The sequence below is a fragment of the Ornithinimicrobium murale genome (genome assembly GCF_003352835.1).
GTDB lineage: Bacteria > Actinomycetota > Actinomycetes > Actinomycetales > Dermatophilaceae > Ornithinicoccus > Ornithinicoccus muralis.
Genome location: NZ_QLVD01000010.1, coordinates 1 through 111,995 on the forward strand (window position 1 = coordinate 1; position 111,995 = coordinate 111,995).

General features: G+C 69.8%; 108 protein-coding genes, 3 tRNA genes and 1 other RNA gene (1 of these 112 running past the window's edge). 42 read left to right on the forward strand and 70 right to left on the reverse strand.

What is annotated here, in order from left to right; translation table 11 throughout:
- Positions 1 to 382: 382 nt before the first annotated feature.
- From tyrS to DPQ65_RS03325, 18 genes are all read right to left on the reverse strand, one after another.
- Complete coding sequence (tyrS, locus tag DPQ65_RS03240; protein ID WP_114905955.1) at positions 383 to 1,648, reverse strand: tyrosine--tRNA ligase; 1,266 nt, start codon at positions 1,646 to 1,648, stop codon at positions 383 to 385.
- Between the two features lie 265 nt (positions 1,649 to 1,913).
- Positions 1,914 to 2,564 carry a DNA-3-methyladenine glycosylase gene (locus DPQ65_RS03245; RefSeq protein ID WP_114905956.1) on the reverse strand — a complete coding sequence of 217 codons (651 nt, stop codon included), beginning with the start codon at positions 2,562 to 2,564 and terminating at the stop codon, positions 1,914 to 1,916.
- The gene (argH, locus tag DPQ65_RS03250; RefSeq protein WP_114905957.1) at positions 2,561 to 3,982 is read right to left on the reverse strand and encodes an argininosuccinate lyase; all 1,422 of its coding nucleotides are present in this window, start codon (positions 3,980 to 3,982) and stop codon (positions 2,561 to 2,563) included. Before argH ends, DPQ65_RS03245 begins: the two co-directional genes overlap by 4 nt.
- 157 nt (positions 3,983 to 4,139) lie before the next feature.
- A complete protein-coding gene (locus DPQ65_RS03255; RefSeq protein ID WP_114906178.1) occupies positions 4,140 to 4,670 on the reverse strand; it encodes an arginine repressor in 531 nt (176 codons plus the stop codon).
- Positions 4,671 to 4,718: 48 nt separating this feature from the next.
- Positions 4,719 to 5,675, reverse strand: coding sequence for a phosphotransferase family protein (locus tag DPQ65_RS03260; RefSeq protein ID WP_114905958.1), 957 nt, complete (start codon positions 5,673 to 5,675; stop codon positions 4,719 to 4,721).
- Between the two features lie 78 nt (positions 5,676 to 5,753).
- Positions 5,754 to 6,527 (reverse strand): SDR family NAD(P)-dependent oxidoreductase, encoded by a 774-nt coding sequence (locus DPQ65_RS03265; RefSeq protein WP_114905959.1) that lies wholly within the window; start codon positions 6,525 to 6,527, stop codon positions 5,754 to 5,756.
- A complete protein-coding gene (gene pheT, locus DPQ65_RS03270; protein ID WP_114905960.1) occupies positions 6,524 to 9,073 on the reverse strand; it encodes a phenylalanine--tRNA ligase subunit beta in 2,550 nt (849 codons plus the stop codon). Before pheT ends, DPQ65_RS03265 begins: the two co-directional genes overlap by 4 nt.
- Positions 9,073 to 10,173: a phenylalanine--tRNA ligase subunit alpha gene (gene pheS / locus DPQ65_RS03275; protein WP_114905961.1), complete on the reverse strand. Its 1,101-nt coding sequence runs from the start codon at positions 10,171 to 10,173 to the stop codon at positions 9,073 to 9,075. Before pheS ends, pheT begins: the two co-directional genes overlap by 1 nt.
- Positions 10,174 to 10,419: 246 nt before the next feature.
- Positions 10,420 to 11,226 (reverse strand): TrmH family RNA methyltransferase, encoded by an 807-nt coding sequence (locus tag DPQ65_RS03280; protein WP_238146656.1) that lies wholly within the window; start codon positions 11,224 to 11,226, stop codon positions 10,420 to 10,422.
- A gap of 32 nt (positions 11,227 to 11,258) precedes the next feature.
- The gene (gene rplT / locus DPQ65_RS03285) at positions 11,259 to 11,657 is read right to left on the reverse strand and encodes a 50S ribosomal protein L20 (protein WP_114905962.1); all 399 of its coding nucleotides are present in this window, start codon (positions 11,655 to 11,657) and stop codon (positions 11,259 to 11,261) included.
- Positions 11,658 to 11,689: 32 nt separating this feature from the next.
- The gene (rpmI, locus tag DPQ65_RS03290; RefSeq protein WP_114905963.1) at positions 11,690 to 11,884 is read right to left on the reverse strand and encodes a 50S ribosomal protein L35; all 195 of its coding nucleotides are present in this window, start codon (positions 11,882 to 11,884) and stop codon (positions 11,690 to 11,692) included.
- A 73-nt stretch (positions 11,885 to 11,957) separates the two neighbouring features.
- The gene (infC, locus tag DPQ65_RS03295; RefSeq protein WP_238146657.1) at positions 11,958 to 12,545 is read right to left on the reverse strand and encodes a translation initiation factor IF-3; all 588 of its coding nucleotides are present in this window, start codon (positions 12,543 to 12,545) and stop codon (positions 11,958 to 11,960) included.
- A gap of 409 nt (positions 12,546 to 12,954) precedes the next feature.
- Entirely contained in the window at positions 12,955 to 13,890 is a 936-nt protein-coding gene (locus tag DPQ65_RS03300) for an SseB family protein (protein WP_114905965.1), read from the reverse strand.
- A complete protein-coding gene (locus DPQ65_RS03305) occupies positions 13,883 to 14,617 on the reverse strand; it encodes a HisA/HisF-related TIM barrel protein (RefSeq protein ID WP_114905966.1) in 735 nt (244 codons plus the stop codon). Before DPQ65_RS03305 ends, DPQ65_RS03300 begins: the two co-directional genes overlap by 8 nt.
- Positions 14,614 to 15,243 carry a hypothetical protein gene (locus DPQ65_RS03310; protein WP_114905967.1) on the reverse strand — a complete coding sequence of 210 codons (630 nt, stop codon included), beginning with the start codon at positions 15,241 to 15,243 and terminating at the stop codon, positions 14,614 to 14,616. The genes DPQ65_RS03305 and DPQ65_RS03310 overlap by 4 nt, the downstream gene beginning before the upstream one ends.
- 76 nt (positions 15,244 to 15,319) lie before the next feature.
- Positions 15,320 to 18,445, reverse strand: coding sequence for a bifunctional [glutamine synthetase] adenylyltransferase/[glutamine synthetase]-adenylyl-L-tyrosine phosphorylase (locus tag DPQ65_RS03315; RefSeq protein WP_114905968.1), 3,126 nt, complete (start codon positions 18,443 to 18,445; stop codon positions 15,320 to 15,322).
- Positions 18,442 to 19,779: a glutamine synthetase family protein gene (locus tag DPQ65_RS03320; protein WP_114905969.1), complete on the reverse strand. Its 1,338-nt coding sequence runs from the start codon at positions 19,777 to 19,779 to the stop codon at positions 18,442 to 18,444. Before DPQ65_RS03320 ends, DPQ65_RS03315 begins: the two co-directional genes overlap by 4 nt.
- A gap of 42 nt (positions 19,780 to 19,821) precedes the next feature.
- On the reverse strand, positions 19,822 to 20,055 hold the full coding sequence (locus DPQ65_RS03325; protein ID WP_114905970.1) for a methionine aminopeptidase: 234 nt from the start codon (positions 20,053 to 20,055) through the stop codon (positions 19,822 to 19,824).
- Between the two features lie 44 nt (positions 20,056 to 20,099).
- On the opposite strand from DPQ65_RS03325, the gene map reads away from it, so the two are divergent.
- Both map and ppgK read left to right on the forward strand, forming a co-directional pair.
- Complete coding sequence (gene map, locus DPQ65_RS03330; RefSeq protein WP_114905971.1) at positions 20,100 to 20,963, forward strand: type I methionyl aminopeptidase; 864 nt, start codon at positions 20,100 to 20,102, stop codon at positions 20,961 to 20,963.
- Between the two features lie 17 nt (positions 20,964 to 20,980).
- The gene (ppgK, locus tag DPQ65_RS03335) at positions 20,981 to 21,745 is read left to right on the forward strand and encodes a polyphosphate--glucose phosphotransferase (RefSeq protein WP_114905972.1); all 765 of its coding nucleotides are present in this window, start codon (positions 20,981 to 20,983) and stop codon (positions 21,743 to 21,745) included.
- Between the two features lie 75 nt (positions 21,746 to 21,820).
- Here ppgK and DPQ65_RS03340 read toward each other — a convergent pair whose 3' ends face one another.
- The gene (locus DPQ65_RS03340; RefSeq protein ID WP_114905973.1) at positions 21,821 to 23,278 is read right to left on the reverse strand and encodes a GuaB1 family IMP dehydrogenase-related protein; all 1,458 of its coding nucleotides are present in this window, start codon (positions 23,276 to 23,278) and stop codon (positions 21,821 to 21,823) included.
- 94 nt (positions 23,279 to 23,372) lie between these two features.
- On the opposite strand from DPQ65_RS03340, the gene DPQ65_RS03345 reads away from it, so the two are divergent.
- The gene (locus DPQ65_RS03345; RefSeq protein ID WP_114905974.1) at positions 23,373 to 24,035 is read left to right on the forward strand and encodes an MBL fold metallo-hydrolase; all 663 of its coding nucleotides are present in this window, start codon (positions 23,373 to 23,375) and stop codon (positions 24,033 to 24,035) included.
- A gap of 37 nt (positions 24,036 to 24,072) precedes the next feature.
- On the opposite strand, the gene DPQ65_RS03350 is transcribed toward DPQ65_RS03345, so the two are convergent.
- From DPQ65_RS03350 to DPQ65_RS03375, 6 genes are all read right to left on the reverse strand, one after another.
- Entirely contained in the window at positions 24,073 to 25,185 is a 1,113-nt protein-coding gene (locus DPQ65_RS03350; RefSeq protein ID WP_114905975.1) for a VIT1/CCC1 transporter family protein, read from the reverse strand.
- Between the two features lie 116 nt (positions 25,186 to 25,301).
- A complete protein-coding gene (gene thpD, locus DPQ65_RS03355) occupies positions 25,302 to 26,192 on the reverse strand; it encodes an ectoine hydroxylase (protein WP_114905976.1) in 891 nt (296 codons plus the stop codon).
- A 75-nt stretch (positions 26,193 to 26,267) separates the two neighbouring features.
- Positions 26,268 to 26,669 carry an ectoine synthase gene (locus DPQ65_RS03360; protein ID WP_114905977.1) on the reverse strand — a complete coding sequence of 134 codons (402 nt, stop codon included), beginning with the start codon at positions 26,667 to 26,669 and terminating at the stop codon, positions 26,268 to 26,270.
- A gap of 29 nt (positions 26,670 to 26,698) precedes the next feature.
- Positions 26,699 to 27,961: a diaminobutyrate--2-oxoglutarate transaminase gene (gene ectB / locus DPQ65_RS03365; RefSeq protein WP_114905978.1), complete on the reverse strand. Its 1,263-nt coding sequence runs from the start codon at positions 27,959 to 27,961 to the stop codon at positions 26,699 to 26,701.
- Positions 27,958 to 28,506 (reverse strand): diaminobutyrate acetyltransferase, encoded by a 549-nt coding sequence (gene ectA / locus DPQ65_RS03370; protein ID WP_114905979.1) that lies wholly within the window; start codon positions 28,504 to 28,506, stop codon positions 27,958 to 27,960. Before ectA ends, ectB begins: the two co-directional genes overlap by 4 nt.
- Positions 28,503 to 29,834 carry an aspartate kinase gene (locus DPQ65_RS03375; RefSeq protein WP_114905980.1) on the reverse strand — a complete coding sequence of 444 codons (1,332 nt, stop codon included), beginning with the start codon at positions 29,832 to 29,834 and terminating at the stop codon, positions 28,503 to 28,505. Before DPQ65_RS03375 ends, ectA begins: the two co-directional genes overlap by 4 nt.
- Positions 29,835 to 30,005: 171 nt before the next feature.
- Between DPQ65_RS03375 and DPQ65_RS03380 the strand changes: the two genes are divergently transcribed.
- Positions 30,006 to 30,779, forward strand: a complete 774-nt coding sequence (locus DPQ65_RS03380) for a tyrosine-protein phosphatase (RefSeq protein ID WP_114905981.1) — start codon at positions 30,006 to 30,008, stop codon at positions 30,777 to 30,779.
- A 13-nt stretch (positions 30,780 to 30,792) separates the two neighbouring features.
- Here DPQ65_RS03380 and DPQ65_RS03385 read toward each other — a convergent pair whose 3' ends face one another.
- From DPQ65_RS03385 to DPQ65_RS03405, 5 genes are all read right to left on the reverse strand, one after another.
- Positions 30,793 to 31,272 (reverse strand): DUF421 domain-containing protein, encoded by a 480-nt coding sequence (locus DPQ65_RS03385; RefSeq protein ID WP_114905982.1) that lies wholly within the window; start codon positions 31,270 to 31,272, stop codon positions 30,793 to 30,795.
- A gap of 36 nt (positions 31,273 to 31,308) precedes the next feature.
- Complete coding sequence (locus tag DPQ65_RS03390) at positions 31,309 to 31,827, reverse strand: hypothetical protein (RefSeq protein WP_114905983.1); 519 nt, start codon at positions 31,825 to 31,827, stop codon at positions 31,309 to 31,311.
- An 88-nt stretch (positions 31,828 to 31,915) separates the two neighbouring features.
- Positions 31,916 to 32,298: RNase P RNA component class A (gene rnpB / locus DPQ65_RS03395), an RNA gene on the reverse strand.
- 29 nt (positions 32,299 to 32,327) lie between these two features.
- Positions 32,328 to 33,737: an MFS transporter gene (locus DPQ65_RS03400; RefSeq protein WP_238146658.1), complete on the reverse strand. Its 1,410-nt coding sequence runs from the start codon at positions 33,735 to 33,737 to the stop codon at positions 32,328 to 32,330.
- 83 nt (positions 33,738 to 33,820) lie between these two features.
- Positions 33,821 to 34,519, reverse strand: a complete 699-nt coding sequence (locus DPQ65_RS03405; protein ID WP_114905984.1) for an alpha/beta fold hydrolase — start codon at positions 34,517 to 34,519, stop codon at positions 33,821 to 33,823.
- A 168-nt stretch (positions 34,520 to 34,687) separates the two neighbouring features.
- Between DPQ65_RS03405 and DPQ65_RS03410 the strand changes: the two genes are divergently transcribed.
- Positions 34,688 to 35,242, forward strand: a complete 555-nt coding sequence (locus DPQ65_RS03410; protein ID WP_114905985.1) for an NADPH-dependent FMN reductase — start codon at positions 34,688 to 34,690, stop codon at positions 35,240 to 35,242.
- Positions 35,243 to 35,300: 58 nt separating this feature from the next.
- Here DPQ65_RS03410 and DPQ65_RS03415 read toward each other — a convergent pair whose 3' ends face one another.
- Complete coding sequence (locus DPQ65_RS03415) at positions 35,301 to 36,737, reverse strand: RNB domain-containing ribonuclease (RefSeq protein ID WP_114905986.1); 1,437 nt, start codon at positions 36,735 to 36,737, stop codon at positions 35,301 to 35,303.
- Positions 36,738 to 36,880: 143 nt separating this feature from the next.
- Between DPQ65_RS03415 and DPQ65_RS03420 the strand changes: the two genes are divergently transcribed.
- Positions 36,881 to 37,636 carry a YaaA family protein gene (locus DPQ65_RS03420; protein ID WP_114905987.1) on the forward strand — a complete coding sequence of 252 codons (756 nt, stop codon included), beginning with the start codon at positions 36,881 to 36,883 and terminating at the stop codon, positions 37,634 to 37,636.
- 42 nt (positions 37,637 to 37,678) lie between these two features.
- Here the strand turns inward: DPQ65_RS03420 and DPQ65_RS03425 are convergent, their stop codons facing one another.
- Positions 37,679 to 38,113 carry a hypothetical protein gene (locus DPQ65_RS03425; RefSeq protein WP_162801995.1) on the reverse strand — a complete coding sequence of 145 codons (435 nt, stop codon included), beginning with the start codon at positions 38,111 to 38,113 and terminating at the stop codon, positions 37,679 to 37,681.
- 338 nt (positions 38,114 to 38,451) lie between these two features.
- Between DPQ65_RS03425 and DPQ65_RS15490 the strand changes: the two genes are divergently transcribed.
- The gene (locus tag DPQ65_RS15490; protein ID WP_162801996.1) at positions 38,452 to 38,772 is read left to right on the forward strand and encodes a hypothetical protein; all 321 of its coding nucleotides are present in this window, start codon (positions 38,452 to 38,454) and stop codon (positions 38,770 to 38,772) included.
- Positions 38,773 to 39,277: 505 nt separating this feature from the next.
- Here DPQ65_RS15490 and DPQ65_RS03430 read toward each other — a convergent pair.
- The 5 genes from DPQ65_RS03430 to DPQ65_RS03455 all read right to left on the reverse strand — a co-directional run bounded on the left by DPQ65_RS03430 (position 39,278) and on the right by DPQ65_RS03455 (position 45,466).
- A complete protein-coding gene (locus DPQ65_RS03430) occupies positions 39,278 to 40,423 on the reverse strand; it encodes a cystathionine gamma-synthase (protein WP_114905989.1) in 1,146 nt (381 codons plus the stop codon).
- Positions 40,424 to 40,507: 84 nt separating this feature from the next.
- A complete protein-coding gene (locus DPQ65_RS03435) occupies positions 40,508 to 41,869 on the reverse strand; it encodes a cystathionine beta-synthase (protein ID WP_114905990.1) in 1,362 nt (453 codons plus the stop codon).
- A 710-nt stretch (positions 41,870 to 42,579) separates the two neighbouring features.
- Positions 42,580 to 43,800 (reverse strand): bifunctional RNase H/acid phosphatase, encoded by a 1,221-nt coding sequence (locus tag DPQ65_RS03445; RefSeq protein ID WP_114905992.1) that lies wholly within the window; start codon positions 43,798 to 43,800, stop codon positions 42,580 to 42,582.
- Positions 43,801 to 43,802: 2 nt separating this feature from the next.
- Positions 43,803 to 44,540, reverse strand: coding sequence for a zinc ribbon domain-containing protein (locus DPQ65_RS03450; RefSeq protein ID WP_114905993.1), 738 nt, complete (start codon positions 44,538 to 44,540; stop codon positions 43,803 to 43,805).
- Entirely contained in the window at positions 44,537 to 45,466 is a 930-nt protein-coding gene (locus DPQ65_RS03455) for a Nif3-like dinuclear metal center hexameric protein (RefSeq protein WP_114905994.1), read from the reverse strand. The genes DPQ65_RS03450 and DPQ65_RS03455 overlap by 4 nt, the downstream gene beginning before the upstream one ends.
- 60 nt (positions 45,467 to 45,526) lie before the next feature.
- Here DPQ65_RS03455 and DPQ65_RS03460 point away from each other — a divergent pair.
- Positions 45,527 to 45,599 (forward strand) — tRNA-Val (locus tag DPQ65_RS03460).
- Between the two features lie 339 nt (positions 45,600 to 45,938).
- Here the strand turns inward: DPQ65_RS03460 and ctlX are convergent.
- From ctlX to DPQ65_RS03475, 3 genes are all read right to left on the reverse strand, one after another.
- Positions 45,939 to 46,916, reverse strand: a complete 978-nt coding sequence (gene ctlX, locus DPQ65_RS03465; protein ID WP_114905995.1) for a citrulline utilization hydrolase CtlX — start codon at positions 46,914 to 46,916, stop codon at positions 45,939 to 45,941.
- Between the two features lie 91 nt (positions 46,917 to 47,007).
- The gene (locus DPQ65_RS03470; protein WP_114905996.1) at positions 47,008 to 47,490 is read right to left on the reverse strand and encodes a peroxiredoxin; all 483 of its coding nucleotides are present in this window, start codon (positions 47,488 to 47,490) and stop codon (positions 47,008 to 47,010) included.
- Positions 47,487 to 47,870, reverse strand: a complete 384-nt coding sequence (locus DPQ65_RS03475; protein WP_238146659.1) for a DUF3052 domain-containing protein — start codon at positions 47,868 to 47,870, stop codon at positions 47,487 to 47,489. Before DPQ65_RS03475 ends, DPQ65_RS03470 begins: the two co-directional genes overlap by 4 nt.
- 203 nt (positions 47,871 to 48,073) lie before the next feature.
- Here DPQ65_RS03475 and aceE point away from each other — a divergent pair, with 203 nt between their 5' ends.
- Positions 48,074 to 50,866 carry a pyruvate dehydrogenase (acetyl-transferring), homodimeric type gene (gene aceE, locus DPQ65_RS03480; protein WP_114905998.1) on the forward strand — a complete coding sequence of 931 codons (2,793 nt, stop codon included), beginning with the start codon at positions 48,074 to 48,076 and terminating at the stop codon, positions 50,864 to 50,866.
- 28 nt (positions 50,867 to 50,894) lie between these two features.
- Here the strand turns inward: aceE and DPQ65_RS03485 are convergent, their stop codons facing one another.
- Together DPQ65_RS03485 and DPQ65_RS03490 are read right to left on the reverse strand one after the other, a co-directional pair.
- Positions 50,895 to 51,974 (reverse strand): glycerophosphodiester phosphodiesterase, encoded by a 1,080-nt coding sequence (locus tag DPQ65_RS03485; RefSeq protein ID WP_238146660.1) that lies wholly within the window; start codon positions 51,972 to 51,974, stop codon positions 50,895 to 50,897.
- Entirely contained in the window at positions 51,967 to 52,596 is a 630-nt protein-coding gene (locus DPQ65_RS03490) for a DinB family protein (protein ID WP_114906000.1), read from the reverse strand. The genes DPQ65_RS03485 and DPQ65_RS03490 overlap by 8 nt, the downstream gene beginning before the upstream one ends.
- Before the next feature lie 127 nt (positions 52,597 to 52,723).
- On the opposite strand from DPQ65_RS03490, the gene DPQ65_RS03495 reads away from it, so the two are divergent.
- The 6 genes from DPQ65_RS03495 (at position 52,724) to DPQ65_RS03520 (ending at position 59,094) form a co-directional block, all read left to right on the forward strand.
- Positions 52,724 to 53,914, forward strand: coding sequence for a PucR family transcriptional regulator (locus tag DPQ65_RS03495; protein ID WP_238146661.1), 1,191 nt, complete (start codon positions 52,724 to 52,726; stop codon positions 53,912 to 53,914).
- A gap of 79 nt (positions 53,915 to 53,993) precedes the next feature.
- Complete coding sequence (locus DPQ65_RS03500) at positions 53,994 to 54,950, forward strand: ACP S-malonyltransferase (protein ID WP_114906001.1); 957 nt, start codon at positions 53,994 to 53,996, stop codon at positions 54,948 to 54,950.
- Positions 54,947 to 55,996: a beta-ketoacyl-ACP synthase III gene (locus DPQ65_RS03505; protein WP_202862990.1), complete on the forward strand. Its 1,050-nt coding sequence runs from the start codon at positions 54,947 to 54,949 to the stop codon at positions 55,994 to 55,996. Before DPQ65_RS03500 ends, DPQ65_RS03505 begins: the two co-directional genes overlap by 4 nt.
- 70 nt (positions 55,997 to 56,066) lie before the next feature.
- Entirely contained in the window at positions 56,067 to 56,315 is a 249-nt protein-coding gene (locus DPQ65_RS03510; RefSeq protein WP_114906002.1) for an acyl carrier protein, read from the forward strand.
- Positions 56,316 to 56,452: 137 nt separating this feature from the next.
- Positions 56,453 to 57,703, forward strand: a complete 1,251-nt coding sequence (gene fabF / locus DPQ65_RS03515) for a beta-ketoacyl-ACP synthase II (protein WP_114906003.1) — start codon at positions 56,453 to 56,455, stop codon at positions 57,701 to 57,703.
- A gap of 254 nt (positions 57,704 to 57,957) precedes the next feature.
- The gene (locus DPQ65_RS03520; RefSeq protein WP_114906004.1) at positions 57,958 to 59,094 is read left to right on the forward strand and encodes a glycosyltransferase; all 1,137 of its coding nucleotides are present in this window, start codon (positions 57,958 to 57,960) and stop codon (positions 59,092 to 59,094) included.
- Positions 59,095 to 59,310: 216 nt separating this feature from the next.
- Here DPQ65_RS03520 and DPQ65_RS03525 read toward each other — a convergent pair whose 3' ends face one another.
- On the reverse strand, positions 59,311 to 59,826 hold the full coding sequence (locus DPQ65_RS03525) for a DUF3145 domain-containing protein (protein ID WP_114906005.1): 516 nt from the start codon (positions 59,824 to 59,826) through the stop codon (positions 59,311 to 59,313).
- 277 nt (positions 59,827 to 60,103) lie between these two features.
- Here DPQ65_RS03525 and DPQ65_RS03530 point away from each other — a divergent pair.
- The 9 genes from DPQ65_RS03530 (at position 60,104) to DPQ65_RS16000 (ending at position 67,157) form a co-directional block, all read left to right on the forward strand.
- A tRNA-Ile gene (locus DPQ65_RS03530) sits at positions 60,104 to 60,177 on the forward strand.
- An 89-nt stretch (positions 60,178 to 60,266) separates the two neighbouring features.
- On the forward strand, positions 60,267 to 61,040 hold the full coding sequence (locus DPQ65_RS03535; RefSeq protein ID WP_114906006.1) for an amino acid ABC transporter ATP-binding protein: 774 nt from the start codon (positions 60,267 to 60,269) through the stop codon (positions 61,038 to 61,040).
- Between the two features lie 37 nt (positions 61,041 to 61,077).
- Positions 61,078 to 61,971, forward strand: coding sequence for a glutamate ABC transporter substrate-binding protein (locus DPQ65_RS03540; protein ID WP_114906007.1), 894 nt, complete (start codon positions 61,078 to 61,080; stop codon positions 61,969 to 61,971).
- Between the two features lie 123 nt (positions 61,972 to 62,094).
- Positions 62,095 to 62,775, forward strand: a complete 681-nt coding sequence (locus DPQ65_RS03545) for an amino acid ABC transporter permease (protein ID WP_114906008.1) — start codon at positions 62,095 to 62,097, stop codon at positions 62,773 to 62,775.
- On the forward strand, positions 62,772 to 63,692 hold the full coding sequence (locus tag DPQ65_RS03550; RefSeq protein WP_114906009.1) for an amino acid ABC transporter permease: 921 nt from the start codon (positions 62,772 to 62,774) through the stop codon (positions 63,690 to 63,692). Before DPQ65_RS03545 ends, DPQ65_RS03550 begins: the two co-directional genes overlap by 4 nt.
- A gap of 244 nt (positions 63,693 to 63,936) precedes the next feature.
- Positions 63,937 to 65,172: a tyrosine-type recombinase/integrase gene (locus tag DPQ65_RS03555; RefSeq protein WP_114906010.1), complete on the forward strand. Its 1,236-nt coding sequence runs from the start codon at positions 63,937 to 63,939 to the stop codon at positions 65,170 to 65,172.
- A 502-nt stretch (positions 65,173 to 65,674) separates the two neighbouring features.
- Positions 65,675 to 66,688 carry a hypothetical protein gene (locus tag DPQ65_RS03560; protein ID WP_114906011.1) on the forward strand — a complete coding sequence of 338 codons (1,014 nt, stop codon included), beginning with the start codon at positions 65,675 to 65,677 and terminating at the stop codon, positions 66,686 to 66,688.
- Positions 66,637 to 66,834: a hypothetical protein gene (locus tag DPQ65_RS03565; protein ID WP_114906012.1), complete on the forward strand. Its 198-nt coding sequence runs from the start codon at positions 66,637 to 66,639 to the stop codon at positions 66,832 to 66,834. Before DPQ65_RS03560 ends, DPQ65_RS03565 begins: the two co-directional genes overlap by 52 nt.
- Positions 66,835 to 66,989: 155 nt before the next feature.
- Complete coding sequence (locus tag DPQ65_RS16000; protein WP_238146662.1) at positions 66,990 to 67,157, forward strand: hypothetical protein; 168 nt, start codon at positions 66,990 to 66,992, stop codon at positions 67,155 to 67,157.
- Positions 67,158 to 67,214: 57 nt separating this feature from the next.
- Here the strand turns inward: DPQ65_RS16000 and mobF are convergent, their stop codons facing one another.
- Positions 67,215 to 71,027: a MobF family relaxase gene (gene mobF / locus DPQ65_RS03575; protein WP_162801997.1), complete on the reverse strand. Its 3,813-nt coding sequence runs from the start codon at positions 71,025 to 71,027 to the stop codon at positions 67,215 to 67,217.
- 722 nt (positions 71,028 to 71,749) lie between these two features.
- Here mobF and DPQ65_RS03580 point away from each other — a divergent pair.
- Both DPQ65_RS03580 and DPQ65_RS03585 read left to right on the forward strand, forming a co-directional pair.
- Positions 71,750 to 72,823: a TerC/Alx family metal homeostasis membrane protein gene (locus DPQ65_RS03580; protein ID WP_114906183.1), complete on the forward strand. Its 1,074-nt coding sequence runs from the start codon at positions 71,750 to 71,752 to the stop codon at positions 72,821 to 72,823.
- A 204-nt stretch (positions 72,824 to 73,027) separates the two neighbouring features.
- Positions 73,028 to 73,606, forward strand: coding sequence for a DUF305 domain-containing protein (locus DPQ65_RS03585; protein ID WP_202862991.1), 579 nt, complete (start codon positions 73,028 to 73,030; stop codon positions 73,604 to 73,606).
- 1,085 nt (positions 73,607 to 74,691) lie between these two features.
- Here the strand turns inward: DPQ65_RS03585 and DPQ65_RS03595 are convergent.
- Together DPQ65_RS03595 and DPQ65_RS03600 are read right to left on the reverse strand one after the other, a co-directional pair.
- Positions 74,692 to 75,297, reverse strand: a complete 606-nt coding sequence (locus tag DPQ65_RS03595) for a DUF305 domain-containing protein (protein ID WP_114906014.1) — start codon at positions 75,295 to 75,297, stop codon at positions 74,692 to 74,694.
- A 97-nt stretch (positions 75,298 to 75,394) separates the two neighbouring features.
- Complete coding sequence (locus DPQ65_RS03600) at positions 75,395 to 75,805, reverse strand: four-helix bundle copper-binding protein (protein WP_114906185.1); 411 nt, start codon at positions 75,803 to 75,805, stop codon at positions 75,395 to 75,397.
- 390 nt (positions 75,806 to 76,195) lie between these two features.
- Here DPQ65_RS03600 and DPQ65_RS03605 point away from each other — a divergent pair, with 390 nt between their 5' ends.
- The 8 genes from DPQ65_RS03605 to DPQ65_RS03635 all read left to right on the forward strand — a co-directional run bounded on the left by DPQ65_RS03605 (position 76,196) and on the right by DPQ65_RS03635 (position 83,455).
- The gene (locus tag DPQ65_RS03605; RefSeq protein WP_114906015.1) at positions 76,196 to 76,387 is read left to right on the forward strand and encodes a hypothetical protein; all 192 of its coding nucleotides are present in this window, start codon (positions 76,196 to 76,198) and stop codon (positions 76,385 to 76,387) included.
- Positions 76,388 to 77,196: 809 nt separating this feature from the next.
- Positions 77,197 to 78,411, forward strand: a complete 1,215-nt coding sequence (locus tag DPQ65_RS03610; protein ID WP_202862992.1) for a cysteine desulfurase family protein — start codon at positions 77,197 to 77,199, stop codon at positions 78,409 to 78,411.
- Positions 78,412 to 78,468: 57 nt separating this feature from the next.
- Complete coding sequence (locus DPQ65_RS03615) at positions 78,469 to 79,830, forward strand: MBL fold metallo-hydrolase (RefSeq protein WP_114906016.1); 1,362 nt, start codon at positions 78,469 to 78,471, stop codon at positions 79,828 to 79,830.
- The gene (locus DPQ65_RS03620) at positions 79,827 to 81,137 is read left to right on the forward strand and encodes an MFS transporter (protein WP_114906017.1); all 1,311 of its coding nucleotides are present in this window, start codon (positions 79,827 to 79,829) and stop codon (positions 81,135 to 81,137) included. Before DPQ65_RS03615 ends, DPQ65_RS03620 begins: the two co-directional genes overlap by 4 nt.
- The gene (locus tag DPQ65_RS03625) at positions 81,130 to 81,795 is read left to right on the forward strand and encodes an ArsR/SmtB family transcription factor (protein WP_114906018.1); all 666 of its coding nucleotides are present in this window, start codon (positions 81,130 to 81,132) and stop codon (positions 81,793 to 81,795) included. Before DPQ65_RS03620 ends, DPQ65_RS03625 begins: the two co-directional genes overlap by 8 nt.
- Positions 81,796 to 81,826: 31 nt before the next feature.
- The gene (locus DPQ65_RS03630; protein ID WP_114906019.1) at positions 81,827 to 82,180 is read left to right on the forward strand and encodes a DsrE/DsrF/TusD sulfur relay family protein; all 354 of its coding nucleotides are present in this window, start codon (positions 81,827 to 81,829) and stop codon (positions 82,178 to 82,180) included.
- 256 nt (positions 82,181 to 82,436) lie between these two features.
- Entirely contained in the window at positions 82,437 to 82,565 is a 129-nt protein-coding gene (locus DPQ65_RS16265; protein ID WP_272947632.1) for a hypothetical protein, read from the forward strand.
- 494 nt (positions 82,566 to 83,059) lie between these two features.
- Entirely contained in the window at positions 83,060 to 83,455 is a 396-nt protein-coding gene (locus tag DPQ65_RS03635; RefSeq protein WP_202862993.1) for a VOC family protein, read from the forward strand.
- A 292-nt stretch (positions 83,456 to 83,747) separates the two neighbouring features.
- On the opposite strand, the gene DPQ65_RS15495 is transcribed toward DPQ65_RS03635, so the two are convergent.
- From DPQ65_RS15495 to DPQ65_RS03645, 3 genes are read right to left on the reverse strand one after another with little or no spacing between them, the layout of a single operon-like run.
- Positions 83,748 to 83,921 carry a hypothetical protein gene (locus DPQ65_RS15495; RefSeq protein WP_162801998.1) on the reverse strand — a complete coding sequence of 58 codons (174 nt, stop codon included), beginning with the start codon at positions 83,919 to 83,921 and terminating at the stop codon, positions 83,748 to 83,750.
- A gap of 35 nt (positions 83,922 to 83,956) precedes the next feature.
- Positions 83,957 to 84,229 (reverse strand): antitoxin, encoded by a 273-nt coding sequence (locus tag DPQ65_RS03640; RefSeq protein WP_162801999.1) that lies wholly within the window; start codon positions 84,227 to 84,229, stop codon positions 83,957 to 83,959.
- 32 nt (positions 84,230 to 84,261) lie between these two features.
- Positions 84,262 to 85,293 (reverse strand): TerC family protein, encoded by a 1,032-nt coding sequence (locus tag DPQ65_RS03645; protein WP_114906021.1) that lies wholly within the window; start codon positions 85,291 to 85,293, stop codon positions 84,262 to 84,264.
- Positions 85,294 to 85,771: 478 nt separating this feature from the next.
- On the opposite strand from DPQ65_RS03645, the gene DPQ65_RS03650 reads away from it, so the two are divergent.
- A complete protein-coding gene (locus tag DPQ65_RS03650; RefSeq protein ID WP_114906022.1) occupies positions 85,772 to 87,010 on the forward strand; it encodes an IS110 family RNA-guided transposase in 1,239 nt (412 codons plus the stop codon).
- A gap of 76 nt (positions 87,011 to 87,086) precedes the next feature.
- Here the strand turns inward: DPQ65_RS03650 and DPQ65_RS03655 are convergent, their stop codons facing one another.
- Both DPQ65_RS03655 and DPQ65_RS03660 read right to left on the reverse strand, forming a co-directional pair.
- Positions 87,087 to 87,446 carry a type II toxin-antitoxin system death-on-curing family toxin gene (locus tag DPQ65_RS03655; RefSeq protein WP_114906023.1) on the reverse strand — a complete coding sequence of 120 codons (360 nt, stop codon included), beginning with the start codon at positions 87,444 to 87,446 and terminating at the stop codon, positions 87,087 to 87,089.
- A 3-nt stretch (positions 87,447 to 87,449) separates the two neighbouring features.
- On the reverse strand, positions 87,450 to 87,653 hold the full coding sequence (locus DPQ65_RS03660; protein WP_114906024.1) for a toxin-antitoxin system HicB family antitoxin: 204 nt from the start codon (positions 87,651 to 87,653) through the stop codon (positions 87,450 to 87,452).
- Between the two features lie 166 nt (positions 87,654 to 87,819).
- Between DPQ65_RS03660 and DPQ65_RS03665 the strand changes: the two genes are divergently transcribed.
- A complete protein-coding gene (locus tag DPQ65_RS03665) occupies positions 87,820 to 88,026 on the forward strand; it encodes a helix-turn-helix domain-containing protein (protein WP_114906025.1) in 207 nt (68 codons plus the stop codon).
- A 155-nt stretch (positions 88,027 to 88,181) separates the two neighbouring features.
- Here DPQ65_RS03665 and DPQ65_RS03670 read toward each other — a convergent pair.
- The 3 genes from DPQ65_RS03670 to dnaG form a co-directional block, all read right to left on the reverse strand.
- Positions 88,182 to 88,254, reverse strand: a tRNA-Asn gene (locus DPQ65_RS03670).
- Positions 88,255 to 88,293: 39 nt separating this feature from the next.
- Entirely contained in the window at positions 88,294 to 88,833 is a 540-nt protein-coding gene (locus DPQ65_RS03675; RefSeq protein WP_114906026.1) for a hypothetical protein, read from the reverse strand.
- Positions 88,833 to 90,842: a DNA primase gene (gene dnaG / locus DPQ65_RS03680; RefSeq protein WP_114906027.1), complete on the reverse strand. Its 2,010-nt coding sequence runs from the start codon at positions 90,840 to 90,842 to the stop codon at positions 88,833 to 88,835. Before dnaG ends, DPQ65_RS03675 begins: the two co-directional genes overlap by 1 nt.
- Positions 90,843 to 90,969: 127 nt before the next feature.
- Between dnaG and ligD the strand changes: the two genes are divergently transcribed.
- The gene (ligD, locus tag DPQ65_RS03685; RefSeq protein ID WP_114906028.1) at positions 90,970 to 91,935 is read left to right on the forward strand and encodes a non-homologous end-joining DNA ligase; all 966 of its coding nucleotides are present in this window, start codon (positions 90,970 to 90,972) and stop codon (positions 91,933 to 91,935) included.
- A gap of 121 nt (positions 91,936 to 92,056) precedes the next feature.
- Here ligD and DPQ65_RS03690 read toward each other — a convergent pair whose 3' ends face one another.
- From DPQ65_RS03690 to DPQ65_RS03710, 5 genes are all read right to left on the reverse strand, one after another.
- Complete coding sequence (locus DPQ65_RS03690; RefSeq protein ID WP_114906029.1) at positions 92,057 to 92,374, reverse strand: hypothetical protein; 318 nt, start codon at positions 92,372 to 92,374, stop codon at positions 92,057 to 92,059.
- A 106-nt stretch (positions 92,375 to 92,480) separates the two neighbouring features.
- Complete coding sequence (locus DPQ65_RS03695) at positions 92,481 to 93,728, reverse strand: deoxyguanosinetriphosphate triphosphohydrolase (protein WP_114906030.1); 1,248 nt, start codon at positions 93,726 to 93,728, stop codon at positions 92,481 to 92,483.
- Between the two features lie 6 nt (positions 93,729 to 93,734).
- On the reverse strand, positions 93,735 to 94,394 hold the full coding sequence (locus tag DPQ65_RS03700; protein ID WP_114906031.1) for a response regulator: 660 nt from the start codon (positions 94,392 to 94,394) through the stop codon (positions 93,735 to 93,737).
- 76 nt (positions 94,395 to 94,470) lie between these two features.
- Positions 94,471 to 94,953, reverse strand: coding sequence for a DoxX family protein (locus DPQ65_RS03705; protein ID WP_114906032.1), 483 nt, complete (start codon positions 94,951 to 94,953; stop codon positions 94,471 to 94,473).
- A 128-nt stretch (positions 94,954 to 95,081) separates the two neighbouring features.
- Positions 95,082 to 96,446, reverse strand: a complete 1,365-nt coding sequence (locus DPQ65_RS03710; protein ID WP_202862994.1) for a sensor histidine kinase — start codon at positions 96,444 to 96,446, stop codon at positions 95,082 to 95,084.
- Positions 96,447 to 96,609: 163 nt separating this feature from the next.
- On the opposite strand from DPQ65_RS03710, the gene DPQ65_RS03715 reads away from it, so the two are divergent.
- Positions 96,610 to 97,851: an alpha/beta-hydrolase family protein gene (locus DPQ65_RS03715; RefSeq protein ID WP_114906033.1), complete on the forward strand. Its 1,242-nt coding sequence runs from the start codon at positions 96,610 to 96,612 to the stop codon at positions 97,849 to 97,851.
- 3 nt (positions 97,852 to 97,854) lie between these two features.
- On the opposite strand, the gene DPQ65_RS03720 is transcribed toward DPQ65_RS03715, so the two are convergent.
- The gene (locus DPQ65_RS03720) at positions 97,855 to 98,433 is read right to left on the reverse strand and encodes a hypothetical protein (RefSeq protein WP_238146663.1); all 579 of its coding nucleotides are present in this window, start codon (positions 98,431 to 98,433) and stop codon (positions 97,855 to 97,857) included.
- A gap of 111 nt (positions 98,434 to 98,544) precedes the next feature.
- Between DPQ65_RS03720 and DPQ65_RS03725 the strand changes: the two genes are divergently transcribed.
- From DPQ65_RS03725 to DPQ65_RS03735, 3 genes are all read left to right on the forward strand, one after another.
- Positions 98,545 to 98,814 (forward strand): DUF2277 domain-containing protein, encoded by a 270-nt coding sequence (locus DPQ65_RS03725; protein WP_114906190.1) that lies wholly within the window; start codon positions 98,545 to 98,547, stop codon positions 98,812 to 98,814.
- Between the two features lie 33 nt (positions 98,815 to 98,847).
- On the forward strand, positions 98,848 to 99,711 hold the full coding sequence (locus DPQ65_RS03730) for a sulfurtransferase (protein ID WP_114906034.1): 864 nt from the start codon (positions 98,848 to 98,850) through the stop codon (positions 99,709 to 99,711).
- Positions 99,712 to 99,808: 97 nt separating this feature from the next.
- Entirely contained in the window at positions 99,809 to 101,320 is a 1,512-nt protein-coding gene (locus DPQ65_RS03735; protein ID WP_114906035.1) for an HNH endonuclease signature motif containing protein, read from the forward strand.
- An 81-nt stretch (positions 101,321 to 101,401) separates the two neighbouring features.
- Here DPQ65_RS03735 and DPQ65_RS03740 read toward each other — a convergent pair whose 3' ends face one another.
- The 10 genes from DPQ65_RS03740 to DPQ65_RS03790 all read right to left on the reverse strand — a co-directional run bounded on the left by DPQ65_RS03740 (position 101,402) and on the right by DPQ65_RS03790 (position 111,314).
- A complete protein-coding gene (locus DPQ65_RS03740; protein ID WP_114906036.1) occupies positions 101,402 to 104,038 on the reverse strand; it encodes a DUF4153 domain-containing protein in 2,637 nt (878 codons plus the stop codon).
- Positions 104,039 to 104,041: 3 nt separating this feature from the next.
- A complete protein-coding gene (locus tag DPQ65_RS03745) occupies positions 104,042 to 104,749 on the reverse strand; it encodes a response regulator transcription factor (protein WP_114906037.1) in 708 nt (235 codons plus the stop codon).
- 94 nt (positions 104,750 to 104,843) lie between these two features.
- Positions 104,844 to 105,167 carry a WhiB family transcriptional regulator gene (locus DPQ65_RS03750; protein WP_337589670.1) on the reverse strand — a complete coding sequence of 108 codons (324 nt, stop codon included), beginning with the start codon at positions 105,165 to 105,167 and terminating at the stop codon, positions 104,844 to 104,846.
- Between the two features lie 50 nt (positions 105,168 to 105,217).
- The gene (locus DPQ65_RS03755; RefSeq protein ID WP_162802000.1) at positions 105,218 to 105,676 is read right to left on the reverse strand and encodes a DUF6463 family protein; all 459 of its coding nucleotides are present in this window, start codon (positions 105,674 to 105,676) and stop codon (positions 105,218 to 105,220) included.
- Positions 105,677 to 105,783: 107 nt separating this feature from the next.
- On the reverse strand, positions 105,784 to 107,016 hold the full coding sequence (dusB, locus tag DPQ65_RS03760) for a tRNA dihydrouridine synthase DusB (RefSeq protein ID WP_114906040.1): 1,233 nt from the start codon (positions 107,014 to 107,016) through the stop codon (positions 105,784 to 105,786).
- 144 nt (positions 107,017 to 107,160) lie between these two features.
- Positions 107,161 to 107,709: a type 1 glutamine amidotransferase domain-containing protein gene (locus DPQ65_RS03765; RefSeq protein ID WP_114906041.1), complete on the reverse strand. Its 549-nt coding sequence runs from the start codon at positions 107,707 to 107,709 to the stop codon at positions 107,161 to 107,163.
- Between the two features lie 155 nt (positions 107,710 to 107,864).
- Complete coding sequence (locus tag DPQ65_RS16005) at positions 107,865 to 108,881, reverse strand: NUDIX domain-containing protein (RefSeq protein ID WP_238146664.1); 1,017 nt, start codon at positions 108,879 to 108,881, stop codon at positions 107,865 to 107,867.
- Positions 108,882 to 109,093: 212 nt separating this feature from the next.
- On the reverse strand, positions 109,094 to 109,759 hold the full coding sequence (locus DPQ65_RS03780) for an FMN reductase (protein ID WP_114906042.1): 666 nt from the start codon (positions 109,757 to 109,759) through the stop codon (positions 109,094 to 109,096).
- Positions 109,759 to 110,889 carry an LLM class flavin-dependent oxidoreductase gene (locus tag DPQ65_RS03785; RefSeq protein WP_114906043.1) on the reverse strand — a complete coding sequence of 377 codons (1,131 nt, stop codon included), beginning with the start codon at positions 110,887 to 110,889 and terminating at the stop codon, positions 109,759 to 109,761. Before DPQ65_RS03785 ends, DPQ65_RS03780 begins: the two co-directional genes overlap by 1 nt.
- A gap of 104 nt (positions 110,890 to 110,993) precedes the next feature.
- Positions 110,994 to 111,314 carry a putative quinol monooxygenase gene (locus DPQ65_RS03790; protein WP_114906044.1) on the reverse strand — a complete coding sequence of 107 codons (321 nt, stop codon included), beginning with the start codon at positions 111,312 to 111,314 and terminating at the stop codon, positions 110,994 to 110,996.
- Between the two features lie 127 nt (positions 111,315 to 111,441).
- Here DPQ65_RS03790 and DPQ65_RS03795 point away from each other — a divergent pair, with 127 nt between their 5' ends.
- Positions 111,442 to 111,995 carry the 5' portion of an IclR family transcriptional regulator gene (locus DPQ65_RS03795; protein ID WP_114906045.1) on the forward strand. Its footprint extends 280 nt past the window's final position, so only the first 554 of its 834 coding nucleotides appear in the window; the start codon lies at positions 111,442 to 111,444; its stop codon lies off the right edge, out of view.

Below are 111,995 nucleotides of genomic sequence, written 5' to 3' on the forward strand. Positions count from 1 at the left end.
ACCAGAACACACCACACACCCACAAAGAATGCGCACCATGCCCCAGGACAGGGTAAAAATTGGCATCGATTACTGACACGCTGTTGAGTTCTCAAAGATCGGACACACACCACCCACCGACAAACCATTCCAGTCTGCACAGCGTTTGGGGCAACCTGACTACTGTACCACCTTCCGACGCACTCAGTGCAACCGGCTTGTGCAGCGAACTGCGGCCGGCTTCGGCGTGATGGTGTGCCATGCTCCTGCGGGACCGGCCACTCCGGTGAACCGGGTGTCCGTGCCTCCCTGCTGGGCTGGCGAAGGACAACATTAGGTCAGCTCTCCCGGCAAACGCAAATCCGCTGGTCAGCGGCCCGTAGCAGCTCCCTTTGGGCGACTGTCAGGCCATCGCGCGTCGTGCGGCAGCCAGGTTCTTCCGTCCGCGCCGCAGGAGCGCGATGCTTCCATGGAGGAAGGTGTCCTCCCCCAGCACGTGCTCGACATCGCTGACCTTGATGTTGTTGATGCTCACCCCGCCCTCGCCCACCAGGCGCCGGGCGGCTCCCTTGCTCTCCGCCAGTCCCGTGGCCACGAGGGCATCGACGACGTTGGCGCCCACGGGAACCTCGCCTCCGGGCAGCTCGGCGGTGGCATCCGCCAGCGTCTGGGCATCGATCTCGGCCGGCTCGCCCTTGCCGAAGAGCACCTGGCTCGCGGCCTGCACCTGGGCCGTCGCCTCCGCGCCGTGCACCAGTGTCGTGACATCGGCCGCGAGCACCTTGTGTGCCTCCCTCAGGTGTGGACGCTCCTGGGTGGAGTGCTCCAGCTCCTCGATCTCCTCCCGGGTCCGTGCGGTGAAGACCTTGAGCAGTTTGGCGACCTCGGAGTCCGCGACGTTGATCCAGTACTGGTAGAACGCGTAGGGACTGGTCATGTCCGCGGACAGCCAGACGGCGTTGCCCTCGGACTTGCCGTACTTCTGGCCGTTCTCGTCAGTCAGCAGGGGCGTCGTCATGACGTGGACGCTCTCCCCCTCGACCCGGTGGACCAGGTCGACTCCGGCGGTGAGATTGCCCCACTGGTCCTGGCCGCCGGTCTGCAGGGCGCAACCGTGCTCCCGGAACAGGTGCAGGTAGTCCAGCGCCTGCAGGATCTGGTAGCTGAACTCGGTGTAGCTGATGCCCGCGTCGCTCTGCAGGCGGGCCGCCACGGCATCCTTGCGGATCATCTGGTTCACCCGGAAGTGCTGCCCGATGTCCCGCAGGAAGTCCAGCGCGGACAACGGTGCGGTCCAGTCGAGGTTGTCCACCAGGAGCGCGGGGTTGTCCCCCTCGAACTCCACGAAGGGCTTCACCAGCGCCTTGATCCGCGCGACGTTGGCGGCGGTCTGCTCCTTGGTCTTCAGACCACGTTCGCTCGTGGGCTTCGGGTCGCCGATCTGCCCCGTGGAGCCCCCGACCAGGACGATGACCCGGTGCCCGGCCTGTTGCAGGTGCCGCAGCATCACCAGTTGGACGAGGTTGCCGAAGTGCAGCGACGGAGCCGTTGGGTCGAAGCCGCAGTAGACCGTGATCGGACCGTCGGCCAGCGCCTCGCGCAGGGCGGTCTCGTCGGTGGTCTGGGCCACCAGGCCCCGCCACTGCAGTTCCTCGAAGATGTCGCTCACGTCTACCTCAGGTCTCTCGCTCGGATGTGCTGGTTCAGCCTGCACCATTGTCCACCGACTGCACCAGAGGGTGAGCACCCACTGCCCACGTGGCTCCGCGACGCGGCTGGAGGAGCGGTATGCCGAGGGGCGGGCTCGGCGGGCCAGGTGCGTGGCCGAGGTGCGGGTTCGGCGGGCCAGGTGCGTGGCCGAAGTGCGGGTTCGGCTGGTCAGGGTCCTGTTGCCGGGTGACCGACCGCCCTGGATGACCGTCGCCGCTCTCCCCTCAGGTGCGAGACCGCAGGGGCGCGGCAGGGCGATAGACCGACACGGTCGGGTCCCCGTCCAACCAGAACCGCCAGGGATACGCAGCGCCGTCCCCACCGGGACCGCGCAGCCCGACCCTTGGGCCGGTGCGGATCACGGGGCGTGCCCGCTCGGAGCCATCACCCGGCCCGGTCTCCGGGCCGCGCAGCGCGATCGCCGCACCGCCCAGCAGGTCCGCGCCGTAGTCGGCCAGGCTCAGCCCGAGGGCCCGGGCCAACCGGGCCGGCCCCCGTGCGAGGTCCCGGTCGGTCGGGACCCGTCCCGTCCGTGCCGACGTGCGACGTTCCCGGGCCAGGTCCCGTCCCCGGATCACCTCACCGGCCCGCAACAGGACCGCCTGGGCCTCGCCGTCCGGACCGCACACCACGTTGGCGCACGTGTGCATGCCATAGGTGAAGTAGACGTAGAGGTGCCCCGCGTCACCGAACATGACCCTGTTGCGGTCGGTCGCCCCGCGAAAGGCGTGGGACCCGGGGTCCTGAGCGCCGGCATACGCCTCCACCTCGGTCAGCCGCACCGCGACGTCCCCGTGCTCAAGCACCGTCCCCAGCAGGTCCGGGGCAACCTCCAGCGCAGGGCGGGTGAGCGAGTCGCGGGTGAGCACGCTCAGTCGATGATCCGCGGGAGGTCGGTGACCCAGTGTCGCGCCAGCGCGATCTGCTTCAGCAGGTGGGTGCGCTGCGTGCTCACGCGGGCGGGGGCGGTCCCGCCGCGGGCATCGCGGGAGCCGATCGACCCGGCGACCGTCAGGACCGACCGCACCCCGGGCGTGAGGTGCTCGCTGATCGCGGACAGGTCGGTGTCGGACAGCTCGTGCAGCCCGATGCCACGCCCCTCACAGACCCGCACGCACTCTCCGGCGACCTCGTGCGCGATCCGGAAGGGCACCCCTTCGCGCACCAGCCACTCGGCGACGTCCGTGGCCAGCGAGAACCCCTGCGGTGCCAGCTCCTCGAGCCGCTCGGGGTGGAAGGTCAGGGTCTCGACCATGCCGCTGACGGCCGGGAGCAGCACGTCGAGGGTGTCGATCTGGTCGAAGACCGGCTCCTTGTCCTCCTGCAGGTCACGGTTGTAGGCCAGCGGCAGCCCCTTGAGCGTCGCCAGCAGCCCCGTCAGGTCACCGATCAACCGACCGGCCTTGCCACGAGCCAGCTCGGCCACGTCGGGGTTCTTCTTCTGCGGCATGATGCTGGAGCCGGTGGAGTAGGCGTCATCCAGCGTGACGAACCCGAACTCCGCGGTCGCCCAGAGGATCACTTCCTCGGCGAGACGCGAGATGTCGACCGCGATCATCGCCATCACGAAGGCGAACTCGGCCGCGAAGTCGCGGCTCGCGGTGCCGTCGATGGAGTTCTCCACCGAGGTGGCCATGCCCAGGTCCTGAGCCACGGCCTCGGGGTCCAGTCCCAGCGAGGACCCGGCCAGCGCCCCGGATCCGTAGGGTGAGAAGCCCGCCCGCTTGTCCCAGTCCTGCAACCGCTCGATGTCGCGCAGCAGGGGCCAGGCGTGCGCCTGCAGGTGGTGGGCCAGGAGCACCGGCTGTGCGTGCTGCAGGTGGGTCCGGCCGGGCATGGCGACCTCGGGGTGCCGTGCCGCCTGGCCGACCAGTGCCTCCGCGACCGCCAGCACCTTGTCACCGATGAGGCGGGCGTGCTCGCGCAGATACATCCGGAAGAGGGTGGCGACCTGGTCGTTCCGGGAGCGCCCGGCCCGCAACCGACCGCCCACGTCGGGGCCGACCCGCTCGATCAAGCCTCGCTCCAACGCCGTGTGCACGTCCTCGTCGTCCGGGGCCGGCAGGAAGTCACCGGACTCGACGTCGGCCAGCAGCCGAGCAAGCCCCTCGAGCATGATCTCGGCATCGTCCTCGCTCAGGAGTCCGGCCCCCAGCAGGACCCGGGTGTGCGCACGGGAACCGGCGATGTCATAGGGCGCCAGGCGCCAGTCGAAGTGGGTCGAGCGAGACAGCTCGGTCAGGGCGTCGGCTGGGCCGCCGGCAAAGCGGCCGCCCCAGAGGCTCACGGTCATGGCTCCATTGTGTCTGGTGGGCGGGTCGGTGGTCTGCAGTGGTCTGTCCGGGGTGCGCCAGCGCGCCCTTTCGCGGGTCGTGTGTCCGGACCGTAGGTCCGGTCAGCACGTGCGTCGGGCTAGCGCGGGAGCCGCGCCCGCGCCTGCCGCCGACTGGTCAGTGCTCGCCGTCGGCTGCCTGGCCGGCCAGGGCCAGGAAGCGCGTCGCGACCCGCTCCCCACCCTGCGGATCGAGGGTGATGACCAGGATCGTGTCGTCTCCGGCGATGCTGCCCAGCACGTCGGGGTTGTCGCTGCGGTCGATCGCCGAGGCGAGATACTGCGCAGCCCCCGGAGGCGTCCGCAGCACCGCCTGGTTGCCGGTCGCGCGGGCCGAGACCAGCAGCTCCTCACACAGGCGGGCCAGGCGGGTGCCGTCCTCCGCCGAGGCCGGCCGCAGCGTCTGGTCCCCGCCCTGGGCCGGCACGGCGTAGACCTGTCCGCGTCCCTTGCGCACCTTGACCGCGCCCAGTTCGAGCAGGTCCCGGGACAGCGTCGCCTGGGTGATGCTGATGCCGTCCCGCGCGAGGTGTTCCAGCAGGTCGGACTGTGAAGCGATGGAGTGACGTTCCAGGACGTGGACGATCCGTTGGTGGCGCGCGGCGCGGGTGGTCGGGATCCCCCCGGCAGGCAACTCTGCAGTGCTCACCCGCACAACTATACAGTTTCATGCATAGTCATGCGGGCGACCTCCGACCTAGGTGGCCCACCGCTCACGCAGCCAGGCCGCCACCGCGACCCCCTGGGCGCGTTGGAACGCACGCAGGGTGGGCAGACCCGTCGGTGCCGGGAGGCGCGCCATGTGCAGGAAGTAGCCCAGCAGCCCGGTCAGGACGGCGTCGATGTCCTCCTCGCTCGCGCCCAGGTCCATCAACTGCCCCTCGTATGCCGTGGGGTCGGGTCCTCCGAGCAGGCGCCCGTTGAGCAGCAGGACCAGGGTGTCGAACCAGGCCGCGCCACGAGTGGCCCACGGCCAGTCCACCACGCGCACCTGGCCGGTCGCTGTGACCAGGAGGTTGTCCGCCCGGATGTCGGTGTGCGCCAGGTAGTCCCCGCGCAGGCGGTCTGGCGCGTCGAGGGCGCGATCGGCCAGGCTGTGCAGGTTGTCGCCCACCCACAGGTCGAGGTCCGCGGGTGGGTCGGCCAGGAGGTGCGGCCAGCGGGACAGATCACGGGCCAGGTCCACCTCCAGACGGGGCAGAGCGACACCCTCGGGTAGAGGGCGCTCCACCAGGGCGCGCAGCGCCTCCAGGGTGGCGGCGACCTCGCCCGCCACCCACGGTGTGTGCGGGTGCCGGCCGGCGATGTCCTCCACCAGCAGGCCGACCCAGCGCTCCCCCTCCACGCGCTCGTCGAAGGATGCCAGGAGGACCGGCGCCTCGGCATACCCCGGCAGTTGGTCCAGCACTGCGATCTCCCGGGCAATCAGGTCCGGGGTGTGCGGATTGAGCCGCTCACCGGCCGCCTTGACGAACGCCGAGCCGCGCTCACCGTGCACCCGGTCAGCCGTGCCGGGCGAGAAGCCGCCCTGCTGCGGCAGCACCTCGATGACCGGCCCGACCTGGCCGGTCACCCAGGCGCGCACCTGCTCGGGCAGGTCCGCCCAGGTGATTCGCACTCCATGGGACCTGATCGGCTCGGTGGTCTCGGACATGGGCGCACGCTAACAAGCACCCATCACCGGGCTGGGAGGCAGACGGCGGCAGGTCGCGGGACGACCTCAGCGAGTAAGTCAGGCCAGCGGGTCGTCCTCGCCCCAGGGCCGGAGGCGGAGCATCCGCTCCCCCTCGCCGAGGCCCTGGGCCGACTTCTGGCGCAGCACGTCGAGGTCGTCGGCGCCGGCACGCACCATGCGGCCGGAGAAGCCGTCCAGCTCGCCGTCGGCGATGGCCAGCGCGAGCGCGGTCAGGTCTGTGGGGCTGGTCCACTCGGTGCGGTTCCGGTGCATCTGCATGCTGTGCGTCATGTCGGTCTCGATGACGCCGGGCGCCAGGTCGAACGCCAGGATGCCGTGCTCGGCGCCGGCCAGCGCGACGCCGCCGGTCAACCGGGCCAGCGCGGACTTGCTCGCGTGGTAGGCGGTGAGGACGTCGCTCTCCCGGGTCCCGGACCCGCTGTTCAGGTTGATCACCCGACCACCGCCGGCAGCGATCATGTGCGGCACCACGGCCCGGGTGACCAGGAACGGCCCACGCACGTTGGTCTCCAGCACCTGCCACCACCGCTCGGGATCGGCCTCCCACAACGGCAGCTCAGGCTCCACCAGGCCAGCGTTGTTGACCAGCAGGTCGATCCGGCCGTGCTCGGCGATCGCCGCCTCGACGACTGACTGCACCGCCGCCTCATCGGTCACGTCGCAGGCGGTCGTGGGAACGCCGCTCGGGTCGTCGTCTCCGCTGCGGGACAGGCCGACGACCTGCCAGCCAGCGTCGCGCAGGGCGTCGGCCAGGATGGCACCGATGCCTCGCGAGGCACCGGTGACCAGGGCGACCCTCGGCATACTCATCGCTGCACCGCGCCGTGGTCTGTGGCAGCTCGGGCAACGGCGGCGTCGCGGGCGGTGTTCACCTCCTCGGTCGTCAGGGTGCGGTCCGGTGCTCGGAAGAGCAGGTGGAACGCCAGGGACTGCTGGTCCTCCCCGATCTGGTCACCGCGATAGACGTCGAACAGCTGCACCGACTCGAGCAGGTCACCAGCACCGGCGCGGACCGACTCCTGCACGTCGCCGAAACTCACGCTGCGGGGGACGGTGAGGGCGATGTCGGACCCGGCTGGCGGGTGGTTCGACAGCGGCGCCCCCTGCGCACGGCGGTCGCTGGCCGCAATCAGCACGTCCAGGTCCAGCTCGGCGGCGACCGTGCGCTCGGGCACACCCAGGGCCTTGACGACCTTCGGGTGCAGCTCACCAGCCCAACCGACCGTCGTGCCGTCCGCCAGTGCCAGCTCGACACAACGGCCGGGGTGGAACGGCTCGCGCTCGGTCTGCAGCCGCTCGACCACGACGCCCACGGCGTCGCAGATCGCGTGCGCCCAGCCGACCATGTCGGTGACGTCGGTGGTCCGGCCCGGGCCCCACCAGCCGGCCCGTTCGCTGTGCCCGGCAGCCACCAGCGCCACATGCAGCGGCTGGTGCGGCACGGCCGCCCGGATCTCCTCCAGCACCGCGTCGTCCGGCTTGACGCCGACCCCCGGCACCGGGGCCTTGCGCGCCAGGTCGGGGTGGGTGACGGTGTCGATCTCGAACAGCGCCACGTCCTTGGCGCCACGGCCCAGGTTGCGACGCAGCGCATCCGGCAGCGTCTGGAGCAGTTCGGTGCGCATCAGCGGCGCCTCGTCCGACAACGGGTTGGCCAGCCGCACCGCGTGCCTGCGCTGGTCGTCGGCGGCCAAGCCCAGGTCGTCGAACCGGGAGTCGCCGACGAACGGGTAGGTGAGCACCTCGTCCAGCCCCTGCCCGGCCAGCGCCGCTGCGACGGTGCGACGCACCCGCTGGGCGTGCGTGAGGCCACGACCACCCGGCGCGGTCGGGAGCACCGACGGGATCTTGTCGTAGCCGTCGATCCGTGCCACCTCCTCGACCAGGTCGGGCCCGGTCAGGAGGTCGGGGCGCCAGGTGGGCGGGGTGACGGTGAGGATGCCGTCGGCGCCGGCGGTGACCGTGCACCCGATCGTCTCGAGCAGCTCACGCACGCGGTCGACGGTGTAGTCCACCCCCACGTAGCGGGTCGGCATCGACGGGTCGAAGGTGATCGGCTCAGGCTGGCTGACCTGCCCGGCGTCGGTGACCGCCGGATCGGCGGCGCCACCGCCGAGCTCCACCATGAGCTCGACCATGAGCTGAGCCGCCTGGGGGGCGAGCTCGGGGTCCACGCCGCGCTCGAAGCGCTTGGACGCCTCGCTGGAGAGCCGGTGCCGGCGGGAGGTGCGGGCCACCGTGCGCGGGTCGAAGTGCGCGGCCTCGATGAGCACGTCGGTCGTGCTCTCACTCACCTCGCTGGAGGCTCCACCCATGACGCCGGCCAGGCCCAGGACGGTCTCGCCACCGTCGGTGATGAGCAGGTCCTCCGGGTCCAGTGTCCGCTCGACGTCGTCCAGAGTCGTCAGCTTCTCCCCCGGTCGGGCGCGGCGCACCACGATCGGACCGGTGACCTTGGCCAGGTCGTAGGCGTGCGTGGGCTGACCGACGGCGAGCATCACGTAGTTGGAGACGTCGACGGCCAGGCTGATCGGGCGCATCCCGGCCTCGGTGAGGCGGGTCGCCATCCAGGCGGGTGTCTGCGCCTGCGGGTCGAGGCCGCGCACGATCCGGGTGACGAAGCGGTCGCAGCCCACGGCGCCGTCCAACGGCGCCTCGTCCTGCAGCTCGACAGGGAAGCCGTCGGGCGTCGCGGCCGGTGCCGTCAGCTCGCGCTCCTGGCCGTCGACCACTCGCACCAGGGCGGGGTCGCGGTAGGCGGCACCGGTGCTGTGGGAGTACTCCCGGGCAATGCCGCGCAGGCTGAAGCAGTAGCCGCGGTCCGGTGTCACGTTGACCTCGACGGTCTCCCGGTCCAGGCCGAGCAGCGGGATCGCGTCCTGCCCGGGCTGCAGCCCCTCGGCCCGAGCGCCGAGCCAGTCGGTGAGCACGATGATGCCGTCGTGGTCGGACCCCAGGCCCAGCTCGAGCGAGGAGCAGATCATGCCGGCGCTGACGTGGCCGTAGGTCTTGCGCGCCGAGATCTGGAAGTTCCCGGGCAGCACGCCACCGGGCAGGATCACCACCACCAGGTCGCCGGCCGCGAAGTTGTGCGCGCCGCACACGATGCCCTGCGGCTCGCCGGTGCCATTGGCCGCTCCGACGTCCACCTGGCACCAGTTGATCGTCTTGCCGTTCTTCTGCTCCTCGGGGGTCATCTCCAGGACGCGGCCGACCACGAGCGGGCCCTGCACGTCCCCGCCGTGCAGGCCCTCCTCCTCCAGGCCGACCCGCACCAGGTCAGCCGCCACCTGGGTGCCGGTCGTGCCGTCCGGCACCTCGGCATACTCCCTCAGCCAGTCAAGGGGAACCCGCATCAGATCTCCATCCCGAACTGCGCGTTGAAGCGCACGTCTCCCTCGATGATCTCCCGCATGTCGGCCAGGTGGTTGCGGAACATCAGCGACCGCTCCACCCCCATGCCGAACGCGAAGCCCTGGTAACGCTCCGGGTCGACCCCGCAGGCGCGCAGCACGTTGTGGTTGACCATGCCGCAGCCACCCCACTCGATCCAGCCGGTCCCGCCACATGTACGACATGGCGCGGCAGTCGGTAGTCCGCGGCAGACGAAGCACTGGAAGTCCATCTCGGCGCTGGGCTCGGTGAACGGGAAGTAGGCCGGACGCAGCCGTGTCTTCAGGCCCTCACCGAACAGTTCGCTCGCCAGGCGGTCCAGGGTGCCCCGCAGATGTGCCATGGTCAGGCCCTCGTCAACGGCCAGGCCCTCCATCTGGTGGAAGACCGGTGTGTGGGTCGCGTCCAGCTCGTCGGTGCGGAAGGTCTTGCCCGGCACCGCGACATAAAGAGGCGCGCCGCGCTCCAGCAGGGAGCGGGCCTGGCCGGGCGAGGTGTGCGTGCGCAGCACGATGCCCGCGTCGGCCGGGTCGACGAAGAAGGTGTCCTGCATCTGCCGGGCCGGGTGGTCCTTGTCGAAGTTGAGCGCGTCGAAGTTGAACCACTCGGCCTCGACCCCGGGGCCCTCGGCGATCTCCCAGCCCATGCCGACCATGACGTCGGCCATCCGCTCGGCAGTCAGCGTCAGCGGGTGGCGGTGTCCGAAGGGGCGGCGATCCGGCCGCACGGTCAGGTCCATCGCCTCCTCCACCAGAATCCGCTCGTCGCGCTCGGCCTCCAGCTCGGTCTGGCGGGTGGCCAGTGCCTGGTTGACCTGGCCCCGGGCCTGACCGACGCGCTTGCCGGCCTCGGCCTTGGCGCTGGGCGGCAGGGCTCCGATCTCGCGGTTCGCCAGGGCCAGCGGGCTCTTCTCGCCCGCGTGCGCAATGCGGGCTGCCTTGAGCTCCTCGAGGCTGGCCGCCGCGGTGATGGCAGCGAGGGCGTCGGTGACGTTCTCCTCAATCACCGCAGGGTCGAGGGCGCTCACCTCGACGGGGTCATAGTTCGTGTTGGGTCCGGACACGCGCCCGAGTCTAAGTCGGCCGGCGTCGCCGCGACGAAAGGGTTGCCGCGACCTCGTCCCGGGCCGGCGCCGGGGCACGTGCCCAGTCCTGCTCGCCTGCCCGGGTTCTACCCAGCACACCGCTCGGCACATCACGGGTAGTTCCCGTGCTCGTGCCACGGTCAAGAGGCAGCGGGCGGCCGGGGCGAACTGTGCCGAGCGCTCACTCTGCGGGTTGACGCGCAGGTGCGCGAGGCGTTGGACCTGTCAGCGGGCAGCGGAGGAGGAGGCGTGCAGACACACGGTCGCGGCCATCGCCAGGTTCAGCGACTCCGCGCGCACGATCGGGATCGACACGACGTCGTCGCACAGGTCACGAACCTCCGCCTCCAGCCCCCAGGCCTCGTTGCCCATGACCCAAGCGTGCGGCACGGACAGGTCGACGTCCGGCAGGGAGGTCTGGCCCGAGCCGTCGGCAGCCAGCACTCGCAGGCCGGCGGCACGACAGGCCGCCAGCACCTCGGGCACGGGCGTCCCGACACTGATCGGCAGGTGGAACAGCGACCCCACCGTGGAGCGCACCACCTTGGGGTTGTAGATGTCGACGCTGGCGTCGCTCACCAGGACGGCGGCCGCCCCGAAGGCGTCGGCAGCGCGCAGGACGGTGCCCGCGTTGCCGGGATCACGCACGTTGGTGAGCACAACCACGAAGCCGTTCCCGACGGAGGCCAGAGCGTCGGCGAGGGGCACGTCGACCGGCTCGGCAACGGCGATCATGCCCTGCGGGTGCGGGGTGTCGGTCATGGCTGCCAGCACCTCATCGGTGCACAGCCGCACCGCCACCTGAGCCGCCCCGGCCAGCTCGACGATGTCCGTATGCCGCTCGGTGGCCGAGGCGGTGAGGTACAGGTCTCGGGCGGCGTGGCCGGCATACGACAACAGCTCGCGGACGGCCTGCGGTCCCTCCACGGCGAACCGGCCAGTCCGCGCCCGGACAGCACGACGGCCCAGGGACCGGACCGACCTGACCCGGTCGCTGCGAGGGTTGCTCAGCAACGAGGAGTCGGCGGTCACGGTGCCCTGGGCCGACGAAGTGGTGCGGTCGCTCAGGCGGCGGAGGTGTCGCCGGAGGCGGCGTTCTCAGCCTGCGCCGGGACGTTGGCCTTGGCGATCTCGACGAGCGCGGTGAAGGCGGCCTCGTCGTGCACGGCCAGCTCGGCCAGCATGCGGCGGTCGACCTCGACCTCCGCGGCCTTCAGGCCCTGGATGAACCGGTTGTAGGTCATGCCGTTGGCGCGGGCCGCGGCGTTGATGCGCTGGATCCAGAGGCGACGGAAGTCACCCTTGCGGGCGCGACGGTCACGGTAGTTGTAGACCAGCGAGTGGGTGACCTGCTCCTTGGCCTTGCGGTAGAGGCGGGACCGCTGGCCCCGGTATCCGCTGGCGCGCTCGAGGGTAACCCGGCGCTTCTTGTGGGCGTTGACCGCCCGCTTCACGCGTGCCACGTGAGTACTCCTTTAAGTAGTTGGGTGCTGGCTCAGCGGCCGAGCAGCTTCTTGGCGGTCTTCTCGTCCGGCGCGGACAGGACCTTGTCGTTGGCCAGACGGCGGGCCGCGGTGGCGGTGCGCTCCTGGAACTTGTGGACGTGGCGGGCGCGCTGGTGCATGACCTTGCCCGTCCCGGTCACCCGGAAGCGCTTCTTGGCGCCGCTGTGCGTCTTCATCTTCGGCATGTGCCGACTCCTCATTGCTCGATGCAGCCCGGTCGGGCCGCGTGCTTGCGTGGAAACTCCTGGTGCTGCTGACTCAGCTGGCGGTGCTCTGAGTGTCCTGCGGCGACTCGGCGGCCTCGCCGGTGTCGCTCTCGGACGCCTCGGCCGCCGCAGAGGCAGCCTTCTCGGCACGCTTCTCGTTGCGCACGGCCGTCTTCTTCTTGGCCGGACCGAGCACCATCACCATGTTGCGGCCGTCCTGCTTGGGTGCGCTCTCGACGAACCCGAGCTCGACCACATCCTCGGCCAGCTTCTGCAGCAGCCGGAAGCCCAGCTCGGGCCGCGACTGCTCGCGGCCACGGAACATGATCGTCACCTTGACCTTGTCGCCACCCTTGAGGAAGCGCACGACGTGACCCTTCTTGGTCTCATAGTCGTGGCTGTCGATCTTCGGGCGGAGCTTGATCTCCTTGATGATCGTGTTGACCTGGTTCTTCCGTGCCTCACGGGCCTTCACGGCGGCTTCGTACTTGTACTTGCCAAAGTCCATGAGCTTGGCCACCGGCGGTCGCGCCATGGGGGCCACCTCGACCAGGTCGAGGTCTGCTTCGGCGGCGAGGCGGAGCGCGTCCTCGACGCGCACGATCCCCACCTGCTCACCGTTTGGGCCAACCAACCGCACTTCCGGGACCCGGATGCGGTCGTTGATTCGAGGCTCGCTGATTGCCTACTCCTTCGTTCAGGTCAGTGGACACCACCCGCACACAAGAAGAGGCCCCTCGGCACGGGTGCACGAGAGGCCTGGAGTTCCGCCAAAGACCAAGGCGTATGCCGATGGGTCACCCCACCAACTGCCTCACCCTCACGGGTGGCGGACCAGTGACCCGGCAACCCAACAGGTCGACGCGGGTGGAAGCTCAAGGCCTCACTTGCACAGTGTCCCGTGGGCTTCAGCGCGAACGCTGCAACACCGTGGAACACCTGGATGCGTCCATGGTAGCAGGGTTGGGCCACACCCTTCGCATCGCGCGCGTGCTCGAGAACACCCCCGGTACGTTGAGACGTCCCGGTGCTTGGAGAGCTGTCCCGGCTCAACCCGCCGAGATCGTGAAGGCCAGGGCGTCGATGCGGGCGCGGACCTCGCCATCGACGGCGATGCGCTCACCCACCCGTTGGGCGACCTGCTGCAGGTCCTCGGCCGTCAGGCCCGGGTGCAGCGCCAGGTCGACCCGCAGGGCTCCGCCGTGCCCGCCGGCGAGGGCGACGCGCACCACGGACGGTTCCTCGGCGACGGCCGCCTCGGCGGCTGCCCGCACCTGCGGGTCGCGGTGCGCAGGCGCCCACGGGCGGCCCATCGCCAGTGCCCAGACCATCGAGCCCCGCAGCACCCCGTAGCTGGGCGCCCCGACATCGAGCACAACCTCGTGGCACCCCTCCTGGACTGCGGCCTGAGCTGCCCGCTGGGCGGTCACCGGCACGGGGCGGGCGCTGGCGTCCCAGCCGCCAAGGGTTTGCAGGCTCGTGAAGGCAGGCAGGGCCTTGCGCCCGTCCGGCGCGGTCAGCGTGACCGCCGCCATGTCGCTGGTGGCATCGCTGACCAGGCGGTTGACCTCGGTCGTCTCGCCGGCGACGGCGACCACGGGCACGAGCAGACGCGCGGCAGCGACCAGCTCCACCAAGCGGGTGTCTGAGTCGAAGGCTCCCTCTAGGGCCGCATCCTGGCCTGCGCCAGGCGGTGCCGCGCCTGAGGGTGCCGCGCTCGCGGGTGCCGCGCCGGGACCCTGGTTCGCTGCCCCAGCGGCTCTGCTCGTGAGCAGCGCCAGCAGGTCGGCATCAGCCGTGCCGGTGTCACCGTCGAAGCCGGTGCTGGTGAGTTGCCGGCCTGCCCACGGGGTGCCGCCGGTGTCGGTGCCCGCGGCGGGGTCGTGACCGGTGAAGCGGCGCTGGACCTGCCCGGCGTCCTCGCGGTCCGGGATGTCCCCCCGGGAGCGATCGGCCTCCGGGCTCGAGCCCTCATGCTCAGTCATGCTCGTCTCCTCCATCCGGCCCCGCCGCGACGTCCAGGGCCTCGGCCAGCGTGAACGCCCCTTGATAAAGCGCGGCGCCGAGGACCACGCCACTGACGCCGACGCGAGCCAGTGACCGCAGCCGGGCAAGATCCTCCAGAGAGGCCACGCCTCCTGAGGCGATCACCTCACCATCCACACGCTCGGCGACATAGCGGAACAGGTGGTCATCGGCCCCGTGCAGGCTGCCGTCGCGCGAGGCGTCCGCCACGACGTAGGTCCGGCAGCCCGTGCCGTCCAGGTCGGCGAGCACGTCATCCAACGTGCCCAGCCTGGCCTCACTCCCCCGTGCCACCACCTCGTGACCGCGCACGTCGATGCCGACCGCGATCCGCTCACCGTGCTCGCGCACCACCTGCCGGACCCAGCCCCGGTCACGCAGCGCCGTGCTGGCCAGGTTGACGCGTGCTGCACCGGTCGCCAGGGCCAGCGCCAGGGAAGCATCGTCGGCGATGCCACCAGAGACCTGCACCGGCACAGGCTGCGCCGCGACCAACTCGGCGATGAGTCCGGCATTGTCACCACGTCCGAAGGCTCTATCCAGGTCGACCAGGTGCAGCCAACGCGCACCGGCGGCGGTCCAGCCGCTGGCCACCCGGGCCGGGTCATCCTCGCCGTCGCCGACGACCTGACTGGCTCGACCGCCTGCGATGTCGACGGCGGGCAACAACGTCAGCGGGGTGTTCACGCCTCCAGCTCCTGACGCAGGGTGACCGCATCCCGGACGGCGTCTCTGAAGTAGCCGACCTCCCGGGGCGCCGGCAGCACCGACGTCGCGCCTGGCAGGTCTGCGACCCCGCTGGCGTCCACCAGGAGGCGGGCACCGGGCAGCTCCAGGACGGCCACCACCGCCGCCAGCAACCGGTCGGGCTGGACATAGAGCTCGTGCAGGATCTCGACGAGCTCGCTGCGGTGGCCGCCCCCGGCGACGCGCTGCAGGGTCACCGGGCCGGCGACCGGGAGGTCGGGGGGCGTGACGATGCCCCGCTCGGGCTCCCAGACCACCCACCGGATGCCACGTCGACCGCGGGTCTGCACGGTGATGACAGCACGACCCTGCACGACCCAGAACCCCAGGGCCGGCCCCAACTTGCGCGGGACGTGTCGGCCAGCGAGCAACAGGGCACCATCGGTGTAGGGCGGCTCAGCGAACGACTCCTCCTCGGGCAGGACGGCTGTCCAGCCCTCCAGCGGGACGACGGCTGCCGGCACGACTCCCCGGCGCACCCAGGCCGAGACCGCCGGCAGGTCCCCGCGCACCAGCAGCAGTCCAGAGCGCTCACCCCCGACGGCAGGACGGGGACGGGTGCTCACCGTTCCATCCTACGAAGGAGGAGCGCCGAGGAACGACTCCCACGCACGGCCACCATCCCCGACGTATGCGGACCGGTCACCGGGGGTGCGGCCGCTGTCCTCCGGGTCGGGTCGGCTCACTCGCCCGTGGACTCAGCCCCTGGTCGTGTCCCAACGGCCCGCCGTACAGCAGTTGCTCCACCACGTGCCGACAGCGACGGGCGCTGCGTCGCCACTCATCAGCGAGGTCGGCGCCGTGCCCGGGCGGGCGCCCGGCGATCCGGGAGACCCCCTCGGCCTCGCGGCTGTCGCTGGGGACCGAGTCGACCGGCCGACCGCGCCAGAGCACCCCGGCATCCCGCAGCCGTGAGGCCAGGGTCCAGGCCCGGCGCAGCACCGAGGCGTCCTCCTCGGAGATGAGCCGCGCCTCGACCGCGGCGTGCAGGGCCGCGAGCGTGCCCGTCGTGCGCAGCCCCTCGTGCTGGTGTGCGTGCTGGAGCTGGTTGAGCTGGACGACCCACTCGACATCGGTCAGACCGCCCAGGCCGAGCTTGAAGTGGGTGCGGGGGTCAGCCCCACGCGGCAACCGCTCGCCCTCCATCCGGGCCTTCAGGCGCCGGATGTCGCGGACCGCTGCAGCGTCGATGCCGCCCTCCGGCCACCGCAGCGGCTCGATCAACGCGGTGAAGCGGGCGGCCAGGTCCTCGTCGCCGGCGACAGCACGGGCACGCAGCAGCGCCTGGGACTCCCAGCCGGCTGACCAGCGCTCGTAGTAGGAGGCGTAGGACTCCAGGCTGCGGACCAGCGGGCCGGACTTGCCCTCCGGCCGCAGACCGGCGTCGAGCTCCAGCACGGGGTCGGGCCCGCTGCCCGAGAGCCCCTTGCGCAGGCGCGTGATGATGTCGGCCGCCTGCTCCGCCGCGGCCGCCGAGTCCTCGACCGGTTCATAGACATAGAGCACGTCGGCATCACTGGAGTAGCCCACCTCGCGCCCACCGAGTCGGCCCAGGCCCATGATCAGCATGCGGGCAGCCGGCTCCCCCTCGCCGACGACGGACCGGGTGGCGACCCTCAGGGCGGCCGCGAGCAACTCATCAGTCAACTCGGTCAACGCAGCCCGCAGGGCGGGCTGGTCGATCTCCCCGACCAGGTCGGCCAGCACCAGCCGGAGCAGTTCCTTGGCCCGCACGGCCCGGATGCCGGTGAAGGCGTCATCCGGCTCAGCGTGGCGGTCGGCCGCGGCCACCATCCGGGCGCGCAGGATCTCCCGACCCACCGGCCGGAGGCCGGTCGCCTCACCCAGCAGGGAGACCGACTCGGGGGCCCTGATCAGCAGCTCCACGGCATACCGGCTGGTCGAGAGCACGTGAGCGAGGCGCTCGGCGGCGCTGCCCTCGTCGCGCAGCATCTTCAGATACCAGTGGGTGGTCCCGAGGGTGTCGCTGATCCGGCGGAAGGCCAGCAACCCGGCGTCAGGGTCGGCTCCGTCGGCGAACCAGCCGAGCATGACCGGCAGCAGGTGCCGCTGGATCGTGGCCCGCCGGGAGACGCCCTCGGTGAGTGACTCCAGGTGACGCATCGCACCGGCCGGGTCCCGAAAACCCAGGGCGCTGAGCCGTTCCCGTGCCGCCTCGGGCGAGAGTCGGACCTCGTCGCTGCTGAGCCTGGCCACGGCCGCGAGGAGCGGACGGTAGAACAGCCGCTCGTGCAGCCGGCGCACCTCACGCTGTTGCGCCCGCCACCGCTGCACGAGGCTGGCGGCCGCGTCGCGTCGCTCCCCCAGCGACCGTCCGAGCCGGCGCTGGTCACTCTCGGTGGAGGGCATGAGGTGGGTGCGACGCAGGCGATACAGCTGGATCCGGTGCTCCAGGACCCGCAGGAAGCGGTAGGCCTCGTCCAGCGCGTGGGCGTCGTCGCGCGCCACGTAGCCGCCGTCACGCAGCGCCGCGAGCGCCTCGAGGGTGGTCCCGGAGCGCAGCTCGGCATCCGTGCGTCCGTGCACCAGCTGCAGCAGCTGGACGCTGAACTCGATGTCCCGCAGGCCGCCGGGACCGAGCTTGAGCTGCCACGGTGCCTCCGCCGCGGGCACGTGCTCCTCGACCCGGCGCCGCATCGCCTGGACGTTCTCCACGAAGCCGTCGCGGGCGCTGGCCTCCCAGACCATCGGTTGCACCAGGTCCAGCCACTCCCGGGACAGCCCCGTGTCGCCGGCGGCGTGCCGCGCCTTCAGGAGCGCCTGGAACTCCCAGGTGCTGGCCCAGCGCGTGTAGTACTCCCGGTGTGAGTCCAGCGACCGGAGCAGTGGACCGTTCTTGCCCTCGGGTCGCAGTGCGGCATCCACCTGCCACAGCGTGCCCTCACCCGTGGACTGCCCGCAGATCCGCACGATGGCCGTGGCCAGCCGGGCGCCGATCGACACGGCCTCGTCGTATGCCGCGTGCTCGCCGGCCCCGTCCGCGTCCCCGGGGGCCCGGTGGTCGGGACCATCGTGGGCGGGGTCGTCACCGGAGTCGCCATCGGCGGCGTGGCCCAGGGGGGCGACGAGGAAGACGACGTCGACGTCGGAGACGTAGTTGAGCTCGCGACCTCCGGTCTTGCCCATCCCGATGACCGAGAAGCGCACCAGGTCGGCCCCCTCGGTCTCGGCACGGGCCAGCACCAGGGCGGCCTCCAGCGCCGCGCAGGCCAGGTCGGAGAGGGCGGCGGCGACAGCGGGCAGCAGGTCGGTGGGGTCCTCGGCGGTCAGGTCGGCTGCGGCGATCAGGAGCAGCTCGCGCCGGTAGGCCACCCGCAGCGCGTCCATGCCCTCGCGGTCGGTGTGCCCAGCGACGGCGGAGGTGAGGCGCTCGGTGAGCTCCTCGGGCGTCGGCAGCAGGCGGCCCCGCCCGAACGGTGCGGGGTCAGCGAGCACCTCCGTGTGCTCGGGGTGCCGGACCAGGTGGTCGGCCAGTGCCGTCGACCCACCCAGCACCGCGAGCACCCGGTCCCGGGCGGTGCCCGGCTCGGCGAGCACCGGGGCCGTGTCCGGGTCCTCCTCGACGAGGCGCACCATCCCGAGCAGGGCGCCGTCCGGGTCGGCCACGACCGAGAGGTCGCCGGTGAGCCGCTCGACGTCGGTGCCCCTCGGCATACTCTCGAGCAGCTCGGCCAGGAGTCGCTCGGCCCGCCGCGCGTCGGTGAACCCGGCGCGGACCAGGTGGCCGGGCAACGGCTGGGTGCTCACAGCCGGATCAGGTAGCGGTCCAGCTCGAAGGGCGTCACCTGGGCGCGGTAGTCGTGCCACTCCTGCCGCTTGTTGCGCAGGAAGAAGTCGAACATCGTCTCCCCGAGCGTCTCGGCGACCAGCTCGCTGGACTCCATCACGGCGATCGCCTCCGAGAGGGACTGGGGCAGCTCCTCGATGCCCATGGCGCGCCGCTCGCCGGGCGTCAGTGCCCAGACGTCGTCCTCGGCCTCCGGCGGCAGGTCGTAGCCCTCGCGCACCCCCTTCAGCCCCGCGGACAGGATCAATGCGTAGGCCAGGTAGGGGTTGCAGGCCGAGTCCAGCGACCGGATCTCGATGCGACGGCTGTGCCCCTTGCCGATGCTGTACATCGGCACCCGGACCAGCGCGCTGCGGTTGTTGTGGCCCCAGCAGACGTGCGCCGGTGCCTCACCGCCGCCCCAGATCCGCTTGTAGGAGTTGACCCACTGGTTGGTGACGGCCGTGATCTCCCGGGCGTGCCGGAGCACCCCCGCTGTGAACCGTCGCCCCGTCGTGCTGAGCTCGTAGTTGGCGCTCGGCTCGTAGAACGCGTTGCGGTCCCCCTCGAACAGCGAGACGTGGGTGTGCATCGCCGAGCCAGGATGGTCAGCCAGCGGCTTGGGCATGAACGAGGCGAACGCCCCGTGCTGCAGCGCGACCTCCCGGACGACCGTGCGGAAGGTCATGATGTTGTCCGCCATGGACAGGGCGTCGGCATACCGCAGGTCAATCTCGTTCTGGCCCGGCCCACCCTCGTGGTGACTGAACTCCACCGAGATCCCCATCTTCTCCAGCATGGTGATCGCGGCGCGCCGGAAGTCGTGGCCGTCCCCGCGGGCCACGTGGTCGAAGTAGCCGGCCTGGTCGATCGGGACCGGGCCCACGGAGGCGTCGTAGGGCTCCTTGAACAGGTAGAACTCGATCTCGGGATGGGTGTAGAAGGTGAAGCCGTCCTCGGCCGCCGAGTCCAGGGCCCTGCGCAGCACGTGCCGGGAGTCGCTGCCCGCCGGCGACCCGTCGGGCATCCGGATGTCGCAGAACATCCGGGCCGTGCCGGGGTTGTCCCCGCGCCACGGCAGCACGGTGAAGGTGCTCGCGTCGGGCTGGACGATCATGTCCGCCTCGTAGACCCGGGTGAAGCCCTCGATGGAGCTGCCGTCGATGCCGATGCCCTCCAGGAAGGCCTGCTCCAGCTCGGCCGGGGCGGCCGCCACCGACTTCAGCGCCCCCAGGACGTCGGTGAACCACAGCCGGACGAACTTGATGTCGCGTTCCTCGATGGTGCGAAGGACATACTCCTGCTGACGATCCATGGGCTCATCCTGCCGTATCGGACCGACGCTCCCCCTCCCCGGTCAGCCGTTGAGCGGGTTGTTGTCGGAGTAGTTGGAGTCCGGGTCACCGGTCTCCCACTCGCGCTCGCGACGCTCGGCCTCGTCCCAGGCCTCGGTGCGCTTGCGGGCGGCCTCCAGCGCGCTGGAGGCCTCGGTCTCGGTCTCATAGGGACCCATCAGGTCGCCGCCCCGCGCGCGGGCCGGGTCGTCGTGGGCCTCGACCGTGCCGGTCCTCACGTTGTACCAGTAGGGCATGCTCGTCTCCTTGTCACCGGGGTCTGATGCCTAGACTCCACCGTATGCCGAGTGTCACCGCAACCGTTGCCCCCGGACAGGTCTCCCCGCGGCGGGCTGTCCCCGCCACCATCGAGCGACCCGAGTATGTCGACCGGCCGGCGCCGGCGCCGTTCACCGGCTCGGAGGTCAAGGACGCCGACACGATTGAGCGGATGCGCATCGCCGGCCGGATCGGTGCGCAGACCCTGGCCGAGGTCGGCAGGGCGGTTGCGCCGGGGGTCACGACCGATGAGCTGGACCGGATCGGGCACGAGTTCATGCTGGACCACGGGGCGTATCCCTCCACGCTGGGTTACCGCGGCTACCCCAAGTCCCTGTGCACCTCGGTCAACGAGGTGATCTGTCACGGCATCCCCGACTCCCGACCGCTCGAGGAGGGCGACATCGTCAATGTCGATGTCACCGCGTTCGTCGGCGGCGTGCACGGCGACAACAACGCGACCTTCCTGGTGGGTGAGGTCGACGAGGAGTCCCGGTTGCTCGTGGAGCGCACCGAGGAGTCCCTGCGGCGCGCGATCAGGGCAGCGGTGCCCGGCCGCCCGATCAACGTCATCGGCCGGGTCATCGAGTCCTACGCCAAGCGCTTCGGCTACGGCGTGGTGCGCGACTACACCGGTCACGGGATCGGTGAGAGCTTCCACTCGGGTCTGGTGATTCCGCACTACGACGCTGCGCCGGAGTACGGCCAGCTGATCGAGCCGGGGATGACCTTCACCATCGAGCCGATGCTCAACCTGGGGACACCGGACTGGACCGAGTGGAGCGACGGGTGGACGGTCGTGACCGCTGACCTGCGACGCTCCGCGCAGTTCGAGCACATGATCCTGATCACCGAGACCGGCAACGAGATCCTGACACTGCCCTGAGCGACAAGGAGTCACGCATGAGCACGTCCACCGGCCAGGGTCTGGTCCTGGGCATCGACATCGGCGGCAGCGGCATCAAGGGTGCCCCGGTCGACCTGGACAAGGGCGAGTTCGCCGCCGAACGGGTCCGCATCGACACCCCCTCGAAGGCCAGGCCCCAGGACGTTGCCGAGATCGTCGCGCAGATCGCAGAGGACTTCGCCGACGAGGTCGGCCAGGACTCCTCCGTCGGCGTCACCGTCCCTGCTGTCGTGCACCACGGGGTGACCAAGAGCGCCGCCAACATCGACGACTCGTGGATCGACACCGACGCCGACCAGCTGTTCACCCAGGTCCTGGGTCGCCCCGTCGTGGTGATGAACGACGCCGACGCGGCGGGGCAGGCCGAGATGCACTTCGGCGCGGGCCATGCCCAGGAGGGTGTGGTGCTGCTGACGACGCTGGGCACCGGCATCGGGTCAGCCCTCTTCGTCGGTGGCCAGCTGGTGCCCAACACCGAGCTCGGCCACCTCGAGCTGGACGGGGAGGAGGCCGAGCACCGCGCCGCCTCCAGCGTCCGGGAGGACAAGGACCTGTCCTGGGAGGACTGGGCCGAGCGGCTGCAGCGGTTCTACCGCCACGTCGAGGACCTGCTCTGGCCTGACCTGATCATCGTCGGGGGCGGGGTGTCCAAGAAGGCCGACAAGTTCCTGCCGCTGCTGGACCTGCGCACCGTGATCGTGCCGGCGCACCTGCGCAACGACGCCGGCATCATCGGCGCCGCCTGGCAGGCCTCCCACTAATTTTGGGGAGGTCCGGACCGGTCCAGGCACATTTTTGGGGAGGATTGGACCGGTCCGAACCTCCCCAAAAATGGGTTACCAGGAGGTGTGGCGGGGCCGGCCCTCGTCATAGCCTGCCGCGCCCTGGATGCCGACGATCGCCCGGGAGTGGAAGGCGCCGATCGTGGTGGCGCCGGCGTAGGTGAACGCCGACCGGACGCCGGAGACGATCTGGTCGAGCACGTCCTCGACACCGGGCCGCTCCGGGTCCAGATACATCCGGGAGCTGGAGATGCCCTCCTCGAACAGCGCGAGACGGGCGCGGTCAAAGGCCGAGCGGTCCCGGGTGCGGTGGCTGACCGCCCGGGCCGAGGCCATGCCGAAGCTCTCCTTGTAGAGCTTGTCGGCACCATCGTGCTGCAGGTCACCGGGGCTCTCATAGGTGCCGGCGAACCAGGAGCCGATCATCACGCTGCCCGCTCCGGCCGCCAGGGCGAGAGCGACGTCCCGCGGATACTTCACGCCCCCGTCGGCCCACACCTGCGCCCCGGAGTCCTTGGCCGCAGCGGCGCACTCCAGCACGGCGGAGAACTGCGGGCGGCCCACGCCCGTCATCATCCGGGTGGTGCACATGGCCCCGGGACCGACACCGACCTTGACGATGTCCGCTCCGGCGTCGGCCAGGTCCCTGGCGCCCTCTGCAGAGACCACGTTGCCGGCGACCAGGGGCACCCGGACACCGGTCGCCTGCTCATGGGCATCCCGCGCCGCGCGCACCGCAGGCAGGACCTCGATCATCTTCTCCTGGTGCCCGTGCGCGGTGTCCACAACCAGCACGTCGACCCCGAAGGAGAGGATCGCCTCGGTCCGCGCCCGCACGTCACCATTGATGCCCACCGCCGCGCCGATGCGGAGCCGTCCCTGCCCGTCGAGGGCGGGGGTGTAGATCGCCGAGCGCAGCAGGCCGCGACGGGTCACCACCCCGCGCAGGGTGTCCCCCTCGACGACCGGCGCGAGGGAGATGTGCTGGCTGTCGAGCAGATCGAAGGCCTCTCGCATGTCGGTCCCCTCCGGGATGACCACCTCCGGCTCCTGCATCACGTCGCGCACCTGGGTGAACCGGTCCACCCCCGTGCAGTCCTCCTCGGTCACGATGCCCAGCGGGCGTCCGTCCTGGACCACGACGGCGGCGTGGTGCGCCCGCTTGCCCATCACCGAGAGCGCCTGCGCCACAGGCGCTCCGGGCTCGACGACGATGGGCGTCTCGTACACTGGGTGGGCAGCCTTGACCGCCGTCACGGTCTCCTGGATCGCCTCCACCGGGATGTCCTGCGGGAGCACCGCGATGGCGCCACGACGGGCCACCGTCTCGGCCATTCGCTTGCCGGAGACCGCGGTCATGTTGGCCACGACGATGGGCACCGTCGTGCCCACCCCGTCCGGGGTGGTGAGGTCAACGTCCATCCGCGAGGTCACCGCCGACCGGGACGGCACCATGAAGACGTCGTTGTAGGTCAGGTCGTGCTGCGGCTGCGTGCCACCCAGGAATTCCACGCCCAGCAGCCTACGTGGCCGACCCGAAAGGACGGTGATCCGCACCCGGGGGCACGCGGCTGCGGGACCCCGGCACACGGCATACGGTGGGCTCATGCAGATCACTCACCTGGGCCACTCGTGCGTGCTGCTCGAGCTGGCCGACCAGCGCATCCTGATCGACCCAGGCAACTTCAGCGACGTCTCGGGTGTCCGTGACCTGACGGCCGTCCTGGTCACCCACCAGCACCCCGACCATGTCGACCCGGCACAGCTGGCGCCCCTGCTGGCCGCCAACCCGGAGGCACGGGTGCTGCTCGAGGAACAGACCGTGGAGCAGCTCGCCGGGGCGGCCGGGGACCACCGCGACCGACTGGTGAGTATGCCGACAGGCACCGACGTGCACGTCGGCACCGTGACCATCAGTCCCGTTGGGCAACGACACGCGTTCATCCATGACTACGTGCCCCGGATCGACAACACCGGCCTGGTCGTGCGGGCCGACGGTGAACCCACGGTCTTCCACCCCGGCGATGCGCTCGACGCCGAGCCGGGTCACGTGGACGTGCTGCTGGTGCCGGTCAACGCGCCGTGGGCCCGGGTCGGTGACACGGTCAGCTTCGTGCGGCGCATCGCCCCCGGTCGGGTGGTGCCCATCCACGACGCGCTCCTGAACGACACCGGCCGCGGTATGTACCTGCGTCACATCGCCGACTTCGGCGCAGACGGGGGCGTGGAGCTGCTCGACCTGCGCGGCCAGGGCGCGACGACCCTGTAGGTCCTGCGACAGTGGCCGGGCGTGCGAGGCAGTACCGCTAGCCGATGAGGCCCGCTGCTCCGAAGGCCAGGCCGAGCAGATAGGTGATCGCGGCCGCTCCGTAACCGATCGCCAGCTGACGCAGGGCACGCCGCAGCGGCGCGGCACCTGAGAGGAGGCCGACGACGCTGCCGGTGACCATCAGGGCGAGTCCCACGAGCACGGCGGCGACGAGCAACGCAGGGTAGCCGGTCATCCCGAACACGAACGGCAGGATCGGGATCAGGGCACCGCTGGCGAAGAACCCGAAGCTCGAGGTGGAGGCGCCCCACGCGTTGCCGACCGCCTCCTCGCTGTCCACGTCGACCGCGACGTCCGGCATCGCACCGTCGGGCAGCAGGCGCTCCGGGTGCCCGTGGACCGCCGTCATCACCGCATGAGCCTTGGCCCGAGCGTCCTCATCGTTCATGCCGCGCGAGCGATACACCAGGGTCAGCTCGTTCTCCTCCAGGTCCAGGTCCGGCACTGCGGCTCGAGCGTCCTGGCTGGGGTGTGAGGCGGCCAACAGCTCGCGGGCCGAGCGCACCGAGATGTACTCGCCGGCGCCCATCGACAGGGCACCGGCCAGCAGTCCCGACACACCCGCGGCCAGCACGACACCGCTGCTGGCTCCCGTTCCGGCCATCCCCATCACCAGGGCGAGGTTGGAGACCAGGCCGTCGTTGGCGCCGAAGACCGCGGCACGGAAGTTGCCGCTCATGTGGGCCCGACCCCGAGCAGCCAGGCCGCGCAGGACCTCCTCGTGGATCATCTCGTCCGCCGCCATCTGCGGGGTCGCGGCCGCCTCGGTGAAGTAGGGGGTGCGCGCTTCGGCGCTCTGCGCCAGGGCCAGCACGAAGACGGAGCCGAACCGCTTGGCCAGCACGCCGAGGACCCGGTTGCGCAGGCTGGGCGGGACCGGTTTGCCGACCTCGTCCCCCAGCAGTTCCACCCAGTGCGCCTCGTGCCGCTTCTCGGCCTCGGCCAGGCCCAGCAGGATCTCCCGCTCCTCGCCCTCGCGGCGCTCGGCGAGCGACCGGTAGACCTGCGCCTCCGCCCGTTCGTCAGCCAGATAGCGCCGCCACTGTCGAGCTTCCTGCGACGACGGCGTGATGGGACTGGGCACTGTCATGATCCTCCAGAAACGGACGCGGTCGGGCCCCCGCCAGACCCCGGTGGGTGTCACCAGAGTAGGCAGGGGCCCGCTCTCTCTGCCAGGTAGGCCAGGCTACCCAGCGCGGCGTCGGCTCAGATCGCCGTGTGGTCCCGCGCGCCCAGGTAGCCCGGTCGCGCGCTCGGCGCGGCGAACGGCTCCACGCAGGCGTTCTCCACCGAGTTGAACACGATGAAGACGTTGGACCGTGGGTAGGGCGTCACGTTGCCGTTGGAGGCGTGCATGCAGTTGGAGTCGAACATCGTCGCCCCTCCGGCGCTGCCGGTCAGCACGTCGATGCCATAGCGGTCGGCGAAGTCCCGCACGTTCTTGGCATCTGGCGTGCCGGCCCCCTGCATCACCAGGGACTCCCTGAAGTTCTCCTCCGGTGTCTCACCGACGCAGGAGATGAACTCCTTGTGCGACCCCGGCATGATCATCAGCGGCCCGTTGTAGGAGTAGTTGTCGGTGAGCGCGATGGAGATGCTGATCGCCCTCGGCCCGGGCATACCGTCCTCGGCGTGCCAGGTCTCGAAGTCGGAGTGCCAGGAGAACTCCTTGCCGACGAAGCCGGGCTTGAAGTTCACCCGGCTCTGGTGGATGTAGACATCGGACCCGAGCACCTGGCGGGCCCGGTCGACGACCCGGGGGTCGTGCGCGATGGCCGAGAACACCGGGTTGCTCAGGTGCACCTCGAAGATCGAGCGCACCTCCTGGGACTTCGCCTCGACGACGGTCCGCTCGTCCGCGAGCACGTCGGGGTCCTGAGACAGTCGGCGCAGCTCGGCGCTCATCGTCTCCACCTCGTCCGGGGTCACCAGGTCCGGCACCTGCAGGTAGCCGGTCTGCTCCAGGCGTTCCAGCTGCTCGGCGGTGTAGGGCCCGGAGTCGGCGGAGCCGAAGACGACCGGCTCCTCCCGGGTGATCACGTCGGGTTCACCGTCCAGGCGGGTCCGGTAGCGGTCGCGTGTGGTGACGGGTGTCATCAATATCCTTTCCTCGGGGTCTGGATGAGACATCGGGATCTCTTGGTCAGGATCGTGCGGCTGCGGTGGGGCGCGTCAGGCTGGGCTGGGCTCCTCCGTCAGCAACGGGTACACCCCGTGCTCGTCGTGGACTTCCCGGCCGGTGACCGGCGGGTTGAAGACGCAGGCGCAGCGGATGTCCTCGACGGCGCGGATGGTGTGCTTCTCGTTGCCGTCCAGCAGGTACATGGTGCCCGGAGCCAGGGCGTGCTCCTCCCCCGTCTCGCGGTTCACCAGCGTGCCGGTGCCCGCATACACGTAGACACACTCGATGTGGTTGGCGTACCACATGTCGGTCTCGGTGCCGGCGTAGAGCACGGTGTCGTGGAAGGAGAAACCCACCTGGTCGCGAGCGAGCACGAAGCGCCTGCTGCGCCAGTTGCCGTGCTCCACATCGTTGTCGGTGCCATTCAGGTCGTGCAGGTTGATGACCTTCATCTCAGCGTGTCCTCTTCTCAGGTGATGGGTCAGGCCGCAGCGGCGGCCGTGGTGGTGGTCGCCTCGCGCAGGATGTCGAGACCGTGCTGCAACTCGGCGGACGAGATGGTGAGCGGCGGCATCACCTTCACGACCTCACTGTCGGCGCCGGAGGTCTCGACCAGCAGGTGGCGACGGAAGGCCTCGGCCGCCACCGCCTCGGCCAGGTCCGGGTCCTCGAAGCGGATGCCGGCCAGGAGACCACGGCCGCGGTAGGTCGCGCCGGGAACCTGGGCGGCGATCTCCTCCAGTCCGGAGCGCAGCTCCGCACAGCGCTCCCGCACCTGGGCGCCGAAGGTGTCATCGGACCAGAACTCGCGCAGCGCGGCGGTCGCGGTGACGAAGGCGGGGTTGAAGCCACGGAAGGTGCCGTTGTGCTCACCCGGCTCCCAGAGATCGAGCTCCGGGCGCAGCAGCGTCGCCGAGAAGGGCAGTCCCAGCCCGGACAGCGACTTGGACAGGCACACGATGTCCGGCACGATCTGCGCCTCCTCGAAGGAGAAGAACCGGCCCGTGCGACCGCAGCCGGCCTGGACGTCGTCGACGATCAGCAGGACACCGAAGCGGGCACACAGCTCGGACAGGGCCTGCAGCCACTCGGTGCGTGCGGCGTTGAGTCCGCCCTCGCCCTGGACGGTCTCCACGATGACCGCGGCGGGCAGCGCCAGCCCGGAGCCGCTGTCGGCCCAGACCCGCTCCAGCCAACCGAAGTCGGGCGTCGATCCGTCGAGGTAGTCGTCAAAGGGAGCCGTCGAGGAGTGGTAGAGCGGCGTCCCGGCCCCGGCCCGTTTCATCGAGTTGCCGGTGACCGCCAGGGACCCGAGGGTCATGCCGTGGAAGGCGTTGGTGAACGACACGACATCGGTGCGTCCGGTCGCCTTGCGGGCGATCTTCAGCGCTGTCTCCACGGCGTTCGTCCCGGTCGGCCCCGGGAGCTGCACCCGGTAGTCCAGGCCGCGCGGCTCCAGGATCGTCGACTCGAACGTCTCCAGGAACTCGCGCTTGGCCACGGTGTACATGTCCAGCGAGTGGATGACGTTGTCCTCGGCCAGGTAGTCCGTCAGCGCCTGCTTGAGCACCGGGTGGTTGTGCCCGTAGTTCAGGGCACCGGCACCGGAGAAGAAGTCCAGGTAGCGCTCCCCGTCCTCGGTGACCTGCTCGGCACCGGAGGCCTTCTCGAAGACCACCGGCCAGTTGCGGCAGTAGCTGCGAACGGTGGACTCGCGGCGTTCGAAGATGGTCGTGTCAGTCACGTGAGCTCCTCTGCTCGGGGCGTCGTGCCCACTTCGTCGGGGATGGTGCGCAGCGGGGTGATCCGGTGGAGTAACTCGGCGTCCCAGTCCTTGCCGGAGGGGAAGTGGTCCTCGGTGAACAGGTCGGTGACACTGTGCTGCGCACCGTGTCGCTCGGCGAAGGAGGCGAACAGGCGCTGAGAGGCGCCGTTGTCAGCGGTGACCGTCGTCTCGAGGGAGTAGACCCCGGTGCGACGCACCACCTCATCCAGGAGCTGCCCGGCCAGGCCACGGCCGCGGAACTCCTCGTCCACGGCGACCTGCCAGACCATCAGGGTGGTCGGCTCCTCGGGGCGGCGGTAACCGCTGACGAATCCGCCGACCGTGCCCTCGACCTCCAGGACCAAAGAGGTGGCGTGGAAGTCACGGGCCCACAGGATGTAGGCGTAGGGCGTGTTCAGGTCCAGCCGGATCGAGTCGCGGGCGACGCGCCACATGTCGGCGCCGTCCTCGATCGTGGGCTGTCGCAGCACGGTCTGGAGGGCTGTGGCCGTAGCGGTACTCATCGGCCACTCCCAGCGTGCGCGAGGGCCAGGGGACTGCCATCACTCGGGGTGCCGTCTGCATCAAGCTCGACGTCGAGACCGAAGGCGGTGTGCACCGCCTGCGTGGCCCGGTCCAGCTGACCGTCCGCGACCACCACCGAGAGTCGGATCTCTGAGGTGGCCAGCAGGTGCACGGTGATGCCCGCGGCGCTGAGCGCCCGGAACAGGGTCGCGGGAACCTCGGGTGAGGACCGCATGCCCGAGCCGACGACGGACAGCTTGCCGACGCCGTCGTCGCGGGTGACTGCGGTGAAGCCCAGCTCCTCGCGTTGGGCCTTCAGCGCCTCGACCGCCTTGTGGGCGTCCTCCACCGGCAGGGCGAAGGAGAAGTCGATGACGCCGGTGTCGCTGGCGGTGTGGGTCTGCCCGATCATGTCGAGACTGTCCACCGCGTCGGTGATCACGGCGAAGATGGCGGCGGCACGTCCCGGGACATCGGGCACGTTCACGACCGTCACCTTCGACTGGTCGTGGCTATGGGCCAGGCCGCGGATGCGCGGTTCCTCCATGGGATCCTCCTGGTTTTTGTGTGAATCCGGACGCTGGGGGACGACCCGAGGGTCGTCGGACACCCAGGTGCCCGGAAGGTCGGTAAAGCTGGAACGGACGTGCAGAGGCACGTCATAGCGGCGAGCGAACTCGATGGAGCGCAGGTGCAGGACCTTCGCACCGTGCGCGGAGAGCTCTAGAGCCTCCTCGGTGGACAGGTGCGGCAGTTGCCGCGCCAGTGGAACCAGGCGAGGGTCGGCCGAGAACAGGCCGTCGACGTCGGTGAGCACCTCACAGACATCGGCGTCCAGGGCGGCGGCCAGGGCCACAGCTGTGGTGTCCGAGCCACCACGGCCGAGGGTCGTGACGTCATCATCGGCGGATCCGCCCTGGAAGCCGGCCACGATGGCCACGCCACCCTCCGCGAGGACGCCTCGGATCCGGTCGGGGGCCACATCCAGGATGCGGGCCCGGCCGAACTCGTCGTTGGTGCGTAATCCGGCTTGCACTCCGGTGAAGGAGGTCGCCGGGTGTCCGAGCTCGTGAATTGCCATGGCCAACAAGGCCATTGAGATGCGCTCACCGGCGGTGAGCAACATGTCGAGCTCGCGAGCTGTTGGTTTTCGGGTGATCTCTCGGGTGAGGTCGAGTAGGTCGTCGGTGGTGTCCCCCATTGCCGAGACCACGACTGCCACGTCGTGTCCGGCGTTCCGGGTGGCCACAATCCGTCGGGCTACTCGAGCAAGCCCGTCGGCATCGGCCACTGAGGACCCACCGTACTTCTGAACGACCAGAGCCATACATACTCCGTTGAGGGGTTGAGGACTGGACGTCGCACAACGTTAACGACCTTCGACCGCGAACCCAAGGCCGGGGGACCTCCTCCCCGGCAGATCACGATCTGCTACCGAAGGGGCGCGCGCACGCGCCCGCGCGAGACGTGATGAAGCCCACTCCCCTAGGCTTCGGCCATGCCGTCCGCGTCGAAATCGACCCCAGGCCTGCCTCTGGGGCGGCTGGACGTCCCCGGCACCCACAACTTCCGGGAGGTCGCCCCCGGGTCCCTTCGGCCCGGGCGGCTCTACCGCTCCGACGGGCTCCACCGGCTCTCCCGCGCCGGGCGAAGGGCCCTGACCGCCCTCGGTGTGGAGGCGGTGGTCGACCTGCGCTCCGACTTCGACCGGCGGTTCGGAGGTCGCGACCGGCTGCGCGGCACCGGCGCTGACCTGGTGTCCATCCCGATCGCCGGCGCTCCCCCGCAGACCGATCCTGCCGGGCTCGATCTGCGCTGGGTCTACCGCACCATCCTGACCCACCACCGGGCAGATCTGGGGACCGCGATCCGGGTCGTCGCGGACGCTCAGGGCCCGGTCGTGATCCACTGCACGGCAGGCAAGGACCGCACGGGCCTGGTGGTGGCGCTGACCCTCAGCGCCGTCGGCATCGACCGGGCGCGGATCACTGCCGACTACGTGGCGACCCAGGCCAACCTGGACGGCGAGTGGACCGAGCGGATGGTGCGCAAGGTCCGCCGGTTCCGTGTCCCGGTGACCGACACCCTGCTCGAAGTGCTGGCACACTCCCCTGCACCGGTGCTGCACGACACCCTGGAGTGGCTCGAGGCCGAGCACGGCGGAGTGCGTGCCTACCTCGCCGCGGCCGGTGTCGACGACCCCGTGATCGCGCGACTGCGGGAGCGACTGCTTCCGCGAGGAGGCGTCGACTCACCCGACGGGCGGCGGTGAACTGCCCCCTGACTCACCCGACGGGCGGCGGTGCACTGCCCCCTGACTCTCCCTGGTCGCCGCTGAAGAAGGAGAGCTGTCCGTTGGTCTCCAGGACGGCCAGTCGGATGTTGCTCACCAGCTCAATGCCCTGACCACGGGCGGCCGCCAGGAGGTCGTCCAGGCCCAGCCGCTCCCGGTGCAGGACGTCGTGCAGCACCTCGCCCTCGTGCACCACGACCACCGGCACCCCGTGGGTGATCGTGGAGGGACGCCGCCAGCGGGAGTTCACCCAGGAGATCGAGATCGTCAGCAGGGCCATGGTGCCCACGGCAAGGATCCCGGCGGTGGCCGAGTAGTCCTGTGGGACCACTCCCTCGGCGACCATGTCTCCCATCGTGATGAACAGGATCAGTTCGAAGGAGCTGAGCTCACCTAGTGTCGAGCGCCCTGACAGCCGGGTGATGAACCACAGGATGACGAAGATGATCGCGGCACGGATCACGATGTCCATCAGACCTCCAGGGTCAGTCGGTCGACCGCTGCGCGGTCAGGGGAACAGGACTGTGCGAAAGGACAAGGGGTCGACCGGCTCACCGTCGACGACCAGAGCAAGCCGCCCGGACCGGGGCAGCACCGCGTTGGGCTGGATGTAGGCATCAAAGTCGATGATCATCACCGGTTGTCCTTCGGTGGCGAAGGTCAGGTAGACCCACTCACCGTCCCGGGTCTGCTCGGTGGGTTCGGGATACCAGCCCTGCGTCTCGTACATGTCCAGGTAGTCCCCCGTCAGCGCCAGAGTGACCTCGGGGTCCAGCCCCTCCGCCCGGGTCAACCGGATCTCGAAGGGGACGTCCAGACCGGGGCGGGACGTCTCCGCATACTCCAGTCGGAGGTGATGGCCCTCGGCCACGCTGTCCTCCACGACGCCCACCCGGTCCCCGAGGAAGCCGAAGAGCCCGGCCAGGACGAAGAGCGCGAGCGCGGCTGCTCCGACTCGGCGCCAGATGAGTGGGCGCGGTCCCTTGTGGATCGGGCGGATGTCGCGGAGGGTCGACACATCGGACATGAACCCGTGTCTACACCGTTCCCGCCAGCGCGGCACGGCGGAAGCGAGGCCCGTGCCCTCCCCGACCGGGATCACCGAGCCCGCGGGGTGGATGAGTCGGTCGATACGCCGGGTCCTGTCCCGTCGCGCCGTTGCCGGCACTGCGACGGTGGCGACCATCCATCTCGGGTGGCCGTTGCCGGCCACCTCCAGCGGTCTACCCGCACGCTCGGGCGGGCCGCCCTCGAACGCGTGCTGTCTGACCTTGCTCCCGGTGGGGTTTACCTAGCCGCGCCGGTCACCCGGCACGCTGGTGGTCTCTTACACCACCCTTTCACCCTGACCTCCGGCCGGAGCCGAAGGCGGTCTACTTTCTGTGGCACTGTCCCGCGGGTCACCCCGGGTGGCCGTTAGCCACCACCGTGCCCTGTGGAGCCCGGACGTTCCTCGGCGAGTCCCCGAAGGGCTCGACGCGGCCGCCTGACCGACTCATCCACCGGTCCAGTCTACGTGCCTTTGGCTCACCCGACGTGGTGGTCGGTGTGCTCCTTCACCGGGAGCATGGCCAGCGCTCCGGCGCCCAGGATGAGGACGATGCCGAGGATGCCCCAGTACTGGGTGTTCTCCGCGCCGGTGACACGCGCACCGAGCCAGATGCCGACGCCGAAGGCAGCCGGAGAGAGGAAGGACACCACGCGGCCGGTCGTTGCATAGAGGCCGAAGATCTCGCCGCTCTTGCCCTCGGGGATGAGGCGGGCCAGGAAGGACCGGGAAGCTGCCTGGGCGGGACCGACGAAGACGGTCAGCCCCAGACCCAGCACCCAGAAGACGGTCTTGCCGCCGTCGTGCAGGAAGAAGATGAGCAGCCCCAGCGTCACCAGGGCCACCAAGGAGATCAGGATCACGCGCTTGGGGCCGATTCGGTCATCGAGCAGCCCGGCCGCCATGGTGGCGACTCCAGCGACGATGTTGGCAGCGGCCCCGAAGATGATCACCTCACCGGCGCTCATGCCGAAGGTCCCCGCGGCCAGCACCGCCCCGAAGGCGAAGACGCCGGCCAGCCCGTCCCGGAAGAGGGCCGAGGCCAGCAGGAACCAGACCGTGTGGCGCGAGGTCCGCCACAGCCGCCGGACGGTGCCGAACAGCAGCCGGTAGGAGTCCACGATGCCGACCCGCGGCGCCCGCTCCACGGGCCGGTCCTTGAGCTTGACCAGCGCCGGGACGGTGAACAACGAGATCCAGATGCCGCACAGGAGCATCGAGACCCGGATGTCGAGGCCGTCCTCGCCGGTGACGCCGAACAGGCCCACGTCGGGCTGGATGAACAGGAAGTACATCACCAGCAGCGCCACGATGCCGCCGAGATAGCCGAAGCCCCAGCCGTAGCCGGAGACACGGCCGATGTTCCTCGGCGTGGCCACCTGCTCGATCGTGGCGTTGTAGTTGACCCCGGCAATCTCGGAGACCACCGACCCGACACCCAGCAGCACGAGACCGAGCACGAGGTAGCCGGGGTCGGCCTTGACGAAGAACAGGCTCGCGGCGATGGCAGCCAGCAACCAGGTCTGCCAGCGCAGGTTGCGCACCGTCCGGCCGGACCGGTCGGAGTTCTGCCCGAGCACCGGCGCCAGCGCCGCGACGAACAGGCCCGCGATCGCCGTCGCCAGCGCGAGCATCTGGGAGGTGTGGTTGGTCGAGCCGAAGCTGTCGCTGGTGAGATAGACGGCAAACACGAACGTCGTGATGACGGTGTTCCACGGCTGGCTGCCCCAGTCCCACAGGGCCCACGCGGTCACCTTGCCCTTCGAGGCCCCTTCGGAGGATCCCAGGGCGGTGGGCACCTCGTCTGGGTCCAGGGACTCGGTGGCGGCCGGGTCCAGGGGCTCCTGTGCGCCGGTCCCGTTCTCTGTGCTCTCATCACGCGTGGTCACAGCACCGACCGTATTGCCCCCGACCACGAAACCTCCGCTGAACCCGCCGAGTTCACCCAGCGGACACCTCGTGCTCCGCGCGCTCAGACAGCGGCTGTATGCCGATCGGCCAGGTCCGCGAGGAGGCTCGCCATGGCCGAGGGCGCGCTGACCATCGGCCAGTGGCCACTGTCCAGGTCCACGTAGTCGAGGGTGGTGGCCGCGGCCAGCTCGGGAAGGTCGCCGGAGGCGACCCAGTCGCGTGCGTCGTCCGGTCCGAACTCGGGACAGATGAGGGTGACGGGCACAGCGCTCCGCCCGGGATCGGCATACCGCACGGTCCCCCGACTCACGCCGACCGGCACGGCCACCATGTCGGTCTCCATCCGAGCCCTGGTCGACTCGTCCAGGTCGGCCGAGTCCGGCCCCTCGAAGGCCGGCCACCCTGGGAAGGCCATCAGGTTGTCCACCGGCTCGAAGAAGTCGGCATAGGTGCCGCCGTCACTGGACGGGAAGCCCCCGATGAGACCGACGGCGGCCACCTGCTCCGGGCGCCGGTCGGCCGCGAGCCAGGCAAGCGTGCAGGCGGCCGAGTGGCCGATCACCAGCGGCCTCCCGTCCGCGCCGTCCACCGCCGCGAGCACAGCGGCCACCTGGTCCTCCAGCGTCGCCGCGACGTCCCCGTCGCCCTGGCCCGGCAGAGCCACGGCCACCCCGCGGTGCCCCCGCGCCCGCAGCCCCTGGGTGACCTCGCCCCATACGTCCGCGGTGAGCCACAGCCCACCGATGAGGATCACATCCATCGCACACTCCAGACATCTCGTCGTTGTCGGTTGCCCTCACGCTAGGCGCCATCCCGGACAATCCGCGTCCGCCACCCCCTGCCCCTGGATCGGGCCGCGCCCCACCCCACCTGCACCGTGGGTGAGGTTTCGTACGCTGGGTCCGACATCCCGACAGCCAGGAGAGACATGAAGATCGCCATCATCATCGGATCCGTGCGCGAGGACCGGAAGGGCGACGACGTCGGTCGCTGGGTCAAGGAGCAGTCCGCCGACCGTGACGCCACCTACGAGCTCGTCGACCTCAAGACGTTCGACCTCCCCGTGCTCACCTCGCCGACCGTTCCCGGCGCCGCGAACCGGCAGTATGACGACGAGCGCGTCACCCGGTGGGGCCAGACGATCGACGCCTACGACGGCTTCGTCTTCGTCACCCCGGAGTACAACCACGGCATCCCCGGCGGGTTCAAGAACGCCTTCGACTGCATCTATCCGGAGTGGACCAAGAAGGCCGTCGCCTTCGTGTCCTACGGCGCGATGTCCGGCTCGCGCGCGGTCGAGGCCTGGCGGGTGGTCGTGGCCAACGCCGACATGTACGACCTCCGCGCCCAGGTCGCTCTGAGCACGTTCTCCGAGTTCGACGGCGACACCTTCACGCCGGCCGACCGGAACGCGGAGGAGGCTGCCGACCTGTTCGCATCCCTGGAGGCGGCCAGCACCGCGCTGGCGACCCTGCGCGGCTGAGGCCTGCCCTCTCAGGCGTCAGCCGCCCGTCCTGTCCTCAGACGATAGCCGCCCGTCCTCAGACGATCCGGAAACGCATCTGCTGGGTGGCGATGTCGGCCTGGACGAGCTCGACGCGGACCTCGCTGCCCAGCTCGGCCCGGCCCTCAGCCAGGGCGTTGACCGCGGGCTCGGTGAGCTGGACCTGATAGCCCTTCTTGCCTGCCTCGTCGACCACGACCGCGTCAAACTGCTCGCCGACCCGGTGCGCCAGCACCGCCGCCTCGGTGGCGTCGGTGCACGCGCGCTCGACCGCCTTGGCCAGCCGGCCCGAGTCGTCCATGATCTCGGGCAGGGTCGGGAGTGCCTCGCGCGCCCAGGCGGGCACGTCGTGGCCCTGGGTCAGCGCCTCACAGACGACCAGCACGAACCGGTCGATCAACCGCCGCAGGGGCGCGGTCACGTGCGTGTAGGGCGCCGCGATCGCGGACTGCTCGGTCTGCTCCGGTGGCGCCCCCTCGAAGGCCTCGTAGCTCGCGCCCCGGAACAGCGCCGTGGCGTCGTGGATGATCGCCAGGTGCTTGGGGTCGGTCCGGTCCAGGGTGCGGAGGAAGTCGCCGTAGACCATCCCCTTGGGCCACTCGACCCCCAGCGCCTTGACCTGACGACGGAACCGGTCCACGTCGCGTTGCTGGGCCGGAGGCATCGTCCGCAGGATGCCGACCCCGCCCTCCAGCATGATCTCGGCAGCCACGATGCCGGTGAGCAGGCTGATCTGCGCGTTCCAGTCCTCGACCGGCAGCAGCGGCCGGAACTGCAGCGAGTAGGTGCCGTCGTCCTCGACATGGACCTCCTGCTCGGGCATGGGCAGGCTCGCTCCACCCCGCTCTGACTCACGACGGATCCGGTGCTCCCCCACCTCCTTGAGCAGCAGCAGGGTCTCCTCGGCCTCCCCGTCGTCGATCAACTGCTGCACCTCCTCGTAGGTGTAGCGCCGCACCGACCGCACCATCGCCCGATAGAGCTCCGCAGTGTCGCGGGTCCCGTCCGGCGTCAACCGCATGTCCCAGACGTAGGCCGGCCGTTCCGTGTCCGGAAGCAGGCTGGCTGCCGCTTCGCTGAGCTCGGCGGGGTGCAGCGGCACCCTGGTGTCCGGGCAGTAGATGGTCTGCCCGCGCAGCCGCACCTCGGTGTCCAACGCGCCAGCGGGCGCGACGAAGGCAGGCACGTCGGCAATGGCATAGCGGACCCGATAGCCCTCGCCGTCGCGCTCGATGTGCATCGCCTGGTCCAGGTCCATCGAGCCCGGCGGGTCGATGGTGATGAAGGCCAGAGCTGTCTCGTCGCGCTCGGGCAGGTCCGGGTCCTCTGCCGCCTTCCGTGCCTCGGCGAGCGCGGCCTCGGGGAACTCCTCCCGCACCTCCATGCTCGTCCGGATGTCGGCGAACGCCCGCTCCAGGAGGGTGCCGTTCGGCTCGGTGCGGTGGTCACGGATCGTCGTCGCTCGCTGCGCCATAGGCGCCACCCTAGGCAGATGGCGGCCAAGATCGCGTGATCAGCGGGGCAACGATTCGCCCCACCAGTGGATCACCCAGTTGGTCTGTCAATCATGGCGACCCCGCGGGCCTGGCCCGCCGCCACGGTGTCTACGCTGCGTTCGTGCTGATCCTGCTGCCGCCATCGGAGTCCAAGACGGGCCGCGCCCGCGGCCGCCCCCTCGATCTGGAGCGGCTCTCCCTGCCGGGCCTGACCGCCGCCCGGGCGGCCCTCCTCGGGCCGGTCGCGGAGACCAGTGCCCGCCCCGATGCCGCCTCCCTGCTCGGGGTGAGCCCGAACCTGACCGAGGAGATCGCCCGCAACGCCCGGCTCACGACGGCGCCGTCCGTGCCGGTCGCGGATCTCTACACGGGCGTGCTCTACGACGCCCTCGACCTGCCCTCCCTGGAGGCGGCTGCACGGCGCCGCGCCAACCGTCGGATCCTGGTGATCTCGGCGCTGTTCGGCGCCCTGCGACTGACCGACCGGGTGCCGCCCTACCGCCTCTCCATGGCGGTCAACGTGCCCGGTGTGGGGCCACTGGCTGGTCACTGGCGCCAGTCCCTGGCCATGGAGCTGCCGGAGCAGGTCGGGCGCGGCCTGGTCATCGACTGCCGGTCCAGCACGTATGCCGCAGCCTGGGTCCCGCAGGGGGAGCTCACCAAGCGGTGGGTCCAGATCCGGGTGCCCGGTGCGACCCACATGGCCAAGCACACCCGCGGGCTGGTGACCCGGGTTCTCTGCGAGGCATCAGCAGACCCGCGCTCGGCCGCAGGGCTGGCCGACGTTCTGGCAGCCGACTTCCGGGTCGAGCTGCACCACCCGACCAGCCGCAGCAAGCCCTGGGGGCTGGACTTACACCCGCCGACCACCGGATAGCCGTCCCGGTGCGGCGTGCAGCACGCCGTGCTGTGCTCAACGTCAGCGGTCCGCCGGCAGGATGAGATCACTGGGAATGTTGAGACAATCCTCGAAGCCCGTCGACGCCTCAAGGTCGTCTGCGGGTGTCCACAAAGTCCCTGTGCTGCGGTAGTTCTCAACGAATCGGGCTCGCGTTGGCGGCTCTCCTGGAAGCAGACCTCGTTCCCGCAAGCACGTTGTCGACTCGCCGACGAAGTAGTCATATAGTCTGTTGAGTGCCTCCTCGTTGTAGGGCTGGTAAAAGACCGGCAGGAGTGGGTACCGCGCGGTGCAGATATAGCTGGCGTCGTTGAAGGCCTGCCGCTGCTCACTCGGATACTCCGCAGCGAACCCGTTCCCGGAGCCGTCACCTGTGACGTCGAACCCGAACTCGGCCAGGCAGTCTTCCATCACTTCAGCCGTCTCCTCAGGACGCACTTCACGCACGACCTCCACGACGGGCGGGTCATCCTGGTCATACATGCGCGCATGGCCAGCTAACCACTCTTCCCGTGTCCTGGGCTCGACTGGCGCCGCTGGGACCTCAGCGGACTCTGCAGAGTGCCGGCTCAAAGAATTCGAAGCCTCGCCGGACGGAGTGGCCCGAGGAGCTGGCTCCGTATCGCTCTTCGCACCTTGCTCTCTATCGGTGTCGGCACCACTACAACCGCCTAGACACAGCGCGAAAACGACAACGACGATGCCTGTAACCCTTGACATTCCCCCCCCCTTGGAGTGGGACAGTGATGTCCGTCACCCTAGCTCGCTCATCATCCCGGAAACAAGGTGTCCCCATGAAACGCAAGATCCTCAGCATCGCAGCCATCGTCGGTCTGGTCCTCGTGACGACAGTCGGGCCATCGTCCGCGTACGACAATCGTTCAGGCAGCCGAACCTGCAGTTCGGGCTACAACGTGGGGTTGAGCACGCAGACGACCTCATCAGAAACACACAGGCACTTCTACGAGAGTGATGCTGGCGTGGACCGCAGTTACGTTAAGTACAACGCCATCGGGTATGGCACCAGCAGCTTCTTCCGCGTGGCGTCGTGGCGTGCAGAAACTCCAGGATACTTCTCCTCCGCCTACAGCAGTTGCAACCAGAACCCGAACTGACACTCATTGTCCACGAGGCGTACGGGGATCCTGCTGTCGTCTCACATCCGCCGCGGAGGCCGAGGGTCGGCGCCACGTCGGCCTCGTCGTGGATGCCGACCGACAGCCGGATGACGTTGTCCGCCACCTCGAACTCGGTGCCGCGCACGCAACTCTAGTTGGGTCAATGTCCCCGGCGTCGGACCGCGGTCCGGGCACTGGCGCCAACCCCTCAGCAGTGTGCTCCCTGGCCTTGTGGGCCGCGGCCTGGTCATCGACTGCCGGTGCAGCACGTATGCCGCAGCCTGGGTCCTCAGGGAGAGCCGGCAAGGCGCTGGGTCCAGGTCAGGGTGCCGCACAGACCCTCCGCTTCTGCTCGACAGTCCATCGACGGCGCTTGGTGCTCATCATCTCTCTCCTATCTCTGGAGAGGACTGACTCACATACAGGCTGACAGGTAGGGACCGGCACGAAGGCGCGGTCGCAAAGGGGAGGTCAGTGCCGTAGGGCGGGCGGGGCTCCCGCCTCAGTCGAGTCGCGCGAGGGCCTGCTGCACGTCGGCGACCAGGTCGGCCTCGTCCTCGATGCCGACGGAGAGTCGGATGATGTTGTCCGGCACCTCCAGCTCGGTGCCGCGCACGGAGGCGTGAGTCATCTCAGCTGGATAGTTCACCAGGGACTCCACCCCACCGAGGCTCTCGGCCAACTGGAACACGGACGTCGACTCGGCGAACTGGCGAGCCGCAGCCGCCCCGCCGGTCAGACCCAGCGAGACCATGCCACCGAAGCTGCTCATCTGCTTCGCAGCGATCTCGTGCCCGGGATGGTCGGCCAGGCCCGGGTAGTAGACCCGCTCCACGGACGGATGGCCGACGAGCGCCTGCGCGATCGCGGCCGCGTTGGAGCTGTGCTTCTCCATCCGCAGCGCGAGGGTCTTGATGCCGCGGATCGTCAGGAACACCTCCCACGGCGCGGAGACGCCACCGGCGGCGAACTGCAGGAACTGGATCTTCTCCCCCAGCTCCTCGCTCGCGGTCACCACGAGACCGCCGAGGACATCGGAGTGGCCGCCGAGGTACTTCGTGGCCGAGTGGACCACAACGTCGGCGCCGAGCGCGAGGGGAGTCTGCAACGCCGGGGAGGCGAAGGTGTTGTCCACCACGACGATCAGCCCGTGCTCGTGACCGAGCGCCGCGAGCGCCTCGATGTCGCTGATCTTCATCAGGGGGTTGCTCGGCGTCTCCAGCCAGAGCATCTTGGTCTCCGGGCGGATGCCGGCACGCACCGCATCGAGGTCGGTCATCTCCGCGGTGCTGAGGTCCAGGCCCCACGGCTTGAGGATCCGGTTGACGAGCCGGTGCGTGCCGCCGTAGACGTCGTTGCCCATCAGGACGTGGTCGCCGGCGGACAGCAGCGCCCGGAAGGTCGCGTCCTCCGCCGCGAGGCCGGAGGCGAAGGAGAGCCCCTGCACGCCGCCCTCGAGGTCGGCGACCAGTTCCTGCAGTGCGTCTCGCGTCGGGTTGGTCCCGCGGGTGTACTCATAGCCCTCGCGCAGGCCTCCGACGTGCTCCTGCACGAAGGTCGAGGTCTGGTAGACCGGCGGGATCACCGCCCCGGTCCTGGGGTCGAAGGCCTGGCCGGCGTGGATGGCGCGGGTGGAGAATCCGGACACGTCAGTGAGCTCCGTTCACAATTCTTGGGGAAGTTCGGAACGCGTTGTGCGCATTTCGAGGGAGGTTTGGCCCGGCTGCACTCCTCACTTGGACAGGAAGGTGAGCAGGTCGGGGCGAGTCAGCACGGCGACGGGCTTGCCGCCCTCTGTCACCAACAACGCGTCGGCGTCGGTGAATGCTTCCCGCGCGGACGCGACCGAGTCATTGGCACCGATCAGCGGCAACGGGGGTCCGGTCAGACCGCTCACCGCACTGGTCAGGCTGGCCTCCCCGTGGAAGACCGCATCGAGCAGCGCCCGCTCGGTGAGCGAGCCCTTGACCTCTCCCATGACGACCGGCGGCTCGGCGCCGAGGACGACCAGCTGACTGACGGCATACTCCGCCATGATGTCGATCGCGTCGCGGACCGTGTCGGTCGGGTGCACGTGCACCAGATCGGGCAGCCGCCCGGTCTTGGCCGAGAGCACGTCCCGGACGGTCTTCTCCTCCTCGGCGACCGGGCTGAAGCCGTAGCTGCGCATCCACCCCTCGTTGAAGATCTTGCCGAGATAGCCCCGGCCGCCGTCGGGCAGCAGCACGACCACGGTGTGCTCCGGCCCGAGGTCCTTGGCCGCCTTGAGAGCGGCGACCACCGCCATGCCTGAGGAGCCGCCGACGAGCAGGCCCTCCTCCAGCGCCAGGCGGGTCGTCATCGCGAAGGACTCGGCGTCGGTGACCGGGATGATCTGATGCGGCACGGTCGTGTCATACGCGCCCGGCCACATGTCCTCGCCAACCCCCTCGACCAGGTAGGGCCGCCCGGTGCCGCCGGAGTAGACCGAGCCCTCCGGGTCGGCACCGATCACCGTCACGTCACCCTGCTCCCGCAGGTAGCGGCCGGTGCCGGAGATGGTCCCGCCGGTGCCGATACCGGCGACGAAGTGGGTCACGGTGCCGTCGGTGTCCCGCCAGATCTCCGGGCCTGTCGACTCGTAGTGCGAGGCTGGGCCGTTGAGGTTCTCGTACTGGTTGGGCTTGTAGGCGCCCTCGATCTCCTCGGCGAGCCGGTCGCTGACGGAGTAGTAGGACTCGGGGTGCTCCGGCGGCACGGACGTCGGGGTCACCACGACCTCAGCACCGTAGGCCTTGAGCACGTTGATCTTGTCCTCGCCGACCTTGTCGGGGCACACGAAGATGCACTTGTAGCCGCGCTGCTGCGCGACCAGGGCCAGTCCCACACCGGTGTTGCCGCTGGTCGGCTCGACGATGGTGCCGCCCGGCTTCAGCTTGCCCTCGGCCTCGGCCGCGTCGATGATCTTGATCGCGATCCGGTCCTTGACCGACCCGCCGGGGTTGACGTACTCGATCTTGGCCAGGACCGTCGCAGCGAGGCCCTCGGTCACGTGGTTGAGCCTGACGAGCGGCGTGTCGCCGATCGTGTCGAGGATGGTCTCTGCGACGCGCATCAGTGGTTGCTCCCGGGTCGGTGGATGCTTGACCCCAGCGTAGGTGACGCGAGCTCTCAACCCCGCCCCGGCATACAGTCGGTCAGGGCCACCCCCTGACGGGCGCTGTTCGGCATCTGGACCCGCCGCTCCCTGCAGCACCGAGTTCAGAGGGTCGTGGAGGACGATCTATCGCTCCCGGTAGAGGTCCACCAGACTTGGCTGGGGGCAGTCCTCGAAAGCCCCTGGGTCTTCAGCCGTGTAGGGAGTCCACGGCGCACTCCCCACACCCTGAAGGCTGGCCAGGTAGGTCTCCACATACGTCTCGACAGACGGTGGGTCCGTGTAGTGGTAGCCATGGTCCTGAAGGCAGTCGACCACCTCGAGGTTCAGGGCATAGAGCGACTGCAACTCAGATTCAGAGGGAGGGGGCGGCGGGTCCGGCTGACCACCTGCCGCTTGTGCGCATTGATCGTAGGCGGTGTTCAGATCTGACGCCTGGGGCTGGACTCCATCTGGGGGCCGTAATCGTCGGACACCATTGCCCTCTGCGTTGAGTTCGGCGGGGAAACCATTCTCCGTCAGACAGGTCGCCATTGAGGAATAAAATCCGCGGAGAGAACTCTCATAGCTGAGTCGCTGCTCTCCGATTCCTGCGTCCTCGTTGTGTGGGCTTCCAGCACAGCCCGCAACGACTAGTGCCAACCCGATGACGACGGCTCCGCGCATTGTTAAGTGGGTCGGCCAGACCCGATGGTCAGGTCGTGCAGGTGGTGGGTGTCGTTGACGAAGGCGACTTGGACCCCGCCGTCGGGCCAGAACTCGAAGGCTGTCAGCGAGGCCGGCGCAGTCGCGATCGACCAGGCGCGGTTGGTGTCGATGCCCAGGACCTGGGACAGCACGACCATGACGGGCAGCCGGTGGGTGGCCACCACCACCGTGCCCCCGCGCGCGACGGCACGGGCCAGGGCCTCGGTCACCCGTCCGATCAGCTGGGTGCGGCTCTCCCCACCCGGACGGCTGTATGCCGGATCCTGGCGCAGCGCGAGCAGGTCCTGCCCCGAGTGGGTCACCAGATCGGCCATGGTCGCACCGTCCCAGTCACCGAAGGCCTGCTCGTCCCAGTCCCGGTCGATCTCGGGCGTCAGCCCGAGCGCCTCGGCGACCGCTCCCCCGGTCTGCATGGCGCGGGTGAGGGACGAGGTGATGACCTGCACGGTCGTGGGTCCGGAGCGGTCGATGAGGCGCTTGACCGCCCCCGCGGCTGCGCTGGCCTGAGCCAGGCCCTCGTCATTGAGCGGCGGGTTAGCGCCTCCACGACCATCGAGCTTGTGGCTGCGGGTGAAGTCGGTGACGCCGTGCCGCACCAGGATCAGCCTGCAGGAGCCCTCCAGGGTCGGGTCGGTCTCGGTGCTGAAGACCTGCTCGCCGACGGGGGCCTTGACCTCACCGAAGGTGGGCTGCAGCGTCGGCGGACGATCCGCGGCCCGGTCGACCTGGTGGTCCAGGCGCACGGTCTCGCCGTCCATGCCGGCGTTGGACAGGGCGTCGGCGGCAGAGTTCTCCTCGCGCGGGATCCAGGTGTAGCTCACCTGGCCACCCGCAGCATCGATCTGTCCGGCCAGCTCGCGGGCCTGGCTGGCCAGGCTCTTCATGTCCTCGTGCTTGATCTTCCAGCGGCCGCTCATCTGCTCCACGACCAGCTGTGAGTCCATCCGCACCTCGATCGTGGCGTCCGGCGCCAGTCCAAGGTGCAGGACCGCGCGCAGTCCTTCGATCAGACCGGTGTACTCCGCGACGTTGTTCGACGCCGTGCCCAGCGGCCCGGCGCGCTCGGCCAGCAGGGTGCCGTCACTGTCTCGCACCAGCGCGCCGTAACCGGCCACTCCGGGGTTGCCCCGGGACCCACCGTCGGCCTCGACGACCACGCGCCGCCCCGGACCCCCTGGCATACTCACAAGCCAGACTCGGGCGTGCGCACGAGGATGCGGCGACACTCCTCGCAGCGCAGCACCTCGTCGTCCGCGGCAGCCCGCATCCGGGCGAGGTCGACGTTGTTGAGCTCGAGTTGGCAGCCTCCGCACCGCCGCTGTTGCAGGGGCGCGGCACCGGTGCCGGACTGCGCGCGGATCTTGTCATAGAGCGCCAGCAGCTCGGCGCTGATGTCGGCCACGATCGCCTCGCGTCCCCCGGCGACCTCGGCCCGGTCGGCCTCGAGGGCTCCGGCCTTGGCGTCGCGGCTGCGGGTGACCTCGGCCGTCTCCGCCGCCAGTGCCTCCTGGTCGGCCTGGGCGCGAGCGACCTCGGCGTCCAGCGCCTCGGCGCGCTCCATCACCTCCAGCTCCTCGTCCTCGAGGGTGGACTGCCGGCGGGCCAGCGACTCGATCTCGTGCTGCAGCGCCTGCATGTCCTTGGCGCTGCCCGCACCAGAATCCAGCCGCTGCTGGTCGCGGGCGGCCCGGTCGCGGACCAGCTGCACATCCTGCTCGGCCTTGACCAGCTCACGCTGCACGTCGCCCCGTGCGGTGGTGGTGCGCACCACCTCGGCGTCGACGTCACCCGCGCGAGCGGTCAGTGCGGCGAGCTCGGCGTGCTCGGGCAGACTGCGCAGCTGGTGATCCAGCTGGTCAAGCCGGGTGTCGAGGGCCTGCAGCTCCAGCAGTCGCTGCTGGTCGGTGGGGTCGGCTTTCACGCGAGGTCTCCTGCGTCGTTCGTGTGTGGTCCGCTCAGCGGGTCCTGCTCCGGTCCGGACGCTCCGAGGACGAACTCCCACGGGTCGGTCCGCACCTGCGAGACGTGGACCTCCAACCTAGCCGCAGCACCGGCCAGTTCCGCCATCAGGCGGCTGGCGAGTCCGGGCAGCCACAGGGACTCGCTGGCGAAGTGTCCGGCGTCGATCAGATAGGGCGTGCCCCCGGTGAGGGAGGCCTCCTCACGCGCCTCAAGAGCCGGGTGGTGGCGCAGGTCGGCGGTCACGTAGACGTCTGCGTCGGCAGCGCGGACCGCGTCGAAGGAGGAGTCGCCTGCCCCGCCGAGGACGGCGACCCTGCGGACGGCGCCGTCCGCAGGCCCTGCCACCCGGATCCCTCCGGCTGTTCTCGGCAGGTTCTCGTGCAGGCGCCGGGCGAACTCGGCGAGGGTGGTGGGGGCGGGCAGGTCCCCGACCCGGCCGAGCTCCTGGCCCTCGGTGATCTCCAATGCCTCGGTCCGGGTGAGGCCGCAGGCGTCCGCGAGTGCCTGCCCGACGCCGGGATCAGCCACGTCGGCATTGGTGTGGGCGCAGTAGAGCGCGATGTCGTTGACCAGCAGCTCGGTGACGGCCACGCCCTTGGCGGTCGTAGTGGCCACCGAGTGGATGCCGCGCAGCAGCAGCGGGTGGTGGGTGATGATCAGGTCCGCTCCCGCGGCACGGGCCTCCTCGATGACCGCCAGTGTGGGGTCAACGGCAAGGTGGATGCGGCTGACCGGTTGGTCGAGGTCACCTGCCACGAGCCCCACCCGGTCCCACGACTGGGCGGTGTCCAGGGGGTGCATCCGCTCGAGCACGGCGACCACGTCGCGCAGGGTGAGCTGGCCGGTCTCCGGCGTTGTCTCGGCTGTCTGTGTCACCCCGCCCATGCTAGGTGGCACAATGGTGCGCCGCAGCGCCGCGTCGGGACCTCCGTGCGGTGCCCGCAGGGGCCTGTAGCTCAGTTGGTAGAGCACCGCGTTTACACCGCGGTTGTCGTCGGTTCGAGCCCGGCCGGGCCCACTCGGTAGATCTTCTCCGTGCCCGCCGTTCTCCCCGCCACCACCTGGTCCCCGCCACCACCTGGCCCCCGTCATCACCTGGTCCCCGTCATCACCCGGAGCCACATCAACCACCTGCGGCCGTTCCCGGTGATCACCCACCCGCAGTGGACACCTGGTCCTTGGACACTATGCGCTGCCCCGGCATACGGACCATCCCCTCAGGGATCGCTACGGCAGGCGGTCCGTATCTCGGGGCAGCGCATAGTGCGCGTACTCCGCCTGTGCTCAGGCCGGGCGGACGGGGTCCCCAGACTGACGGACGGAGTCCCCAGGCTGACGGACAGGGTGCCCAGATTGGTCAGTGCGCAGCGGCAGGAGCCTGGGCCACCGTGCCGGTGACGGACCCGACCCGGGGACGCGGGTCAAGGTGGATGCTCGCCAGCATGCACCTGACCGAACCGCCAGCCAGCTCGATCGTCGGGACATCGAGGGGAAGCAGCGTGCAGCTGCGCTCGATGACCTCGCGCTGCTGGTCAGTGAGCGAAGCGGCTGCGCGGGTGGAGAGCGCCAGGAATCGGCGCCCATCGTCGCCCTCGAGCTCGATGGCGTTGCCGGCGAAGTCGTGGATCTGCTGGTCACTCAGCTCCAGAACGTGCCGGTTGCCGCGACGTCCGCCGAGCCGCTCGGTGATCTCCGCGCGGCGGTCGGGGTCGGTGATCATCGACAGTCCGATCAACACGAAGTCCGAGGCGATGCACATGAGCACGTTGGTGTGATAGACGGGTGTCCCGTCCCGGTCGGCGGCGTCGAAGGCCATCGGCTCATACCCGAAGGCGGTGCAGAACCGCTCCAGCACCACCGGGTCCGCGCGGCGGGAACGCGCGGTGTAGGCGATCCGTGACAGGTGGTCCAGGACCATCGCTCCGGTGCCCTCGAGGAAGATGTTGTCGTACTCCAGGCCCGAGTAGTCGAAGACGTCCTGCACGCGGTAGCGAGCCTTGAGCATCTCCACGATGTCCGGCCTGCGCTCCGTGCGCCGGCTCGGGGCATACATCGGGTAGAGCGCCACGCGCCCGCCGGCATGGGTCGAGAACCAGTTGTTGGGAAAGACGCTGTCCGGCCGGGTGGCGTCCTCGTCGTCGAAGAGGTGGACGGCGACACCGGCCGCCTCCAGCACCTCAGCAGCCCGCGTCACCTCCTGGAAGGCCCTGGTCGCCAGCTCCTCGGGGTCTCCGATGGCCGCCACCTGGAAGGCGTTGTCCGCGGCGGTGTCTGGGTTCGGAGTGAACCGATGGGGGCGGATCATCACCACGGCACCTGGGGCCTGGACCGACATTGACACCTCTCTCGCGATTGACGGGGCACGCTTTGCCAGCGCTGCTGACAGGAGTGTCCCACCCCACGCGAGGCGGAGCGGAATCTGCCCCTCAGAGGTCCTTGACCGCGGCGTGCAGGACTCCGATGTCGCGCTGCTCACCGGGGCCGTTGACCAGGCTCCACGCGACCCGCATCTGCTGGTCCACCAGGAAGGTCCCGCGCACCGCCGTGCCGGAGGTCTGGTCAAAGACCCCATAGCTCCGGGCGACGTCGCCGTGTGGCCAGAAGTCGGACAGCAACGGGAACCGGTAGCCCTCGTGGGCGGCCCAGGCAGCCTGCGCGTGCCGGGGGTCGCAGGAGATCGCGTAGACACTGACGTGGTCGTTGACGAACTCGTCGACGTTCAGCGAGATCTCCAGCAGCTCGCCGGTGCAGATGCTGGAGAAGGCGAACGGGAAGAACACCAGGAGTGCGTGCCGGTCCCGGACGACCTCCGAGAGGGTGACGGCCGCCCCCGTCTGGTCGGTCAGCGTGAAGTCCGGCGCGGTGTCACCAACGACGGTTGGTGTCTCCGCGACAGTGTCAACGGTCATCGCCGGCCCACCAGTCGCTGGGCGTGCCACTGGTCGCCGCCCTCGAGCGGCACGGCACCACTGGCCGTCAGCCCCGCGGTGTTGCATGCCTCCTGCACGTCGTGGGCGGCCACGCGGTCATCCCGACCGCTCCCAGGGGTCACCAGCGCGATGAAGCCGCCGTCCTCCAGCAGCGCGAGACTGTCCACGAGCTCGTCGGTCAGGTCGCCGTCACCCTCGCGCCACCACACCAGCACGGCATCGACGACGCCGGTGTAGTCCTCTCCCTCCAACGGGCCTCCGACCACCGACTCCACCAGGGCCCGAAAGCCCTGGTCGACGTCGTCGTCGTAGCCGTACTCCAACACAATCTGGTCGTGTGCGAAACCCAACTTGTCCACCGCTCCACCCTGGGGGCGGTTCCCTTCGTCAGCCATAGTGCGCACAGTCCACTAGAGAACGCTGGGAGAGGCAAGACGCGACACGCGGCGCACCTCAGGGGCGGGGACAGAGGAGGGGGTATGACGCATGGTCTGGTGGGCATGGACGCATCGGTCCACGGTGGTGGGGTAGGCCATGCAACCACCGTACCCGGCGTGCGAGGATGACTGAAGGAGAGTTGCTGCTCGCAGCGGAAGGAACGTCAGTGACAACCAACAAGCCGGGTCCCATCGTCAACGGGTTGCCCAGTCAGATTCCCGACACCGACCCCGAGGAGACGCAGGAGTGGCTGGACTCCCTGGCGGGTGCGATTGACTCGGGCGGGCGGCGCCGCGCGCGCTACCTGATGCTCAAGATGCTGGAGCGTGCCCGGGAGTCGCAGGTCGGCATCCCGTCGCTGACGACCACCGACTATGTCAACACCATCCCGCCGGAGCGCGAGCCGTGGTTCCCTGGCGACGAGGACGTGGAGCGGCGCTACCGCGCGTGGATCCGCTGGAACGCCGCGGTCATGGTGCACCGTGCGCAGCACCCCGACATCGCCGTCGGCGGACACATCTCCACCTACGCCTCGGCCGCCACGCTGTATGAGGTCGGGTTCAACCACTTCTGGCGGGGCCGCGACCACGAGGGCGGCGGGGACCAGATCTTCTTCCAGGGGCACGCCTCCCCCGGCATGTATGCCCGCGCGTTCCTCGAGGGCCGCCTCGAGGAGGAGGACCTGGCCGGTTTCCGTCAGGAGAAGTCGCACATCGTCGACGACAAGGTGCGGGCCGTGCCCTCCTACCCGCACCCGCGGAGCATGCCGGACTTCTGGCAGTTCCCGACGGTGTCCATGGGTCTGGGCCCGATGAACGCGATCTATCAGGCACAGTTCAACAAGTACCTCCACAACCGCGGGCTGAAGGACACCTCCCAGCAGCACGTCTGGGCGTTCCTGGGCGACGGGGAGATGGACGAGCCCGAGTCGCGCGGCCTGCTGCACGTCGCGGCCAACGACGAGCTCGACAACCTCACCTTCGTCATCAACTGCAACCTGCAGCGTCTCGACGGCCCCGTCCGCGGCAACGGCAAGATCATCCAGGAGCTGGAGTCCTTCTTCCGCGGCGCCGGCTGGAACGTCATCAAGGTCGTCTGGGGCCGCGGCTGGGACGAGCTGCTGGCCGCCGACCCCTCCGGCGCGCTCGTCAACCTGATGAACTCCACTCCCGACGGCGACTACCAGACCTACCGCGCCAAGGACGGCGGCTTCATTCGCGACCACTTCTTCGGTCGCGACCCGCGCACCAAGGAACTGGTCAAGGACTGGTCCGACGACCAGGTGTGGTGGGCCCTGAAGCGCGGCGGCCACGACTACCGCAAGGTCTATGCCGCCTACAAGGAGGCCATGGAGCACACCGGTCAGCCGACCGTCATCCTGGCCAAGACGATCAAGGGCTACAGCCTCGGCTCCAACTTCGCCGGGCGCAACGCGACCCACCAGATGAAGAAGATGACCGTCGAGGACCTCAAGTCCTTCCGCGACGGGCTGAAGATCCCGATCACCGACGAGGAGCTCGAGAAGGACCCCTACGCGCCACCGTTCTACCGGCCCGCGGAGGACGACCCCACGCTCCAGTACATGAAGGAGCGCCGTGTTGCGCTCGGGGGCGGCCTGCCCAAGCGGCAGCCGGAGAAGGCACGTCAGCTGGCCCTACCCGGCGACGACACCTACAAGGTCGGCAAGAAGGGCTCGGGCAAGCAGCAGATCGCGTCCACGATGGCCTTCGTCCGCATCTTCAAGGACCTGATGCGCGACAAGGAGTTCGGCAAGCACATCGTGCCGATCATCCCGGACGAGGCGCGGACCTTCGGGATGGACAGCTTCTTCCCGACCGCCAAGATCTACAACGTCCACGGCCAGAACTACACCTCGGTGGACGCCGAGCTGATGTTGGCCTACAAGGAGTCCGAGTCAGGCCAGTTGTTGCACGTGGGCATCAACGAGGCCGGTTCGGTCGCTGCGCTCACGGCCGCCGGCACGTCCTACGACACCCACGGCCTGCCGATGGTGCCGTTCTATGTCTTCTACTCGATGTTCGGTTTCCAGCGCACCGGGGACGGCCTCTATGCCGCGACCGACCAGCTGGCGCGCGGCTTCCTGATGGCGGCCACCGCCGGTCGCACGACGCTCACCGGTGAGGGCCTGCAGCACGCCGACGGCCACGGTCACCTGCTGGCCTCCACCAACCCCGCAGTGGTGGCCTACGACCCGGTCTACGCCTATGAGATCGCGCACATCGTGCAGGACGGCATCCGCCGGATGTATGGCGAGGACCCCGAAGACGTCCTCTACTACGTCACCCTCTACAACGAGCCGATGGTGCACCCGCCCGAGCCGGAAGACGTCGACGCCGAGGGCATCCTCAAGGGAATGCACCGCATCGCCGAGGGCGGCGACGGCAACAAGAACGTGCGGTTGCTCGCCTCCGGCGTGGGGGTGCCCTGGGCCCTGGAAGCACGCGAGCTCCTCGAGCAGGACTGGGGCGTGACCGCCGAGGTCTGGTCGGTCACCTCGTGGACCGAGCTGCGCCGCGAGGCGATGCGGTGTGACGACGAGCGCTTCCTGCACCCCGAGAACGAGCGCCGCATCCCCTATGTGACCCAGCGCCTGTCCGAGGGCACCGGTCCGGTCATCGCGACCAGCGACTCGATGCGCGCCGTGCAGGACCAGATCGCGCCGTGGGTGCCGGAGGACTACTACTCCCTCGGTGCCGACGGGTTCGGGTTCGCCGACACCCGGGCCGCAGCCCGCCGGTTCTTCCACATCGACGGGCCCTCCATGGCGGTCAAGGCGCTGCAGATGCTCGCCGACCGGGGCGAGATCGACGCCGCCATCCCCCAGCAGGCGATCGAGAAGTATCAGCTGCACGACGTGCGCGCCGGCACCAGCGGCGTGACCGGCGGCGACTCCTAACCCGGCAGAGACGGGCCGGCGCGACAGGCTACACCTGTCGCGCCGGCCCGTTCTCACTTCCCAGACCCTGGGTGCGGGTGAGCGCCTGCACACCCAGGTCGGTGTGGTCGGTGAAGAACCCGTCCACACCGGCCGCCAGGTGCGCGCGGATCTCGGTCACCAGGTCGCCTGCCGCCGTGGGGTCACCGCCGGGGGACCGCAGGTCGGTCGGCAGGAAGGTGTTCTCCCTGCGGAAGGTCCACGGGTGCACCCGCAGGCCCGCGGCGTGCGCGTCAGCGACCAGCGAGGTCGGCCGGCCCAGGCTGCCGTCCGCCTCGCGGCCGATCACCAGGTCCTTGTGTGGGCCGATCGCATCGACCCAGCGGGCCAGCTCTGCCAGCCCGGACGGGGTGAGCAGGTCACCAAAGCTGCGGGAGTCACCAGCTGCGACAAGGTCGTAGGGCGCACCGACACACTCCACGAGGAAGACGAGCGGCGCGCGGGCGCCGAGGTCCCGCAGCGCGACCAGGCTGCCCAGCTCGAAGGACTGGAGGTGCACCGGCGCGTCCGAGCTGTTCAGCCCGGCCGACTCCAGCGCCGCCACCAAGGGTTGCTCCAGGGCCAGCCCGAGCTCGCGGAAGTAGGTCGGGTGCTTGGTCTCCGGATACACCCCGATCCCCCGGCCCAGCTCCGCGGACAACCTGGCGCGGAGGTCCAGCACCTCCACGAGGGTGGGCACGGTGAACTGCCCGTCGTATGCCGTGGTGCCGGGTCGCAGGTCGGGCAACCGTTCGCGACAGCGCAGGGTGCGCAGCTCCGCGAGGGTCAGGTCCTCGGTGAACCATCCGGCGACCGACTGGCCGTCGATGACCTTCGTGGCGTGCCGGTCGGTGAACTCCGGGTGGTCGGCGATGTCGGTCGTCCCCCCGATCTCGTTCTCATGGCGGACCACGAGGTGCCCGTCGGCCGTGCTGACCAGGTCGGGCTCGAGATAGTCAGCACCCAGGCGGGCGGCCAGCTCGTAGGCGGCCAGTGTGTGTTCTGGACGCTCGCCGCTGGCCCCGCGGTGGGCGATCAGGAGAGGACGGTCGCGGTCGGCCCCACGAGGCAGGTCGGGGCGCTCAGGCACGGGACGAGCCGGTGGACGGGATCCGGTGTCCGAGCCCGACGTCATGGAGATGGTGGGCCAGATCGTGCACGAGATAGCGGCCCAGGCTCAACGCCGTGAACTCCGCCCCGTCGGAGCGCCGGGTTGTCCGCCCCCACGGGTCTCCAGACGTGTCGGGCGCCTCTCCCGCAGCGCGGTCCAGTCCGGGCACGTGCGCCGCACGCCTGCCGTTGCCATAGCGGGCGAGGACAGCCACGAGCGCGGCACTCCGCTCGGGGATCTCGCGGGCGATCGCCTCTGGGTCCTGGCTGGCGTAGTCCCCCTCCACCGCCGCGACGTCCTGGTCCCAGTTGGGCAGGGTCGGGTCGTCCTGGGCCAGCACCAGCTCGAACCGCTGGGCGAAGAGGTCGAGCACCTCGTGAACATGACCGGCGTACTCCAGCGGGGACCACGTGGCGGGCTCCGGACGCTGCTCGACGTCGGCACCGGCGAGCACGTCCTTCCACGGCGCGGCCAGCGCGGGCAGGAGCTCGGCCAGGTCCGCGGCTCCCACGCTCGAGGCGTCGAAGCCACACTCCGAGCAGCGTCGTCGTGTGGTCCAGGTCCAGTCCTTGGTGTCGGGCACGATCGGGTCCTCGCTCATAGCCCGAACCTACCGATGCCCCGGCGACCGCGGCGCGGCGCCGTGCCCGCAGTGGGCTCGTGCCTGGGCAGCGATTGTGCAACGCCCACAAAGCAGGTGATGCACGTCGCGGCGCTAGAGTGCGCGGATGGAGCGCGACCCAGGCACCGAGCGGGAACCCGTCCTCCGCAACATCGGGACCGTCGCGACCTTCGCTGCCCAGCGGATGGACCGCGAGCACCGGTGGTATCGCGAGCTGTCGGCCGAGAACCGCTCCTGGGTCGCCCTGGTGGCCCAGGCCGGCATCCACGGGTTCCTGACCTGGTATCGACAGGACGACGACTCCCTCCCCGTCACGGCCGACATCTTCGGCACCGCCCCGCGGGAGCTGGCACACGCGATCACGCTCCGCCAGACGCTCGACCTGGTGCGCACCACCATGGACGAGGTCGAGGAGCACGTCGAGCTGCTGGCTCCTCCCGGGGAGGAGACCCGAGTGCGCGACTCCCTGTTGCGCTACTCCCGTGAGGTCGCCTTCGCCGCGGCCCAGATCTACGCCTCGGCCGCCGAGTCACGGGGTGCCTGGGACGCCCGGCTGGAGTCCCTCGTCGTCCACGCGGTCGTGCGCGGCGAGGCCGACGACACCCTCCAGTCCCGGGCCGCTGAGCTGGGGTGGGAACAGGTCACGGACGTGGCCGTGGTCGTCGGTGCCACCCCGCAGCGGACCAGCGCGGAGGTGGCTGCAGCCGTCCGCTCGGTGGCAGCCACGAGCGGGCTGGAGGTGCTGATCGCGGTGCAGGGCCAGCGACTGATCCTCGTGCTGGGCAGGCTCACCGACCCGATGTCCACGGCGGAGAAGCTGGTCGGCCAGTTCGGGTCCGGCCCGGTCGTGGTCGGTCCGCGGGTGCCGCACCTGTTCGCTGCCGGCCGCTCCGCACGGTCAGCGCTCTCCGCCCTGGACGCAGCCGCCGCCTGGGTTGAGGCGCCGCGCCCGGTCCTCGCCGACGACCTGCTCGCCGAACGCGCCCTCAACGGGGACGGTCCGGCCCGGCGCCTGCTGATCGACCGGGTCTATCGGCCGTTGGCCCGGCACGGCGACCTCCTGGAGACGGCCACCGCCTACCTTGAGTGCGGTGGCCGGCTCGAGGCCACCAGCCGGCAGCTCTTCGTGCACCCGAACACGGTCCGCTACCGGCTCGGGCGGATCGCCGAGACCATCGATCTGGATCTGACCCTGCCCCGGGAGGCCTGGGTTGCGCGGGTCGCGCTCGCCTACGGCCGCATCGCCACGCAGGCCCAGGTGGCGTGGCGCCGTCCAGCCGAGGGACCGAGGTTGTAGGTTTCCTCCAAGAAACGCACGGAGATGTCGTGGCAATCGATGTCGCCGGTCACGACCGGCGAACGGGAGAGTGGAACTCGTGCTTGTGATCGTCGCGCCCGGACAGGGCTCCCAGACTCCCGGCTTCCTGACCCCCTGGCTTGAGCTGGACGGCTACCGGGACCGCCTGGAGTGGCTCTCTGCCGTCGCCGGAATCGACCTGGTCGCGCACGGCACGACCTCCGATGCCGACACCATCCGTGACACCGCGGTCGCCCAGCCCCTCCTGGTGGCTGCCGGCCTGACCTCACTTCCAGCGCTATTTGCGGACCCCGCCGACGCCGCACTGGTTGGCGCCTGGGCAGGGCACTCGGTGGGCGAGCTCACCGCGACAGCCGCCGCGGGGGTGCTGAGCCACGAGCAGGCGGTCGTCCTGGTCCGGGAGCGCGGGCGGCTGATGGCCGAGGCCGCGCAGGCCACCCCGACCGGCATGAGCGCCGTGCTCGGTGGCGACCCCGACGAGGTGATCAGCGTCCTGGACCAGCACGGGCTGACCCCGGCCAACATGAACGGTGCGGGACAGATCGTCGCGGCCGGCACCATGGACCAGCTCGCCGCGCTCACGCAGACGCCCCCCACGCGGGCACGCGTCATCCCGTTGCAGGTGGCCGGAGCTTTTCACACCCACCACATGGCCAGCGCCGTGGATCAGCTGGGACGCTACGCTCGGGCCATTGAGACCCGCGACCCACACACTCCGCTGGCTTCCAACGCCGACGGCGCGATCGTCAGCTCGGGCCGCGACGTGCTCAGCCGGTTGGTGAACCAGGTCAGCAACCCGGTCCGTTGGGATCGGTGCATGGAGACCTTCGCCGGCCTCGGTGTCACCGGACTGATCGAGCTCGCGCCGGCCGGCACGCTGACCGGCCTGGCCAAGCGCGCACTCAAGGGCGTCGAACTGCTGGCCCTGAAGACCCCGGACGACCTCGAGGCCGCCCGTCGCATGATCCGCGAGCACGGCAGCGCCGCGAGCAATCCTCAGGAGGACACACAGTGACCGCCCAGCCAACAGTCAAGCCCGACCAGCCGATCCTCACCGTTCCCGAGGGCCCGCGGCACGCCCGCGTCCACGGTGTCGGTGGCTACCGCCCGGAGCGCGTCGTCACCAACGAGGAGATCTGCCAGTGGATCGACTCCAGCGACGAGTGGATCCAGCAGCGCTCCGGCATCCGGGAGCGCCGGTTCGCCCGCGAGGACGAGACTGTGATCGACATGGCCGAGGCGGCCTCCCGTGACGCGATCGCGATGGCCGGCATCAGCCCGGACCAGATCTCGGTGGTCCTGATGGCGACGGTGACCCACCCATACCAGACGCCGGCCGCAGCTCCGATCCTGGCCGACCGTCTGGGCACCAGCGGTCCGGCCGCCTTCGACATCTCCGCGGCGTGCGCCGGCTACTGCTACGGCATTTCCCTGGCCAACGACATGGTCCGCGCAGGCAGCGCCGAGTATGTCCTGGTCGTCGGCGTCGAGAAGCTGTCGGACTTCACCGACAAGCACGACCGCGGCAGCGCCTTCATCTTCGGTGACGGCGCGGGCGCCGCCGTGGTGGGCCCGTCCGACTTCCCCGGCATCGGCCCGACGATCTGGGGCTCGGACGGTGAGAACTGGGACAAGATCATGCAGAAGGAACCGTGGACGGGGCTGCGGGCCGGCATGACCTCCGCGGAGGCTGGCGCCGTCGAGTGGCCACACTTCGCGATGCAGGGCCAGTCGGTCTTCCGCTGGGCGGTCTACACCATCGCCCCGGTGGTCGACAAGGCGCTGGCTGCAGCCGGCATCGCCCCGCAGCAGCTGGACGCCTTCATCCCGCACCAGGCCAACATGCGGATCACCGACGCGATGATCAAGCACATCGGCCTCCCGGAGGACATCCCGGTCGCGCGCGACATCGCCGAGACCGGCAACACCTCGGCCGCCTCGGTCCCCCTCGCGACGGCACGCATGCTGAGCGAGGGCGAGGCCCCGCACGGCGGCCTGGCCCTGCAGTTCGGCTTCGGCGCCGGCCTGGTCTACGCGGCCCAGGTCATCGTCCTGCCCTGACCCACCAGTCCCCCGAGGCCCGGCGGGTTCACCGGGTCAGCCCAATGGAAGAGAAGAAGGAGCACATCAGATGGCACTGAACGAGCAGGAGATCCTCGCCGGCCTCGCCGAGATCGTCAACGAGGAGACCGGCATCGAGGCCGACGCTGTCCAGATGGACAAGTCCTTCCAGGAGGACCTGGACATCGACTCGCTGTCCATGATGCAGGTCGTCGTCAACGCCGAGGACAAGTTCGGTGTCCGCATTCCCGACGACGAGGTCAAGAACCTGACCCACGTCAAGGACGCGGTCGCTTTCATCACCAACGCCCAGGGCTGACCAGGCACCCCACGGGTCAGGCACGCGGCTGATCGCCGGTGCCTGACCGTGGGTCCTGGCCCTACGAGAACCCCGCCGGACCCGATCCGGCAGCCCCTCCGCATACCACCTCCGCAACCCCCACCGAGGAGCACGAGATGTCCGCGAACCCCGAGCGTCGGGTCGTCGTCACCGGCCTGGGCACCACCAGCCCCGTCGGCGGCAACGTCGAGGAGACCTGGCAGGCCATCCAGGCCGGCACGTCCGGTGTCCGCCCCCTGGAGCAGGGCTGGGTGACCGAGCACGAGCTGCCGGTCACCTTCGCCGCCACCGTGCACACCCCACCCGACCAGGTGCTGCCCAAGGTGGAGGTGCGTCGCAACGACCCGGCGGGGCAGTACGCCCTGATCGCCTCCCGCGAGGCGTGGGCGCACGCCGGCACGCCCGAGGTGGAGCCCGAGCGGCTCGGTGTCGCCATCGGCTCCGGCATCGGTGGTGTCTGGACGCTGCTCGACCAGTGGGACAACCTGCGCACCAAGGGGCCGCGCCGGGTCTTCCCGCTGACCGTGCCGATGCTGATGCCCAACGGGCCGGCCGCCGCGGTCTCCCTCGACCTGACCGCCCGCGCAGGCGCCCACACCCCGGTCAGCGCCTGCGCCTCGGGTGCGGAGGCCATCGGTCTGGCGCTCAACATGATCCGCTCGGGACGGGCCGACGTGATGGTCGCCGGCGGCACTGAGGCCGCGGTCCACCCGTTGCCCCTGGCCGCCTTCGCGGCGATGCAGGCACTGTCCAAGCGCAACGATGACCCGGCGACCGCTTCCCGCCCCTATGACGTGACCCGCGACGGCTTCGTCCTCGGTGAGGGCGCGGCCGTGATGATCCTCGAGGCCGAGGAGCACGCTCTGGCCCGTGGCGCAACGATCTACGGCGTGCTGGCCGGCGTCGGCAGCTCGGCCGACGCCTACCACATCACCGCCGGTGAGCCCGAGGGCGCCGGAGCCGCCCGCGCGATGAGTGAGGCGGTCGAGAACGGCGGTCTGAGCACCACCGACATCGTCCACATCAACGCGCACGCCACGTCGACCCCGGTCGGCGACGCAGCCGAGGCCAGGGCCATCGTCCGGGCGTTCGGCTCCCACGGCAACGAGATCCCGGTCACCGCGACCAAGTCGATGACCGGCCACCTGCTCGGAGCGGCGGGAGCGATCGAAGCGGTGCTGACCGTCCTGACGCTGCATCACCGCTCCATCCCGGCCACCATCAACCTGACCGAGCAGGACCCGGAGATCCCGATGGATGTGGTCACGGGGTCGGCCCGCGAGCTCCCGAGCGGCGACCTGGCTGCACTCAGCAACAGCTTCGGGTTCGGTGGGGCCAACGTCGCGCTGACCTTCAGCACCCCCTGAGCTTCCGACCGGGCGCACGGTGACCCGGACATCTCGGCCACCGGACGCACGGTGACCCGGACATCTCGGCCACCGGACGCACGGTGACCCGGACATCTCGGCCACCGGACGCACGGTGACCCGGACATCTCGGCCACCGGACGCACGGTGACCCGGGACTCCGGGCCACCGGCCGCATCGTGTGGCGCACGTGGCCCGGCTCCCGCGGGTTGGTGGCGACCTGACCGCGAAGCCGGGGTAGCGTCTGTCGCGATATGCATATTCTCCGGGTCGCCAACTTTGTCAGCCCCACCTCGGGCGGCATCAAGACCGCGCTCCGGCACTGGGGCGAGGCCTATCAGGACCGCGGGCACCGCGTCTCGCTGATCATCCCGGCCTCCTCCAAGGACGAGGCGCCCGTGACGGAGGAGCCACAGGGCACGGTCTACCGGGTCCCCGCCACGCCGATCCCTGGCAAGGGCTACTCACTGATGTGGGGGCGTGCCCGGCTGAGTGCACTGATGGACTCCCTCGACCCGGACTCCCTCGAGGTGTCGGACCGCTCCACGACCCGCTGGATGGGGCGCTGGGCGCGACGCCGCAACATCGGCAGCATCATGATCAGCCACGAGAACATGACGGGCATCATGGTCCGCCGCACCCCGGTGCCGGACGTGCCCGCGGTCTGGATGGCCGACTTCATCAACAACCGCAGCGCCCACGACTACGACGCGATCGTCTGCCCGAGCCGGTTTGCCGCCGAGGAGTTCCGTCGGCTCGGGATCCCGGCCCGGGTCGTCGAACTGGGCGTGGACCTTGAGGTCTTCCACCCAGACGACTCCCACGAGCGTTTGACGCCCGGTGGCCACAGTCGGGCCGACGATGACACGCTGCACATCATCCACTGTGGGCGGCTGGCCCCGGAGAAGAACCCGCAGCTATCCATCGAGACCGTCCGGCACCTGGCCCGCCGCGGCATCAGAGCCCACCTGACGGTGCTCGGCCATGGTCCGCTGCGCAACGAGTTGATCGAGCACTCGCAGGACCTGCCGGTCACCTTCCACTCCTACATCAACGGCCGGGCCGAGCTGGCGGCCGTGATGCGCCGCGCGGACGTCGCGATCGCGCCGGGACCGCTGGAGACCTTCGGGCTCGCGGCTCTGGAAGCACTGGCCTGCGGGGTGCCGACGGTGTGCCCCGACGAGGGCGCGCTGGCCGAGGTGGTGCGGGGCGGCGGGATCGCGGTGCCATCGGATCCTGCACGCTTCGCTGATGCGGTGCACGAGCTCAGTGAGCGCCCGAACGCCCGTCGCCTGGCCCGGGAACAGGCGGAGACGTTCAACTGGGAGCATTCCTCGGACGACATGCTCGAGATCCATGAGGAGCTGGCGGTCCTGCACTCCAGGAGGTGAGTGCGTGGGGGCCGCACCAACGCCATAGCGATCGTGACCGCTGCTCCGGGGGTGGCCGCCGTTCTGCGCGCCATGGCGCACATTCGGGCGGCCGGAGCCCCTTGGGGTGCTGCACGGACTCGGGTGGGAGCCCGCGCCGACGGCACGGACTGAGGTATGCCGTGTGTCGCCTACCCGTCCCCGCTCTGGTCGTTGCTCGGCCGAGCAGCGCTCAGGTCAGCTGACCTTGTGCAGCCACTTGACGGGGGCGCCCTCGCCGGCGTGACGGAAGTCCTCGAGCTCTGCGTCCCAGGCAGACCCCAAGGCCATGTCGAGCTCGGCGGTCAGGACTGCCATGTTGCCCTCGGACCCCTCCACGATGCCGCGGATCCGGTCCTCGTTGACGACGATGTCGCCGTTTGCGGACAAGCGGCTGTGGTGGATACCCAACTCGGGTGTGTGGGTCCAGCGGGCACCGTCGCTCCCGCGGCTGGCTTCCTCGACGACCTCATATCGCAGGCCGTCCCAGCCGCGCATAGCGCTGGCGAGATAGGCACCTGTGCCGGCGTCACCGGTCCAGGAGAACTCCGCCCGCATGGTGCCGGGCTGTGCCGGCTGCGGGACCCAGTCGAGCGACACCCGGGTGTCGAGGACACCCTCGAGCGCCCAGGTGATGTGCGGGCACAACGCAGTAGGGGTGGAGTGAATGAACACCACCCCGCGCGTCACGATACGCGGCGTCACAGCAGACATCCGGACCTCCTGTTTGGTGCGAGGGACGTCTTCCCCAACGGCCTCGGCACCACACTCGGCGGGTGTCGCTGTGTGACGACACCCATTGTGCTCTGTTGTCACACGAGTATCAAGTGCCACGGCGTGGCGGCGCCCGCGACACGCCCCAGCGGCCCTTCCAACCGAGCGCATCGGCGCCCCGGTTCGGACCCCACCCGGGCGCGTTGGTGGCGGTTCACGCCATGGCAAGGCCTGTGTCGGGCCGTCGTGCGTCCCCGCGTTAGGATCGACCGGCTTAGGGCCAGTAGCTCAGCCGGTTAGAGCAGCGGACTCATAATCCGTCGGTCGCGGGTTCAAGCCCCGCCTGGCCCACGCACCAGTCCTCTGCAGTTTGGACTCGATTCGGTTACGGCTGCGCGTTCTTGCCACACGTCGGGCGCTCATTTCAGTAGTGTGCCCGCATGAGCGAAGACGCCAACGGGTTCCCCGAGCCCTCCAACGAACCGCTGGTGGTGCTGCAGGACGTCAACAAGCACTTCGGTGACCTGCACGTGCTCAAGGACATCAATCTGACCGTGCACCACGGCGAGGTCGTGGTGGTGATCGGCCCCTCTGGATCCGGGAAGTCGACGCTGTGCCGGACCATCAACCGGCTCGAGACCTATGAGTCCGGCACGATCAGTGTCCAGGGCAAGGCACTGCCCGAGGAGGGCAAGGCCCTGGCCCGGCTGCGCGCCGACGTCGGGATGGTCTTCCAGTCGTTCAACCTGTTTTCGCACAAGACCATCCTGGAGAACGTCACCATGGGGCCGCTCAAGGTGCGCGGTGTGAAGCCGGCTGATGCCAAGAAGCGGGCCATGGAGTTGCTCGATCGGGTCGGCGTCGCGCATCAGGCGGAGAAGTACCCAGCGCAGCTCTCTGGTGGTCAACAGCAGCGGGTTGCCATCGCCAGGTCTCTGGCGATGGAGCCAACCGTGATGCTCTTCGACGAGCCCACGTCGGCCCTGGACCCCGAGATGATCAACGAGGTGCTGGACGTGATGGTGCAGCTCGCCAAGTCCGGTATGACCATGATCGTGGTCACCCACGAGATGGGCTTTGCCCGCAAGGCCGCCGACCGGGTGGTCTTCATGTCCGACGGAGCCATCCTCGAGGAGAACACCCCCGAGGAGTTCTTCACCAACCCGCAGACGGACCGGGCCCAGGACTTCCTCAGCAAGATCCTGACCCACTGACGGCAGGCAGACCGTGACCACAACCAAGGAGAGAATCATGCAGCGCACATCATTCCGACTCGCCGCCGTGCTCGCGGCGGGCGCCCTCGCCCTCAGTGCCTGTGGCAGTGACGAAGGAGGGGACGACGGAGGCGACGGTGGTGACAACGGCGGCGACGCCTCGGCCGAAGCAGGCGGAGGCGGCGACGCCGGAGGCGACGGCATCACCATCGGCATCAAGTACGACCAGCCCGGACTCGGCCAGCAGGACGGTGACACGTACTCCGGGATGGGCGTGGACATCGCCAAGGCCGTCGCGGAGGGCCTCGGGTACTCCGAGGACCAAATCACCTTCGAAGAGGCCATTTCTTCCCAGCGCGAGACGTTGCTGGAGACCAACCAGGTGGACTTGGTCGTCGCAACCTACTCGATCACCGACGAGCGCTCCGAGCGGGTCCAGTTCGCCGGACCGTACTTCGTGGCGGGTCAGGACCTCTTGGTCACGACCGACAGCGACATCGCCGGCCCCGAGGACATGCAGGGCAAGCTGCTCTGCTCGGTGACGGGCTCCACCTCCGCGCAGAACGTCAAGGACGACTACCCGGACGTGCAACTGCAGGAGTATGGCTCCTACTCCGAGTGCGTGTCTCAGTTGGCTACCGGCACCGTCGATGCCCTCACCACCGACGACACCATCCTGGCCGGTTATGCCGCGCAGGAGCAGTACGCCGGCCAGTTGAAGGTCGTCGGCAACACCTTCAGCGAGGAGAACTACGGCATCGGCCTCAACAAGGAGGACGACCGTTGCGAGGAGGTCAACGAGATCCTCCAGGGCATGTGGGACGACGGCACGATGGAGCAGATCATCGAAGACAACCTGGGCGCCGCTGACTACACGCCCAACGCGGACCTGAACCCGCCGGCCGAGATCGGCGGCCACTGCCAGGCCTGATTACCGGAGTGCCGGTCGGCATACTGCCCACAACGGGTGCAGTATGCCGACCGGTCCCCGGCGCGGGGGCCGTGCGCCCTCGCCTCGGGCACCGGTCAGGCAGCCCGCTGACCAAGGAGACCCATGCTTGAGTTGATCCAGGAGTTCGAGCTCCTGGCTGCGTTCTGGATGACGATCCGGCTGACCCTGTGGTCCGCGCTGTTCTCCCTGATCATCGGGACCTTCGTGGCCATCATGCGCCTGTCGCCTGTCAAGGTGCTGCAGTCGATCGGCACGTCCTATGTGAACCTGCTGCGCAACACGCCCCTGACCCTGATCATCGTCGGCACCAGTCTGGTCCTGTGGGGTCAACTGGGGCTCGAGCCCGCCTCGCGTGACTCCTCGACCTTCATCGTCGATCTGAACTTCCGCCTCGCAGTGCTGGGCCTGTCGGTCTATCACGCGGCCTTCGTGTGTGAGGCGATCCGAAGCGGCGTCAATACCATCCCGCTGGGCCAGGCCGAGGCCGCCCGCTCGATCGGACTCACCTTCGGCCAAAGCCTGCGCCACGTCATCCTCCCCCAAGGCTTCCGCGGAGCGATCACTCCCTTGGGGAACACCCTCATTGCGCTGACCAAGAACACGACCGTGGCCTCCGCGATCGGCGTGATGGACCCTGCGTACCAGCTCGACAACATTGCTGAGTTCAGACCGGACGTTCTCTTCCTGGGCTTCGCGGTGATCGCCCTCGGCTTCGTGGTGCTCACGCTGCCCGTCGGGTTGATCATCAGTGCGTTGTCGAGTCGACTGGCGGTGAAGCGATGAGCGCCCAGCAGGTCCTGTTCGACGCTCCCGGGCCACGCGCCCGGGCACGGCACCGCATCCTGGCCGTCATCGGAGTGTTGCTGCTGCTGGCAGCCCTCGCCTGGGTGCTCGAGCGATTCAACGCCACAGGTCAGCTCGAGGCTGCGAAGTGGACGCCCTTCGTAGAATGGTCGACCTGGCGCAACTATCTGATTCCCGGCGTCATTGATGTGCTCCGCGCCGCGCTCGTCGCGATCGTCATCTCGATGGTGCTCGCGCTGGGCCTGGCGATGGCCCGCATGTCGGACATGGCCCCCGTGCGCTGGGCGGCAAGCGTGTTCGTGGAGTTCTTCCGTGCAGTGCCAGTGCTGATCATGATGATCTTCACCTTCTTCTTCCTGGCCTACAACGCCGGCACCCCCGACAGCTGGAACCCATTCCTAGCCGTCGTGACCGGGCTGGTCCTCTACAACTCCTCGGTGCTGTGTGAGGTGATCCGCAACGGCGTCTACTCGCTGCCAGCCGGACAGCGCGAGGCGGGCCTGTCCATCGGGCTGTCGCCCTCGCAGGTGCGGCGGAGCATCCAGGTGCCACAGGCCCTGACCGCCATGCTTCCGGTCATCGTCAGCCAGATCGTGGTCATCACCAAGGACACGGCACTGGGATACATCATCCTCTACCCCGAACTCATCACCCAGGCTCGTCGCCTGGCCTCGCAGGAGTTCAATGTGGTGCCCGCCTACCTGGTCGCGGCGGTGCTGTTCATCCTGATCAACTATGGCCTCAGCAAGGTCGCCGAGCGGGTTGAGGCCCGCCAGCGCCGCAAGGCACACACGGCCGGCGCAATCGGCAGTGCGGATGCCATCCGTGCCGAGGCACGCGGCGGTCGAGCTCCCGACGACGCTGCCGGTGACGGCGATGACGTCGAAGTGCGCTGACCCATAGTCAGCCTGGGCACCACGGTGTCGTTGCGGACACGCAGAACGGCCCGGAACCATGTGGTTCCGGGCCGTTTCCGTGCGCTCCCCCGGTTGGACTCGAACCAACATGCAGGATTGTTGGACTCGCTTAGACACAACCGGACGTACGTGCCCCTGACCTGCAGAAACATCCACATCGCTGCGGCTCCAACTGCCCGCCGAAGGCCCATCAAAGGACACTATTTGCCGTACGATCCGATGCATGAACGATGCAAGATCGCCCCGCCGGCGCTTCGGGCAGGTGACGCGGATGCGATCGGGACGCTGGCAGGCGCGCTTCACGGTCCCGCTCGGGCACCCCTCCGGACGCGGCGGCCAGACGGTCACGGCACCCCATACCTTTGAACCCACCACCTACGGCAAGGAGGCTGCCGGGGATTGGCTCCGCGACGAGGAGCGGCGCCTCAACGCCGACGGGGCAGCGTGGGTCACCCTCGCCGAGCTCGCCGAGGCCGAGCGAGCACGGGTCGAGCGCGAGGCCGTCGTCACGTTCGGCGAGTACTCCGCCGTCTGGCTCCGCACGCGCCGGACCAAGAACGGTCCCCTGCAGGAGTCAACCCGTCGCGGCTACCGGATCTGGCTGGACAAGTACCTCCTACCAACCCTCGGGCACCTCCCCCTAGACCAGATCACCCCGAGGGTCGTGCTCCGCTGGTACGAGGACGTTCTCCCCCACGACAAGCCGAAGACGACGCGCGAGTGCTACGCCCTCGGCTCGGCCATCATGCGGACGGCGACGGCCGCAGACGGCGTGCTTGCGGGAGCCGTGAACCCATTCAAGATCGACGGTGCCGGCTCCATCGGCGGGCGCTCCCGCGCCCGGACCGAAGTGATCGACGACCAGGACCTGCGGCTGATCATGTCGACCATCCGGCCAGAGTGGCGGGCGATGGTCGCGCTCGCCCTCGGTTGCGGGCTGCGGTTCGGCGAGATCATCGCGCTCCGCCAGTCCGATATCGACCTGCGGGCGACACCGCCCGTCGTGCGGGTCAACCGCGCCGTCGGCACCGGCCCAGGTGGTCGTCGCTACGAGAAGGGCCCCAAGAGCAAGGCGGGAGCACGCGATCAGCGCATGCCCGTCGCCGTCGTCGACGCTGTCACCGAACACCTGCGATCGTGCGGCACGGGCCGGGACGGGCTCCTGTTCCCCGCCCCCGATGGCGGTTGGCTGTCCGAGACGACGTTCCGGAAGGCTTCAGGCGGCTGGCTCGCTGTCCGCGAGGCGGTGGGTCGCCCCATCAGGTTTCACGATCTGCGTGCGACCGGCGCCACGCGGATGGCCCAGCGCGGGGCGCACATCGACGAGGTCAAGGTGTTCCTCGGGGACAGCTCGACCCAAGCGGCCGAGCGCTACGTGAGAGCAACGCAGAGCCGGATGGACGAGCTCACCGCGGCTGCGTTCGCAGCCGTCGACTTCGGGACCGCGGGCGAACGGTGACGGGAACGGACCGGTACGAGCTGCGCACGCTTGGGTGTCGGCCGGTCAACTGGGCCCCGGCTTAAGTCCTGGTGGCTGGAGGCCGGCCCTGAGGGCTGCACGTCGCCCGTCACCACCTGGCCGCCATCAACTTTGCGAGGGACGTAGCCAACTTCTCCAGGGACGTAACCCGACTTTCCCGGAGACGTGGCCGACTTTCCCAGAGACGTTGCCCTGACCTGCGGCGATGCTCGACAGGGGAGCTCAGGCGTCGGCTGCCTGACAGAGGACCAGAGACGCGCCCGCACCAGGGAGAGACGTTGCTAGGGACGCCAGGGGGGACGCACCGTGACCTGCGCAAACGTCGGCAGCAGAGTCACGCGGGCATGCCCAGCAACCCACGCGGGACGACGCCGTCGGGGGCGCGGGCGGGAGCGCAGGGGGGACGCTTCCGGAGACGTAACCGGGAGCGCACTCACGTCATCGTCTGGGCCACATCGACGCGGTGTGGAAGGAGACGACGATGAGCTTAGCGATCTGTCTTGGGGTGGACACCCACGAGCGACCGCCCATGCGGTGGGCGCGGGACCACTGGCATGACTGGGGCCGGACCGAACCGGGGCTGTTGGTCGTCTCGGACCTGCTCGACCTGCCGCGCTGGCTGGGGCAGACGGCACCGGAAGGGAGGGATGCGGTGCTGGCGGCACTCGCGCGCACGGCCGAGCACGACGTGGGAGCGGTCTCGGTGATCACGTGGCTCCTGGTCCCGGGAGCGGTGAACCTGGCTAGGCAGCTGGCCGACCTCTCCCCCGACATCGACGCTCTGGTCGCCGGACAGCTGTGGTTGACAGTTCGGTCCTACCGCGGCGACCCGCCGCGACGCGTTGCAGCCAGGCTGCTGGCCCGGACCCGGCGCGAGGTGATGGCCGACCTCGGTGTCGGTGACGCGGCGCTGCGTCGCGACCGCGTCTGGGCATCAGCGGTCCCGATGGGGACGGTCCCGGAGGCGCCCGACCTCGAGACCGGGCCGGACCCCGAGCGCGAGCTGGCTGAGCTTCTCGAGGACGCTGCCGCCACGGGCGCTCTGACGCGCGAGGACCGAGCCCTGCTCCTGGACGTGGCCAGGGAGGCGGCCCGGCTCAACGTACCCGCGCGACGGGGCCGGGGTGGCCTGATGACCCCGTCGGTGGCCGAGCTCGTCGCCGAGGACTACGAAGCGTCGGCGCGGACGGTCCGTCGCCGGACGGCCAGGGCCGTCGCCGGCCTCGAGGCGTTCCACCGGTCGACCCCCGTGACCCACCTCCGCGTCAGCCGAGACCACGTCTGGGCGGCAAATCTCTATGAGACGTGCGGCGCTAGGCGCTGGTGCTGGCCACCCCTTTCGCCGTCGTGTTGGCCTGGCGACCCGGCCCGAGCGCCTGCCGGGCCGGGCCCTGGCCTCGCCGGATGCAGACGGATCCGTCTACACCGGACTACGCTGATCTCATGGGTGAGACGACGACGATCCGTATCAGTCGGGACACGCACGCAATGGTGACCCGGCTCGCGGCCGAGCGCCACGAGACGATCGACGAGACCGTGAGCAACGCGATCCGAGCGCTTCGCCAGGACGCCATGGGGCGCGACCTGGCGGCTGACCTCACTGCCGACGAGAGTGCGTGGCTGGATGCTGACGCCGGGTGATGTCGTCGAGCTCGATCTCGGGATGCCCTCGGGCAGCGAGGCGGGACTTCGGCGGCCGGCCATCGTGGTGACAGCCCGTCGGGTCTTGCGGGGGGGAACCGAACGTCGTCCAGTTCGTTCCCCTGACCCGGACGCTCCGTCACAGCAGCACCGAGGTGGTCATCGATCCCGACGAGGCCAACCGGCTGGTGGCGCCCTCGTCGGCGCAGTGCCAGCATGTGCGCTCCGTCGCCACGACGCGCATCCACGAGCGCACGGGAAACGTCGGCCCGGTCGTCCTCGGTGAGGTCCGCGAGACGCTTGCGCTACTCATCGATCTGTAACTCAATGTGCGCAATGGCCTCCGGTCGGTCAGTCAGGAGCCCCTGACATCCGGGGGCTCAGCGGCTGGGACCGTGCAGGGCGGGACCGGAGGGGCCAGGACTGCGATCCTCTGGCCGCATCCGCACGCGTTTCGGCTCGGTTCCGCGGGACGCCGGTGTGGCCTGTTGCTGGGGGTCGATCATGCGGAACCACAATGCCGAGGTCGCCTCGTCGTCCGGTAGCGGGCCCTGGGCAGTCGCCTGCTCCAGCCGGTCGGGTACGTCGACGCCGGCACGGTGCAGACGGTCCAGCCGCTGGGCCAGCTGCGGGGTGAACCAGTCCCGGTGTCCGACGTGCTCGACGATCAGATGCTCCCAGTGCCGGAGCGCGTCGGGCAGCTGACCGGTGACCCGGCACAGGAGGCCGCGTGCGTACCGGCCGGCCGCTCCCCCTGCGTCCGGCGGTCCCACCGGTCGCGAGTCAGCGTGGTCGACGCCTCGGGCGGCCCGCCACACGGCGAGGTCGGCGAGGAGGTCAGGGCTGAGGTGGTGCGGGAGGGGCGCGGCCCACGGTTGCCCGGGGGTGGTTCCCTGACGCACCTGGGTGGCCAGCGCCCGCACGCGTTCCCCACGCGCGGTCAGGTAGCCGGCCCAGACGGGGTCGGTGGCCAGCCGCTTGGGGATGGCGGGCAGCCACGGGAGTGGACCGAGCGCCGGTGCACGGTCCAGACGCGAGAGCAGGACTGCGGCAGGGTCGTCGGCGTCGCCGAGCCCCCGGTAGGTGGACGCTTCCGTGAGCGACCGGAGGGCGTCGCGGCCGTCGGCCTGGGTGAGCATCAGGTGCGCACGCAGGCTGGGCCACGCCGGTGCGTGGGGCAGGCCCGGGACCAGCGCGTCGGCAGCAGAGTCGAGGTCATGGCCCCAGCCGGGGCCCAAGAGCATCTCGGCGCCTGCCAGGAGGCTGTCCTCGTACCTGGTTGTCGAGTCGTGGAGCAACGCCACCGGGTCGGCTGCTCGTGCCCTCTCGGTGGTCGCCGAGACCGCGGCGCCGTCACGTGCGAGCACGCCCTGCAAGACCTCGGTCGCGGTGGCCGGGCTGGTCGTGGCGATCAGTGGCAAGGTGTGCCCGTCTGTGTCGATGGCCGACACGACGTGCACGTGGTTCTCGTGCCGACCCCGGGTGAGCATGGTGTAGAGCAGCTGCCGGGACTCCTGCCCGGTGACGATGCCGTGGATGGTGTCGGCGGTGAGCCCCTGAGCCGAGTGCACGGTCGCGGCATACCCGAGCTCGACGTGCTCGGCGACGTAGCCCGCCGGCAACCTGGCCCGCAGCCCGGAGCTGAGGTGACGGACGCGCAGGGCTCGTCCTTCGACGGCGGTGACGGTCCACCGGTCACCGTTCTTGACCCAGTCGGTGCGCCCGACGCCCAGCCGTCGGTCGTTGCGCCGGGTGATGATGACGTCCCCGGCGGACGCGTGCGTGCCGTCGGCGAGGAGCACCTGGCGGCCGGGGGTGCTGTTTCCCAGGCGCGCGGCCCGGGCGCGGGTGTTGAGGCTGGTGACGAGCTCGCGGGTGGGTGCGAGCATGAGGCAGTCCCGCCCGCTCGCGCAGTCGCTGGACCAGGCGGTGAAGACGGCCTCGACGGTGGTGGCCGGGTCCCCGACGTGCACCCGGTCCCGGTCGAGGTAGAACCCGAGCGCGGAGGCGTCGCCGGCCCGCAACGCCAGGGACGCCTGCGCCTCGGCGGGGTCGGCGAACCGGACCACCTCGTCCAGACGTACAGCGCCGTGGGCGGTGGCGATGTCGCGGAGCACTCCGCCGGCACCGACGGCGGCCAGCTGCTGGTCGTCGCCGATGAGCCGGACCGAGGCACCCCGACCCAGCGCGTGCGTGATCACGCGGTCAAGGGTGAGCGTGTCGGCCATGCCCGCCTCGTCGACCACCACGAGGGTGTCGCGGTCGATCGCCTCGTCCAGCCAGGACCGGCGCCCGTGCTCGAGGTCGTGGTCGAGCTTGGCCAGCGTCTCGGACGGTACGCCGGTCGCCGCGGCAAGCACTGTGGCGGCGGCCGCCGAGGGCGCGAGCCCGACCACCGGACCGACGTGGCCTCGCCATGCGTCGGCGAGGACCCGCACGGCGGTGGTCTTCCCGGAGCCTGCCGGGGCCAGGACGAGCTGCACCCGGCGACCGCTGCATGCCAGCGCCAGGACCAGGCCCGCCTGCCCGCGGTTGAGGTCCATCCCCCGCACGGACGCCTCGAGCATCGCGAGCTGAGCGTCCTCAGGGGCAAGCGCAGCACCATCGGCGCGGGCGGCGGCCGAGGCGATCCGCTCCTCGGCCTCCAGGACCCGCAGGCTGGTGTAGCGATCGCTGCCGGTGTGCCGGTAGACGCTGGTGCCGTCGCTTCGCCGCAAGCCGTCCGGCTCGCGGACGGGGTCCAGGTCGGGCGTGAGGTTGACCGAGCGCGCCCCCGTCGCCGCGTCGACGACCCGCCCCACGACATCAGCGACCTGGTCCGGGTCCAGGTTCAGGCCGCGGACCTGGCGCTGGGCCTCGGCCTGCAGGTGCCAGACCTGCCAGGTGGCCCGCCGCGCCTCGACCTCGGCGACCACCCGTTGCGCCGCCTCGTCGACCCACTCCCCGGACACCGTCTCCGCCGGGCGCCCTGCCTGGCCCAGCACGGTCGTCACCATCTGCTCGATCCCCTCCGCCCCGAGGACCCCGGCCGCCTCGGCCCACCACGTCTCGCGCTGCGTCGCCAGGGATCGCGGCTCGTGCTTGGCCGCCCGGGTCTCCAGGTTGGCCCGCTGGGCCAGGGCGATCTGCTCCACCGGTGTCGGCGGCCGCCCGTGCGCCTCCAGGAACTCCCAGGACAGCACCTCCTGCCGGGCGGTGATGTCACCACGGCGCCGGGACCACAGCTCGCACAGCGCGCGGTCGACCCCCTCGACCTCCCGGACCGGTCGCTTGTCGCCGGTCCCGCCCGCCCGCTCGACGAACCGGACCCCCAGGGCAGTACGCAGGTGAGCCTCGACGGCAGTGTTATAAACCTCCGACGTGGCGACGACGTGCTGGTGCAGCACCCGCCCGTAGATCGAGAGCCACTTGCCCTCGAGCGTCTGCACCTTGTTGGCGACCGCGACGTGGGTATGCAGGTCGGGGTCGCCGTCCCGGGAGTCCCGGTGGGTGAAGGCCGCCGCGATCAGCCCCCTGGTCTCGACCTGGCGTGCCCCGTTCTTACCCTCTCGCGTGTACAGAACCTGGCGCTCGAGGAAGGCCAACGCGTCCTGCACCGCGGCGTCGTGCGCCTCCGCGACCGCCTGGGGGATCTCGGGCGGGGCGATGGCCCACAGTGTCGACACCGACTTCACCGGGCTGAACGTCAGGTCATACCCCGCCACGGCCGTCCGCTGCGGCCGCGAGTACCGAGCCACCGCCGAGGCCAGCTCCCGGGCATCACGCGGCTCCCTCCCCTGCTCACGGACGAAGTACTCCCGTGCCACCTCGCTGCGCGCTGCGGCGACCTGCGCCAGTCGCTTCGCAGGCTCGGTCGAGCCGTCAGCACCTACGTCCAGCCGGCGGGCGACCTCCGCGTTGAACCCTCCTGCGTCGATGTCGTAGACCCGGTAGGCCGCACCCAGCGCCACACCCGTCAACGGGTGACGGCCGGCGCCGAACAGGTTCGCCATCTGCGCCGAGGTGACCCGGTCGCCGGACTCGAGCCCGTCGATCCCGATCAGGCCGGAGCCGGTCCAGCGACCGGGTGACTCCCCCTTGGCCGCGTAGTAGTCCTCCAGCCCGCGGGGACCGATCTCGGTGTCGTCCCCCGCCGCGACCTGGCGGGTGAGGTACTCATACCCCGACCCCGCCGACAGCTTGTGGAGCGTCATCGTCACGCCCCCAAGGCCGCAACCGGACGGCGAGTGGCCACGGAGTCGGCCAGGATGAAAAAGGTGTGTGCGGGTGAAGAGAGAGGAGAAGCGGAAGGGACGTCGGTGCACTTGCAGGTCGCATCTTGTGCGCGGGCCAGGACGGGAAGCTAGCCGGTCGGTAGCGGACGGGGCCAGGCATGCATACATCGCAGAGTCGCCGGTCTGGGTGGCGTGGTCGTGTCGCAGGGCGACGGTGACGGGTCACAGTGGCCAGCAGTGGAGGGCGTTCGACGGGAGCGAGTCGCGCCTCGTCGCGACCTTGCGGCGCCGGCGGGCCGAACGCCGCCTAGTCACGTCCGGCATGCCGCGGGACCATGCCTGGCGGTGGGCCGCAGGGCGGCGCTGCCCGACGGAGTGCGTGACGCGCTCCACCCAGAGGTGCGTGACATCACGACTCCGCCGAGAGTCGGATGCTTCATAGTGACCCGACAGACGGCCCCACCCGCGGAGAGCCGGACGTTGCCTCGCGCGCGTTAAAACCGCCGGAGATGCCGATGAGCGGGCGGCCCACATGATGCCGCGGCTGTCCGGCACTGGTTCTCATGTCTTGGCCTGGCTCACGTCGCGCCTCGGCCCTCCGCGACGCCGCCGTGGGTCTTTCGCGCAGCCTCCGTGGGGAACACGTGGAAGGGTGGAGAAGTCCCAAACCGTCGTACCGCCAGGAGTTCTTCGTGCTGTCGATGTCTGTCGCCGACACCGATTCGGTCATTTCGTCTGTCGCCACGCCGACTTTGTGGGCGGTGACCGTGGCGGGTGTCCTCCTCCTCCTCACGCTCGACTTCGTGCTGACTCGCAGGCCGCACGAGGTCTCTATGAAGGAGGCGATCGCGTGGAGCATCTTCTACGTCGCCCTGCCCTTGGCGTTCGGTGGCTACATCTGGGCGCGGTTCGGTTCCACCATCGGCCTGGAGTACCTCACGGGCTACCTGGTCGAGAAGTCCCTGTCGGTGGACAACCTCTTCGTCTTCATGCTGCTCCTGTCGGCATTCGCCGTTCCCAAGGAACTGCAGCAACGGGTGCTCCTGTTCGGCATCGCCGCTGCCTTGGTGCTGCGGGCCATCTTCATCGCCCTCGGTGCCGCGGTGCTGGCCAATTTCACCTGGGCATTCCTTCTCTTCGGTCTCATCCTGCTGGCCACGGCCGTCAAGGTCCTGCGCGACCAAATGAGCGGCGGCAGCCACGACATCGACGTCTCCTCGATGCGGTCGGTGCGGCTGCTGCGCCGGTTCGTGACCGTCACCGAGGACTACCGGGGCACCCGGATGGTCGTGCGCGAAGGTGGCCGCCGTGCCCTCACCCCGCTGGCCGTGGTCGTCGTCGCCGTGTTCGCCACCGACATCGTCTTCGCCGTCGACTCGGTGCCGGCCGTCTACGGCATCACCGGCGACCCGTTCCTCGTCTTCGCCACCAACGCCTTCGCGCTCCTCGGTCTACGAGCCCTCTACTTCGTCCTGCAGGGAGCCCTGAGCAAACTCGTCCACCTCGGCTACGGGCTGGCAGCCATCCTCGGGTTCATCGGGGTCAAGCTCGTCCTGCACTGGGCCCACGGCATCTGGCCCGGCGTGCCCGAGGTCCCGACGCTGGCCTCCCTGCTCGTCATCGTGGCCGTGCTTGGCCTGGTCACCGGCACCAGCCTGTACGCCACCCGCCGTGGAGGTGACCCGGCCGGATCCGCGCATCTGGCACACCTTGGCGCAAGCACCCATGAGGGTGACAGCGGCACCGGCGACGCAACTCAACCGCCCGGACGTTGACCGGTGGTCTGAAAGCGGGAGACAACTTCGGCCGCGTAGGGCTGCAGCTCGTTCCGGACAGCGATGGCCCCGACTGGGTGGCCGTCGACCACGACCGCGGTCGCCCCGCCGGGCGTCGACGCCTCGAGGAGCCCCACGCCTGAGCCGCACCTAGCCTGACCGATACCCCCCGCACGCATCCACGACCCGAGGAGGCACCCGCTGATGTCCGAGCACGACCAGCAGGGCCAGTCCGACCAGGACCACGAGCAGCACAAGAAGCACGAGCGGAGGATGTACCTGATCTTCGCCGCGATGATCATCACATCGACGGTGACGATGTTCCTACTGACCTACACCAACGCCTGGACCTGGGCGCACATGACCTTCAGCGAGGAACGGGTCTACATGGCCCTGCTCATGGGCTCGGCCATGGCCATCATCATGCTCGCCTTCATGTGGGGGATGATGTACAAGAACGTCAAGCTCAACCTCGCGATCATCGCCGGCGCGCTCGTCCTGGGCCTGGCCGCGCTGTGGCTCTCCCGCTCCCAGACGCTCGTCGACGACCAGGCGTACATGAACGGGATGATCCCGCACCACTCGATCGCCATCCTCACCAGCGAGCGCGCCGACATCGACGACGTCCGCGTGCGCGAGCTGGCCGACGAGATCATCGAGTCCCAGCGCGAGGAGATCGCCGAGATGAAGTGGCTCGTGGACGACATCAAGACCAACGGCGTGGTCACCACCGCCGAGGAGGCCCAGCAGCGACCCGTCCCCGAGTTCGGCGGAACTCCTTGAGGCGCGACCGTCCCTGGAGTGTGAACGGCGACGTTACCCGCGGGTCTCTGCGGCTCCTCGTGACCACCGGCAGAGGCGCGTGGTGATGGACGTAGTGATGACCCTCGCCGGGATGGTGGTGATCGTGGCCGGGTCTTCACGACATGTTCCACACGCTGCTGCACCCTACGGGTCAGGGACGTCTGAGCCGGTTGGTGCTGGTCGGGATGTGGAGGCTCTCGAGGGCCGGGCACCGGCTGGGCTCCACGGTGGGGCCCTTTGGCGATGGTCGCGGTGATCCTGGTGTGGGTGCTGCTGCAGCTGCTCGGGTGGGCGCTGATCTACCTGCCGCTCGTCCCCGGAGGGTTCGTGTACTCCTCCGGTGTGGACCCGACCCGGCGGACTATCCCGACGTCGTGGAGGCGGTGTACCTGTCGGCTGTCACGCTGAGCGCTGTGCTACGGGGGACATGGTGGCGATCGACCTGTGGATCCGGACCGCGTCCCCTCTGCAGGCGCTGACCGGGTTCGCCCTGCTCACCGCGGCCCTGACGTGGTTCACCCAGATCTACCCGCCGCTGTCCCGCCGCCGAGCCCTCGCCCTCGAGCTCAAGGCCCTGGCCGACACCGGGTGGGCAGACAGCGTGGACGACGCCGACCCCGCCGTGCTGACCCGGGTCCTCGACACCCTCGCGGCGGACGTGGTCAAGGCACGTATCGACTTCGGGCAGCACACCGAGGGCTTCTACTTCAGGAACGTGAACCCGACCTCGCGCTGGCACGTCAGCTTCCCCACGCCTGAGACTGCGCGACGCGGCGCTGGCCTCCCCGGAGCCGGTGGTGCGACGCAGCGGTCGGCAGCTGTCGCTGGCGATCGACCAGCTCGCCTCCGAGCTCGACGACAACGTCCTGCGCACGGGCGGCGATGCCGAGGAGGTGCTTGTACGCCTACGCGGCTGCCCACCACCACGAACCACGCTTCTGAAGCCAGCCCCTCGCGTGCTGGGTGCCGTCTGTTGCGCCCGTCGTTGCCCTGCGCACAGACGCCTGGGGCGGTGCCCGCCCGCGACGTCGCGGGCGGGCACCGCGTGCCTGGGGGCGCCCGTGTCAGGCGGTGCTGGTCGGGCGGCCGCCGGGCAGGCCGTACCACTCCTGCAGCCAGGTCTGCATCATCTCGATCTCGCTCAGCTGCACGTTCTTGATCTCCTCGCACATGGCGAGGAGGTCGTCGTGCTCGGCCCGGGCCAGGCACGTCTCCGCCTCCCGGACCGCGCCCCAGTGGTGTCGGATCATGGCGCGCATGAAGGCGATCTCGAACTCTTCACCGTCGAGGTCGTGGAGCCACTGCATCGACTGCATCCCTGTCATGTCGGGCATGTGCTCGAGGCCGTACCAGTCCATGAGCCAGCCCTGCATGGTCTCGATCTCCGCCGTCTGGGTGGCGATGATGTCCTCGCAGGTGGCGATCAGCGAGTCGTGGACGGCCTTCTCCAGGCACATCTGGCTCATCATCACGGCCATGTGGTGATGGTCGATCATGCCGGTGAGGAAGTCGACCTCGAACCGTGCCGCCTGCTCCGAGCTCGCCGGGGCATCCGCGACCGCGGCCGGCGCGGCCACCACGGCGACACCTGTCGCGGGGACGAGGGCGAGGGTCAAGGCGGTCAGCATCGAGCTGGTGCGTCGGCGGTTCTGCAAGGTCGGCGACGTCATGTCGTTCTCCTTTGAGTTCTGTGCCCGGTCCGTGTAGCCGGGTGGGACGGGGGTCCCGGGAGGAAGTCCGGGACCTGGAGGGGTGGGCTGCTCCTGGTCAGCCCAGGCTGGCGAGCAGGTCCGCGCAGGCGGTCTCGCAGCGGCGGCAGGCCTCGGCGCACACCCGGCAGTGCTCGTGCATCTGGGCGTGCTGCTCGCACTCCTCGGCGCACGTCCGGCACGCGGTGCGGCAGGCCTCCAGCGCCGCCCGGGTCGTCTCGACGTTGTTCCCCGTCTGCCGGGACAGGACGTTGCCGGTCGCGGCGCAGATGTCGGCGCAGTCGAGGTTCTTACGGATGCAGGTGACCAGGTCGGCCACCATGTCCTCGGCCAGGCAGGCGTCCGCGCAGGCGGTGCAGGTCTGGGCGCACTCGAAACAGGCCTCGATGCACTCGGCAAGCTTCTGCTGGTCGACCGACCCCATGTCCTTGGGGTAGGTCTGCAGCATCGTGGTCACGTGGGCGGTCATCGTGTTGCTCCTTTCCGTCGTGTCCGGCGTCGGTGCCGGTGTCTGGACCTGGTGCAGGGCCGGCCGGAAGCCGACCACCTCCCGACGGTAGACCTCGGGGAGAGGGGTTGCGAGCGGAACCGGCCGTACGGGGACATCCGGTCACAGGGAGACGGAGGCCCAGAGGGGTCCGGCTCCGATGCTCAGGAGGAGGCTCAGCGCTGCGGGTCCCGATCTCGCTGGTGCGCGACCATCGACCTGGTGTATATGCGTCCTGGTGGTGCCCCGGTGTCTCGCGGCGGGTGCAGGGGGCCGCGATACAGCGCAGGTAGTAGAAGAGGCTGACGACGGTGTCGACGAGGCCGAGCAGACCCCGACCAGGGCGCCCAGCCCCGGACTCTGCTGCTGGCCGTGTCCTTCGTGGCCGCCTTGGTCGTGACCTCTGCCGTGGTCCTGGTGTGCATTGCCCTCGCCGTGAGCTCCGTGGCCACCGGGATCCTCGTACCGGCGCTGCTCCTCGGTCCGGCCGTGCTGGCCCCGGGTGCGGGACTCACCGTGCTCCGCTTCGGGATCCTCCCGATGATCGCCGTGTCCCGACTGTGAGCCTGTCTGGGCTCGATCGGGCTTACCTCCGCGTGTTCCCCGCCAGAGGCTCTGCTCCCTCTCCTGCAGGGTCCTCCTGGTCTCCTTGCTCCTGGTGGTCCCCGTGGTCGTGCCCGGCCTCGGCGCCGTGGTGCCGGTAGGTCACCGGATCTTCGGATCCGGGCCGGTGGAGCGCGTCATGCCGGTGGGAGCGGGGTCGAGGAGACGGGTGTGAGCTTCGTCGAGCACGTCGGTGGTGTCGCTGTCCTGAAAATCTCGACACGCACCCGTGGCCCTGGCATCTGGTGTAACTCGTGGTCCACGGCCTCGGTGAGCTGTGGCCCAGGTACACCGCACACGATGAGAACGTGGGCGTCTGCCGCGACTGCGCCAGCTGCCATCCCCGCGCGAGGACCGCGCGCGGCGAGCATCCTCTTGGGAATGACCCAGGGGCCTCCAGGACGAGGCCGTGCGCGTGTCGTGCAGCGACCCGCCGGTTCTGGTGCTCAGACCCATGGCAGGCACCCTCCCGCCGAAGCATCGGCCATCCGGGGTCAGTACCAAGATTGACGAAGCGTGCGACGACGAGATGCCTCCGCAGCGTTTCTCGCAGAAGGGCCGGGAAGGGGGTTCGAGAGATGGACGGCCAGGTTGGGAGGACCTTCGACTGCCTTGAGCAGAAGCCGTCCGCCGATGAGCGAGGCCCGAGGGACGGCGCGTGGTGTCGAGGCCCCAACTAGTTGCTTGGGCACGCCTACGCTGAGGGTGTTCCTCGAGACCGCTGGGGAGGCGCCCCGGTGGTGGGTGGTGAGCAATGACGGAGGCCGGTGGTGAGCGTGTCAGCAGATCCCCCCGATGGCGGTGGGGGCGTCTACCTGGACTACAACGCCACCACGCCGGTGGATCCTTCGGTGCTGGAGGCGGTGCTGCCGTGGCTCTCGGGTGAGTTCGGCAACCCGTCCAGCTCGTACGCCGCGGGTGTGGCCGCCCGGGAGGCACTGGAGGCCGCCCGGGGGCGGGTGGCCGCGTTCGTCGGGGCTGGGTCGGACACCGTGGTGTTCGCGGGGTCGGGATCGGAGGCGGACCTGCTGGCGGTGCGCGGTGCCGTGCTGGGTTCCGTGTCCGGGCCGGAGGACACCGAGTCTGGTGCCGGTGGGGCGGGTCCGCACGTGGTCACGCAGGCGACCGAGCATCCGGCGGTCCTGGCTGCCTGCGAGGAGCTGCGCCGGTGGCACGGCGTGGACGTGACGGTTCTGCCGGTGGACCGGCACGGCCTGGTGGACCCGGCCGCGGTCGCCGAGGCCATCACGCCGGCCACGGTCCTGGTGTCGGTCATGCACGCCAACAACGAGACCGGGACCCTGCAGCCGATCCGGGAGATCGCGGCACTGACCCGGGAGCGGGGGGTGTTGCTGCACACGGACGCGGCCCAGTCGGCGGGCAAGGTCGACCTGGACGTGGAGGAGCTGGGAGTCGACCTGATGACGTTGGTCGGCCACAAGATGTACGCACCCAAGGGCATCGCCGCGCTGTACGTGCGCGAGGGGGTGGTTCTGCATCCGGTGGTCGGCGGCGGCGGGCAGGAACGGGGTCTGCGGGCCGGGACGGAGAACGTCGCCTTCGCGGTCGGCATGGGGAGGGCCGCAGATCTGGCCGCCGACGCCCTGGGCCGGGGGGAGACCGTCCGGCTGACCGGGCTGCGGGACCGTCTGGAGGAGCAGCTGCGTGTCCTGCTGCCCGGGCGGGTGCACCTCAACGGTCACCGGGAGCAGCGGCTGCCGAACACGCTGAACGTGAGCATCGACGGCACCCGGGCTCTCAGCCTGCTCCCGCTCTTGGACACGGTGGCAGCCTCGGCCGGGTCGGCCTGCCACGCCGGGCGGGACCGTCCCTCCCCGGTGCTGCAGGCGATGGCGACCGGCACCGACCGGGCCCTGGGCGCACTGCGGCTCAGTCTGGGCCGGTGGACCACGGCCGCCGACGTCGACACCGCAGCACGGGCCATCGCCATCGCGGCAGACCATGTCAGGGCTGATGTTTCATAGTTTCGGGAAAGGTTGTAATCTGCTGGTCGTAGCTTCGACTTTTGTGGAGGTAGGACCATGACCGACGTGAACGTCGTCCCTCTGGTGGACGAGGGCCTGGGCAACTCCGCGTACCTGGTCGACCTGGGTGAGGGGCGGGCGCTGGCGGTCGACGTCAGCCGCGACCTGCGCGCGGTGCGACAGGTCGCGGAGGGCAGAGGGCTGTCTGTGGCGTATGCGGCGGACACCCATCTGCACGCTGATTTCCTGACAGGAGCGGTGCAGCTGGCCCGGACCGACGGGGCGCGGATCATCGGCTCGGCGGCCGGGAACCGGGAGTACCCGCACCTGGCTGTGGCCGACGAGGACGAGGTGGACCTCGGCGGCCTGCGGCTGCGGACCCTGTCCACGCCGGGCCACACCCACGAGCACGTGGCGTTCGAGCTGCTCGACGGCCCCACGACGGTGGGAGTGTTCACGGGCGGGTCCCTGATCGTGGGCTCGGCCGCACGGACCGACCTGGTCGCCCCGGAGCGCACCGAGGAGCTGGCCAGGGCGCAGTACCGGTCGCTGCAGCGTCTGGCCGCCATGGACGACGACGTCAGCGTGTGGCCGACCCACGGAGCGGGGTCGTTCTGCTCGGCCCCTCCCGGCACCGAACGCACCTCCACCATCGGGACCGAGCGGGCCACCAACGCACTGCTGCGCGCCGAGGACGAGGACACGTTCGTCCGGTCCCTGCTGGACTCCCTGGGCACCTTCCCGCCCTACTTCCTGCGCCTGGGTGAGATCAACCGGCTGGGACCGCCGCTGGTCGGTGAGGACGACCAGCTGGCCGCGCTGCCGGTCGGCCAGGTCCAGCAGCTGGTGGCCGACGGTGCGCTGGTGGTGGACGTGCGTCCGGTCGACGCCTTCAGTGCCGCCCACGTCCCCGGGTCGGTCTCGATCCCGTTGCGGCCCGTGTTCGCCACCTGGCTCGGGTGGCTCACCGAGCACGACCGGCCCCTGGTCATCGTCCGCGACGAGACCCAGGACCCGGGGGAGGTCCTGTGGCAGGCCCGCAAGATCGGCCACGACCGCATCGTCGGTGAGGTCGACGGCGGCATGGGCGCCTGGACCGCCGCGGGAGGGCCCACGGGCACGATCCCGCTCGTGGACGCCGCAGCGCTGGGCGGGCGCACGGTCATCGACGTGCGCCAGCGGCAGGAGTTCGAGGCCGGGCACGTGCCTGGGGCGGTCAACGTCGAGCTCGGGTCCCTGACCTCACCCGGCCCCGACCTGCCTGCCGGCCCCACCGTCGTCATGTGCGGGCACGGTGAACGGGCGATGGGCGCAGCCAGCCTGCTGGCCGGCGCCGGCGATGCCGAGGTCACGGTCCTGCAGGGCGGCCCCCAGGACTGGGCCGAGGCCACCGGCGGCTCGGTGGAGGTCGCCGAATGAGCACGAAGGGTGCCCCCGGCACCGCCCGCCCGGTCGATCTGGGACTGAAGGCCAACGCCGCCCAGTTCGCGCTCCTGGTGGCGGTCAACGCGCTGGTCGGCGGCATGGTCGGGCAGCAGCAGACGGTGCTGCCGCTGCTGGCCGAGACCGAGTTCGGCCTGACCGGGTACACGTTCATCTTCACCTACGTCACCGCCTTCGGGATCACCAAGGCGACGGCCAACTACTTCGCCGGGACCTGGTCGGACCGCTACGGCCGCAAACCTGTCCTGATCTCCGGGTGGCTGTTCGCCATCCCGGTCCCGCTGCTGCTGATCTGGGCCCCGAGCTGGGGCTGGGTGATCGCCGCCAACGTGCTGCTGGGCATCAACCAGGGCCTGACCTGGTCGACGACGGTCATCATGAAGATCGACCTGGTCGGTCCCCGCCAGCGGGGGCTGGCGATGGGCCTGAACGAGGCCGCCGGCTACGGCGCGGTCTCGCTCACCTCGATGGCCGCCGGGTACCTCGCCGTCGAGCACGGCCTGCGGCCGGCGCCGTTCCTGCTGGGGCTGGCCTACACCGCGCTGGCGCTGGGGCTGTCGACGCTGGTGGTGCGGGAAACCCGTGACCACGCGAAGGTCGAGGCAGCCACCCACACCCCGCGCGCCGACGGCCGGCACGACCACCTGCACGGGCAGCTGAGCAGCCGCGAGGTGTTCGCCCAGACCAGCTACCGGGAGCCGGCGCTGTCCTCGGCCAGCCAGGCCGGGCTGGTCAACAACCTCAACTTCGGCCTGTCCTGGGGCCTGTTCCCGCTGCTGTTCGCCAGCTCCGGGCTGCGGGTGGACCAGATCGGGGTGCTGTTCGCGCTCTACCCGGGGGTGTGGGGCGTCGGGCAGCTGTTCACCGGGGCCCTCTCCGACCGGTGGGGCCGCAAGCACCTGATCACCACCGGCATGCTGACCCAGGCCGGTGCCCTCGTGGTCATCGCCCTGGGCGACACCTTCACGGTGTGGGCCTTCGGCACCGTGCTGCTCGGGGCCGGGACCGCGATGGTCTACCCGACCCTGCTGGCCGCGATCGGGGACGTCGCGCATCCGGAGTGGCGTGGCCGGGCCGTCGGCGTCTACCGGGTATGGCGGGACCTGGGGTATGCGGTCGGGGCGGTCATGGGCGGGGTGGTCGCCGACCTGTGGAGCCTGCGCGCCGCCGTCTGGGTCGCCGCCGGCGTCAGCCTCGCCTCGGCGCTCGTGGTCGCCGTCCGTATGTACGAGACCCACCACCGACCCCTGAGCACCGACCACGAGGAGGCCGCCCGTGGGTGACCGCTCCAGCAAGCAGGGCCTGCTCGCCGAGTTCGCCACCGTCGGCAAGGCGCTGGGCCACCCGGCACGCCTGGAGCTGGTCGACCTGCTCTCCCAGGGGTCGCGCAGCGTGGAGCACCTGGCCGCCGAGGCCGCCCTGGCCATGAGCACCTGCTCCACCCACCTGCAGCTCCTGCGCGAGGCAGGCCTGGTGCAGGCCCACCGCGAGGGCAAGCGGGTCTACTACTCCCTCACCGGTGACGACGTCGCCACGCTGTGGGACCAGCTGCGCACCGTCGCCGAGGCCCACCGCCCCCAGACCGGGCACGCCGCCCGGGTCTACCTCGGGCCGGCCGACACGGAGGTGATCGGGACCGACGAGCTGCGGGACCGGCTGGAGCGCGGCGACGCGCTCGTCCTCGACGTCCGTCCCGAGGCCGAGTACGCCGCCGGCCACCTGCCCGGTGCCCTCCACATCCCCTTGGGAGACCTGGCCGACCGGCTGGGCGAGCTGCCCGCCGACCAGGAGATCATCGCCTACTGCCGCGGCCGCTACTGCGTCCTGGCCCACGACGCCGTGCGCCTGCTCACCGCCTCCGGACACGACGCCCGTCGAACCTCCGACGGGGTGCTCGAGTGGCGCCTCGCCGGGCTGCCGCTGGTGACCGACGCCGCCTGACCCCTCACGAGAACACCGCGAAGGAGCACCCATGAAGAAGATGCTGCTGATCATCAACGGACCGGCCTACGGCGCCGACGAGACCTTCAACGCGGTCCGCCTCGCCGTCGCGCTGAGCAAGCGCGACGACACCCAGACCCGGGTCTTCCTCATGGGCGACGCCGTCACCTGCGCCGTCGCCGGCCAGAAGACCCCCGACGGCTACTACACCCTGGACCGCATGCTCAAGGGCCTCATCCGCCACGGCGGCCAGGTCGCCTGCTGCGGCACCTGCCTGGACGCCCGCGGACTCACCGAAGACCACCTCATCGACGGCGCACCCCGCTCCACCATGGAGCAGCTCGCCGCCTGGACCGTCGAGGCCGACACCGTCCTCACCTTCTGAACCCGGGAACCATCCCGCGCGCCAGCGGACAGCGCCACGAAAGTGCACGCTAGTGCCGCGCTGAGGACGGCTCGGTCGAGCCGGTCCGGGCGCTGATGGTGGCCCACCGACCGGTTGTCGCGGGCGCGTTGTGCGGCCCTCCGCCCGTTCGCGGGAAGCAGCCGGGTGTCGGTTGCCGGGTCAATCGCGAAGCCATAGCCTGACCAGGTCCGGCAGTGACTCCAACGCCGGCATCCCGACTTCCAGGCGGTCCCCCATGAGCGAGTCCCCACACGACCCGTACAACCCCGCCAACGCCGAGCCCGAGGCCGAGCAGGAGCAGGGCGCTGACGCGGCCCAGGATGACGCCAGCACCGCGGAGCAGGCCCCCGACGGAAACTCTTAGTCCTAACCTGCCCCGAGCGATTCGTTTCCCTGACCGACGCCCGCGCGTTGGCCGAGCAGCTCTTCTTCTGCTACAACCACGAGCACCGTCACTGCGGCATCGGGCTGCACACCCCCGCCAACGCCCACTTCGGCACCGCCAGCCAGGTCAGCGCCTAGGGGGAGAATCCACCCTGGACGCGGCCCACGGCGCCGACCCGCAGCGCTTCAGCCTCCGCACCCGGCGCGGCCAAGCTGCTCCAGGCCGCGTGGGTCAACCAGCCCCGGGAGACCCGGTATAGACCGCCTGACGAAACTGTCCCACCCGACTTGACCCTTGACGCCTTCGTGGCGGTAAACGGGGTGACGCCCGCCAATTGTGAGCCTCACGCCAAGAGCGTGGGCAGCCGCGAGAAGAGCGTCCGACCGGGCACCTCACCCCAGCCTGCGCTGACCGGAGCGATCTGTGAATACATAAGTAGCCGCGGTGATAGCGACGACCGATACGTTCGCGGCATGACCAACGTCGTGCATCACATCGAGCTGTGGACCTCCGACATCGAGTCGGCCACTCCCTCGTTCGACTGGCTCCTGAAGTCGATTGGCTGGACCGCGCGGCACGACCCTGCCTGGCCCGCCGGGCGCACCTGGCAGCACCCCAGTGGCGTCTACATCGTCCTGGAACAGTCACCCGACGTAACGGGAATCCACGAGCGTACCCGCGCTGGGCTGAACCACGTCGCCCTGCGCGCCGGCGACCGCGAGCAGCTGGACGTCCTGCGCAAGAAATGTGGTGGGCATGGGTGGACCGAACTGTTCTCCGATCGCTACCCGCATGCGGGTGGACCGCAGCACACCGCCCTGTTCATCGAGAACCACGAGGGCTTCGAGCTTGAACTCGTAGCGGACTAGGGCACGCATTTGCCGCGCCTAGTGTGTCCTTCACCTCGGTGCTTGGACGGCACGGATGCATCCGTGTGAGCCTGGTCCGGTCCCGTTCTGCGGATGAGTTCTTCTTGGAGAACGGTGAACCGGCGAGTCGAACCGGCGTAGGAATGCGCCGCTACCGCGCGCCCGTCCCGCCGCTCCAGTACTAGCTGCTCCTCAGTATTGGCGTCAATGGACTGCCGACATGCACGACCGCGGTGGTGGGCGGGTTGCTGCTCACCACCGCGGCCGGATGGCCACCGTGGGCGTTGACCCGTCAGTCGTCTTCCTCCCGCTCTTCCCCCTCCTCGTCTTGCTGTTGTTCTTGTTGGTCTTCTTGGTCCTCACCGGTGTCGCAGGATGCTGCCATGGTCAGGGGTAGGGCGAGGGCGATGGTCAGACTGGTCGCGACACGACGCAGACGACCGGGACGCAGTGTTGACTGGGACATGGGGGTCTCCGGCTTCTAGAGGTCGGGTTGATGCGTTATCGGGGATCCGGCGTGCCGGGGGCGGGCCCGTCGGTGTCGAGCCCGTCGGTGTTCGGTCGTGCGCTGTCGGGCCGGTCGGACCTGATCTTGTCCAGTCCGGCGCGTGCGTGGTGGCTGCCTTTGGCGATCTGGTCCTCGTAGCGGCCGGCGGTCTTGGTGTTGGCGACCTCACCGATCTTGGTGATGCCCTGGTCGATCTTGGCGTGGTGCTGGGTCACCGCCCCGGTCGCTGCTGCGCGGGCCTTGGCGAGCATGTCCTTCAGTGCCATGGTGTGCCTCTTCTTTCGTGTTGTGGTGAGGGTCATCGGTGGGAGTGGTGGGTGGACTGGGCTGGTCTCCACAGGGGTTGCAGGGCGGCGTCCTCGGCCTCGGTGGCGACCCGGAACGGGGGCTCGGTCGGCGCAGGCAGAGCTTGGCGTCCCTGTCCTCGGGTGGCGCGCAGGCTGGCGATGATCGAGACGGTGATGATCGTGGCGATGACCGCCAGGGACACGGGGGTGGGGATGTAGAAGATGTCAATCTTGAGCAGCATCTTCACCCCGACCCAGATCAGCACCAGGGCCAGGCCGACCTTGAGGTAGACGAAGCGGTGGATCAGGTCGGCGAGCAGGAAGTACATCGCCCGCAGACCCAGGATCGCGAAGGCGTTGGCGGTGAAGACCAGGAACACCTCGTCGGTCACCGCGAAGATGGCAGGGATGGAGTCCACGGCGAAGACCACGTCGGTGACTTCGACCAGGACCAGCACCGCCAGCAGCGGGGTGGCCAGCAGCACCCCGTTGCGCCGCACGAGCAGCTTCTGTCCGTGGTAGGTCTGGGTCATCGGGATGAACCGGCGGAAGAGGCGCAGCACCATCGACCGGTCGGGGTCGAGGTGTTCGTTGCGTTGCCGGATCATCCGGTACCCGGTATAGAGCAGGAACGCGGCGAAGACGTACAGCACCCACGCGAAGTTCTGGATGAGAATTGCCCCGGCCGCGATGAAGATTCCACGAAAGACCAACGCGCCCAGCACTCCCAGGAACAGCACCCGATGCTGGAACTCACGAGGGACGGCGAAGTAGCTGAAGATGATGGCCCACACGAAGACGTTGTCCACAGCTAGGGACTTCTCGATGAGGTAACCAGCGAAGTACTGCTGTCCGAACTCAGCGCCCCAGAACCACCAGACGATGACGCCGAAGGCGACTCCGAAGGCCACCCACACCCCAGACCAGGCGGCTGCCTCCTTGACCCCGATCACATGGGCGCGGCGGTGGGCGAACAGGTCGATGGCCAGCATTACCACGATGAAACCGAGCACTGAGGCCCAGATCCAGAACGGGACATCCATAAGTACACTCCGATCCAATGATCGGAGGTCTCTCCCAGCCCCGTGACGGGCCCGCTCGCCGGAACCCTCATGGGCCGTAGTGACGACGAAGCGTGAGTGGGGTACTCCCCTCCAGTGCGACCGAGTACAACACACGCGCCCGACACCGGTCAAATCCACCGACCCACCGACCGGCAGCAGGCCCTGCGGCAACGACCGGATCTGCCCCGCTGAGGACGCGGTAGCGTCCGCTCCTAATGGGTTCTGCCGAAGCCTCTGGCAGGCTCGGTCCTGGTAGCGGCCGGCGGGTCAGCACTCTCCGCTACTGACCCTCGAGGTCTCGCGGCAGACCGTGCGCCCGCCGGTCGTGAGGAGGCGTGACCGCTGCTGGGATGACGTGCCCCCGGATGGTGCGGATGAGCACTTGACCATTAGGACGCCGGAAGTCTCCTCCACGCTGCCGAGCAGAGGTCGCGACGAGGCGAGGGAGAGCAGTGCGATGTTGTTCGTGGGTGATGACTGGGCCGAGGACCACCACGACGTCGAGATCGTCGACGAGCACGGGAAGGTGCTGGCGCGAAGACGACTACCCGAGGGGCTGGCCGGGGTGACGCGGCTGCACACGCTGCTCGGCGAGCACGCACCACCGGAGTGGGCCGACCTCGACCCGGCCAGCGCGGCCGCCCAGGTGGTGGTCGGGATCGAGACCGACCGTGGCCCGTGGGTCGGGGCGCTGGTCGCGGCCGGCTACACCGTGTACGGGTTGAACCCGATGTCGGTGGCTCGGTACCGGGAGCGGCATTCGACCTCCGGGGCGAAGTCGGACACCGCGGATGCCCACCTGCTGGCCGAGATCGTCCGCCTGGACCGGGCCCACCACCGCCCGGTCGCCGGCGACAGCGCCACCGGGGAGGCGGTCAAGGTGAGCGCACGCGCCCACCTGTCGCTGATCTGGGACCGGACCCGGCACGTGCTGCGCCTGCGCTCGGCGCTGCGGGAGTTCTTCCCTGCCGCGATGAGGGCGTTCGAGGAGCTGGACGCCCCGGAGGCCCTGCAGCTGCTCGCCCTGGCACCGGACCCGGACACCGCCGCCAGGCTGTCCCGGGCAAAGGTCGTCCGCGCCCTGACCGCGGCGAACCGTCGCGACGTAACGGCCCGCGCCGAGACGATCCGGGAAGTGCTGACCGCACCCGAGCTGCGACGACCTGACCCGGTGCAGGACGCCTACGCCGCGGTCGTGGCCTCCGAGGTCGCGCTCATCACCGTGCTGAACACCCAGATCGAGCGGCTCGGGCAGGTGGTGGACGAGCATTTTGGCCGGCACCGGGACGCTGACATCTACACCAGCCTGCCCGGTCTCGGTGTGATCCTGAGCGCCCGGATCCTCGGCGAGTTCGGCGACGACCCCCACCGCTACGCCGACGCCAAGTGCCGCAAGGCCTACGCCGGCACCGCGCCCATCACCCGCGCCTCCGGCACCCGGAAAGTGGTTCTGGCCAGGTACGCCCGCAACCGGCGCCTCGGCGACGCCGTCCAGCAGTGGGCCTTCTGCTCCATGCGCGGATCGCCCGGTGCCCGCGCCTACTACCAGTCACTGCGTGCCCGCGGCATCGGTCACCAAGCCGCACTCCGTCAGCTCGCCAACCGCTGGGTCGGCATCCTCCACGGCTGCCTCCGGCACCGCACCTTCTACGACGAGAACACCGCCTGGCAGCACCACCTCAGCACCGCGGCTTGACACCGCCAGAACCTGGGATGTCTGCCGCACTGCGGACGCGGTAGCGTCCGCTCGTGCCGCGAGCCGTTGGCTTTAGCTAGTGCCACTGGGCCAGGTGGCGGGCTGTCACCTGGTGGTCGGCCTTGCCGCTGGCGACGGCAATGACCAGGTCGTAGGCGGCGTCGTCGGGTGCTTGGAGGTCCATGCCGTTGAGGCCGTAGAACACGACCACCGCGAGCCATCCCAGGCGCTTGTTGCCATCGACGAGCGGGTGGTTGACCACGATGGACTCCAGCAGTGCGCCGGCCTTGGCCTCGATGCCGGGATAGGCGTCCCGTGCGAAGACGCTGGCGCTGGGGCGGTGGGCCGCGGAGTCCAGCAGGCCAAGGTCCTGGACCGGACCTACGCGCAGGTCCGCTGCCAGGGCGAGCAGGTCCTCGGTGGTCAGGTACTCCAAGGGTCAGCGTCCAAGGCGCTCAATCAGGTCGGCGTACCGCTCTCGCCCGCGTGCGGACAGTTCCCGGACCCGCTCTTCATGCCCGCGCCGAGCGGCTGCCTCCCGGATCGCCCGCACCGTCGCCTCCTGCTTGCTCACACCCTCGGCCTCGGCCAGGGCCGCCAAGGCTCGCTCGTCCTCCGGAGGAAGTCGCAGAGTCATCGCCATCCAGGCATGGTATCACTCTGATATCTAACGCCCTGGGCGGCGCGTGCGCCGCTGGGCCTCGATCGCTTGGCCGCGAGGCAGACATGCGGGTGGCCACTCGTGGCTACTCGGCGGCCTTGGGGGATGAGTGCGGCCACACGGGCCGCCCCTGCCCCAGGAGACGACCATGGCCGCCACCCTCTCCCACAAGCTCGTGTCGTTGGCCGAGGCGGCCGACGTCCTCGCGGTCTCGACCAAGACCGTGCGCCGCTACATCGCCGACGGCCACCTCGACGCCGTCCGGCTTGGGCGCAAGACGTTGCGGATCAAGCTCGACTCGATCGAGAGGTTCATCGACTCCTGCCCCGTCGGAGGGTGGCGTCGGACCGGCTGAGGGGTCCGAGGCGTGCCCAGAAGCGACCGAGAAGGGTCACGGCTGCTCCATTCAGTCGAGGGGCAGCCAGCTGCGAACGATGCATAGTCGCTGCACTCGAAAGGAGAAAGGCCCCTGAACTTGCGTTTCCGCAGTTCAGAGGCCTTTTCACAACGCTCCCCCGGTTGGACTCGAACCAACAACCCTCCGGTTAACAGCCGAATGCTCTGCCAATTGAGCTACAGGGGAATGTGCACGCCTGCGAGGCGGCAGCGAGCACCGACTCTATCACGCACCCAGGGGTGGAAGGCCACTCTGGTCACGCAGTGTGGCGCGTGCCACGGCGACCTGCTCGTTGAGCTCCTCGTCGCCTGGTTGGACACGCTGGCCGGGCACCACCTGGTCGACCAGGTCGCGGGTGGCCAGGTCTTTGCGGATCGCCACCCGGGTCGTGCGGCCGGGCCCCAGGTCGACCTCTCGCATCAGGACGACGCTGGCCTCGACGCGGTCGCGAAAGGCGTCGGTGAAGGCGTGCGCGCCCGCGCCGGTGAAGGTCCACCGGGTCGGATCTCCACCCTCGACCCAGGTCACCCGCAGAGTGTCCGAGTCGGGGTCCCAGGTGCCCCCGTCGACCTCCAGCCAGGCTGCTGAGCGGCGCACCTCACCGTCCTGGGCCACGACGGCCACCCGGGTGCGGCTGGCCACCACCCACTGCAGTCCCAGCTCGTCCCAGGCCGCTGCCACGAGCTTGTCCCGGGCCGGCACGGCTGCTCGCGCCACCGCCGCAGGCGGGTCCTCCTGGCTCTTCCTGCCCCACGCCACAATCATCACTCCATCCCGGCGCGCAGCCGCGCCCGCTCGCGAAACAGAACTGACAACTGCTCGTTGAGCACCCGGCCCTCGGCACTGCCCGGCTCCGCACGCTGCAGACCGCTCATCGCGTCCGAGATGCGCCGCTCCAGGCCGGCCTCCTGCACCCGGGTGATGAGCGAGTTGACATAGCGCTGTGGTGGCCGGCCGGTCCCCGGATCCAGCCGCTCCGGCAGCGCGGCCACGGCCAGCTCATTAACCAGGCCCTGTGCCTCCTGCCGGGTGGCGGTCAGCACCGTGGCTGCCCAACCCTGACTGCTCATCGTCTGGGCCGCGGCCAGTCCGCCGGCAGCCTGCACCCCCGCGAGCACCACCTGATGGGCCGGGGCACGCAGAGCGTCCGGAGGCAGTTGGGACAACGCCTCCGCGCTCAGCGACGACGGGAACTGCAGCACCACCTGCAACAGCTGCCGCTCGGCGGCCACGAGCGGGTCCCGCAGGTCGGGCACCGGAAGGGGCGGAGGCTGTGGCGGCGTGTCCGGGTGCGATCGCGCGGACGTCTCCTGCGGCTGACCGCCCTGCTGCGGCGGACCACCCTGCCACGGGGGTCCCTCCTGCCCACGTCCCACCGGCGCCGGACCCGGACGTCCTGCAGGCTGCCCGTTGCGGCCCCGCGGCGCACGACCGGCCCGGGCAACCTCCGAGCCGACCCGCTCGACCGGCATGCCCAACCAGCCCGCGACCGTCCGGACGTACTCCGGGCGCAGCGCCGGGTCGCGGATGCCGGCCAGGATCGGCGCGGCGGCACGCATGGCGGAGACCCGCTCCTCGGCACGGTCCAGGTCATACGGCGCGATCGTGGATCGCACCGCGAACTCGAAGAGCGGCACAGCACCCTCGATCAGCTCGCGCACCGGCGCGTCACCGCCGGCCAGGCGCAGGTCGTTGGGGTCCTGACCGGCTGGCGCCACGGCCACGAAGGACTGGCTGGCCCACCGCTGGTCCTCGGCAAAGGCCCGCATCGCGGCCTTCTGACCGGCCGCGTCACCGTCGAAGGTAAAGATGACGCGCGCCGGGGACAACCCCGACTCGTCGCGCAGGATGCGCCGCAACATCTTGATGTGGTCCACGCCGAAGGCCGTGCCACAGGTGGCGACCGCCGTGTCGACGCCGGACAGGTGGCAGGCCATGACGTCGGTGTAGCCCTCGACCACCACAGCCCGGCGCTGCTCGGCCATCGGCTTCTTGGCCAGGTCGAGTCCATAGAGCACCGAGGTCTTGCGATAGATCGGCGTCTCGGACGTGTTGAGGTACTTCGCCTGGATGCGGTCCTCGTCAAAGATGCGCCGGGCACCAAACCCCACGGTGTCACCGGTGATGTCGCGGATCGGCCAGAGCACCCGCCCACGGAAGCGGTCATAGAGCCCGCGGCTCCCCCGACCGGACAGTCCCCCGGTGACCAACTCGTCATCCGTGAAGCCCTTGGTCCGCAGGTGCCGGGTCAGCGCCTCTCCGGCCTGCGGTGCATAGCCGACCTGGAAGACTGCGGCGTCGTCGGTGCTGAATCCCTTGGCGGAGATGAAGTCCCGCGCCTGCTGCCCCTCGGCACTCTCGGCGAAGGCCGTGGCATAGAACTCGGCCGCGGCGCGGTGCGCCTCCACCAGCCGGGCCCGTCGCCCGAGCCCACCCTCGCCGTCGCGACGACCTGGTCCACCGGTTCCCTCGGCATACCTCAGCTCCATGCCGAGCTTGCCGGCGAGACGTTCGACCGCCTCGGCGAAGGTGAGGTGGTCGATCTTCATGACGAAGGAGATGACGTCGCCGCCCTCTCCGCACCCGAAGCAGTGCCAGGCACCCACCGCGGGGCGGATGTTGAAGGAGGGGGTCTTCTCGTCGTGGAACGGGCACAGCCCCTTGAGCGACCCCGTGCCGCCCGTGCGCAGGGTGACGTGCTCGCGCACGACATCCTCGATGGAGGTGCGTTCCTTGACGGCCTGCACGTCCTCGGGCCTGATCAGTCCGGCCACCGACCCTCCTTCACGGTTTGCGGTGAGTCTAGGCGGTCACAGTGTCAGCCACGAAGGTGCGTGCACAGGCGAGTAGACCGGGCGAGGGTCGCTCGCCCCGGGGGCCACCATGGGGAATGATCGTGCCATGGCAGCGAAGTCGAGGACGCCCTCCACCGAGCTCGAGGTCGACGGTCGCACGGTGCGGATCTCCAACCCGGACCGGGTCTACTTCCCCGAGGCGGGGCACACCAAGCTGGACCTCGCGAACTACTACGTGTCGGTCGGCGACGGCATCGTCAACGCGCTCCGGGAGCGGCCGTGCATGCTGCACCGCTTCCCCGAGGGCATCGAGGGCGAGAAGGTGCACCAGAAGCGGCTCCCCCGCGGCGCGCCCGACTGGGTCGAGACGGCCCATGTCACCTTCCCCCGGTGGAACCGGACGGCCGACGAGCTGTGTGTCACGGAGTTGGCCAGCGTGATCTGGGCGGTGCAGATGTCGACCGTGGAGTTCCACCCCTGGAACAGCCGTCGGGGCGATGTCGAGCGTCCAGACGAGTGGCGCATCGACCTGGACCCGGGCGAGCAGTGCGACTTCGCGACGGTCCGGCGAGTGGCGGGCGTCGCGCAGGAGGTGCTGGACGAGCTGGGCGCGGTGGGCTGGCCCAAGACGACCGGCAGCCACGGCCTGCACGTCTATGTGCGCATCACGCCTGAGCACGGCTTTCAGGACGTCCGTCGCGCGGCGCTGGCCTTCGCTCGCGAGGTCGAGCGCCGCACCGAGGACGCCACCACAACCTGGTGGCGCAAGGACCGGGACCCGACCCAGGTCTTTGTGGACTACAACCAGAACGCGCGCGACCACACCATCGCGGCGGCCTACAGCGTGCGGGGCCGCCCCGACGCCCGGGTCAGCGCGCCCCTCACCTGGGACGAGGTCCCGGACGTCGACCCGGCCGACTTCACGATCTCCACGATGCCACAGCGGTACGCCGACCTGGGCGACCTGCACGCCGGCATCGACGACGCGGTCTATGACATCGGCCCGCTCCTGGAGTGGGCCGACCGCGACGAGGCCGAGGGTGCCGAGCCGGTGCCGGATCCGGAGGACTGACTGACGGTATGCCGAGGGGCCGGCCAGTGCGGACGCTCACCGGAGCGCCCGCGGAGCCTCCCAGGTGCGAAAGGACCCCCGGGGATCTCTCCCCGGGGGTCCTCTGCGCGCTGCCGGTCGCTCAGGCGGCCTCGCAGTTCTCCTCGTACCAGCTCTGGATGTTGTTCGAGGCCTCGGTCAGCCCGTCGGTGTCGACATCCTCCAGGTTGCCGGCCTCCAGGTCGTCCAGGGAGTCCACAACCAGCTGAAGGTCGTCCTTGATCTCGTCGGGCGCGTCGTCAACGGCGTCCTGCAGCGCCTCCTTGGCCGCGGCGGGGTTGTTGATACCGATGTCCGCACCGACCTCCTGGTCACAGAAGTCGCTGTCACTGCCCCCACAGGCGGTCAGGGCCGGCACGAGCATGGCGGCCGCCACGACCCCAGTCATCAGTCGCTTCATGTTTTCCTCCCTTGGCAGCCGGCGCGGTGACGAATTGCCCCCTCGGGCACCAGCTTTCGCCGACGATCCTAAAGGAAAACTGGACACAGCCTGAACGCGGACCGGGTCAGCGGACGCGTGAGGCGTGCAGGCTGAGCGCCCGGACGTCGGACAGGGAAGCCACCTGATCCACCACGGCTCGCAGTTGGGTCGCCTGGTCGCCAGCCGCTTTGGCCTCCTCGCGGGCCAGCCGGTGGAGCGGGTCCATCGCCTCGGGCCGATCCAGGAAGTGCTGCACGAGATCCCCGACAACGGCGCGCTGGCGCTCCATCAGGTCACGCCGCTCGGTGCTGCGCATCACAAAGTGCGCAGCGGTCGCCTTGAGCACGGCAGTCTCGGCCCGGACCTCGTCGGGCACGACGAGGTCGGCGGCGTAACGGGTCAGCACACCCTCGCCGTGGTGGGTGCGCGTGACGCGTTCCACGGTGCTGACGAAGCGACCGATCAGGCGGCTGGTCATGTCCTTGAGCGCGGCGAGGTCAGCGCGGCTCCCGTCATGGGCCTGCGGCACCCACCCGGAACGCAGCAGCCGCTGCAGGGCCTCAGACAGTTCGTCCTCGGACAGGTCGTCCGCATAGGACTCGCGTGCCACCAGGACCACCGTCTGCTGCTCGGGTGCCGAGCGCAGGGCGGCGGGAGCGATACGGCCGGAGGCGATGCCATCCTCGACATCGTGCACGCAGTAGGCCACATCGTCAGCCCAGTCCATGACCTGCGCCTCCAGGCACCGACGGCCCGCTTCCTCCGGTGCGCCCTCGCGCAGCCAGGCGAACACCTCGTGGTCGTCCGGATACACACCGAACTTGCGCGTCAGGTGCGGTGCAGCTCCGCGCGCCCACGGATACTTCGTGGCCGCGTCCAGGCTGGCCCGCGTCAGGTTCAGACCGGCCGGGCGGCCGTCGGCGTGTGAGCGCTTGGCCTCCAGCCGGGTGAGCACCCGCAGCGTCTGGGCGTTGCCCTCGAAGCCGCCGATGTCGCTCGCTAGCTCATCCAGCGCCGCCTCTCCGTTGTGACCGAACGGCGGGTGCCCGATGTCATGGGCCAGGCACGCCGTGTCCACGACGTCGGCGGAGCACCCCAGCGCGGCTCCGAACTCACGCCCGATCTGCGCCACCTCCAGCGAGTGGGTCAGCCGGTTGCGCACGAAGTCGTCCGAGTCGGGCGAGACGACCTGGGTCGTCGCCGACAGTCGCCGCAGCCCCGCCGAGTGGATGACCCTCCCCCGGTCCCGGGCGAAGTCGTCACGGTCCAGCCGCTTGACCGCCGGGTCCTCGGAGACCCAGCGCTCCCGGTCGTGCGCGGTGTAGCCGAGCACCGGGGCCTAGGCGCCCGGGCGCACGACGCCCGACTCGTAGGCGTAGACCACGGCCTGCGCCCGATCGCGCAGCCCCAGCTTGGCCAGCACCTTGCCCACGTGGGTCTTGACGGTCTGCTCAGCGACGAAGAGCCTCTGGCCGATCTCCACGTTGGACAGTCCGGCCGCCAACAGCTCCAGCACCTCGCGCTCCCGGGGGGTCAGTGCCTCCAGCTCGGCGGTCGGCCGCACGTCCGACCGGCGCCGGGTCACCTCCTCGATGAGCCGACGAGTCACCGACGGCGCGAGCAGGGCCTCCCCCGCGGCCACCAACCGCACGGCACGGATCAGCTCCTCGGCCGGGGCATCCTTGAGCATGAAGCCGCTGGCGCCGAGCCGCAACGCCTCATAGACATAGTCATCGATGTCGAAGGTGGTCAGCATCAGCACCCGCGGAGCCGGGTCCAACCGGCGCCGGAAGATCTCGGCCGCGGCATCCAACCCGTTCAGCTCGGGCATCCGCACGTCCATCAGCACGACGTCCGGGCGCAGGCGCACCACCTCGCGCACAGCGGCGGCGCCGTCGGGGGCGTCCCCGACCACCTGGATGTCCGGCTGCGCGGCCAGCAGTGCCCCGAACCCCTGCCGCACCATGGCCTGGTCGTCGGCGATGAAGACATTCACCATGGCCCATACCCTACGGCCGCGACGGGAACGGGGCGGACGCCGTGAGTCCGGCGACCGCCCCGCTGCCCAGATCGGCTCAGCCGACGAGCGTGCGCTCCTGCGAGCCGGTGGTGACACCCGTGCGCTCGCCAGTGCGCAGGAAGAACCCGTCGACACTCCAACGACCGGCGCCGAAGGCCGCGACCGCAACCAGGGCGGCGGCGATCGACAGGACCAGTTCGTAGCCGTTGGCGGTGACGAAGACGCCGTTGGCGACGTGCACGAGGAAGAACGCGCCCACCATGCTGAGCAGGTTGAGCAGCGCGAAGACCGGCGTGAGCACGCCGAGAACGAGCGCGGCGCCGCCGATGAGCTCGGCGAGCATGGTGTACCACGCGACCAGACCGGCGGCCGGGACGCCCATCTCGCCGAACGCCCCTGCCGTGCCTGCGGGGGTGAACTCGAAGCCCTTCTGCCACCCGTGAGCGAACAGGACAACGCCGACGGCGACCCGCGCAACGAGCAGGGCGAGGTCGGTCAACCCGGTGAGGCGGCGGGCAGGGGCAAGCAGGTGGCTCATCAAGATCTCCAGATTTGTTGTTGCTGCAATAGTTGATGTCTCAATCAGTATGCAGCGTCGACGCCGCCTGAAGCACATGGCCCCGGGTCGCGTCGTCGACCGGGAGGTCGGAGTGGTCGCAGTGAGAGTCAGCCCGCGGCCGGCGCCCGCGCTGGCAGGGTCGCGCTCACCACCCAGCCCCCGTCGGGACTGGGCCCAGCGCTCAGCTGGCCGCCGACGGAGGCGGCGCGTGCCGACATACCGGGTATGCCGTGTCCCCCGCTCCCCGAGGTGTCTCTCGGGCGGCTGTGGCCGGGTCCGCTGACCACCCGGACCCGCACCTGCTCTCCGTAGTCCACCTCGACCCGCACCGCGCCGCCCGGCGCGTGACGGGAGGCGTTGGCCAGGGATTCCTGCAGGACGCGGTACAGCACCATCGCCGTCGCCGAGCCCGGCTCGGTCTCCCCCGACACCGACCAGCTGAGGTCCACGCCGGCCTCGCTGGAGGACCGCAACAGGCGCAGCACGTCCTCGGCACCGGGCTGCGGTGCCTGCTCGGGGGCGTGCCCCTCGCTGCGGAGGACACCCAGCATCGCGCGCACCTCGTTGAGCGCCTCGCGCGCCTGGCCCGCCACCGACTCGAACTCGGCGGCGACCTCGGGGGTGACTCCACCGAGCCGGTACTGCGCCGACTGGGCCTGCACCACCACCATCGACATGCGGTGGGCAACGACGTCGTGCAGGTCGCGGGCGATCCGCGTGCGTTCCTCGGCCAGGACCGCGCGGGCCTGCTCGGCCTCGGCCCTGCGGGTCTGCTCCTCGGCGCGCCGGGTCTGGTCCGCCGCTTCCCGCCGCGAGCGGAACAGCCCGCGCAGCAGGAGGCCGAGCCCGATGAAGCCGCCGAGTCCCCAGATGACCCAACCGACAACCATCCCCGAGGGAAGGTGGGCGAGGAAGAGGAAAGCGGTTCCCGCGTAGGTGAGCCCGACGCGGGCCGGGCTCTCCCGGACGCCTACCGCGACCAGCAGGGCGAGCAACACGATGAAGGCGGTGATCTGCCAGGGGAACCCTTCCGCGCTGCTGGCCACTTGCGCGCCGGGGTCGACGGAGACGGGACCCGCGGGGCTGTCCACCACGACGGCCTCGACGGAGGGTCCGGCGTTCGGCGGGAGGGGCGGGAAGACCAGCGGGATGACGGCCGCCGGCACCACCCACATCAGCCAGCCGAAGAACGGCGCGGCGCGGAGCCAGATCAGTGGCAGCACCCCCAGTGCTGCCACGAGCGGCCACAGACCGGTCGGCACCTCGTGGGTCAGCCCGATGGTCGGCCAGGCGATGGCCATCATGATGGCCGTGACGAGCCACACCAGAATGGTGCCGTGGCGCGTGACGAAGTCCAGCCCACGGCTGCCGACCCAGCGCGCAGGCCGCACCACGAGCCAGTTGACCGGCCGCACCGTCACCCAGCTCAGGGCACGTCCTCCACCACGCGCGACGCGCCCCAACTTGCTCATGGTTCGACGGTATCCGCGACGGGGCAGCCTCGTGTCATACCTGCGGGTGAGTTGTGGCCGGGCCGTGCGGGTGAGGAGTCACCTATGACGCGCCAGAATGTCCGCCTGAGGTTGGCTCCGTCGGGGGACCCGCTGTGGCGCACCGGATTCCTAGCGTCGAAGCATGCTCACCAGGACCTCTCTGAAGCCGCCTCGGGTCGGCACCACGCTCACCGTCGGGGCTGCCCTCACGCTGTCCACCGTCCCCTCCCTCCTCCCCCGCGCCCCGCTGACCCAGGGACTGCTCAGCGGCGGCCTGGTGTTGCTGTCCCTGGTCGTCCTGGCGGCAGGGCGTCTCGTGCTGCGCCGTCTCGGGAGGGCCACGTCCCCCACGACGCCGCGCGCTCGCTGGCTCGTGCTGGTCGGGACCGGCACCGCGGTGGCCGGCACCGCCTGGCTTGCGCAGCTCGGCCTCGGGCAGTGGGCGGCGGACCTGGCGATGCCGCTCCCCGGACCGGCCTACTGGTTGAGCGCAGGGGCCTGGACGGTCCTGGTGGTTGCCCTGGGGGTGGTCGTGACGGCCGGGATCCGCAGGATGGTCCGCACCACCGGGCGCCGAACCCGCAAGCCGTTGGCGGCCGCGCTGCTCGCGAGTGTGACGGTGACCAGCGCCGCGGCCGGGCCGGTGGACCTCCTGAAGCCGCTGCGCAAAGATCTCGGGGCCGGCCACGTCCTGCTCATCGACTCACCCGCAGGGGCGTCGCGCTCCTTCGTGGAGGTCGACGAGGCAGCGACCCCGCAGGAGGGGGCCGAGCTGGCTGTCGACCGGTTGGTCGCCGACGGCGGGCTGGAGCGGGAGGCGATCCTGATCGCCCTGCCCACCGGCAGTGGCTGGGTCAACCGCGAGGCGATCACCGCGTTCGAGAGCCAGCTCGACGGCGACGTGGCCGTGGTGTCCGCGCAGTACGGCGACCTGCCCAGTTGGTGGAGCTTCCTGCTCGACCAGGACCCCGCGAGCCACTCGGCCGAGGGCCTGGTCGACGGCGTTCTGGACCGTGTCGCCGATCTCCCCGTCGAGCAGCGACCTGACGTCTATGTCCACGGCGAGTCGCTCGGTGCCGTCGCGGGGCAGGCTGCCGTCGCGGACGTCGAGCCGGATGCCCTCTGCGGTGTGATCTGGTCCGGGGCCCCCGGCGGTGCGCTCTCGGGGCACCCCCGGGAGCGCAGTCTGCGCAACGCCGACGACCCGGTCACGTATCTGTCGTCAGACCTCGTCCTGGAGCAGCCGGAGGGCTGGCCGACCGCGTGGCTCCCGGGCCTCAGCTATGGCACCACCGTGCTGGACCTGGCCTCCTCGCTGCTGCCTGATGCGGGCCACGGACACATGTATGGCCCCGAGCAGGACTGGACCCTGCCGTCCTGCTGAGGGTCAGTCGCCTCGTCCGACCTCCGCGCCAGTGTCCGCAGACCGCCGCCCGGTGATCATTGCCATCGCCCGACGGGCGCCGGAGGCGAGGACGGGCAGGAGCGGTCGGGGTGGGACGTCTCGATAGCCGCCCTTGGCCAGGTCGGCCCGTCGCTCGAAGAAGGAGTAGGACGCACGGTCACCAGTCCGGAGCCAGGACCACCCGACGGAGGCGACATAGAGGGGCAGGAAGGGCAGTCCGAGGCAGGCCATCCACTGCCTGCTGTGGGCCTCCTCGTGCTCGAGCAGGTCCGGGCGCTTGGCGCACAGCTCGTCGATGTCGTGCCGGGTGATGACGACATCGCCCACGGTGAACGCCCCGCCGGTCGGGAACCTCCAGCGGTAGTGCTCGGCCACGTAGAGCTTGCGCGGCCCAGGCCGCACGTCCGCGCCACCGGCCGTGGCCACGCCCATCCCGAGCAGCGTCGAGCCGTTCAGCCAGTTGAGCGCATGCCGGATCCGCACCGACCTCGGCAACAGTTCCGCAGGGGTGGGCACCAGCGAGGAGGTCGCTGCGGGCGACTCCGGTTGCGGGAGGCTCATGGCGCACACGCTAACCGGCGCCACCGACCCCGGCGACCGGACCGGGAGACCCGGCCCTCGGCATACCAAAGAGTGGTGCGGCTGTCGGCCGGCCGTGGCATCGTGGACGTCATGTGCAGGAACATCCGACCACTGAACAATTTCGAGCCACCGGCCACGACCGACGAGGTGCGGGCCGCGGCGCTGCAGTATGTCCGCAAGATCGGCGGCGCGAGCAAGCCCTCGGCAGCAAACCAGGAGGCCTACGACCGGGCGGTGCAGAAGGTCGCCGCGGCGAGCCAGGAGCTCCTGGACTCTCTGGTCACCGTCGCCCCGCCGAAGAACCGCGAGGAGGAGGCCGCCAAGGCCAGGGCACGCTCGGCCGCCCGGTTCGCCAGTTGACCCGAGTTCACCCGCAGACCGTAGGCTCAGGCTGTGTCCGATCTGCTGATTGACCCCGCCGAGCTCGCCGACCTGCTCGCCGCCGAGGACCCCGAGGAGCGACCGGTGCTGCTCGACATCCGGTGGTCCCTGGGCACTTCCCCGGAGGAGAACCGGGCCGAGTTCCAGGCCGGGCACATCCCCGGTGCCGCGTTCATGGAGATGAAGGGCGCCCTGTCCGGAGCGCCGGCACCCGACGGTCGGGGCGGACGCCACCCGATGCCCCGGCTCGCCGACGCGCAGGAGGCTTTCCGGGCCGCTGGGGTGACCGACCTGCGCCCGGTGGTGGTCTATGACGGCGCGACCTCCGTCGGTGCCGCGCGGGCGTGGTGGCTGCTGAACTACTACGGCAAGGACGAGGTGCGCGTCCTGGACGGTGGGTATGCCGCGTGGCTGGCTGCCGACCAGCCGATCGAGACCGGCGAGCCCGAGGTCGAGCGTGGTGACATCGTGCTCACCCCTGGCGGGCGACGACTGCTGGATGCGGACGGGCTCGAGGACTACCTCGACCGGCACCAGGTCGTCGACTCGCGGCCCGCCGAGCGGTTCCGTGGCGAGTCCGAGACGATCGACCCGGTGGCGGGGCACATCCCGGGAGCGATCAGCATCCCGGCGCTGCAGAACGTCGACGACGCCGGGCGCTTCCTGCCCTCGGACGACCTGGAGCTGCGGTTCACCGCCCGCGGCATCCAGCCGGACAAGCGGACCGCGATCTATTGCGGCTCGGGCATCCAGGCGTGCCACATGGCCCTGGCGATGGAGGTGGCTGAGGTGGGTGTCTATGACCCAGCCGTCTACATCGGGTCCTGGAGCGACTGGATCACCGACCCCGAGCGGCCCATCGCGACCGGTCCCTGAGCCGTCGTGGGCCCCCATTCCGGTGCCCTCGACCCGGGCGACATGTCGCGTCTTTGCAGGTCAGGGCAGTGTCAGTGGTGGCGTTTAGGTTTGTTGTATGGCGCAGAGGAGCGGGGTTGTCGGTGGCGGGTTGACCGCTGCTGACTCTGCCGCGGCTGATGGGGGGCGTGGGCGGTACGTGCCGGTGATCGGGTCTGGGCCGTTGCGGGAGGAGCCGTCGTCGGGTCCGTCAGTTCCGGTCCCAGAGATCGAGCGAGGGGCGGGTGCTGCGGCTGACGGACTGTCACCAGCACCCGGGATCGGGGGCCAGGGCGCTGCTGATCGTGGGGTGGCGTTGACGGCCACGGGTCATGAGGTTCCCGAGTTCCTGGCGGGCACGGCCCATATGGTGCAGATGCTTGCTGGGGAGTTTCCGTTGGGGTCCTTGCCGGAGCAGGGTGTGGGTGAAGCGGTCGGGGCGGCGCAGGCGTTGGTGCAGGCCGCACAATCACTTCTCGTCACGGCCACGCATGAGGCGATGAGCCGGGGCCTACCGGCCCAGTCGGGGCACTCGGTGCCGGACTGGATCGGGACGTGGGCGCCGAGTATCGACCGTCATGAGGCGTTGGCGACGGCGCGGGTGGCGGCCGCTGAAGGTGACGAGCGGTTTGAGGCCTTGTCGGCGAAAGTTGCTGACGGGTCGGCGCGGGTGGCTCGGGCTGAGGTGATCGTCCGACTGACGCAGGAGATGACCCCGATCGCGACAGCGGAGTCGTTGCAAGCTGTGACGGATTTGATGACGGGCCAGGTGGAGTCGACGTCGTTGGCCGGGATGAAGAAGGTCGCTTCACGGGTGCGTGAGCACCTGGTCGAGCCCGCTGACGATGAGGAGGACGACAACCAGGCCGCTGCGCGGCGCTTGCTGCGCCGGGTGGGGACCGTCGCCGGGTTGTCAGAGTGGCAGTTGTTGTTGGACGCGGAGGGGCAGGCGATCTTGAAGGCGGCGCTGGATCCGCTGTCCGCGCCGCGGCCGGGCGTTGATGAGCACGGTGTCGAGCAGCTCGACGCCCGCACGGCAAGCACTCGGCGGGCGGATGCGTTGTTGGAGATCATCGGCCGCGGCGTCGCCGCTCCGGAGGGTGAGACCACCACGGAGAAGGCGAAGATTCACGTCACCATCGATCAGGAAGCTCTGGCGGGCAAGGTGGCTGGTGGGGGCCACACCGCCACCGGTGAGCACTTGTCGGCGGGCACGATCCGCCGCTTGGCGTGCGATGCCCAAATCATCCCGATCATGCTCGGTGGCCCTTCCGAACCGTTGGACGTGGGGCGGGTGCACCGGTTGTTCACCCCCTCGCAACGGAAGGCGGTGTTGTTGCGAGACAGGGGATGCAGCTTTCCCGGGTGTTCGATGCCCGCGGGGTGGACGGATATTCATCACATCGTGCACTGGATCTTCGGCGGTGCCACAGACCTGGACAACGCGGCCGCGCTGTGTCGACGACACCACGTGATCGTCCACAGGTATGGCTACACCGCGACCGTCACAGCCACCGCAGTGATCTGGCACCTCAACAGCGGACCCGACACCCCCACGGGGCCGCTCGCTGGGCCACTGCCCGATCCCTGAGGGCCACGCCCCGCACCCCGCCTCCACGGCGGGGTCACCGGCATGTCCGAAGGCACCCGGACCTTGGCCTTGACTGCTGAGTCACTCGCCGATCGTCCGCGGGCAGTTGAGGGGCGGATCGACGTCGCTCCCGCTGGAGGCCTCCACCGCCGCGGCGCGGACCCGTCCAAGGTTCCACTCCAGGAGGTCGTCCGTCTCCGGGTCCATGCGCAGGAGGGCACAGCGACTCAGGTCCGTCGGGAGCCGTTCGGCGATGGCGGGGGCCGCATCCGGGCCGAGGGAGGACAGGTAGTCGAGGTCGAGCTTCCCGGTCTGCTCGTAGCGCGTGATGTTCCGGTCGGCGACCCACGCCTCCGGGTTTGCCAGACCGATGACCAGCAGGAAGGCCGCACCCGTGGCCACCGCCGCCCGGGGCAGCCAGTCGCCGGTGAGACGGACTCCGGCGATCATCACGAGCACCACGAGCAGGCCTAGCCACAGCTCGAACGCATCCACCAGGACCCGCAGGACGGTGTAGCCGTAGGCCTCCTGATAGAGGGACATCCGGTGTAGCGCCGACCCGACAACGACAAGGGTCAGCAGGCAGAGCACACCGAGCAGGAGCCGCAGGACCAGCCTGTCGCGCGCCGTCTGTCGCGGTGCCTTGCGCACTGCGGCGGCGATGGTCAGCAGCGTCAGCACCGTGGCAACCACCAGCTGGCCGAACCCCTGGTGGACATACTCGGCATAGGTCAGGCCGGTCGTCCGCTGCAGATGGTCGTGTCCGCCCCACAGTGCCGTCGCCTGAGCGACCAGGAAGGCCGCGAAGACCGCGATCACGACCCCGACCGGCACCTGCCACTCCCACGCACGGGTCACCGGTCGGGCCTCTCCCAGGCCGACCTCGTCGACCCGGGGCGGGTTGAGCGCCAAGTAGCACGCCGCAAGCACAACGCCACCGACCATGAACCAGGTGAAGGCACGCAGCACGAAGGTGTCCGCGATTCGGACCTCCGGCAGGACATCGGACACCCAGGTGCCGAACAGGGCATCGCCCGAGGCGAACAGGCCGACGAAGACCACGAGCAGCACCAGGGAGACCGCGGCGGTGCGCAGGACTGGCCACATCACGTGGTGCCGACTGGTGGCGCTGAGCGTGCGCCCCAGCAGCGGCAGGCCGCGCAACCCGCTGAGCACCCAGGACACTCCTGCCGCAACCATGGCCAGCGGTCGCCGGGCATCGGTCAGCGCGATCGCCACGAGGACGCCTGCGGCCAGGACTGCCAGGACGGCGAGCCACTCCGCGGCCCGCAGGAACACGAGGGCGCCGAGACCGAGACAGAGCACGACGGATCCGACCGTCCAGGGGCGCGACCGGTGGACCGACCTGCTCAGCACCAGTCCGCCGGCGACGACAAGCACCAGGAAGGTGCCAACGCCGAAGAGGCGATCCGGCAGGATGAGAGCCCCGAGCAGACCTACAGCCAGCGACCCGAACAACGCGATCGGGGCCGTGCGCAGGCTCGCCTGCTCGGGCCAGAGGGCATCGAACATCGAGTCGATCACCGTGCTTGTCGACGCCACGGCGGTGGCCCCTGTCGTTCGTGCACCGACCACGGGCGGCGTGCTCGCTGGGCTAGCTGCCACTGCCCCGTCTTCGCCGACTTCCTCTGGGGCCGCGTGAGGAACGGCGCTCTCCCCGGCACCGGTGGCCCCACTCGGCCGGGGATCCCTGGGCAAGGTGGCTCTGACTCTGGCCCCCATCTGCCCCTCAATCGGAGGAACGGCTTCGATCGTTCCGCCGTGGAGCTCACAGACCCAGCTGGCGATGGCCAAACCCAGTCCGGTGCCGCCGCCGGTGGAGTCCCCGGTGCCCAACCGGGTGAAGAGCGAGTCCGCACGCTCCGCAGGGATCCCCGGTCCCTCGTCCGAGACCTCCAGGGACCAGCGCCCCTCCCCGGGAAGGGCCGTCGCCTGCAGTCTCACGACGCCGCCCTTCGGACTGTGTCGGGAGGCGTTGTCGAGCAGGTTGGCCACCACCTGGTGCAGGCGCGCGTCGTCGGCTCGGACCTCGAGGTGCGGGGGCGTGACGGTCACCTCATAGCTGACAGGTCTCCCACCGACCTCTGCCTCACCCACGGCCCGACGCAGGAGGTCGATCACGCTGACGCTCTCCAGCCGCAGGGCCACCGCACGTCCATCGACCCGCGTGACGTCCAGCAGGTCCTCGACGAGTTGACTCAGTCGCTCTGACTGCGTGAGCGCGGCCTGCAGCGCTGCGTCGTCAGGGGTGACGACGCCGTCCACCAGGTTCTCGAGCAGTGCCCGCTGACCGGCCAGGGGCGTGCGGAGCTCGTGAGAGACCGTCGCCACCAGCTGACGACGCTGTTGGTCGGCCGTGGCGAGATCCTCCGCCATGGTGTTGAAGGCGCGGCCCAGGTGTCCGACCTCATCGGCTGACGTCGCCGTGACCCTGACCGCGTGGTCACCGCGCGCCATGCGGCCGGCCGCCGCGGTCATCTCACGCAGCGGCGCGGTCATGCCACGCGCCAACCACTGGGTCACGCCCAGCGCTGCAGCAACGGTGACCGGCAGTGTCAGCCACGCCGGCACCCCGGCCCGATGGCCGATCTGGAGGACGAGCGCAGCAGTGAGGATGCTCAGGGCGACGAGGAGACCGATCTTGATCTTGATCGATCCGACTGGATCGAGCGGGCGCTCGCGATCGAGCTCAGCCACGCCTCACACCTCCAACGCGTAACCGACACCGTGGACGGTGCGCACCCGCTCGGCACCGATCTTGGCGCGCAGCGACTTGACGTGGCTGTCCAGGGTTCGTGTCCCCCGTGCATCGGCCCAACCCCAGACCCCCGACATCAGCTCCTCCCGGGTGTGCACAGCGCCCGGCTCAGACGCCAGGGCCACGAGGAGATCGAACTCCAACGGTGTCAGGTGGATCTCGTCGGACCCGATCCGCACACGTCGGGCTCCACGGTCCAGGTGCAGATCGCCAAGGCTCATGAGCGCCTCGGGCGTGTTGACCAGCTCAGCGGCACGCTCCACCCGGCGCAGCAGGGTACGGACCCGGGCCACGACCTCACGCATCCGGAAGGGCTTGGTCACGTAGTCGTCCGCCCCGACACCCAGCCCGACGAGCACATCAGTCTCCTCGACTCGGGCCGTCAGCATCAGCACCGGCACCGGACGCTCGGCCTGGATCCGGCGACACACCTCGAGACCGTCATAGCCCGGCAGCATCACATCCAGCAGGACCAGGTCGGGGTGATGCTCAGCGAAGGCCGCGACTGCTCCTGGGCCGTCGACGGCGCGAATCACCCCAAAACCTTCGGCAGCCAGCCGGTCCGAGAGGGCCTGGTTGATCGTGGGGTCGTCCTCGACGACGAGCAGCAGGTGCTCTCCGGAATCCCCGGTCGGGGTGGTGTCGGTCATGGGTCCGAGCCTAGGAGCCGAGGCCTGTGGCGCAGGGGTGCGACCTGTGGAGGTGTTGTGAAGATTGCCGGGACAGGCCTCAGCAGGCATTCCTTCAGGCGGCGCTCCGCTTCCGAGGACGACCTCGTGGTCGCTTGCGAGCCACGATGACCCCGTTGACCATCAACTGCCCACCCCAGACGCCACACGACTCACGCCGGTCCAGAGCGCCATCAAGGCAGGCCGTGGTGACGGGGCACTGTCCGCACAGCGCCTTGGCGACCTCGATGTCGTGCGGGTGATCGGCGAACCAGAGGTCGTGGTGATGCTGCTGACACGGGAGGCGAAGGTCGTCATCCCCTGGACGCAGCCACTCCCGGGACTGGCTCGATGCGGTGTGCGGCATAACAGAATGACCGGGGCCGCGCACCGAAGTCATCGCCCGCGTCGCAGTGGTTGCGTGTGTGGTGCTCGTGGAAGGCACGGAGGTCACGCCCGGCGCGGCCACAGCAGGAGCGCCGCGGGGACCAGGCCCAGCAGGAAGCCACTGGGCCCCACGATCCAGAAACAGATCAGAACCCAGCCGAGCAGCACCCAGCCCACATGACGCGCCACCTCCCGGCCACGTCGACCGGCGTCGACCAGCAGCAGCCCGAGCATCGCGAGGGGCACCACGAAGCCACCCGGCAGAGCCCAGAACACGGTGACCGCCTCACCCTCGAGCGGGGCCGTCCGGGTCATCCCCTCCAGCCAGACTCCCCAGTGAGGGTTGAACGCGAAGACGAGGGTGTGCAGGACCGCGATCGCAACGGTGCACCATCCGGCCGCGGCTGTGAGCCGATCCGCGCGCCTGCGGATCATGGGGACGCCCTCGCTGAGGCCATGGGCTGTCCCGTCGGGGACGCCGTGGTCGGTTGTATCGGTGGTGTTGTGGTGGGGGGTGCTCATGCCCCTGAGGTTCGCAGGGGCACGGACACCGGCGAGTCCCCCTGAAGAGTGGAAACGCTCCACCCTGAGGGTGAGCCGGATGCCACCGCCTCCGGTCATGCGACTGCTCAGCCGCCGTCCGAGACCGTCCCCTCCGCACGGGCCACGGCTTCCCGTTGAGCCTCGTTCAGCTCTGGCGACTGCAGCCAACCATCGGGCAGCGCCACAACCCGTGAGGAGCCGGCCCGTCCCCGCTGGCCCTCGGCCGCGTCGCCGGGCCACGGCATACTGCCGTCCAGTCCGTCGATCAGGTCGTCCAGGGCTGCCAGGGAGTCGACCAGTGCCAGCTTGTTGCGGAAGGCACCGCCGACCGGGAAGCCCTTGAAGTACCAGGCGATGTGCTTGCGGATGTCGCGACAGCCCTTGTTCTCGTCCTGGTGGAAGTCGACGAGATACTCGGCGTGGCGTCGCAGGGTCGCGCTCACCTCACCGAGGCTCGGCGTGATCCGAAGATCGGACCCGGCAAAGGCTGCGGCCAGGTCGGCGAACAGCCACGGGCGACCGAGACAACCACGGCCGACCACGACCCCGTCACACCCGGTCTCGGCGACCATGCGGACGGCATCCTCGGCGGACCAGATGTCGCCGTTACCCAGGACCGGGATCGAGGACACGGCGCGCTTGAGCTCGGCGATGCGCGACCAGTCGGCCTGGCCGGAGTAGGCCTGGCTCGCGGTACGCGCGTGCAGCGCCACGGCGGCCGCGCCCTCGCCCTCGGCGATACGCCCGGCCTCGAGGTAGGTGATGTGGTCGGCGTCGATGCCGACCCGCATCTTGACCGTCACCGGCACGTCATAGGGCGCCGCGGCGCGCACCGCTGCCGACACGACGCCACGGAAAAGGTCGGTCTTCCACGGCAGGGCGGCACCACCGCCCTTGCGGGTGACCTTGGGCACCGGGCAGCCGAAGTTGAGGTCGATGTGGTCGGTGCGATCCTCGGAGACGAGCAGGTCAACGGCTCGACCGACCGTGGCCGGATCCACCCCGTAGAGCTGGATCGAACGGGGCTGCTCCTCAGGATCGTGCTCAATGAGCTTCATGGAGACCGGCGTGCGCTCCACCAGCGCACGGGAGGTGATCATCTCGCTGACATACAGCGACGTTGCGCCGCTGGCGGTCTGGCCAGCGGCGCCCGCCTCTCGGCAGAGGCGCCGGAACGCCCGGTTGGTGATGCCGGCCATCGGCGCCAGCACCACCGGAGAGTCGATCGTGTGCCGACCGATCTGCAGGGGCGGCAGCAACCGCTCCCCCGTCGTGGGGACAGCGGTGTCGGGCAGGGTGGAAGTGGCAGTAGCAGTCATGTCGAGACCTAGTGTCCCACCGAATGACACCCGGCCCGAGTCACTGCGGTCCGACTCGAGCGGTGTGCGCTGCGTCTGACCGGTCCGGCTCCAGCGGTGTGAGCGGCGTCTGAGCGGCGACGGCGACCGTTGCGGCGTCCCCGATCAGGCGGTCTGCCCCACGTGCTCGCCCTCACCGATCTCCTCGACGAGCTTGGCATTGAACGCGGGCAGGTCATCGGGGGTGCGACTGCTGACCAGCCCCTGGTCGACGACCACCTCTTCGTCCACCCACTCCGCGCCGGCGTTGCGCAGGTCCGTCTTCAGGCTCGGGTAGGACGTCAGAGTCCGGCCCCGCACCACGTCGGCGTCGGTGAGGATCCAGCCACCGTGGCAGATCACCCCGACTGGCTTGCCGGCCTCGAAGAAGGCTTTCGTGAAGGCGACGGCGTCCTCGTTCATCCGCAACTTGTCGCCGTTGACCACTCCGCCAGGCAGCATCAGCGCGTCGAACTGGCTGGCGTCCGCGCCAGCGACCTCTTGGTCGACCGACGCTTCATGCCCCTTCTTGCCGGTCAGGGTCCCGGATTCCGGCGACACCAGCACCGCCTGGGCACCGGCCTCGGTCACGGCATCCCACGGTGAGGTGAGCTCACTGTCCTCGAAGCCGTTCGTGAGCAGAAAGGCGACCTTCTTGCCATCAAGCGCAGCCATGGTCTCTCCTCTGTGATTGGGGTGTGCGGCCTCTCCCAACCCTAGGTCGGTCTCTCTCGCGCAGCATGTCGACAGCAGACCCGGGCAGTGTCCCAACCGACCACGAAGCGGGCTGCCAGACGACGTTTGCGCGCAGCCCACCCCAGGTGAACGCCCTACGTCCGCACCGTGAGGTCCGCACGCTCGGCAGTCCGGTCTGGTCCGAAGAGCGCCAGTTCCTGTGCCGCCCATCGCTCCCAGTGCGGCGCGAAGGTCTCGCCGTCACGTTCGATGCCCCGCTGGTGTCGCACCGACTCCTCTGCATCCACCCAGACCCGCAGTGCGGCATACTCCCCCGCCCGTCCCACGCTGCTGCCGCACCCTTCGAGGACGAGCAGGTCGGTGGCGGGCACCTCAGCGGTCGGCCCCCACTCTCCCCGTCCCCAGTCCCAGACCCGGTATGCCGCGTGCTCGCCTCGGGTCAGCGGCTCCAGCACCTGGTCGGTCACCAGGTCGACGGCCTCGGCCAGGCCGTCCCATCCGGGATAGAGCTCGTCCATGTGCACGATGGGGCAGTCCAGGTCCTGCGCGACCGCCTGCGCCAGGGTGGTCTTGCCCGACCCGCTAGGCCCGTCGATGGCGATGACGGTGGCGACACCCCTCGGCGCAGCTGTCTGCGCGGCCGCGACGATGCGGGCCACCACGTCCTCATCCACCGGTGTCTCATCGACCACGAGTCCGTCTCGCAGTGGTCGTCCGAGGAAGCCGAGTGCGTGGTCGATGAGGCCGGCACACGGCAGGGCCGGCAACGCCTCAAGCGGCACCCAGCGTGCCTCGTCAGTTGAGCCGTCCACCTCATCGGTGAGCTCACCGGACGTGAGGGTCGCACGATAGATCAGCTGGACCAACAGCAACGGCCGGGCACTGCTCGACAGGCGGTCCGCAGACGGGATCACCTCGGTGGCGGTGCCGAGGAGTGGCCCCAACTCCACGGCATACCCGGTCTCCTCGGCCACCTCGCGCACGGCGGCCTGCTCGCAGGACTCGTGGGGCTCGAGGCCGCCGCCGGGCAATGTCCAGCACGGGCGCAGGTGCCGGCCGTCCGGCGCACTGAAGCCTGCCCAGTGAGCCAGCAGCACCTGGCCGTCGCGCTCGATCCACGCATAGCAACCCACCCGGGTGTCGAAGTCCACCGAGCAACCTTAGGTGAGGATCGTGCGGTCACAGTGCGGAGACGCGAGCTTGTGTCAGGCATCCCCCGGGTTCTGACCCTGAGGATGCCTGACATAAGCGGCGGTGCTCAGCGCAGCTGGACCCAGCGATGCAGCAGCGCCCAACGATGCAGCGATGCTCACCGTTGCTGCGGCGCCCAGCGAAGCAGCAGCGCTCACCGGTGCGGCGTTGCTCAGCGCAGCTGGTTGCCCAGCAACTGCTCGAAGGGCGTCAGGGACTCCTCCGAGATGCGGTCGACCTTGCCGACCTCGTCGACAGCGGGGGCGGTGAAGCCAGGCACCGAGCCGGACGTGGACACCAGCAGTGCTCCCAGCTCGCTCGCGGCGCGGGCGACGCGCCGATCCAGGCCGTCACCGTCCTGACCACCCGAGCCGCCGAAGTCCTCGGTCGCGGCGAACACGCCAGTGGGCACGACGACCGCGCGCAGATAGCTGAACAGCGGCCGCAGTGCGTGGTCCAGGACCAGCGAGTGCCTCGCGGTGCCCGCGGTCGCCGCGATCAGCACCGGCTTGCCGGTCAGCGCGTCATTGTCCAGCAGGTCGATGAACGACTTGAACAGACCGGAGTAGGACGCCGTGAACACGGGCGTCACCGCGAGGACCGCGTCGGCCGACGACACCGCGGTCAGTGCGTGCCGCAGCGCGGACGGCGGCATGCCGGAGACCAGGTGGTCGGCGATCTCGCGGGCCAGTCCCCGCAGCTCGACGACCTCCACCTCGAGGCTCTCGCCACGGGAGGAGACCTCGCGCTGCACCGCACCGCTGATGCGGTCGGCGAGGATCCGGGTGGAGGACGGCACGCTCAGGCCGGCCGAGATGACGACAAGCTTGCGTGACATCAGTTGCTCCCTGTCTCGACGCGGCCGCGCGGGCCCATCGCGGCGTTGGCGTGGTCGTCGCCGGCCTCGATGAGGCTGGCGTGGGTGGGCGGGTCGGACGGGACGTCGGCCGGGCGGCGGGCCTCGAACTCCTTGCGCAGCACCGGGACGACCTCGGAGCCGAGGATCTCGAGCTGCTCGAGCACGACGTCCAGCGGCAGGCCCGCGTGGTCCATCAGGAACAGCTGGCGCTGGTAGTCCCCCACGGCGTCAGCGAAGCCGAGGGTCCGCTCGATGACCTGCTGGGGGCTGCCCACGGTCAGCGGCGTCGCCCGGGTGAACTCCTCCAGGCTCGGGCCGTGGCCATAGACCGGCGCCTCGTCGAAGTAGGGACGGAACTGCTTCACCGCGTCCTGGCTGTTCTTGGCCATGAAGACCTGACCGCCCAGGCCGACGATCGCCTGGTCGGCGCGGCCGTGCCCGTAGTGCTCATAGCGACGCCGGTAGAGGTCCACCATCCGGGCCGTGTGGTCCATGGTCCAGAAGATGTTGTTGTGGAAGAAGCCGTCACCGTAGTAGGCAGCCTGCTCGGCGATCTCCGGGGACCGGATCGAGCCGTGCCACACGAAGGGCGGGACACCGTCCAGCGGTCGCGGCGTGGCGGTGAAGCCCTGCAGCGGCGTGCGGAACTTGCCCTCCCAGTCCACGACCTCCTCGCGCCACAGGCGCCGCAGCAGGTGGTAGTTCTCCACCGCCAGGGCGACACCGTTGCGGATGTCCTGGCCGAACCAGGGGTAGACCGGGCCGGTGTTGCCGCGGCCCATCATCAGGTCCACCCGCCCACCGGACAGGTGCTGCAGCATCGCGTAGTCCTCGGCGATCTTCACCGGGTCGTTCGTGGTGATCAGCGTCGTCGCGGTGGACAGCTGCAGGGTCGTGGTCTGCGCCGCGATGTAGCCCAGGAACGTCGTCGGCGACGACGCGAAGAACGGCGGGTTGTGGTGCTCACCGGTGGCGAACACATCCAGCCCGACCTCCTCGGCCTTGAGCGCGATCTGGACCATGTCCTGGATGCGCCGGGCGTCAGTCGGGGTCTTGCCGGTCGTCGGGTCAGTCGTGATGTCGCTGACACTGAAGATTCCGAACTGCATCGGGTCTGCCTTCCCACGCGCCGACCGTCTCGCCGGCTGGTTGATTGAACTCTCAACCTGCCCAACAGTGCCCCGGCGCTATACATTCCTGGTCATGCACCTGGTTACTCCACCTTCAGCTCACCCATCTCGTCCCAGCCGTCGCCCTCGACCTGACGGGAGACGATCTTGGGCGTCGCGGTGAGGTACTGCGGGAAGTCCTGCTGCATCGCGGCGAAGTGCTCGGACTGCACGTGGGGTCCCGCGCCGTCGTCCTCGAACGCCTCGACGAGCACGTACTCGTTGGGGTCCTTCAAACTGCGCGACCACTCGAACCACTTGTTGCCGGGCTCGGCCTCGGTGGCCTCCGTGTAGGCCCGGACCAGTTCGGGCCACTGCTCGGCATACTCCGGCTTGACCGGGAACTTGACGACGATGAAGTACATGGGGTGGTCCTTTCGTTCGGGGCAGTCCTCGCATCCAAGCCCACCACAGCTGCCCGCGCACCCCGCGCGTGCCCCCGTTTTCACGCAGTGAGAAGCCGTGGCCGCCGGCGACTGCCAAGATGGCCGTATGCCGGACAAGCACCAGAGCTCCCCAGCGCCTGTTGACCTCGGGTCGGGTCCGGGTGGAGACGAGGGTGAGGCACGCCCCAGCCTCATCCACCGGGCGGTCGCGGTGCTGGAGCACGTCGCCGAGGCGGGCGGGGCGAGCGCGCGCGACATCGCCGAGACCACCGGGATCCCGCTGCCCAGCGTCTACCGGATCGCCCAGGAGCTGGTCCAGGTGGGCTACCTGATCCACCTGCGCGAGGAGAAGCGGTTCGCGCTCGGCTACAAACTGCACACCCTGGGTGCCCGCCTGCACGAGGATCTGGGGGTCCCACGCGAGCTGAAGCAGGAGATCGCGCGGTTGCACACGGACACCAGGATGGCCGCCTATCTGGCCATCCACCGGGGGGCCGACTTCGTCGTGGTGTTCGTCGCCGACTCCCCCGCCTGCCCGCGGCTGGAGCCGATGGAGTTCGGGTTCCACGAGACGCCCCACGCCACCGCCTTCGGCAAACTGGGGCTGAGCGAGTACTCCCCCGAACAGCGGCGCAGCTATCTGGAGCCGCACCAGCCGCA

Excerpts from the sequence above, each read along its gene's own strand:
- DPQ65_RS03600 (WP_114906185.1), bottom strand. The coding sequence starts at position 75,805 with ATGACCGCCCACGTGACCACGATGCTGCAGACCTACCCCAAGGACATG.
- DPQ65_RS03535 (WP_114906006.1), top strand. The coding sequence starts at position 60,267 with ATGAGCGAAGACGCCAACGGGTTCCCCGAGCCCTCCAACGAACCGCTG.
- ppgK (WP_114905972.1), top strand. The coding sequence starts at position 20,981 with ATGAGCACGTCCACCGGCCAGGGTCTGGTCCTGGGCATCGACATCGGC.
- DPQ65_RS03445 (WP_114905992.1), bottom strand. The coding sequence starts at position 43,800 with ATGCCAGGGGGTCCGGGGCGGCGCGTGGTCGTCGAGGCCGACGGTGGG.
- DPQ65_RS03640 (WP_162801999.1), bottom strand. The coding sequence starts at position 84,229 with ATGGCACTGAAGGACATGCTCGCCAAGGCCCGCGCAGCAGCGACCGGG.
- DPQ65_RS03705 (WP_114906032.1), bottom strand. The coding sequence starts at position 94,953 with ATGAGCCACCTGCTTGCCCCTGCCCGCCGCCTCACCGGGTTGACCGAC.
- DPQ65_RS03750 (WP_337589670.1), bottom strand. The coding sequence starts at position 105,167 with ATGACTTCGGTGCGCGGCCCCGGTCATTCTGTTATGCCGCACACCGCA.
- fabF (WP_114906003.1), top strand. The coding sequence starts at position 56,453 with ATGTCCGCGAACCCCGAGCGTCGGGTCGTCGTCACCGGCCTGGGCACC.
- DPQ65_RS03410 (WP_114905985.1), top strand. The coding sequence starts at position 34,688 with ATGAAGATCGCCATCATCATCGGATCCGTGCGCGAGGACCGGAAGGGC.
- DPQ65_RS03385 (WP_114905982.1), bottom strand. The coding sequence starts at position 31,272 with ATGGACATCGTGATCCGTGCCGCGATCATCTTCGTCATCCTGTGGTTC.
- DPQ65_RS03540 (WP_114906007.1), top strand. The coding sequence starts at position 61,078 with ATGCAGCGCACATCATTCCGACTCGCCGCCGTGCTCGCGGCGGGCGCC.
- DPQ65_RS03785 (WP_114906043.1), bottom strand. The coding sequence starts at position 110,889 with ATGCAGTTCGGAATCTTCAGTGTCAGCGACATCACGACTGACCCGACG.
- DPQ65_RS15495 (WP_162801998.1), bottom strand. The coding sequence starts at position 83,921 with ATGTCCCAGTCAACACTGCGTCCCGGTCGTCTGCGTCGTGTCGCGACC.
- DPQ65_RS03415 (WP_114905986.1), bottom strand. The coding sequence starts at position 36,737 with ATGGCGCAGCGAGCGACGACGATCCGTGACCACCGCACCGAGCCGAAC.
- DPQ65_RS03725 (WP_114906190.1), top strand. The coding sequence starts at position 98,545 with ATGTGCAGGAACATCCGACCACTGAACAATTTCGAGCCACCGGCCACG.
- DPQ65_RS03405 (WP_114905984.1), bottom strand. The coding sequence starts at position 34,519 with ATGGATGTGATCCTCATCGGTGGGCTGTGGCTCACCGCGGACGTATGG.
- mobF (WP_162801997.1), bottom strand. The coding sequence starts at position 71,027 with ATGACGCTCCACAAGCTGTCGGCGGGGTCGGGGTATGAGTACCTCACC.
- DPQ65_RS03675 (WP_114906026.1), bottom strand. The coding sequence starts at position 88,833 with ATGATTGTGGCGTGGGGCAGGAAGAGCCAGGAGGACCCGCCTGCGGCG.
- DPQ65_RS03635 (WP_202862993.1), top strand. The coding sequence starts at position 83,060 with ATGACCAACGTCGTGCATCACATCGAGCTGTGGACCTCCGACATCGAG.
- DPQ65_RS03360 (WP_114905977.1), bottom strand. The coding sequence starts at position 26,669 with ATGAAGGTCATCAACCTGCACGACCTGAATGGCACCGACAACGATGTG.
- DPQ65_RS03545 (WP_114906008.1), top strand. The coding sequence starts at position 62,095 with ATGCTTGAGTTGATCCAGGAGTTCGAGCTCCTGGCTGCGTTCTGGATG.
- DPQ65_RS03645 (WP_114906021.1), bottom strand. The coding sequence starts at position 85,293 with ATGGATGTCCCGTTCTGGATCTGGGCCTCAGTGCTCGGTTTCATCGTG.
- DPQ65_RS03560 (WP_114906011.1), top strand. The coding sequence starts at position 65,675 with ATGAGCTTAGCGATCTGTCTTGGGGTGGACACCCACGAGCGACCGCCC.
- DPQ65_RS03790 (WP_114906044.1), bottom strand. The coding sequence starts at position 111,314 with ATGTACTTCATCGTCGTCAAGTTCCCGGTCAAGCCGGAGTATGCCGAG.
- ctlX (WP_114905995.1), bottom strand. The coding sequence starts at position 46,916 with ATGTCGGTCCAGGCCCCAGGTGCCGTGGTGATGATCCGCCCCCATCGG.
- DPQ65_RS03300 (WP_114905965.1), bottom strand. The coding sequence starts at position 13,890 with ATGACTGAGCATGAGGGCTCGAGCCCGGAGGCCGATCGCTCCCGGGGG.
- DPQ65_RS03720 (WP_238146663.1), bottom strand. The coding sequence starts at position 98,433 with ATGAGCCTCCCGCAACCGGAGTCGCCCGCAGCGACCTCCTCGCTGGTG.
- DPQ65_RS03345 (WP_114905974.1), top strand. The coding sequence starts at position 23,373 with ATGCAGATCACTCACCTGGGCCACTCGTGCGTGCTGCTCGAGCTGGCC.
- DPQ65_RS03390 (WP_114905983.1), bottom strand. The coding sequence starts at position 31,827 with ATGTCCGATGTGTCGACCCTCCGCGACATCCGCCCGATCCACAAGGGA.
- DPQ65_RS16265 (WP_272947632.1), top strand. The coding sequence starts at position 82,437 with ATGAGCGAGTCCCCACACGACCCGTACAACCCCGCCAACGCCGAGCCC.
- DPQ65_RS03660 (WP_114906024.1), bottom strand. The coding sequence starts at position 87,653 with ATGGCGATGACTCTGCGACTTCCTCCGGAGGACGAGCGAGCCTTGGCG.
- DPQ65_RS03260 (WP_114905958.1), bottom strand. The coding sequence starts at position 5,675 with ATGTCCGAGACCACCGAGCCGATCAGGTCCCATGGAGTGCGAATCACC.
- DPQ65_RS03520 (WP_114906004.1), top strand. The coding sequence starts at position 57,958 with ATGCATATTCTCCGGGTCGCCAACTTTGTCAGCCCCACCTCGGGCGGC.
- argH (WP_114905957.1), bottom strand. The coding sequence starts at position 3,982 with ATGACCGTGAGCCTCTGGGGCGGCCGCTTTGCCGGCGGCCCAGCCGAC.
- dusB (WP_114906040.1), bottom strand. The coding sequence starts at position 107,016 with ATGACTGCTACTGCCACTTCCACCCTGCCCGACACCGCTGTCCCCACG.
- DPQ65_RS03550 (WP_114906009.1), top strand. The coding sequence starts at position 62,772 with ATGAGCGCCCAGCAGGTCCTGTTCGACGCTCCCGGGCCACGCGCCCGG.
- DPQ65_RS03470 (WP_114905996.1), bottom strand. The coding sequence starts at position 47,490 with ATGACCGTTGACACTGTCGCGGAGACACCAACCGTCGTTGGTGACACC.
- DPQ65_RS03490 (WP_114906000.1), bottom strand. The coding sequence starts at position 52,596 with ATGAGCGAGGACCCGATCGTGCCCGACACCAAGGACTGGACCTGGACC.
- DPQ65_RS03700 (WP_114906031.1), bottom strand. The coding sequence starts at position 94,394 with ATGGTGAATGTCTTCATCGCCGACGACCAGGCCATGGTGCGGCAGGGG.
- DPQ65_RS03765 (WP_114906041.1), bottom strand. The coding sequence starts at position 107,709 with ATGGCTGCGCTTGATGGCAAGAAGGTCGCCTTTCTGCTCACGAACGGC.
- DPQ65_RS03650 (WP_114906022.1), top strand. The coding sequence starts at position 85,772 with ATGTTGTTCGTGGGTGATGACTGGGCCGAGGACCACCACGACGTCGAG.
- DPQ65_RS03665 (WP_114906025.1), top strand. The coding sequence starts at position 87,820 with ATGGCCGCCACCCTCTCCCACAAGCTCGTGTCGTTGGCCGAGGCGGCC.
- DPQ65_RS03585 (WP_202862991.1), top strand. The coding sequence starts at position 73,028 with ATGTCCGAGCACGACCAGCAGGGCCAGTCCGACCAGGACCACGAGCAG.
- DPQ65_RS03580 (WP_114906183.1), top strand. The coding sequence starts at position 71,750 with ATGTCTGTCGCCGACACCGATTCGGTCATTTCGTCTGTCGCCACGCCG.
- DPQ65_RS03375 (WP_114905980.1), bottom strand. The coding sequence starts at position 29,834 with ATGGCTCTGGTCGTTCAGAAGTACGGTGGGTCCTCAGTGGCCGATGCC.
- DPQ65_RS03595 (WP_114906014.1), bottom strand. The coding sequence starts at position 75,297 with ATGACGTCGCCGACCTTGCAGAACCGCCGACGCACCAGCTCGATGCTG.
- DPQ65_RS03525 (WP_114906005.1), bottom strand. The coding sequence starts at position 59,826 with ATGTCTGCTGTGACGCCGCGTATCGTGACGCGCGGGGTGGTGTTCATT.
- DPQ65_RS03710 (WP_202862994.1), bottom strand. The coding sequence starts at position 96,446 with ATGAGCAAGTTGGGGCGCGTCGCGCGTGGTGGAGGACGTGCCCTGAGC.
- DPQ65_RS03350 (WP_114905975.1), bottom strand. The coding sequence starts at position 25,185 with ATGACAGTGCCCAGTCCCATCACGCCGTCGTCGCAGGAAGCTCGACAG.
- DPQ65_RS03380 (WP_114905981.1), top strand. The coding sequence starts at position 30,006 with ATGCCGTCCGCGTCGAAATCGACCCCAGGCCTGCCTCTGGGGCGGCTG.
- DPQ65_RS03620 (WP_114906017.1), top strand. The coding sequence starts at position 79,827 with ATGAGCACGAAGGGTGCCCCCGGCACCGCCCGCCCGGTCGATCTGGGA.
- DPQ65_RS03495 (WP_238146661.1), top strand. The coding sequence starts at position 52,724 with ATGGAGCGCGACCCAGGCACCGAGCGGGAACCCGTCCTCCGCAACATC.
- ligD (WP_114906028.1), top strand. The coding sequence starts at position 90,970 with ATGGCAGCGAAGTCGAGGACGCCCTCCACCGAGCTCGAGGTCGACGGT.
- aceE (WP_114905998.1), top strand. The coding sequence starts at position 48,074 with ATGACTGAAGGAGAGTTGCTGCTCGCAGCGGAAGGAACGTCAGTGACA.
- thpD (WP_114905976.1), bottom strand. The coding sequence starts at position 26,192 with ATGACACCCGTCACCACACGCGACCGCTACCGGACCCGCCTGGACGGT.
- DPQ65_RS15490 (WP_162801996.1), top strand. The coding sequence starts at position 38,452 with ATGAAACGCAAGATCCTCAGCATCGCAGCCATCGTCGGTCTGGTCCTC.
- DPQ65_RS03780 (WP_114906042.1), bottom strand. The coding sequence starts at position 109,759 with ATGTCACGCAAGCTTGTCGTCATCTCGGCCGGCCTGAGCGTGCCGTCC.
- pheT (WP_114905960.1), bottom strand. The coding sequence starts at position 9,073 with ATGCGGGTTCCCCTTGACTGGCTGAGGGAGTATGCCGAGGTGCCGGAC.
- DPQ65_RS03565 (WP_114906012.1), top strand. The coding sequence starts at position 66,637 with ATGGGTGAGACGACGACGATCCGTATCAGTCGGGACACGCACGCAATG.
- DPQ65_RS03510 (WP_114906002.1), top strand. The coding sequence starts at position 56,067 with ATGGCACTGAACGAGCAGGAGATCCTCGCCGGCCTCGCCGAGATCGTC.
- DPQ65_RS03745 (WP_114906037.1), bottom strand. The coding sequence starts at position 104,749 with ATGACCGACACCACCCCGACCGGGGATTCCGGAGAGCACCTGCTGCTC.
- DPQ65_RS03555 (WP_114906010.1), top strand. The coding sequence starts at position 63,937 with ATGAACGATGCAAGATCGCCCCGCCGGCGCTTCGGGCAGGTGACGCGG.
- DPQ65_RS03715 (WP_114906033.1), top strand. The coding sequence starts at position 96,610 with ATGCTCACCAGGACCTCTCTGAAGCCGCCTCGGGTCGGCACCACGCTC.
- DPQ65_RS03690 (WP_114906029.1), bottom strand. The coding sequence starts at position 92,374 with ATGAAGCGACTGATGACTGGGGTCGTGGCGGCCGCCATGCTCGTGCCG.
- DPQ65_RS03320 (WP_114905969.1), bottom strand. The coding sequence starts at position 19,779 with ATGGATCGTCAGCAGGAGTATGTCCTTCGCACCATCGAGGAACGCGAC.
- DPQ65_RS03325 (WP_114905970.1), bottom strand. The coding sequence starts at position 20,055 with ATGCCCTACTGGTACAACGTGAGGACCGGCACGGTCGAGGCCCACGAC.
- DPQ65_RS03630 (WP_114906019.1), top strand. The coding sequence starts at position 81,827 with ATGAAGAAGATGCTGCTGATCATCAACGGACCGGCCTACGGCGCCGAC.
- DPQ65_RS03455 (WP_114905994.1), bottom strand. The coding sequence starts at position 45,466 with ATGGGCGGGGTGACACAGACAGCCGAGACAACGCCGGAGACCGGCCAG.
- DPQ65_RS03755 (WP_162802000.1), bottom strand. The coding sequence starts at position 105,676 with ATGAGCACCCCCCACCACAACACCACCGATACAACCGACCACGGCGTC.
- DPQ65_RS03615 (WP_114906016.1), top strand. The coding sequence starts at position 78,469 with ATGACCGACGTGAACGTCGTCCCTCTGGTGGACGAGGGCCTGGGCAAC.
- DPQ65_RS03735 (WP_114906035.1), top strand. The coding sequence starts at position 99,809 with ATGGCGCAGAGGAGCGGGGTTGTCGGTGGCGGGTTGACCGCTGCTGAC.
- map (WP_114905971.1), top strand. The coding sequence starts at position 20,100 with ATGCCGAGTGTCACCGCAACCGTTGCCCCCGGACAGGTCTCCCCGCGG.
- rpmI (WP_114905963.1), bottom strand. The coding sequence starts at position 11,884 with ATGCCGAAGATGAAGACGCACAGCGGCGCCAAGAAGCGCTTCCGGGTG.
- DPQ65_RS03265 (WP_114905959.1), bottom strand. The coding sequence starts at position 6,527 with ATGAGTATGCCGAGGGTCGCCCTGGTCACCGGTGCCTCGCGAGGCATC.
- ectA (WP_114905979.1), bottom strand. The coding sequence starts at position 28,506 with ATGAGTACCGCTACGGCCACAGCCCTCCAGACCGTGCTGCGACAGCCC.
- DPQ65_RS03435 (WP_114905990.1), bottom strand. The coding sequence starts at position 41,869 with ATGCGCGTCGCAGAGACCATCCTCGACACGATCGGCGACACGCCGCTC.